The 111,114-nt window shown below is 57.7% G+C and carries 116 protein-coding genes, 3 tRNA genes and 1 other RNA gene (1 of these 120 only partly in view); 66 read left to right on the top strand and 54 right to left on the bottom strand.

The window, feature by feature from the left end; all coding sequences use genetic code 11:
* Positions 1-802, bottom strand: the 5' portion of a protein-coding gene (locus C8N31_RS03645) for a tellurite resistance TerB family protein (RefSeq protein ID WP_025049089.1). The gene continues 11 nt to the left of window position 1, outside the view; 802 of the gene's 813 nt are visible here — the first part of the coding sequence; it begins with the start codon at positions 800-802; its stop codon lies off the left edge, out of view.
* Positions 803-937: 135 nt separating this feature from the next.
* Between C8N31_RS03645 and C8N31_RS03640 the strand changes: the two genes are divergently transcribed.
* A complete protein-coding gene (locus C8N31_RS03640) occupies positions 938-1,834 on the top strand; it encodes a DMT family transporter (protein ID WP_025049090.1) in 897 nt (298 codons plus the stop codon).
* A gap of 21 nt (positions 1,835-1,855) precedes the next feature.
* Here the strand turns inward: C8N31_RS03640 and C8N31_RS03635 are convergent, their stop codons facing one another.
* The 4 genes from C8N31_RS03635 to mazG are packed head-to-tail and all read right to left on the bottom strand — an operon-like array spanning position 1,856 to position 5,547.
* Positions 1,856-3,271 (bottom strand): protein adenylyltransferase SelO, encoded by a 1,416-nt coding sequence (locus tag C8N31_RS03635; RefSeq protein ID WP_025049091.1) that lies wholly within the window; start codon positions 3,269-3,271, stop codon positions 1,856-1,858.
* A gap of 3 nt (positions 3,272-3,274) precedes the next feature.
* The gene (locus C8N31_RS03630) at positions 3,275-3,724 is read right to left on the bottom strand and encodes a GNAT family N-acetyltransferase (protein ID WP_025049092.1); all 450 of its coding nucleotides are present in this window, start codon (positions 3,722-3,724) and stop codon (positions 3,275-3,277) included.
* The gene (locus C8N31_RS03625; protein ID WP_025049093.1) at positions 3,721-4,662 is read right to left on the bottom strand and encodes a nucleoside hydrolase; all 942 of its coding nucleotides are present in this window, start codon (positions 4,660-4,662) and stop codon (positions 3,721-3,723) included. Before C8N31_RS03625 ends, C8N31_RS03630 begins: the two co-directional genes overlap by 4 nt.
* 57 nt (positions 4,663-4,719) lie before the next feature.
* Positions 4,720-5,547 (bottom strand): nucleoside triphosphate pyrophosphohydrolase, encoded by an 828-nt coding sequence (gene mazG / locus C8N31_RS03620; RefSeq protein ID WP_025049094.1) that lies wholly within the window; start codon positions 5,545-5,547, stop codon positions 4,720-4,722.
* A gap of 64 nt (positions 5,548-5,611) precedes the next feature.
* Between mazG and C8N31_RS03615 the strand changes: the two genes are divergently transcribed.
* The 4 genes from C8N31_RS03615 to C8N31_RS03600 are packed head-to-tail and all read left to right on the top strand — an operon-like array spanning position 5,612 to position 9,154.
* Positions 5,612-6,781 (top strand): M20 aminoacylase family protein, encoded by a 1,170-nt coding sequence (locus tag C8N31_RS03615; RefSeq protein WP_025049095.1) that lies wholly within the window; start codon positions 5,612-5,614, stop codon positions 6,779-6,781.
* Between the two features lies 1 nt (position 6,782).
* The gene (speB, locus tag C8N31_RS03610; RefSeq protein WP_025049096.1) at positions 6,783-7,748 is read left to right on the top strand and encodes an agmatinase; all 966 of its coding nucleotides are present in this window, start codon (positions 6,783-6,785) and stop codon (positions 7,746-7,748) included.
* On the top strand, positions 7,745-8,692 hold the full coding sequence (speB, locus tag C8N31_RS03605; RefSeq protein WP_025049097.1) for an agmatinase: 948 nt from the start codon (positions 7,745-7,747) through the stop codon (positions 8,690-8,692). Before speB (C8N31_RS03610) ends, speB (C8N31_RS03605) begins: the two co-directional genes overlap by 4 nt.
* A gap of 15 nt (positions 8,693-8,707) precedes the next feature.
* Positions 8,708-9,154 carry a DUF1499 domain-containing protein gene (locus C8N31_RS03600; RefSeq protein WP_025049098.1) on the top strand — a complete coding sequence of 149 codons (447 nt, stop codon included), beginning with the start codon at positions 8,708-8,710 and terminating at the stop codon, positions 9,152-9,154.
* Here C8N31_RS03600 and C8N31_RS03595 read toward each other — a convergent pair.
* On the bottom strand, positions 9,095-9,382 hold the full coding sequence (locus C8N31_RS03595; protein WP_081785715.1) for a hypothetical protein: 288 nt from the start codon (positions 9,380-9,382) through the stop codon (positions 9,095-9,097). The two genes, C8N31_RS03600 and C8N31_RS03595, sit on opposite strands and share 60 nt — an antisense overlap.
* A gap of 62 nt (positions 9,383-9,444) precedes the next feature.
* Between C8N31_RS03595 and prfA the strand changes: the two genes are divergently transcribed.
* The 3 genes from prfA to C8N31_RS03580 all read left to right on the top strand — a co-directional run bounded on the left by prfA (position 9,445) and on the right by C8N31_RS03580 (position 12,118).
* The gene (gene prfA, locus C8N31_RS03590) at positions 9,445-10,500 is read left to right on the top strand and encodes a peptide chain release factor 1 (RefSeq protein WP_025049099.1); all 1,056 of its coding nucleotides are present in this window, start codon (positions 9,445-9,447) and stop codon (positions 10,498-10,500) included.
* Entirely contained in the window at positions 10,497-11,339 is an 843-nt protein-coding gene (gene prmC / locus C8N31_RS03585) for a peptide chain release factor N(5)-glutamine methyltransferase (protein WP_025049100.1), read from the top strand. The genes prfA and prmC overlap by 4 nt, the downstream gene beginning before the upstream one ends.
* A gap of 212 nt (positions 11,340-11,551) precedes the next feature.
* Entirely contained in the window at positions 11,552-12,118 is a 567-nt protein-coding gene (locus tag C8N31_RS03580) for a DUF4167 domain-containing protein (RefSeq protein ID WP_025049101.1), read from the top strand.
* A gap of 114 nt (positions 12,119-12,232) precedes the next feature.
* Here the strand turns inward: C8N31_RS03580 and rsmA are convergent, their stop codons facing one another.
* Genes rsmA through lptF form a run of 6 tightly spaced genes read right to left on the bottom strand, consistent with a single transcriptional unit; the run spans position 12,233 to position 19,662 of the window.
* Positions 12,233-13,084, bottom strand: a complete 852-nt coding sequence (rsmA, locus tag C8N31_RS03575; protein ID WP_025049102.1) for a 16S rRNA (adenine(1518)-N(6)/adenine(1519)-N(6))-dimethyltransferase RsmA — start codon at positions 13,082-13,084, stop codon at positions 12,233-12,235.
* On the bottom strand, positions 13,081-14,055 hold the full coding sequence (pdxA, locus tag C8N31_RS03570; RefSeq protein ID WP_025049103.1) for a 4-hydroxythreonine-4-phosphate dehydrogenase PdxA: 975 nt from the start codon (positions 14,053-14,055) through the stop codon (positions 13,081-13,083). Before pdxA ends, rsmA begins: the two co-directional genes overlap by 4 nt.
* Positions 14,052-15,290: a peptidylprolyl isomerase gene (locus tag C8N31_RS03565; RefSeq protein WP_025049104.1), complete on the bottom strand. Its 1,239-nt coding sequence runs from the start codon at positions 15,288-15,290 to the stop codon at positions 14,052-14,054. The genes pdxA and C8N31_RS03565 overlap by 4 nt, the downstream gene beginning before the upstream one ends.
* Positions 15,278-17,434 carry an LPS-assembly protein LptD gene (locus C8N31_RS03560; protein ID WP_338063665.1) on the bottom strand — a complete coding sequence of 719 codons (2,157 nt, stop codon included), beginning with the start codon at positions 17,432-17,434 and terminating at the stop codon, positions 15,278-15,280. Before C8N31_RS03560 ends, C8N31_RS03565 begins: the two co-directional genes overlap by 13 nt.
* A 3-nt stretch (positions 17,435-17,437) precedes the next feature.
* Positions 17,438-18,535: an LPS export ABC transporter permease LptG gene (gene lptG / locus C8N31_RS03555; RefSeq protein ID WP_025049106.1), complete on the bottom strand. Its 1,098-nt coding sequence runs from the start codon at positions 18,533-18,535 to the stop codon at positions 17,438-17,440.
* Positions 18,532-19,662, bottom strand: coding sequence for an LPS export ABC transporter permease LptF (lptF, locus tag C8N31_RS03550; protein WP_025049107.1), 1,131 nt, complete (start codon positions 19,660-19,662; stop codon positions 18,532-18,534). Before lptF ends, lptG begins: the two co-directional genes overlap by 4 nt.
* A 135-nt stretch (positions 19,663-19,797) precedes the next feature.
* On the opposite strand from lptF, the gene C8N31_RS03545 reads away from it, so the two are divergent.
* Positions 19,798-21,270: a leucyl aminopeptidase gene (locus C8N31_RS03545; RefSeq protein ID WP_025049108.1), complete on the top strand. Its 1,473-nt coding sequence runs from the start codon at positions 19,798-19,800 to the stop codon at positions 21,268-21,270.
* 5 nt (positions 21,271-21,275) lie between these two features.
* Positions 21,276-21,734 (top strand): DNA polymerase III subunit chi, encoded by a 459-nt coding sequence (locus tag C8N31_RS03540; protein ID WP_025049109.1) that lies wholly within the window; start codon positions 21,276-21,278, stop codon positions 21,732-21,734.
* 305 nt (positions 21,735-22,039) lie between these two features.
* Here C8N31_RS03540 and C8N31_RS03535 read toward each other — a convergent pair whose 3' ends face one another.
* A complete protein-coding gene (locus C8N31_RS03535) occupies positions 22,040-22,465 on the bottom strand; it encodes a MerR family transcriptional regulator (protein ID WP_025049110.1) in 426 nt (141 codons plus the stop codon).
* 410 nt (positions 22,466-22,875) lie between these two features.
* Here C8N31_RS03535 and merF point away from each other — a divergent pair, with 410 nt between their 5' ends.
* Entirely contained in the window at positions 22,876-23,100 is a 225-nt protein-coding gene (gene merF, locus C8N31_RS03525) for a mercury resistance system transport protein MerF (RefSeq protein WP_231476857.1), read from the top strand.
* Positions 23,076-23,300 carry a GDCCVxC domain-containing (seleno)protein gene (locus C8N31_RS20515; protein ID WP_081785716.1) on the top strand — a complete coding sequence of 75 codons (225 nt, stop codon included), beginning with the start codon at positions 23,076-23,078 and terminating at the stop codon, positions 23,298-23,300. Before merF ends, C8N31_RS20515 begins: the two co-directional genes overlap by 25 nt.
* Positions 23,301-23,402: 102 nt before the next feature.
* On the opposite strand, the gene C8N31_RS03515 is transcribed toward C8N31_RS20515, so the two are convergent.
* The 3 genes from C8N31_RS03515 to C8N31_RS03505 all read right to left on the bottom strand — a co-directional run bounded on the left by C8N31_RS03515 (position 23,403) and on the right by C8N31_RS03505 (position 26,560).
* A complete protein-coding gene (locus tag C8N31_RS03515) occupies positions 23,403-23,984 on the bottom strand; it encodes a retropepsin-like aspartic protease family protein (protein WP_025049112.1) in 582 nt (193 codons plus the stop codon).
* Between the two features lie 62 nt (positions 23,985-24,046).
* Positions 24,047-24,676, bottom strand: coding sequence for a MarC family protein (locus C8N31_RS03510; RefSeq protein WP_025049113.1), 630 nt, complete (start codon positions 24,674-24,676; stop codon positions 24,047-24,049).
* 24 nt (positions 24,677-24,700) lie between these two features.
* Positions 24,701-26,560, bottom strand: a complete 1,860-nt coding sequence (locus tag C8N31_RS03505) for an ABC-F family ATP-binding cassette domain-containing protein (RefSeq protein ID WP_025049114.1) — start codon at positions 26,558-26,560, stop codon at positions 24,701-24,703.
* Between the two features lie 105 nt (positions 26,561-26,665).
* On the opposite strand from C8N31_RS03505, the gene ndk reads away from it, so the two are divergent.
* Positions 26,666-27,088, top strand: a complete 423-nt coding sequence (gene ndk / locus C8N31_RS03500) for a nucleoside-diphosphate kinase (protein ID WP_025049115.1) — start codon at positions 26,666-26,668, stop codon at positions 27,086-27,088.
* Between the two features lie 115 nt (positions 27,089-27,203).
* On the opposite strand, the gene C8N31_RS03495 is transcribed toward ndk, so the two are convergent.
* Positions 27,204-27,488, bottom strand: a complete 285-nt coding sequence (locus C8N31_RS03495; protein WP_231476859.1) for an ArsR/SmtB family transcription factor — start codon at positions 27,486-27,488, stop codon at positions 27,204-27,206.
* A 93-nt stretch (positions 27,489-27,581) separates the two neighbouring features.
* On the opposite strand from C8N31_RS03495, the gene C8N31_RS03490 reads away from it, so the two are divergent.
* Positions 27,582-28,415 carry an alpha/beta fold hydrolase gene (locus C8N31_RS03490; RefSeq protein WP_025049117.1) on the top strand — a complete coding sequence of 278 codons (834 nt, stop codon included), beginning with the start codon at positions 27,582-27,584 and terminating at the stop codon, positions 28,413-28,415.
* A 316-nt stretch (positions 28,416-28,731) separates the two neighbouring features.
* The gene (locus C8N31_RS20690) at positions 28,732-28,827 is read left to right on the top strand and encodes a nuclear transport factor 2 family protein (RefSeq protein ID WP_107992344.1); all 96 of its coding nucleotides are present in this window, start codon (positions 28,732-28,734) and stop codon (positions 28,825-28,827) included.
* Between the two features lie 166 nt (positions 28,828-28,993).
* Here C8N31_RS20690 and C8N31_RS03475 read toward each other — a convergent pair whose 3' ends face one another.
* The 6 genes from C8N31_RS03475 to C8N31_RS03455 all read right to left on the bottom strand — a co-directional run bounded on the left by C8N31_RS03475 (position 28,994) and on the right by C8N31_RS03455 (position 33,959).
* Entirely contained in the window at positions 28,994-29,533 is a 540-nt protein-coding gene (locus tag C8N31_RS03475; RefSeq protein ID WP_025049119.1) for a DUF2087 domain-containing protein, read from the bottom strand.
* A 190-nt stretch (positions 29,534-29,723) separates the two neighbouring features.
* Complete coding sequence (locus tag C8N31_RS03470) at positions 29,724-30,050, bottom strand: TfoX/Sxy family protein (protein ID WP_025049120.1); 327 nt, start codon at positions 30,048-30,050, stop codon at positions 29,724-29,726.
* Between the two features lie 39 nt (positions 30,051-30,089).
* Positions 30,090-30,224, bottom strand: a complete 135-nt coding sequence (locus C8N31_RS20620; RefSeq protein WP_259274278.1) for a hypothetical protein — start codon at positions 30,222-30,224, stop codon at positions 30,090-30,092.
* A 162-nt stretch (positions 30,225-30,386) separates the two neighbouring features.
* Positions 30,387-32,450, bottom strand: coding sequence for a DUF4214 domain-containing protein (locus C8N31_RS03465; protein ID WP_051544634.1), 2,064 nt, complete (start codon positions 32,448-32,450; stop codon positions 30,387-30,389).
* Between the two features lie 441 nt (positions 32,451-32,891).
* A tRNA-Asn gene (locus C8N31_RS03460) sits at positions 32,892-32,966 on the bottom strand.
* 60 nt (positions 32,967-33,026) lie between these two features.
* Positions 33,027-33,959, bottom strand: coding sequence for an MBL fold metallo-hydrolase (locus C8N31_RS03455; protein ID WP_025049122.1), 933 nt, complete (start codon positions 33,957-33,959; stop codon positions 33,027-33,029).
* A 44-nt stretch (positions 33,960-34,003) separates the two neighbouring features.
* On the opposite strand from C8N31_RS03455, the gene C8N31_RS03450 reads away from it, so the two are divergent.
* The 4 genes from C8N31_RS03450 (at position 34,004) to C8N31_RS03435 (ending at position 38,836) form a co-directional block, all read left to right on the top strand.
* A complete protein-coding gene (locus tag C8N31_RS03450; protein WP_025049123.1) occupies positions 34,004-35,329 on the top strand; it encodes an ATP-binding protein in 1,326 nt (441 codons plus the stop codon).
* A 21-nt stretch (positions 35,330-35,350) separates the two neighbouring features.
* Positions 35,351-35,860 carry a DUF4442 domain-containing protein gene (locus tag C8N31_RS03445; protein ID WP_231476861.1) on the top strand — a complete coding sequence of 170 codons (510 nt, stop codon included), beginning with the start codon at positions 35,351-35,353 and terminating at the stop codon, positions 35,858-35,860.
* Positions 35,861-35,977: 117 nt separating this feature from the next.
* Positions 35,978-36,853: a phosphate/phosphite/phosphonate ABC transporter substrate-binding protein gene (locus tag C8N31_RS03440; protein ID WP_025049125.1), complete on the top strand. Its 876-nt coding sequence runs from the start codon at positions 35,978-35,980 to the stop codon at positions 36,851-36,853.
* 42 nt (positions 36,854-36,895) lie between these two features.
* Positions 36,896-38,836, top strand: coding sequence for a methyl-accepting chemotaxis protein (locus tag C8N31_RS03435; RefSeq protein WP_081785717.1), 1,941 nt, complete (start codon positions 36,896-36,898; stop codon positions 38,834-38,836).
* Between the two features lie 183 nt (positions 38,837-39,019).
* Here the strand turns inward: C8N31_RS03435 and C8N31_RS03430 are convergent, their stop codons facing one another.
* From C8N31_RS03430 to C8N31_RS03420, 3 genes are all read right to left on the bottom strand, one after another.
* A complete protein-coding gene (locus C8N31_RS03430; protein WP_025049127.1) occupies positions 39,020-39,385 on the bottom strand; it encodes an eCIS core domain-containing protein in 366 nt (121 codons plus the stop codon).
* A gap of 206 nt (positions 39,386-39,591) precedes the next feature.
* On the bottom strand, positions 39,592-40,011 hold the full coding sequence (locus C8N31_RS03425; RefSeq protein WP_025049128.1) for a hypothetical protein: 420 nt from the start codon (positions 40,009-40,011) through the stop codon (positions 39,592-39,594).
* 221 nt (positions 40,012-40,232) lie between these two features.
* A tRNA-Ile gene (locus C8N31_RS03420) sits at positions 40,233-40,309 on the bottom strand.
* A 116-nt stretch (positions 40,310-40,425) separates the two neighbouring features.
* Here C8N31_RS03420 and purM point away from each other — a divergent pair.
* The 4 genes from purM to C8N31_RS03400 all read left to right on the top strand — a co-directional run bounded on the left by purM (position 40,426) and on the right by C8N31_RS03400 (position 43,689).
* Complete coding sequence (gene purM / locus C8N31_RS03415; RefSeq protein WP_025049129.1) at positions 40,426-41,472, top strand: phosphoribosylformylglycinamidine cyclo-ligase; 1,047 nt, start codon at positions 40,426-40,428, stop codon at positions 41,470-41,472.
* Complete coding sequence (gene purN / locus C8N31_RS03410) at positions 41,469-42,065, top strand: phosphoribosylglycinamide formyltransferase (protein WP_025049130.1); 597 nt, start codon at positions 41,469-41,471, stop codon at positions 42,063-42,065. Before purM ends, purN begins: the two co-directional genes overlap by 4 nt.
* Positions 42,066-42,140: 75 nt before the next feature.
* Positions 42,141-43,298: a ribonuclease D gene (gene rnd / locus C8N31_RS03405; RefSeq protein WP_025049131.1), complete on the top strand. Its 1,158-nt coding sequence runs from the start codon at positions 42,141-42,143 to the stop codon at positions 43,296-43,298.
* A 37-nt stretch (positions 43,299-43,335) separates the two neighbouring features.
* Entirely contained in the window at positions 43,336-43,689 is a 354-nt protein-coding gene (locus tag C8N31_RS03400) for a RidA family protein (protein WP_025049132.1), read from the top strand.
* A gap of 43 nt (positions 43,690-43,732) precedes the next feature.
* Here C8N31_RS03400 and C8N31_RS03395 read toward each other — a convergent pair whose 3' ends face one another.
* Positions 43,733-44,251: a hypothetical protein gene (locus tag C8N31_RS03395; protein ID WP_025049133.1), complete on the bottom strand. Its 519-nt coding sequence runs from the start codon at positions 44,249-44,251 to the stop codon at positions 43,733-43,735.
* Between the two features lie 124 nt (positions 44,252-44,375).
* On the opposite strand from C8N31_RS03395, the gene C8N31_RS03390 reads away from it, so the two are divergent.
* From C8N31_RS03390 to C8N31_RS03380, 3 genes are all read left to right on the top strand, one after another.
* Positions 44,376-44,783: a SufE family protein gene (locus C8N31_RS03390; protein ID WP_025049134.1), complete on the top strand. Its 408-nt coding sequence runs from the start codon at positions 44,376-44,378 to the stop codon at positions 44,781-44,783.
* A gap of 98 nt (positions 44,784-44,881) precedes the next feature.
* A complete protein-coding gene (locus tag C8N31_RS03385) occupies positions 44,882-46,270 on the top strand; it encodes a M20 family metallopeptidase (RefSeq protein WP_025049135.1) in 1,389 nt (462 codons plus the stop codon).
* Positions 46,271-46,279: 9 nt separating this feature from the next.
* Complete coding sequence (locus C8N31_RS03380) at positions 46,280-46,717, top strand: SRPBCC family protein (protein ID WP_025049136.1); 438 nt, start codon at positions 46,280-46,282, stop codon at positions 46,715-46,717.
* A gap of 47 nt (positions 46,718-46,764) precedes the next feature.
* On the opposite strand, the gene C8N31_RS03375 is transcribed toward C8N31_RS03380, so the two are convergent.
* The 3 genes from C8N31_RS03375 to C8N31_RS03370 all read right to left on the bottom strand — a co-directional run bounded on the left by C8N31_RS03375 (position 46,765) and on the right by C8N31_RS03370 (position 48,333).
* Complete coding sequence (locus C8N31_RS03375; RefSeq protein ID WP_025049137.1) at positions 46,765-47,400, bottom strand: DUF1638 domain-containing protein; 636 nt, start codon at positions 47,398-47,400, stop codon at positions 46,765-46,767.
* Positions 47,397-47,552, bottom strand: coding sequence for a hypothetical protein (locus C8N31_RS20270; protein ID WP_170116151.1), 156 nt, complete (start codon positions 47,550-47,552; stop codon positions 47,397-47,399). Before C8N31_RS20270 ends, C8N31_RS03375 begins: the two co-directional genes overlap by 4 nt.
* Before the next feature lie 79 nt (positions 47,553-47,631).
* Complete coding sequence (locus C8N31_RS03370) at positions 47,632-48,333, bottom strand: corrinoid protein (protein WP_025049139.1); 702 nt, start codon at positions 48,331-48,333, stop codon at positions 47,632-47,634.
* A 202-nt stretch (positions 48,334-48,535) separates the two neighbouring features.
* On the opposite strand from C8N31_RS03370, the gene C8N31_RS03365 reads away from it, so the two are divergent.
* The gene (locus C8N31_RS03365) at positions 48,536-49,612 is read left to right on the top strand and encodes a PA0069 family radical SAM protein (RefSeq protein ID WP_025049140.1); all 1,077 of its coding nucleotides are present in this window, start codon (positions 48,536-48,538) and stop codon (positions 49,610-49,612) included.
* Positions 49,613-49,640: 28 nt separating this feature from the next.
* Here C8N31_RS03365 and bmt read toward each other — a convergent pair whose 3' ends face one another.
* Both bmt and C8N31_RS03355 read right to left on the bottom strand, forming a co-directional pair.
* Complete coding sequence (gene bmt / locus C8N31_RS03360) at positions 49,641-50,660, bottom strand: betaine--homocysteine S-methyltransferase (protein ID WP_025049141.1); 1,020 nt, start codon at positions 50,658-50,660, stop codon at positions 49,641-49,643.
* 180 nt (positions 50,661-50,840) lie between these two features.
* Positions 50,841-51,158, bottom strand: coding sequence for a DUF1476 domain-containing protein (locus C8N31_RS03355; protein ID WP_025049142.1), 318 nt, complete (start codon positions 51,156-51,158; stop codon positions 50,841-50,843).
* Positions 51,159-51,329: 171 nt separating this feature from the next.
* On the opposite strand from C8N31_RS03355, the gene purC reads away from it, so the two are divergent.
* Genes purC through C8N31_RS03325 form a run of 6 tightly spaced genes read left to right on the top strand, consistent with a single transcriptional unit; the run spans position 51,330 to position 57,232 of the window.
* Positions 51,330-52,091, top strand: a complete 762-nt coding sequence (gene purC / locus C8N31_RS03350) for a phosphoribosylaminoimidazolesuccinocarboxamide synthase (RefSeq protein WP_025049143.1) — start codon at positions 51,330-51,332, stop codon at positions 52,089-52,091.
* A gap of 52 nt (positions 52,092-52,143) precedes the next feature.
* The gene (gene purS / locus C8N31_RS03345) at positions 52,144-52,374 is read left to right on the top strand and encodes a phosphoribosylformylglycinamidine synthase subunit PurS (RefSeq protein WP_025049144.1); all 231 of its coding nucleotides are present in this window, start codon (positions 52,144-52,146) and stop codon (positions 52,372-52,374) included.
* Positions 52,374-53,417 carry a zinc-dependent alcohol dehydrogenase family protein gene (locus C8N31_RS03340; protein ID WP_025049145.1) on the top strand — a complete coding sequence of 348 codons (1,044 nt, stop codon included), beginning with the start codon at positions 52,374-52,376 and terminating at the stop codon, positions 53,415-53,417. Before purS ends, C8N31_RS03340 begins: the two co-directional genes overlap by 1 nt.
* An 11-nt stretch (positions 53,418-53,428) precedes the next feature.
* Positions 53,429-54,097, top strand: a complete 669-nt coding sequence (purQ, locus tag C8N31_RS03335) for a phosphoribosylformylglycinamidine synthase subunit PurQ (protein ID WP_025049146.1) — start codon at positions 53,429-53,431, stop codon at positions 54,095-54,097.
* Between the two features lie 36 nt (positions 54,098-54,133).
* Complete coding sequence (locus C8N31_RS03330; protein WP_025049147.1) at positions 54,134-55,891, top strand: sensor histidine kinase; 1,758 nt, start codon at positions 54,134-54,136, stop codon at positions 55,889-55,891.
* Between the two features lie 6 nt (positions 55,892-55,897).
* Positions 55,898-57,232 carry a sigma-54-dependent transcriptional regulator gene (locus C8N31_RS03325; protein ID WP_025049148.1) on the top strand — a complete coding sequence of 445 codons (1,335 nt, stop codon included), beginning with the start codon at positions 55,898-55,900 and terminating at the stop codon, positions 57,230-57,232.
* A gap of 18 nt (positions 57,233-57,250) precedes the next feature.
* On the opposite strand, the gene C8N31_RS03320 is transcribed toward C8N31_RS03325, so the two are convergent.
* Positions 57,251-57,538, bottom strand: a complete 288-nt coding sequence (locus tag C8N31_RS03320; protein ID WP_025049149.1) for a hypothetical protein — start codon at positions 57,536-57,538, stop codon at positions 57,251-57,253.
* Positions 57,539-58,084: 546 nt separating this feature from the next.
* On the opposite strand from C8N31_RS03320, the gene C8N31_RS03315 reads away from it, so the two are divergent.
* Positions 58,085-60,955, top strand: coding sequence for an Rne/Rng family ribonuclease (locus C8N31_RS03315; RefSeq protein WP_025049150.1), 2,871 nt, complete (start codon positions 58,085-58,087; stop codon positions 60,953-60,955).
* A 114-nt stretch (positions 60,956-61,069) separates the two neighbouring features.
* On the opposite strand, the gene C8N31_RS03310 is transcribed toward C8N31_RS03315, so the two are convergent.
* Positions 61,070-61,297, bottom strand: a complete 228-nt coding sequence (locus C8N31_RS03310) for a sulfurtransferase TusA family protein (protein ID WP_025049151.1) — start codon at positions 61,295-61,297, stop codon at positions 61,070-61,072.
* A gap of 92 nt (positions 61,298-61,389) precedes the next feature.
* On the opposite strand from C8N31_RS03310, the gene C8N31_RS03305 reads away from it, so the two are divergent.
* The 4 genes from C8N31_RS03305 to C8N31_RS03290 all read left to right on the top strand — a co-directional run bounded on the left by C8N31_RS03305 (position 61,390) and on the right by C8N31_RS03290 (position 65,796).
* Positions 61,390-62,142, top strand: coding sequence for a cytochrome c biogenesis CcdA family protein (locus C8N31_RS03305; RefSeq protein ID WP_025049152.1), 753 nt, complete (start codon positions 61,390-61,392; stop codon positions 62,140-62,142).
* A gap of 65 nt (positions 62,143-62,207) precedes the next feature.
* Positions 62,208-63,479 (top strand): hypothetical protein, encoded by a 1,272-nt coding sequence (locus C8N31_RS03300; protein WP_025049153.1) that lies wholly within the window; start codon positions 62,208-62,210, stop codon positions 63,477-63,479.
* Positions 63,476-64,828: a cytochrome P450 gene (locus C8N31_RS03295; protein WP_025049154.1), complete on the top strand. Its 1,353-nt coding sequence runs from the start codon at positions 63,476-63,478 to the stop codon at positions 64,826-64,828. Before C8N31_RS03300 ends, C8N31_RS03295 begins: the two co-directional genes overlap by 4 nt.
* A gap of 74 nt (positions 64,829-64,902) precedes the next feature.
* Entirely contained in the window at positions 64,903-65,796 is an 894-nt protein-coding gene (locus tag C8N31_RS03290) for a fructose bisphosphate aldolase (protein ID WP_025049155.1), read from the top strand.
* A 113-nt stretch (positions 65,797-65,909) separates the two neighbouring features.
* Here the strand turns inward: C8N31_RS03290 and C8N31_RS03285 are convergent, their stop codons facing one another.
* The 8 genes from C8N31_RS03285 to C8N31_RS03250 form a co-directional block, all read right to left on the bottom strand.
* Positions 65,910-66,149, bottom strand: coding sequence for a hypothetical protein (locus C8N31_RS03285; RefSeq protein WP_025049156.1), 240 nt, complete (start codon positions 66,147-66,149; stop codon positions 65,910-65,912).
* A gap of 17 nt (positions 66,150-66,166) precedes the next feature.
* The gene (locus tag C8N31_RS03280; protein WP_025049157.1) at positions 66,167-66,391 is read right to left on the bottom strand and encodes a ribbon-helix-helix domain-containing protein; all 225 of its coding nucleotides are present in this window, start codon (positions 66,389-66,391) and stop codon (positions 66,167-66,169) included.
* Positions 66,388-66,564 carry a DUF4169 family protein gene (locus C8N31_RS03275; RefSeq protein WP_025049158.1) on the bottom strand — a complete coding sequence of 59 codons (177 nt, stop codon included), beginning with the start codon at positions 66,562-66,564 and terminating at the stop codon, positions 66,388-66,390. The genes C8N31_RS03280 and C8N31_RS03275 overlap by 4 nt, the downstream gene beginning before the upstream one ends.
* Positions 66,561-67,952 carry a class II fumarate hydratase gene (fumC, locus tag C8N31_RS03270; protein WP_025049159.1) on the bottom strand — a complete coding sequence of 464 codons (1,392 nt, stop codon included), beginning with the start codon at positions 67,950-67,952 and terminating at the stop codon, positions 66,561-66,563. The genes C8N31_RS03275 and fumC overlap by 4 nt, the downstream gene beginning before the upstream one ends.
* Before the next feature lie 114 nt (positions 67,953-68,066).
* On the bottom strand, positions 68,067-68,546 hold the full coding sequence (locus C8N31_RS03265) for an SspB family protein (RefSeq protein ID WP_025049160.1): 480 nt from the start codon (positions 68,544-68,546) through the stop codon (positions 68,067-68,069).
* Positions 68,547-68,616: 70 nt separating this feature from the next.
* Positions 68,617-69,870: a chromate efflux transporter gene (gene chrA / locus C8N31_RS03260; RefSeq protein ID WP_025049161.1), complete on the bottom strand. Its 1,254-nt coding sequence runs from the start codon at positions 69,868-69,870 to the stop codon at positions 68,617-68,619.
* Positions 69,867-70,682 carry a chromate resistance protein ChrB domain-containing protein gene (locus C8N31_RS03255; RefSeq protein ID WP_025049162.1) on the bottom strand — a complete coding sequence of 272 codons (816 nt, stop codon included), beginning with the start codon at positions 70,680-70,682 and terminating at the stop codon, positions 69,867-69,869. The genes chrA and C8N31_RS03255 overlap by 4 nt, the downstream gene beginning before the upstream one ends.
* Before the next feature lie 127 nt (positions 70,683-70,809).
* Complete coding sequence (locus tag C8N31_RS03250) at positions 70,810-71,955, bottom strand: amidohydrolase (RefSeq protein WP_025049163.1); 1,146 nt, start codon at positions 71,953-71,955, stop codon at positions 70,810-70,812.
* 365 nt (positions 71,956-72,320) lie between these two features.
* On the opposite strand from C8N31_RS03250, the gene C8N31_RS20265 reads away from it, so the two are divergent.
* From C8N31_RS20265 to C8N31_RS20260, 6 genes are all read left to right on the top strand, one after another.
* Positions 72,321-72,467 carry a hypothetical protein gene (locus C8N31_RS20265; protein ID WP_156026912.1) on the top strand — a complete coding sequence of 49 codons (147 nt, stop codon included), beginning with the start codon at positions 72,321-72,323 and terminating at the stop codon, positions 72,465-72,467.
* A complete protein-coding gene (locus tag C8N31_RS03245) occupies positions 72,464-72,712 on the top strand; it encodes a hypothetical protein (protein WP_037918740.1) in 249 nt (82 codons plus the stop codon). Before C8N31_RS20265 ends, C8N31_RS03245 begins: the two co-directional genes overlap by 4 nt.
* A 434-nt stretch (positions 72,713-73,146) precedes the next feature.
* Positions 73,147-73,398 carry a hypothetical protein gene (locus C8N31_RS03240; protein ID WP_025049165.1) on the top strand — a complete coding sequence of 84 codons (252 nt, stop codon included), beginning with the start codon at positions 73,147-73,149 and terminating at the stop codon, positions 73,396-73,398.
* Between the two features lie 160 nt (positions 73,399-73,558).
* On the top strand, positions 73,559-74,944 hold the full coding sequence (locus tag C8N31_RS03235; protein ID WP_025049166.1) for a phage major capsid protein: 1,386 nt from the start codon (positions 73,559-73,561) through the stop codon (positions 74,942-74,944).
* A gap of 220 nt (positions 74,945-75,164) precedes the next feature.
* The gene (locus C8N31_RS03225; RefSeq protein ID WP_146173098.1) at positions 75,165-75,539 is read left to right on the top strand and encodes a hypothetical protein; all 375 of its coding nucleotides are present in this window, start codon (positions 75,165-75,167) and stop codon (positions 75,537-75,539) included.
* Positions 75,540-75,693: 154 nt separating this feature from the next.
* A complete protein-coding gene (locus C8N31_RS20260) occupies positions 75,694-76,044 on the top strand; it encodes a hypothetical protein (RefSeq protein WP_025049169.1) in 351 nt (116 codons plus the stop codon).
* A 44-nt stretch (positions 76,045-76,088) separates the two neighbouring features.
* Here the strand turns inward: C8N31_RS20260 and C8N31_RS20195 are convergent, their stop codons facing one another.
* The gene (locus C8N31_RS20195; RefSeq protein WP_146173097.1) at positions 76,089-76,274 is read right to left on the bottom strand and encodes a hypothetical protein; all 186 of its coding nucleotides are present in this window, start codon (positions 76,272-76,274) and stop codon (positions 76,089-76,091) included.
* A gap of 648 nt (positions 76,275-76,922) precedes the next feature.
* Here C8N31_RS20195 and C8N31_RS03210 point away from each other — a divergent pair.
* Entirely contained in the window at positions 76,923-77,522 is a 600-nt protein-coding gene (locus tag C8N31_RS03210; protein WP_025049171.1) for a hypothetical protein, read from the top strand.
* Between the two features lie 295 nt (positions 77,523-77,817).
* Positions 77,818-78,078, top strand: a complete 261-nt coding sequence (locus C8N31_RS03205) for a hypothetical protein (protein WP_025049172.1) — start codon at positions 77,818-77,820, stop codon at positions 78,076-78,078.
* 20 nt (positions 78,079-78,098) lie between these two features.
* Here the strand turns inward: C8N31_RS03205 and C8N31_RS03200 are convergent, their stop codons facing one another.
* Positions 78,099-78,494 carry an Arc family DNA-binding protein gene (locus C8N31_RS03200; protein WP_081785718.1) on the bottom strand — a complete coding sequence of 132 codons (396 nt, stop codon included), beginning with the start codon at positions 78,492-78,494 and terminating at the stop codon, positions 78,099-78,101.
* Between the two features lie 100 nt (positions 78,495-78,594).
* Between C8N31_RS03200 and C8N31_RS03195 the strand changes: the two genes are divergently transcribed.
* The 6 genes from C8N31_RS03195 to C8N31_RS03170 all read left to right on the top strand — a co-directional run bounded on the left by C8N31_RS03195 (position 78,595) and on the right by C8N31_RS03170 (position 81,198).
* A complete protein-coding gene (locus C8N31_RS03195) occupies positions 78,595-78,768 on the top strand; it encodes an Arc family DNA-binding protein (RefSeq protein ID WP_081785719.1) in 174 nt (57 codons plus the stop codon).
* Between the two features lie 55 nt (positions 78,769-78,823).
* Complete coding sequence (locus tag C8N31_RS03190; RefSeq protein WP_025049174.1) at positions 78,824-79,051, top strand: hypothetical protein; 228 nt, start codon at positions 78,824-78,826, stop codon at positions 79,049-79,051.
* Positions 79,048-79,251 (top strand): hypothetical protein, encoded by a 204-nt coding sequence (locus C8N31_RS03185; protein ID WP_025049175.1) that lies wholly within the window; start codon positions 79,048-79,050, stop codon positions 79,249-79,251. The genes C8N31_RS03190 and C8N31_RS03185 overlap by 4 nt, the downstream gene beginning before the upstream one ends.
* 105 nt (positions 79,252-79,356) lie before the next feature.
* Positions 79,357-79,887, top strand: coding sequence for a MerR family transcriptional regulator (locus tag C8N31_RS03180; RefSeq protein ID WP_025049176.1), 531 nt, complete (start codon positions 79,357-79,359; stop codon positions 79,885-79,887).
* Complete coding sequence (locus C8N31_RS03175) at positions 79,887-80,129, top strand: helix-turn-helix transcriptional regulator (protein ID WP_025049177.1); 243 nt, start codon at positions 79,887-79,889, stop codon at positions 80,127-80,129. Before C8N31_RS03180 ends, C8N31_RS03175 begins: the two co-directional genes overlap by 1 nt.
* A complete protein-coding gene (locus C8N31_RS03170) occupies positions 80,122-81,198 on the top strand; it encodes a tyrosine-type recombinase/integrase (protein ID WP_025049178.1) in 1,077 nt (358 codons plus the stop codon). Before C8N31_RS03175 ends, C8N31_RS03170 begins: the two co-directional genes overlap by 8 nt.
* Before the next feature lie 33 nt (positions 81,199-81,231).
* Here C8N31_RS03170 and ssrA read toward each other — a convergent pair.
* From ssrA to C8N31_RS03155, 3 genes are all read right to left on the bottom strand, one after another.
* Positions 81,232-81,581, bottom strand: a transfer-messenger RNA (tmRNA) gene (gene ssrA / locus C8N31_RS03165).
* A gap of 45 nt (positions 81,582-81,626) precedes the next feature.
* Positions 81,627-84,629, bottom strand: coding sequence for a methyl-accepting chemotaxis protein (locus C8N31_RS03160; RefSeq protein ID WP_025049179.1), 3,003 nt, complete (start codon positions 84,627-84,629; stop codon positions 81,627-81,629).
* Between the two features lie 133 nt (positions 84,630-84,762).
* A complete protein-coding gene (locus tag C8N31_RS03155) occupies positions 84,763-85,497 on the bottom strand; it encodes a FadR/GntR family transcriptional regulator (RefSeq protein WP_025049180.1) in 735 nt (244 codons plus the stop codon).
* Positions 85,498-85,703: 206 nt separating this feature from the next.
* On the opposite strand from C8N31_RS03155, the gene C8N31_RS03150 reads away from it, so the two are divergent.
* The 5 genes from C8N31_RS03150 (at position 85,704) to C8N31_RS03130 (ending at position 89,362) form a co-directional block, all read left to right on the top strand.
* Positions 85,704-86,213, top strand: coding sequence for a DinB family protein (locus C8N31_RS03150; RefSeq protein ID WP_025049181.1), 510 nt, complete (start codon positions 85,704-85,706; stop codon positions 86,211-86,213).
* Positions 86,213-87,316, top strand: a complete 1,104-nt coding sequence (locus C8N31_RS03145) for a dimethylsulfoniopropionate demethylase (RefSeq protein WP_025049182.1) — start codon at positions 86,213-86,215, stop codon at positions 87,314-87,316. Before C8N31_RS03150 ends, C8N31_RS03145 begins: the two co-directional genes overlap by 1 nt.
* Before the next feature lie 99 nt (positions 87,317-87,415).
* The gene (gene acuI, locus C8N31_RS03140; RefSeq protein ID WP_025049183.1) at positions 87,416-88,402 is read left to right on the top strand and encodes an acryloyl-CoA reductase; all 987 of its coding nucleotides are present in this window, start codon (positions 87,416-87,418) and stop codon (positions 88,400-88,402) included.
* Complete coding sequence (locus C8N31_RS03135) at positions 88,399-88,881, top strand: hypothetical protein (RefSeq protein ID WP_025049184.1); 483 nt, start codon at positions 88,399-88,401, stop codon at positions 88,879-88,881. The genes acuI and C8N31_RS03135 overlap by 4 nt, the downstream gene beginning before the upstream one ends.
* Positions 88,882-88,942: 61 nt before the next feature.
* Positions 88,943-89,362: an HIT family protein gene (locus tag C8N31_RS03130; RefSeq protein ID WP_025049185.1), complete on the top strand. Its 420-nt coding sequence runs from the start codon at positions 88,943-88,945 to the stop codon at positions 89,360-89,362.
* A gap of 80 nt (positions 89,363-89,442) precedes the next feature.
* Here the strand turns inward: C8N31_RS03130 and C8N31_RS03125 are convergent, their stop codons facing one another.
* Positions 89,443-91,284, bottom strand: coding sequence for a BCCT family transporter (locus C8N31_RS03125; RefSeq protein WP_025049186.1), 1,842 nt, complete (start codon positions 91,282-91,284; stop codon positions 89,443-89,445).
* A gap of 320 nt (positions 91,285-91,604) precedes the next feature.
* On the opposite strand from C8N31_RS03125, the gene C8N31_RS03120 reads away from it, so the two are divergent.
* The 9 genes from C8N31_RS03120 (at position 91,605) to C8N31_RS03080 (ending at position 101,510) form a co-directional block, all read left to right on the top strand.
* The gene (locus tag C8N31_RS03120; RefSeq protein WP_025049187.1) at positions 91,605-92,828 is read left to right on the top strand and encodes an aminotransferase class V-fold PLP-dependent enzyme; all 1,224 of its coding nucleotides are present in this window, start codon (positions 91,605-91,607) and stop codon (positions 92,826-92,828) included.
* Between the two features lie 66 nt (positions 92,829-92,894).
* The gene (locus C8N31_RS03115) at positions 92,895-94,319 is read left to right on the top strand and encodes a cryptochrome/photolyase family protein (RefSeq protein ID WP_025049188.1); all 1,425 of its coding nucleotides are present in this window, start codon (positions 92,895-92,897) and stop codon (positions 94,317-94,319) included.
* 88 nt (positions 94,320-94,407) lie between these two features.
* Positions 94,408-95,619, top strand: coding sequence for an SAM-dependent methyltransferase (locus tag C8N31_RS03110; protein ID WP_025049189.1), 1,212 nt, complete (start codon positions 94,408-94,410; stop codon positions 95,617-95,619).
* 21 nt (positions 95,620-95,640) lie between these two features.
* Positions 95,641-96,081 carry a TrgA family protein gene (locus tag C8N31_RS03105; RefSeq protein WP_025049190.1) on the top strand — a complete coding sequence of 147 codons (441 nt, stop codon included), beginning with the start codon at positions 95,641-95,643 and terminating at the stop codon, positions 96,079-96,081.
* 4 nt (positions 96,082-96,085) lie between these two features.
* Complete coding sequence (locus C8N31_RS03100; RefSeq protein ID WP_025049191.1) at positions 96,086-97,213, top strand: NUDIX domain-containing protein; 1,128 nt, start codon at positions 96,086-96,088, stop codon at positions 97,211-97,213.
* A gap of 20 nt (positions 97,214-97,233) precedes the next feature.
* The gene (locus C8N31_RS03095) at positions 97,234-98,268 is read left to right on the top strand and encodes a cysteine synthase A (RefSeq protein ID WP_025049192.1); all 1,035 of its coding nucleotides are present in this window, start codon (positions 97,234-97,236) and stop codon (positions 98,266-98,268) included.
* Positions 98,268-100,631, top strand: a complete 2,364-nt coding sequence (locus tag C8N31_RS03090) for a DUF3772 domain-containing protein (protein WP_025049193.1) — start codon at positions 98,268-98,270, stop codon at positions 100,629-100,631. Before C8N31_RS03095 ends, C8N31_RS03090 begins: the two co-directional genes overlap by 1 nt.
* Positions 100,628-101,347, top strand: a complete 720-nt coding sequence (locus tag C8N31_RS03085) for an alanyl-tRNA editing protein (protein WP_025049194.1) — start codon at positions 100,628-100,630, stop codon at positions 101,345-101,347. The genes C8N31_RS03090 and C8N31_RS03085 overlap by 4 nt, the downstream gene beginning before the upstream one ends.
* Positions 101,348-101,420: 73 nt before the next feature.
* Positions 101,421-101,510, top strand: a tRNA-Ser gene (locus C8N31_RS03080).
* A gap of 301 nt (positions 101,511-101,811) precedes the next feature.
* Here the strand turns inward: C8N31_RS03080 and C8N31_RS03075 are convergent.
* The 6 genes from C8N31_RS03075 to C8N31_RS03050 form a co-directional block, all read right to left on the bottom strand.
* Positions 101,812-104,847, bottom strand: a complete 3,036-nt coding sequence (locus C8N31_RS03075) for a type I restriction endonuclease subunit R (RefSeq protein ID WP_025049195.1) — start codon at positions 104,845-104,847, stop codon at positions 101,812-101,814.
* Between the two features lie 10 nt (positions 104,848-104,857).
* Complete coding sequence (locus C8N31_RS03070) at positions 104,858-106,183, bottom strand: restriction endonuclease subunit S (RefSeq protein WP_025049196.1); 1,326 nt, start codon at positions 106,181-106,183, stop codon at positions 104,858-104,860.
* The gene (locus C8N31_RS03065) at positions 106,180-108,573 is read right to left on the bottom strand and encodes a type I restriction-modification system subunit M (RefSeq protein ID WP_025049197.1); all 2,394 of its coding nucleotides are present in this window, start codon (positions 108,571-108,573) and stop codon (positions 106,180-106,182) included. Before C8N31_RS03065 ends, C8N31_RS03070 begins: the two co-directional genes overlap by 4 nt.
* A gap of 146 nt (positions 108,574-108,719) precedes the next feature.
* Positions 108,720-110,441 (bottom strand): N-6 DNA methylase, encoded by a 1,722-nt coding sequence (locus C8N31_RS03060; RefSeq protein WP_025049198.1) that lies wholly within the window; start codon positions 110,439-110,441, stop codon positions 108,720-108,722.
* Between the two features lie 14 nt (positions 110,442-110,455).
* Positions 110,456-110,728: a DUF4258 domain-containing protein gene (locus C8N31_RS03055; protein ID WP_025049199.1), complete on the bottom strand. Its 273-nt coding sequence runs from the start codon at positions 110,726-110,728 to the stop codon at positions 110,456-110,458.
* 61 nt (positions 110,729-110,789) lie between these two features.
* Positions 110,790-111,017, bottom strand: a complete 228-nt coding sequence (locus C8N31_RS03050; RefSeq protein ID WP_025049200.1) for a hypothetical protein — start codon at positions 111,015-111,017, stop codon at positions 110,790-110,792.
* Positions 111,018-111,114 lie beyond the last annotated feature (97 nt).

Raw genomic sequence — 111,114 nt, 5'->3', positions numbered from 1 at the left:
GCGACGGCACACCCATCTGATCGTGAATGTCATTGACTTGCGCCGGTTTCATGCCAAGACCCTGCGCCAGCTGGTGCAAATATTGGGCCTCATCCTGAGTGTCCAGATCAATGCCCAGCACCGACATCGCATAGACCTGCGGCCCCATGCCCTGCGGTGTTTGTGCCACCAAACCGTTGATATCCACGGGCGCTTGCAGCTGCTGCTGCACAAATGCGGCCTCTTGGGCATCCACATCACCCAACTGGCCCAGCAGTTTGTCCTTTTCCGCCTCATCAAAGGTGCCATCGGATTTGGCCGCCTGGATCATCGCGGCCAGCATCAGGGCGGCGGTGGCCTCCTGTTCCTGTGATGGTTCAATCTCCGGCTCTGGCGTGGCGTCGAATTGAGAATTCAGGACCGCGCCAAAACTGGATGTATTGCTTGCGGGACGTTGATCCATCGCCTTGGTCATCCCGGCCAACAGGCCGCCCGCACCGCCAGCACCTGCCAACCCGCCAAGCAAACCGCCCAGCCCACCTGCGCCCCCGCTGCCGCCAGAGCCGCCCAGTTGTTCCAATAGGCCGCCCAAACCGCCTGCGCTGCCTGCGCGGCTGGTGCCGCCTGCACCGCCCAACAACCCGCCCAGCATATCGTTCAATCCGCCGCCGGGCGCGCTGCCGCCGCCCGCCAGACCGCCCAGCAAGCCACCTAGGCCGCCGCCCGCGCTTTGGCTGCTGCCGCCCTTTTTCATCATCGAACTTGCGCCCTTGGCCAAGGCCACGCCAACGGCCACTTTGGCCAGTGTTTTCATCAAACTCATGTGCAGATCTCCCGTTTTGGTTTGCACGGACTGTGGCACATCTGACGCCTGATGCGAGGGGAAATTCCGCCAAGTTGCGGCATCGGCTGGCTTTTGCACATTGACTTCACCGCGCTGCTGCCCGTTTCTGGCCCGATGGACCGCAAATCACAAATAGATCTCATCGGCGCTGTGGCGCTGACAGTTTTTGCCTTTCATCTTGGTTTTAACCAGGTGGTGATCAAGGTGACGTCGGGCGGGTTCAGCCCGGTTTTTTCCGCAGGCCTGCGGTCGGCGGGGGCAGTGCTGGTGCTGCTGGTCTGGATGTATCTGCGCGGTCTGCGCATTGCCCTGCCGCGCCGCGCCTGGGTTGGCGGTCTTCTGTCGGGGCTGCTTTTTGCGCTGGAATTCACCAGTGCTTTCACCGCGCTTGACCTGTCCACGGTCAGCCGGGTTTCAGTGATCTTTTATTCGATGCCGGTCTGGCTGGCGCTGATGGCACATTTTCTGCTGCCCGGAGAACAGCTTACCGCAGGGCGCGGGGTCGGTCTGGCGCTGGCGATGGCTGGGGTGGCTTTGGCACTGCTGGACCGGAACAGCGGCGCGGCCAGTTGGACGGGGGACCTTTTGTCACTGCTGGCGGCGCTGTGTTGGGCCGGGATCGTGCTTTGTGTGCGGCTCACCCCGCTCAGCGAGGTGCCGCCCGCGCAACAGTTGATCTGCCAAGTGGCAGTTTCCGCGCCGATCCTGCTGTTGATTGCGCCGCTTTTTGGTCCGCTGATGCGCGACGTGGAGCCGATCCATGTTGCGGGGCTGTTGTTCCAGATCCTCGCGGTGGCCAGTTTCGGCTATTTGATCTGGTTCTGGCTGATGACGATCTATCCGGCATCTTCTGTCGCTTCGTTCAGTTTCCTGTCGCCGGTGTTTTCGGTGCTCTGCGGTTGGTTGATCCTGTCCGAAGAGGTGGCGCTGTCGATCTGGGCCGCATTGGCATTGGTCGCAGCGGGGATTTACCTGATCAACCGCAAGCCCGGACGCCGCCCTAGCACTTGAGTTTTTTTAGCCAAATGAAGATCAGGTGCCGCAGAAAGTGGCTGGTACGATCTCTTCTTGGCTTGGTGGGCGCTGCAGGTCCGGATCGGTGTTTTCAAAGGGCGTGGCCAGCGCAGCCATCAAGCGATGGAACGGGGCCATATCACCTGCAACTGCGGCTTCGATCATCTGTTCGACCCGGTGATTGCGCGGAATAATTTGCGGGTTTGCAGTTTGCATTCTGGACTGCGGGTCCGGCTCAACCTTGATCCGGTTGTGCCAATTTTCCGCCCAAGAATCAAAGGCTTCGCGGTTTGCAAATTGATCGCGCGCATTTGGTTTGCAAAGTGAATTAAAGGTGTTTGCAAAATCTGCGCCATCGTTTTGCATCAGCCCCAATAGCCGATCAATCAGATCGCTGTCCTCAGTGCGTGGCTTGGAGATGCCGATCTTGGCGGCAAAGCGGTCAAGCCAATTGGCCTCGATCTGGGCAGGCATGGCATGCACGATCTCGGTCGCCTCTTCGACGGCGCCGTCTTTGTCCTTAAACAATTGGATCAGGCTGGTGGCCAGCTGTGCCATGTTCCAGACCGCGATGTTGGGCTGATTGCCAAAGGCATAACGCCCCTGTTGATCAATGGAGCTGAACACACGGTTTTGATGAAACCCGTCCATAAAGGCGCAGGGCCCGTAATCGATCGTCTCTCCGCTGATGGTGCAATTGTCGGTGTTCATCACCCCGTGAATGAACCCCACGGACATCCATGCCGGGATCAGCGCGGCCTGTGCGGCGCAAACCTTGCGCAGCAGATCCATCGGGCCTGTGGCATCTGGGTAATGTCTCTTGATCGCGTAGTCGGTGAGAATGCGCAGATGATCGACCTCGCCGCGATGGGCAAAAACCTGAAAGGTGCCGACCCGCAGATGGCTTTGCGCAACTCGTGTCAGGACCGCGCCGGGCAGGGCGCCTTGTTCGCGCCAAATGTCTTCGCCGGTGGACACGGCGGCGAGCGCCCGCGTGGTAGGTATGCCGAGCGCATGCATGGCCTCGCTCACCACATATTCGCGCAGCACCGGGCCCAGCCAGGCGCGGCCATCGCCCATACGGGAATAGGGGGTCTGGCCGGAGCCTTTCAGCTGAATATCGCGGCGGATGCCGTCGGTGCCGACGACTTCGCCCAGCAGGATCGCACGCCCGTCGCCCAATTGCGGATTGAAGTTGCCAAACTGATGCCCGGCGTAGAGTTGCGCCAGGGGGACTGCGCCCGATGGCGTTTGATTGCCGCCAAAAACGGCAGCCAAATCGGGCAATTCGCCTGCATCTATGCCCATCACCTTCGCCAAATTGTCATTAAAGGCAAGTAGCTTAGGCGATTTTACCGCAGTGGGTGCCAGCCGGGTGAAAAAGGCGTCTGGCAGTTGGGCATAGGAGTTGTCAAAGGCGATGGTCATGGCGATCCTTCACAGTGTCTTTGACATGAACATATAGCGGTCGCGGGTGACAAATCCCGCCCGTTTGTAAAGTTTCACCGCGGCCTCATTGCCGCTGTCGACCTCAAGGTGAATGGCCCGCAAACCAGCGCCAGCCAAGGCGCGAGGCAGGGACATCAAGGTTTCAGTGGCAATCCCGCGTCCACGCACACCTGGGCGGATGAACAATTCGTCAATGATGGCGTCCAGACCGCCAAACTCCACGGACCAGCCGAAACAAACGACGATATAGCCAATTGGCGCGCGTGGCGGCCCGATCAGATAGGCCGCGCCGTGCGGAATACCATCCAGCAACGGGGCCAGACCCGCGCGGCGGGCCTCATCCGACATTTCGATGCCTTCCTCGGCATGAAACGCGGCAGCAAGCGTGGTGATCTTGTCCAGATGTTCCGGCTTGGCAAGGGTGAGCGCGGCGCTCACAACCGGGCCAATCTGTCGGTCAGAAGCGCAAAGAAACCATCCGCATCGATATCGCCCATGAAGGTCGCGTTGGCCGGACGATCCGTCACGCGCCACCAGTCGGCAACGGTCATGCCCATGGTCAATTCCGACTGGGTCTCGATCTCGACGTTGATGTGACGGCCTGTGAACAGATCGGGGTTGATGAGATAGGCGGTGACACAAGGATCATGCAGCGGCGCCCCGGCTGATCCGTATTTTTCCTTGTCGAAGCGTTCAAAGAAATCGGTCATTTCTGCCACGGCATTGCCTACAGGCGTGCCGATATTGCGAAAGGCATCGTTGCGCGGTTTTGTGACCAATGCCTTATGGGTGACATCGAGCGGCATCACCACAATAGGAGCGCCACATTTGAACACGATATCAGCCGCTTGCGGATCGACGTAAATGTTGAATTCCGCCGCGGGTGTGATGTTTCCCCCCTCGAAATAGCCGCCGCCCATCAGCACGATCTTGGCGATGCGATTGGCGATATCGGGGGCCTTTTGCAGGGCTGTGGCAATGTTGGTGAGCGGGCCAAGCGGGCACAAAGTGATCGTACCAGGGGCATATTCCCGCAACTGATCAATGATGAAATCCACCGCGTGACCGTCTTGCAAAGGCATGACCGGATCGGGAAGAGCGGGGCCATCGAGGCCGGTTTTGCCATGCACATGTTCTGCCGTGACCAGATCGCGGCCAAGGGGGCGGTCACAACCGGCAAAGACTTTGACATCGCTGCGCCCTGCCAATTCGCAGATGATCCGCGCGTTTTTCGAGGTCAGATCAAGCGGCACGTTGCCTGCCACACAGGTGATACCCAGCACCTCCATATCTTCGGGGCTGGCCAGAGCCAGAAGGATCGCGACAGCGTCATCCTGTCCGGGGTCTGTGTCGATGATGATCTTACGGGCGGGCATAGTGTGTTCCTTTTTTCCACTGGAATAGGGCATGAGGTTAGCGAACAAAAGGTCCGTTCACTCCTTGTTGGCGGCGGCACGCTCATCCGCCTTAATCTCATCCCACAATGCGTCCATCTCATCCAGGTTGCTTTGTGCGGGCGTTTTGCCAATGGCGGCCAGCCTTGTTTCGATCTGGCTAAATCGGCGCTCGACCTTGGTGTTGGTCAGGCGCACAGCAACCTCGGGATCGACGCCCAAATGCCGGGCGAGATTGGCCATAACAAACAAAAGATCGCCAAATTCCGCCTCAACCTCTGCCTGATCCATGTTGTCACGGGCCTCAACCAATTCACCCGCTTCCTCGGCGATTTTGCTTAGAACATCTGACGTATTGTCCCAATCAAAGCCGACACGCGCCATCCGTTTTTGCAGTTTGACGGCCCGTGTCATACCGGGCAGGCCAATCGCGACCCCGTCCAAAGCGCCTTTCAGTGCTTTTCCCGCACGTTCCTGCGCTTTGATCGCTTCCCAATCGGCGGTCTGCTGTTCGGCGGATTTGTCGCGCGATTCATCGCCGAAGACATGCGGGTGCCGCGCCACCATTTTATCGCTGATGTTCTGCACCACGGATTGAAAGCTAAAATGCCCGGCCTCTTCGCCCATTGCGGTGTGATAGACCGTCTGCAACAGCAAATCGCCCAGTTCACCTTCGAGTTCCGGCCAATCTTGGCGCTGGATCGCATCGGCAACTTCGTAAGCCTCTTCAATGGTGTAGGGGGCGATGCTGTCAAAATCCTGCTCGATGTCCCAAGGACATCCGGTGTCGGGGTCACGCAGGCGGCGCATGATCTCTAGCAGGCGTTCGATACCTGCGGATTGGTCGTTAATCAGGGTGTCGGGCATTGCAGCTTTGTCCTTGGTGGTGTCAGATGCAGCCTGATCAATTCTGAACCAAGGAGTCCACCCCATGCCTGTCGTCAACCGCATCGCCGATTTCAGTGCTGACATGGCCAAGTGGCGTCAACATCTGCACACGATCCCTGAATTGGGGTTGGAATGCCATCAGACTGCTGCCTTTGTGGCGGAGCGTTTGCGCGAGTTTGGGGTCGATGAAATTCACGAGGGAATCGCCAAAACCGGCATCGTGGCCATCATCAACGGGCAAGGCGATGGGCCAACCATGGGCCTGCGCGCGGATATGGATGCGCTGCCGATCACCGAAGAAACCGGTGTGCCTTATGCCAGTACCCATGAGGGGAAAATGCATGCCTGCGGACATGATGGCCATACGGCGATGCTGCTTGGGGCGGCGAAATATCTGGCGGAAACCCGCAATTTTGCAGGGCGTGTGGCGTTGATGTTCCAGCCTGCCGAAGAGTTTGGCGGCGGCGGTGAGATTATGGTGCAAGAGGGCGTCATGGATCGTTTCAACGTCCAGCAGGTTTATGCGCTCCACAATGCGCCGGGGCTTGAGTTTGGCCGCTTTCACACCACGCCGGGGCCGATCATGGCGGCGGCGGATACCTTTACGATCAACCTCACCGGCAAGGGGGGCCATGGCGCCCGCCCGCATGATTGCGTTGATCCGGTTGTGGCGGCCTGCGCGATCGTGCAAAGCTTGCAAACCATCGTCAGCCGCAACGTTGATCCACGTCAGCAATTGGTTGTTTCGACAACACAAATTCACACTGGCACCACCGACAATGTGATCCCCGAAGAGGTCTATATCAACGGCACTGTACGCACCTTTGACAAGGATGTGCAGGCCATGGTCGTGCGCCGGATGCAGGCGATTGTGGACGGTCACGCGGCCAGTTTTGACCTCAAAGCGGAGCTGGATTTTGAATTTGGCTATCCGCCCACGGTCAATGATCCGGGCAAGGCAGGGTTTGCCGTGGATGTGGCAGGCGAAGTCGCGGGTGAGGCAGGGGTTGAGGCGGATTTTCCGCCTGTGATGGGCGCCGAGGATTTTTCCTATATGCTTGAGGCACGGCCCGGTGCCTATCTGATGCTCGGGCAGGGTGAGGGCGCAGGCGTGCATCATCCCAAGTACAATTTCAACGATGATATCGCCCCCATCGGCGCGTCCTTCTTTGCGCGTCTGGTGGAGCGGGCACAGCCTGTTGCGGGGAAATAACATGGCGCTGGAGGATGCAAAAACCCAGGTTGATCAGGCGTTTACCCGTGATGATCTAAAGGGGCCAAGTTTCGAGAATGCCTTTGGCGGCGCGACGTCATTTCTGCGGCGGCGCTACACCAAGGATCTGACCGGCGTTGATATCGCTGTGACGGGCGTGCCGTTTGATCAGGCGGTGACCAACCGTACCGGCACCCGCCTTGGCCCGCGTGCGATCCGCGAGGCGTCCAGCTTGCAACCCTATGATCCGCCCTATGGCTGGGACTTTGATGTGCTGAGCGAATTTGCCATCGCGGACTATGGTGATCTGGCCTTTGATTATGGCCATGTCAGTCAGTTCCCCGCCGCTTTGACCGCGCATATCAAGGGTATTCTGGATGCCGGCGCGGCCAGCGTTGTGCTGGGCGGCGATCATTACATCAGCTTTCCGATCCTCAAGGCCTATGCCGAAAAGTATGGGCCAATCAGCCTGTTACAGTTTGATGCTCACTCGGATACATGGCCGGATGACGACATGGACCGGATTGATCATGGGACGATGTTTTACAAAGCGGTGAAGTCGGGCATCGTCGATCCAAAAACTTCCGTTCAGGTGGGCATTCGCACGACCAATCCAGACACTTTGGGGGTCACAACCATTGACGCCCGTGAGGTGCATGAGCTGGGGCCTGCTGCCGCCGTTGCCAAGATCAAGGCGGTTCTGGGGGATCGGCCATGCTATTTGACCTTTGACATTGATGCGCTTGATCCGGCCTTTGCCCCCGGCACCGGCACGCCGGTGTGGGGCGGTCTGACCTCGGCGCAGGTGGCGATCATGCTGCGCGATCTGGCAGGGATCAACATCATGGGAGGCGATATTGTTGAGGTATCTCCGCCCTTTGACACCACAGGCGCAACCGCGATTGCCGGGGCTCATGTGGCCACTGAAATCTTATGTTTGCTGGGCCACCGGATGAGGACCGCATGAGCGAGAAAAACCAACCCATCGGCGGCAATGATCTGGCGCGGTTCTCTGGGCCGAACACCTTTATGCGGCTCCCTTCGGTGAATGATCTGGCGGGGCTGGATGTTGCTGTTTTGGGCGTTCCTATGGATATTGGCACCAGCTGGCGTTCCGGTACCCGCTTTGGTCCTAAACAGATCCGTGCGGAATCAGCGATGTTGCGGCCCTATAACCTTGGCACTGGGGCCGCGCCGTTTGATGCGTTGCAAGTTGCAGATATTGGTGATCTGGCGATCAATACCTTTTCCCTGAGCGACAGTTTGCGCATTATTGCAGAGAGTTACGATGCAATTCTCAAGCATAACGTGAAGCCGCTTGCCATGGGCGGTGATCATTCGATCACCCTGCCAATCTTGCGGGCGATGGCGCGCAAACACGGGCCAGTGGCCTTGGTCCATGTGGACGCTCATGCCGATGTAAACGATGAGATGTTTGGTGAGCGTGAGACACACGGGACGGTGTTCCGCCGCGCATATGAAGAAGGGCTGATAAATCCCTCAAAAACCTATCAGATTGGCATTCGGGGCTCGGGCTATTCTGCAGAGGATTTCTCAGAAGCCGCGGGTTGGGGGTTTCAGCAGTTCCCGGCAGAGGGGCTTTGGGGGCGTGATCTGTCATCATTGGGCGCTGAGGTCCGGCGCGACATTGGCGATCTGCCTACCTATGTGACTTACGATATCGACAGTCTCGACCCCGCCTTTGCCCCCGGTACGGGCACGCCTGAGATAGCCGGATTGACCACGCCGCAGGCGTTGCAACTGATCCGCGCCCTGCGCGGGGTCAACATCATCGGCGGCGATCTGGTTGAGGTGTCTCCGCCTTATGACACCTCTGGCAATACCGCGCTGACGGGGGCGAATATCCTGTTTGAGATGCTATGTGTTTTGCCCGGTGTCAGCTACCGATAGGCTCAGCCAAACAATATGAAAAAGGGAATTGTGATGTTCATTTGGGTGGTTCTGCTGCTGGTTGTCGGGGCCGCGGCTTACATACGGCTGGCCCCGTCGGATCAGGGAAAGTGGCACAAAGCTGCGTCTTTTCAAAGCATTGAAGAAAAACGTGGCAAGGGTTTCTATATCTGGCGGCGGGCGGTTGAGGATGATGGAACAGCCGCGCTTGCCGCGTTGGACCGGATCATCCGCGCAGAGCCGCGCACGGCGCTTTTGGCCGGGTCATTGGCAGACAAACAGCTGACCTATGTGTCGCGCTCTAAGGTTGTCGGCTTTCCGGACTATACGACAATCGGCATCTACCAAACGTCAGATGGGCAACGCTATCTTGAGGTTTATGGCCGTTTGCGCTTTGGCCGGTCAGATCTTGGGGTAAACGCCAAGCGGATTAAAGGTTGGCTCGGGCAATTGCAGGTTTGAGGACAGGCAACCTTGCTGTACCTCGCGCCACATCGGTACGTTCAATGACATCTGGCACTGTGCCATGAACATGCGGCCATCCACTTGCAAACAAATGGTTTCGCCCAGCTCGACCCGGCTGCCGGAACGGTCGGTGCAATAACAATCAATGGTCTTGCCACCGGGGCCGACCACATCGGCGGTTGCGGGCAGGGCGATCAGACTTGCGAGCAGGGCAATGCGTTTCATGAGGGGCACTATAGCACGACGCGGCCCTTGACCAAAGCCCCTGCATCCGCCAGAGGTTTGCCATGATCCCGATCGACAGACTCGAACAGATTTCCCAACGTTTCCAGTATCTGGAAGCGGCCATGTCCGCAGGTTCTGACGGGGCGGATTTTGCCGCTCTGGCCAAGGAATACGCAGATTTGCGCCCCGTGGTGGAGCAGATCACCGCCTACAAGCAATTGCTCAGCGATCTGGCCGAGGCCGAGACGATGCTGGCAGATCCCGAGATGGCAGAACTGGCGCAGGAGGAATTGCCCGCGCTCAAGGCCGCGCTGCCCAAGGCGGAGGATGCATTGCAACTGGCACTGTTGCCCCGTGATGCGGCGGATGCCAAACCGGCGATGCTTGAGATCCGCCCGGGCACCGGGGGGGACGAAGCCGCACTTTTTGCCGCAGATCTGCTGCGCATGTACCAACGTTATGCCGAGGCGCGCGGCTGGGGGTTTGAGCTGATCGAAGAGCAGATGACCGAACTGGGCGGCGTCAAAGAGGTGGTCGCGCATATCAAGGGCGAAAACGTTTTTGCCCGGCTCAAATTCGAAAGCGGTGTGCACCGGGTCCAGCGTGTGCCGACCACGGAAAGTGGCGGGCGTATTCACACGTCAGCGGCAACCGTTGCGGTGCTTCCAGAGGCCGAAGATGTTGATATCGAGATCAACGCCAATGACCTGCGGATTGATACGATGCGGTCGTCCGGTGCGGGCGGCCAGCACGTGAACACCACCGATTCCGCCGTTCGGATCACCCATTTGCCGACCGGAATTGTTGTGACCTCATCGGAAAAATCCCAGCACCGTAACCGCGACAAAGCCATGCAGGTGCTCAAAGCGCGGCTCTATGATCTGGAACGCAGCCGGGTTGATAGCGAACGGTCGGCAGACCGTGCCGCGCAGGTGGGATCGGGGGATCGGTCAGAGCGGATTCGCACCTATAACTTCCCGCAGGGGCGCATGACGGATCACCGGATCAACCTGACTTTATACAGGCTGGACAGTGTGATGCAGGGCGATCTTGATGAGATTGTTGATGCCCTGACCGCAGATGCACAAGCGCAGCAACTGGCCGAGATGAACCAATGAGCGCACCCACGGCGGCACAGGCGATGGCCGCCGCCGCAGCACGGCTCAGGGCCGCAGGTGTGCCCGATCCGGCGCGAGATGCGCGGATTTTGCTGGCACATGCAGCCTCGGTGGATGCGGCGCGGGTGACATTGATCGCCCCCGAAGAGATTGCACCCGAGATTGCCGAGCGGTTTGAACAGTTGATTGCCTTGCGCGCTGTGCGGGTGCCGGTGTCACAATTGATTGGCAGTCGCGGGTTTTATGGCCGCGATTTCAGGATCAGCCGCGATGTGTTGGATCCGCGCCCCGAAACCGAGACCCTGATCGAACTGGCGCTCTCTGCCCCGTTTGAACGGGTGCTGGATCTTGGCACGGGATCGGGCTGCATTCTGGTGACATTGCTGGCGGAGCGGCGCACCGCGACCGGGGTCGGCGCCGATCTGTCCGAGGCGGCCTGTTTGCAAGCCAGCGCCAACGCGGTGCTGCACGAGGTGGCTGGACGGGCAGAGGTGATCCAGTCCGATTGGTTTGACAAGGTAGAGGGACGCTTTGATCTGATCCTGTCCAACCCGCCTTATCTGGCCGCAACCGAAATGGCCGATGTTGCGCCCGAGTTGCGTGACCATGAACCAGCGATGGCACTGACCGATGGTTTGGACGGGCTGTCCGTGTACCGGATCATCGCAGATCAGGCGCAGGGCTACCTGACCGCTGCGGGCCGCGTTTTGGTTGAGATCGGGTGGCAACAGGGCGATGCGGTTTGCGCGATTTTCCGTGATGCAGGTTGGGCCGGGGTGACCTTGGCACATGATCTGGACGGGCGCCCGCGTGTCGTTTGTGCCGATACACCCGCCTAATTGGGCAGAAAATCACCTATTTATCCGGATTTTCTGCACTTTTGGCTTGCCGCGGGTCACTTGAAATGCTTATTCAAAGATGTTGCAGCGGTGGATGCCTTAGGGCGGTCCCGCGCGGCGTTAAGCCCAACAAATAGCTCAACCGGGACTGAATGGCGGCCAAGTGCCACCCGGTTATTTTCGAAGAACAGCATACAAGGCTGAAATTTTTCATGAAATCCACGAGATCCCGGTCCCGGTCGAAGAACAATCGCAATCGCCAACAGCAAGGCGGTAACGTTGTTAATCGCGTCTTTGACAGCTCTGGCCCAGAAGGCAAAGTGCGCGGGACACCGCAGCAGGTGATTGATAAATACAATCAGCTGGCCCGTGATGCACAGCTGAGCAATGACCGCGTTGCGGCGGAGAATTTTCAGCAACACGCAGAGCATTATCTGCGCATGTTGGCCGAAGCGCAGCGTGAGATGGACCAGCGCCGCGAAGAGCAAGAGCGCCAGAACCGTGAGCGTCAGGCAGAGCGTGATCGCGAGCGGGCCGAGCGTCAGGAACGCGAAGCGAACCAGCAACCGCAGAACGACCCATCCAACGCGCCACAGCCGGACGTGGGCGGCGGTGACAAGGCCGAGGCCAAGGGCAACGATGAGGACAGCGGATTGGTGGAAACACCAGAGAGCAAACCCAAGCCCAAACGCCAGCCACGCCGTAAGCCCAAGCCGAAGCCCGAGGGCGATGCGCCGCAAAACAACGGCAGCGGTGATCAACCTGAGGCGGCTGAATAGGTCGGAACTTTTTCGATTTTTAATTAAGAACCACAGCAACCGCCCTTCGGGGCGGTTTTGTGTTGTGGCGGTGTTATTCTTCAGTTCGGATGCGCCAAAACGGGAGAAACGGGATCACTTGCCTTTGGCCTTGGCGACCTCGCGGGCCAAGGCGCAGAACCCTTCGAGGGAGACCTGTTCGGCCCGTTCGGTGGGTTTGATTCCGGCGGCGTTCAGCACGTCTTCGATTTCCGGCACAACACCTTTTAATGCAGCCCGCAGCATCTTGCGCCGTTGGTTGAAAGCGGCGGCGACAACATGGCTCAGCACGGCAGGATCAGCGGGGAAACGCGGCTCGGGCAGTGCGTCCAGATGCACCACGCTGGAGGAGACTTTGGGCGGCGGGGTAAAGGCGCCGGGGGGCAATTGCAGCACGATCTTTGCGTCAGCCCGCCATTGCGCCAGAATTGCGAGGCGCCCGTAAGCTTTGGATCCCGGCTGCGCCACGATCCGCTCCGCGACCTCACGCTGGAACATCAAGGTCAGGCTTTGCCAGAACGGCGGCCATTGCGGCGGGGTCAGCCAACGCACCAGCAGTTCAGTGCCAACATTATAGGGCAGGTTCGCCGCCACACGGATGGGCGGTGTCAGATGGGCAAGTGGATTGATCTCAAGCGCGTCCCCTTCGATCACCGTCAAGCGGTCCGGATAGGCCTCTGCGATTTCGGCAAGCGCGGGCAGGCAGCGGCTGTCTTTTTCGATGCACAGCACCCGCCGCGCCCCTTCGGCCAGCAACCCGCGGGTCAGCCCGCCAGGGCCGGGGCCAATTTCCAGCACGTCACAGGCGGTCATATCTCCCGCTTGCCGCGCGATCTTGGCGGTGAGGTTCAGGTCCAGCAGAAAGTTCTGGCCCAAAGATTTGCGTGCCGAAAGCCCGTGGGTGGCGATCACGTCGCGCAGCGGCGGCAGGGTGTCGATTGCGCTCATGTGCTTTGGGCCATTCTATATGCGGTTTTGATCGCTTCGATCATGCTGGTTGGGTTGGCGATGCCTTTGCCCGCGATGTCAAAGGCGGTGCCGTGATCGGGCGAGGTGCGCACGAAGGGCAGGCCCAGCGTCACGTTGACCCCGCGGTCAAAGTCCAGCGTCTTGATCGGGATCAACGCCTGATCGTGATACATCGCCACAGCCGCGTCGTAACGGGCGCGGGCGGCGGCGTGAAACATCGTGTCGGCGGGCAGTGGCCCCGCCAGATCAAAGCCCTCGCTGCGCATCTGGTCCAGCAGGGGGGCGATCCAATCGCATTCCTGCCGGCCCATGGCACCGCCTTCGCCCGCGTGCGGGTTCAGGCCGGCCACAGCGAGGCGCGGTGTGGCAATCCCGAACATATCGCGCAGCCCCGCATGGGTGATCTCGATGGTGCGGCGGAGTTTCTCGGGGGTCAGGGCAGTTGGCACCTGATCCAGCGCGATGTGGATTGTCGCTGGCACCACCCGCAACTGGTCAGAGGCCAGCATCATGACCACATCTTCTACTCCGCCAAGCGCGGCGAGGTATTCTGTGTGGCCGGGATAGGCAAAATCTGCGCCATCCATCAGTGCCTTCTTGTGGATGGGCGCGGTGCACAGGGCGGCGGCCTGTCCATCGCAGACCATCCCAACACCGGCGGCGATCACGTCTATCACATGCTGTGCATGGGTAGGATCGGGCTGTCCGGGGACGGAGAGGCCGCCGAAATCATATGCCAGAACGGGCAGGGCGCGAGGCGACAGTGCGGCGGCTTGCGACGCATCATCGACCACCTCATAGGCGGTGCCTTGCGGCAGATGGCGCGGATCACCCAACCACAGCAGCGGGATCTCATCCTTCAGCGCGGCCCATGCCGATGCGGCGATCTCCGGTCCTATGCCTGCGGGTTCACCGCAGGACAGGACAACCGGCCGCCTGCCAAGGCTCATTTGTAAATGATGCGGGCTTCGGCGCGCAATTGCTGCAACAACTGGTTGGAATAGCCTTGCAGCTTTTGCTGGCGCAGGGCGCTCAGTACCGCATCGCGGTCGGTCTCTGCGTTAGCCTCAGCCGTGCGTTTGCACAGCATCAACAGCACAAGGTTCTGACCGTTCGCGCGGGTCAATGCCGTGGAGGTTTCGCCCGGGTCCAGCTTGGACAATTCGATGGCATAGTCCTTGGGCAATTCGCCGGGTTTCTTGGTCTCGCGCACCAGAACCTCGGCAGGTTGGCCTTTGGCGATGCCATAGAGGTCGTCGCAGACATCAACCTTGCCTTGCACACGCGCGGCCTCGGCCAATGCGGCCTCTGACCGGCCGCCGGGGATGAAATAGGCGGCATATTCGATGGCAGAATAGCTTTGGGTTGGGGTGCCGGTTTCCTCAATCGCTCGCAGCTGGAACAGCGCCACGGCATTGGGGATTGGCAGCGGAGACGTGACCTCACCGGGGGCAAGGGCCAGCAACAGCGGTTGCAGGGACGGCGGCAATTTGGACAGCGGTGTCCAAGGCAGACGCCCGCCCGCACCGCGAGAGGCGGTCGCGGAATATTTCCGCGCATAGCTAGAGAACTCCGCCTCAGAGGTGGACTGCGAAATTTGGCCCGCCAAAGCATTGACTCGCGCGGCCTGTGGCGGAGGCGCGGGGATGATGATCTCAGAGACCAACACACGCAGACCGCTGCCGCCGCTGCTGGCGCCCATGGCGCGATCGATCTCGGCTTCGGTGATGTTTACTGAATTGAGATATCGCGCACGGATCAGTTCGCGCCAGATCAGCGATGTGGTGACATAGTCGCGGAAAGTCTCGCGGGCGACGCCGGATTGCTCCAGCGCCTTGGTAAATTCTTCGGTGGTGAGATTGGCGCGGGCTGCAAATTCGCTGAGCCCAGTTTGGGTGCCTTCCTCGGTCAGCTCAAGACCCACATCGCTTGCAGCACGGTTGCGCAGGCGATCATCGATCAGACCTTCAACAACGCTGTCGCGGTCAGATCCCGGCGCGTTCAGCAGCTGCAAGAACCGCTGGCGCTGTTGCACTTCGAATTCTGTGACCACCATGCTGTCGATCCGCGCCACTGGCGCAAACATGTTCTGGGCAGTGGCCGCTTGTGCGCCAAGCGTGACAGCCGCCATCAGCGACAGCGTCCGAGCCGCCTTGGTAAGGGTGGTAAAGATCATTTCCGACATGAGCGCAGGTATCTCTCTGTTCCGGTTGACGCGGCAAAGCCCCGTAGGCCGACGTTAAAGCCGATATTGGTGGTAGGCTCAACACTAGTTGAGGATGAATAGCTCCGCCAGACCGAGAGATCGACGGTAACGCATTCATTGTCATATTGCAGACCCACACCCGCCGTTGCGGCGCGGTCGTCTGCCACGTTGAACCGCCAATCGGCACGGGCGGTCCATTGGTTGTTGATCTGGTAGTTCCCCTTGAGGAAAATCTCAGACACGGCATCCGCGCGGTCTTCGGCCGGATCGGCATCAAGCCAGATGTAACTGCCCGAGACCCAACCGCGATTGAATTCCCAAATGCCGCGCAGCTCGGCTTTGGCGAAATCCAGATCCTCGTCGATCAGGCTGCGACCCAGTATCGAAAAGCCGCCCGGCATTTTCACCTGACCGGCAATCAGAAAGCTTGAGGTTGTGCCAGTCAGCCCAGAGGTCGCGGAAAAGGCGGTGTCCGGCTCACCGCGCAGCACCTGACCGACACTGACATTGGCGTTCCAGCCCGTCGGGTCAAACCGTGCCCAGTTGACGCCAATGGCGGCAACGGTTTTGCGTTCGCGGCGGTCTGGGCGCGGAAAGCGGGAGAGGGACAACAGGTTGCCTTCGTCGAATTCCACCCGCGTGCTTTCGTCATTTGGCACGTTTAGCCGGTTGCCGCCCGTCCAGGCCAATTGCGCCACAGGTTCCAACATCTGTGTCACGCCGCCTGCATCATGCCGTACCATCGGATAGCGCAGCGAGACCGCCGCGTGCGGCACAACTTCGGAATGGTTTTGCGGAAAGGTCTGATCCTGCGTGATGTCAAACACGTTAAAGCTGGCACCCATGCGTAGATCAGCCACGATCCCAGAGGAATAGGTGAACCGGCGCAGCCATTCGGCCTGCCCATGCAAACGCGCCACATCGCGGCCATCGACGATCAGGTCCGCATCCGGCCCGTCTGTGTCCCGGTCCGAGTTGCGTCTGTGGCTGTGCGCGCGCAGGCTCAAGCGCATCTCGCCGCCCCAAGCTTTTGGAAACAGGCGTTTTTCATATTCACCGTCCAGAACAATGGTGGGGAGGTTGTCGTTGATGTCACCGTCCCGCAGGCTTTCGAAATTGTAGACACTGGCGCGGATATACTCGTCCCGACGTGTCCGGCTGAGGGTGATGTCACTGGACAGGCGATCTCCGTCAAAATAGCCGTATTCGGAAAAATAGCTGCGGTCGCTGGTGGCTTGGATATCGAAGGTCAGCTTGTAATCCCGCTCAAGATCAAAGGCGCCCGATCCGATCAGATATCCGCGCAGTTTGCCCGGCCTTTGGTCATCGCGTGTCAACGCCCCGTCAAAGGTGATATAGCCGCGCTTGAACGCTTGGCGGTAGCGCAGTTCAATCGTGCGGGTGGCGCTGGACAGGTAGGGCGTGATCGTCAGATCACGGTGATCGCCCAGCTTGATAAAATAGGGCAGCTTCAGCCCGGTCCCAAGCTGTGATGTGGTGCGGATGGATGGCACAAGAAAGCCCGTCGCCCGTTTTAGGTTTGGGTCGGGCAGTCGCAGATGCGGGATGTATAAAACCGGCACATTCAGAATGCGAAACTGTGCCTCGTCGAAATAGAGCTGCTGTTCCACCTTGTCATGGACAATCCGGCGGGCGCGGATCTGCCACAGGGGCGGGCGGCCATCTTGACAGATCCGGCAAGAAGTGACGGACGCTTTGTAAAGCTGGCTATAACGGCCATCGACCTGATTGATTTGCTGTGCGGCCAGTTGCAGTTGCTGGTTCAGGATCAGCCGGGCCGAAAGCAACAAGCCAGACCGCAGGCGGTTGTTCAGCTCGCCTGCGTCCGCGAGGATCACGCTGTCATCGCCATCGGTGATGACAATCGGCCCCTCAAGGATCAACGCGCCGGTGTCCTGATTGTAGCGGATCGCGCTGGCACGGATCTGTGTGGTGCCTTGGAACGCCTCGACGTTGCCCTGCGCCACCAAGGTACGGTCGCGGGTGATATAGACCTGATCGGCAATCAGAACTGCCGGTTGCGGCGGCGCGTCCTGGGCCTGCGCAGCGAAGGTCAGCGCCGCGAAGGCCAGAACAGCAAAAAGAAAAGAACGCAGCAGCACCGGTCAGCCATCCTCTGCGTGAAGCAGCAGGCCAAGCGCCAGCAGAATCGCCGCCACGGGCGGTGCCCAAGCGGCCAGCATCACGGGAATTTGCCCGTTTTCACCTAAAATCTGCGCAAAACTGCGAATAAAATACAAACCAAACCCCAGCAGGACAGATGCCAGAACGGCCACCCCCGTGCCGCCAAAACGGGTATGGCGCATGGTAAAGGCGCTCGCAACAAGAACCATCGCAACAAGGAAAAACGGCCGGGCGATTTCGGTTTGAAGCCAGACCTTGTGGCGGCGCGGACTGAAACCTGCTTGCTCCAACTGGCGGATGAATGTGGGCAGATCATAGATCGACACAGCCCCCGGTTTGCCGATGCTTTCGCGAATGCGGTCAAGGGTCAGCGACGATGGGATAACCAGCGTTTCAAACGTCTCGGCATTGGCCTCGGCGTTCTGTCCCGCGGTCAAAGGCCAGGATTTGGCGTTGCGCAGGGACCATTCGCCATCTTGCAAAGCGGCGCTTCCGGCCTCGATCCGGCGCACCGGGCCGTTGGCGTTGTCATAAGACAGGAAGGTCACATCAAACAGCACCGATGCATCGGCATTGGACCGCCAGGCGCGGATCACGGTTTGCCCCGATGCGCTGCCCTGGCGCAGCCACAGACCTTCGTCGCTGATCGACAGGGCAGATGCGCCGCCTGCACGATAGCTTTCCGACAGCTGCAAATACCGGTTTCCGGTCGCAGCCACGATGGGGTTGAGCATGCCAACCGCCATAAAACCGATGATCAACGCGACCACCACGGGCGAGATGAGAGAGCGCAACGCAGACCGCCCCGCCGCCCGTGTCACCACCATTTCAGATGATCGTGCCAGCGAAATGAACAGTGTGACGGTTGCAAGGATCATGATCAGGGGCAGGATCAGATTGATGGTTTGCGGCGCATTGAGCAGGGTCAGCCCCATGATTTTTTGCCAGCCAATGTCATAGCTGCCAAACTTGCGCGCCTGTTCTACCGCATCCACCAACATCACAAGTGCAAACAGCACAGCTGTGATCAACAAAAAGGTCATCGCAAAACGGCGAGCAAAATACAGGTGCAGGATCATGATGCGGCCCTTCTGCGGCGCAGACGGTGCAGCCATCCGGGGTTGGCCGACTGCCAAAGCATTCCAATCACAAGTAAAAACCCGATCGCCGAAGGCAGATAAAGCAGCGGCCAGTTCTGCGCATCTGCCCGGACAATATCAACCAGAACGCCGCGAATGCCGTCGATTGAAATCAGCAAACCAAAGGCAATCGCCACCTCGCGCCAAACACCAAAGCGCGAGAAACCGCCCAAAAGCAAAGTGGCAAAGCCCACCAGCGCGGCAATCACGCAAAAAAGCGGTTGGGCAAACCGCGCGTGCAATTCCTCTGCGATGGATCCCGGTGCCTCGCCGGTATTGGCGGAAATGGTATCCCAATCGCCAATCAGATCGGGAGTGATCATATTGCCAACCGATTTGTTGCCCGTTGGCGCTTTGGTCATCAAGCCCGAGATATCAAAGGAAAAATCGCGAAACTTGGCAGTGGCAAGACGATTGTCCGCAGTGCCAAGCCGTTGCGCCAGCCCATCGACCATGATCAACGTCGTGCCATCCCCGTTGCGCACCAGATATGCCTCAGCTGCGGTGTAGATCACACCTTGCGCGGCATCGCGCCGGTCCGACAGGAATACATCACGCAACACCCCGTCTTCGTCGATCAACCGGGTGTAAAAGGTCACCATTTCAGTGGGATGCAGGAATGTACCTTCGGTCAAAAGCCGCGATGTAACGTTTTGCGAGATCTCGTTTTCACGTTGGTTCAGCTGCGATTGCGCCATTGGCACCAGATAATGGCTCAGCACGCTCATCATCAGGGCCACGCACAGACCGTAAACCAGAACCGGCCGCGCCAGCCGCCAAGGGCTGGTGCCGGTGGATTGCAAAACCGTCAGCTCAGATTCGCCGCTCATCCGGTTGGTGACATAGACCGCGCCCGCAAAGGCCGCGATGGGCAGGACCGTGGTGATCAGTTTCGGCAGGCTGAGCGAGGTAAACTCAAGGAAAACAAGGGCGGATTGCCCATCGCCGATCAAACGGTCAAACAGCACAACCGCCCGGTTGATCCAAAAAAGGGCCACCAGAACCAGCGCGAAAAAGCCGAACATCACAAGAAGCTGCGACAGCAAATAGCGGTCGAATTTGGCCACTGCGACTCCCCCAAGTTGCTCTAACGGCGTGTTGGCACAATCTTACTGCATTATCTGATCGGCGAAAACTGCTATCTGGTCATGTCGGCGGTGCCGCGCTAGGTCTTGTCGCGAAACCAGACAGAGGCCTGCGCAATGACATTTTTGACACCCATCACATTCGAGACCACCGAGATTGACCAGATCGCGGAGCATCAAGGGCGGATTGCCGTGTTTATTGATCCCGACGGACGGCTCGATGCTGGCGCGCGGCGGGTTAACAAGCTGATGCGCGGTGCGCTGGTGCGGCTCGTTGAGGGCGATGGCTTTGCCAAGGCGAAGGCAGGGGACGTGCATGTCATGTCCTACCCGACAGGTTTGGCCGCGCAGGCAGTGGATGTCGTGTTCCTGCCGCGCAAGGCATCGGTGCAAGAGGCCCGCCGCGCGGGCGCGTCATTGGCCAAGCGGCGCGGCAAAGCCAATGTGTTGGCTCTGGCAGCGGGCATGCGCCGGGTGGCCGAGATGGCCTTTGGTCTGGCGATGCGGGATTATGGCTATGACGCGCAGAAATCCGATGCCAAACCGCGGGCCGGAGCCGTGACCGTCATGTGCAGCAAACCTGAGGACGCCAGCGAAGCCGCCGCGCCATTGTTGGCCATTGCCGAGGGCGCGTTTATGACCCGCGATTTGACCAATGCGCCAGCAAATGTGTTGACCACCAGCAGCTTCGCCGATGAACTTGTTGCGATGGGTGAACTGGGCCTAAAGGTTGAAGTTCTGGATGAAGATGAGCTGGCAAAGCTTGGAATGCGCACTCTTTTGTGCGTTGGGCAGGGGTCCGACAGCCCCTCCAAGGTTGTGGTCATGCATTGGGACGGCGGCAAGAAAGGCGATGCGCCTTTGGCACTGGTTGGCAAGGGCGTGGTGTTTGACACCGGCGGGATCAGCCTGAAGCCCGGCGGAGGCATGGAAGACATGACCATGGACATGGGCGGCGCGGGCGTCGTGTCCGGTGTCATGCGCAGCCTCGCTTTGCGCGGGGCCAAGGCCAATGTTGTGGGTTTGGTTGGGCTGGTGGAAAACATGCCATCAGGCAACGCGGTGCGCCCCGGTGATGTGATCAAATCCATGAAAGGCGACACGGTTGAGGTGATCAACACAGATGCTGAGGGGCGTTTGGTGCTGTGCGATGTGATGTGGTACGCGCAAGAGCGTTTTAATCCCTCTGCGATGATTGATCTGGCGACCTTGACGGGCGCGATTATCATCGGGCTGGGCCATGAGAACGCGGGCGTGTTCTCCAACGATGATGACCTGTGCAATGACTTCCTCAAGGCCGCCAAGGCCGAGGGTGAAGGCGCGTGGCGGATGCCGCTGGGGCAGGCCTATGATGATATGCTCAAAAGCCGGATCGCGGACATGAAGAACATCGGCGGACGCCCTGCGGGCTCAGTCACGGCGGCGCAATTCCTGCAACGGTTTGTCAAAGATGATACGCCGTGGATTCACCTTGATATTGCCGGTGTGGCATCGGTCAAATCCGAAACCGCGCTGGCCCCTGTTGGCGCGACGGGCTGGGGCGTTGCGGCGCTGAACCGTTTGATCGCAGATCGGTATGAGGCGGAGTAACGCCAATGGGCGCTGCGTTTTTCTATCACCTGACGCGCAAATCACTGGCGGAAACGCTGGTGATGCTGCTGGGCAAATCGCTTGATAACGGATGGCGGGTTGCGGTGCGCGGCACGGATGCGTCTGCCCTTGCCGCGCTGGATCAGGCTTTGTGGCGCGGGCCGGAAGATGGTTTTCTGCCGCATGGCATGGCAGGGGGCGCACAGGACGCGGATCAGCCGGTTCTGCTGACCACAACCGCGGACGCCCCGAACCAGCCCAATTGTGTGATGTCAGTACATGGGGCAGAGGTCAGCGCCGAAGAAGTGGGCGTATTGGACCGGGTGTGCATCTTGTTTGACGGGATGGACGAGGCGGCGGTGGCCCATGCCCGCAGCCAGTGGAAGACCCTCAAGGACGCAGGCGCATCGGCGCAATACTGGTCCGAGGAATCGGGACGTTGGGAGAAAAAGGCAGAGACTTGAGAGGTTGGGGAGGGAGGAATGCGGACTTAGTTGCCTCTAAAGTGCCACCGCGCCCGAACCGAGGGCTGGAAGCAAAGCGCCCGCCCCGTCAAACCGTAGGTTTGCCTTCGGCAAAACGGGGCGGTTCGGGCGCTGCCAAATCGTAGATTTGGCAAATTGCACTCCATCTGAGAGAGCATAATGGGCTCATACCCGACATCTGACAATTTCGGTCGGCATTCATTGCCAACTGGTAGGGTAGGGCACGACACACAGGAGAGCCAACGGCGGCTATGCGGACGATGCTGCCGTTTACGAAAGTCTATCTAAAGTCTGCTTTGCTCTGATCCCAATTCGCCAAAGCCATCTTTCATTAAAGCGTCGAGCATAGGACACGCGGCTGTCCCATCATCGCAGTTCGCAGATAAGCTGAGAAGTGCTTTGCGAAAGAGTGTCAGGTTTTCGATCTTGGTGTTGATCTCATCTAAATGGCTTTCCGCCAAGGTTTTCACCTCTCCGCAAGAACGATCACTTTGCTTCGTCAAGGACAGGAATGTTTGGATGATTGAGATAGGGAAACCCAAGTCTCGGCATCGGCGCACAAATCTCAATTTTGCGATCTCGTCGGGTGAATAGAGCCTGCGCCCGCCTGCTGATCGACCCGGATTTGGCACAACGCCGCTCCGTTCATAGTAGCGGATCGTTTCTATATTCACGCCGCTTTGCTCTGATGCCTTACCAATCGTGAACATTTTGCTTGCTCCTGTAGCCACTACAGGAAGTAGAAGGACAGAATGAATGTGAATGCAAATGAACAAACAGCGATTGAACCCAGCTTGGCCGAGCGAATGTTGATGCCCGTCTCGGCGGCTTTGGCAGTTTTGTCAGCGTCATGTTGCGTTCTGCCGATTGGTCTATCGATCATAGGCCTAGGCGGCACATGGTTGACGATGCTTGGCCCCTTTATCGCTTATCGCGCGTTCATCCTGTTCGGTGTTGCCGTTGCGCTTATCTGGGCGTGGTATCGGGTGTTTCGGCCAAAACCATGCGTGACGCGTAGGCGGTCAGCTATCGTCTGGGCATCTCTTGCAAGCATTGCATTCTTGGTCGCGCTGTCTTCCCCTTATTGGGAGGCCTCAGCGCAAAGGTTCATGTGGGATTTATGGAGATCGACCCGATGAAGAGCAAGTTACTGGCACTTGGTATCGGCGGCACGGTCTTTGCGATCCTGTGCTGCTTCACACCGCTCTTGCCGGTCGTACTGACGGCACTTGGCCTGACCGGATTACTCGGCGTTCTATACAACGATGCCGTTCTACTGCCGGTTTTGGCAGGCTTTCTCATATTGACGGGGTACGCGTTATGGCGACAGAAGAAACAAAAGTAGTCTTGGAGTCCACTTTGACCTGTCCGTTTTGTGGGCATGTTGAGATCGAAACCATGCCGACAGATGCTTGCCAGTGGTTCTATGAATGCAAGTCCTGCCAGACGGTGCTGAAACCGCTTGAGGGTGACTGTTGCGTGTTTTGCTCATTCGCAACCGTTCCTTGCCCACCGATTCAAGAAGGCAAGTCTTGCTGCGCATAGCAGTCGTTCGCAAAGTCGCAGCTATTTGGTAGGTACGGGCTCATTGCAGACCTTCATTTCACCCTTCTCCAAAACACAATCCTCCGACCTTAGCCCCCCACATCACCGTGTCAGGATCAGCTCACCTCCGGCAATCTCGATCCGGCCCCAGCGTTGTAGGTATCCCATCCCCATCAGGGATTGCTCCATCTCACCTTCGTTGACCACGGCGGAGACATCGCGGTCTGTCACATCCCCCAAAGTAATCTCATTCAGCCGGACAAAGGCGGTGCGCACCTGGCCGTTGGCGGTGTTGGCACGGCCCAGATAGGCGAGGTTTTCAAGGTCAATGCCCGCACGTTCCGCATCGGCTTGGGTCAACACCATATCGGTGGCGCCAGTATCGACGACAAAGCGGACATTCTCACCGTTGATCATCGCGGTGAGGTAATAATGCCCGTCGCGGGCGCGAGGCACGATGATCTGGCCTGCGCCGGTCATTTGCACCTGTGCGCCAGAGCCGCTGCGCGAGATGTCCTGCCACAGACCCACAGCCGCCGCGCCGCCGACAAAGATCATGCCCCAGACCGCCGCATATTGCAGGGTCCGGTTCAACCCTTCGCGCGATTGCATAAAAAACCATCCCGCCACCATGATCAGCAGCACAACAAGGTAAATCACCCGTCCGGTTTCCATTTCGGCCATAAATCAGTTCCCGCTCATCCGCTGTTGTTCTGAAAGGGATATAGGGGCGGCGGCACGATATTTCAGCCCGCGCCGGGACCAAATCCAAACGCGGCCAAACCATCAAGCACGAATTGCACCGACAGCGCGGCCAACAACATGCCCAGCAAGCGTGTGATCACGTTGATCCCGGTCTTGCCGATCCGTTCCAACTGGCCGCTGGCCTGCAAGGTCACCGCCATCACCGCAAGGGTGAAAACCGTCATCACAACCACGGTCGCCAGCCCTTCAAAGCCCGGTTTTTCGCCTGTCAGCAAAATGATTGAGGCAATAGAGCCCGGTCCGGCAATCAGCGGGATGGCGATGGGAAAAACCGACGGATCGTCATGGTCATCCTCATCGGCGCGGTCCTTGCGGCGCTTGGTGCGCCGATCAAACAGCATGTCGATGGCCGTAAGGAATAGCAAAATCCCGCCTGCCACGCGAAAGGCTGGCATGGAGATCCCGATAAAGGTCAGTACCGCCTCGCCGGCCAGCGCAAAGATCGCCAGAACAAAACCAGCCACAGAAACCGCCCGCCATGCGATGCGGCGGCGCTGTGCGTTGGTCATACCGGGGGTCAGGGCCAGAAACACCGGTGCAATCGCGATCGGATCCATCACCACAAACATGGTGACCAGCACTGTGATCGTATAGGCGGTGTCCAGTTCCATGCCCGGCTCCCTTGTTCCGGTGGATCAGGCGGAGGCCTTTTCCAGTTTGCTTTCAGCCGCTACCCAAAGCGTTTCGGCACGCTCCAACGCGCCCATCACTTCGGCATATTTCTTGTTCCAGACCTCAAGTTCGCCGATCTTGCCGTCTTCGTACAAAGCGGGATCTGCCAGCTTCTTGGCCAGTTTGTCGCGCATTTCGTTGAGTTTTTCAACGCGCGCCTCGGCTTTGCGCACTTCGGAGCGCAGCGCGAGGATCTCGTCGCGGCTGGCGCGTTTGGGTTTGGGCGCTTCTTTGGGCTTGGCGTTCTTGCTGACCGGCTTGGACGGGGTCAGCAGCATCTTGCGATAGGATTCCAGATCATCGTCATAGGGTTTGACGGTGCCGTCCGACACCAGCCACAGACGGTCCGCAACCATCGACAACAGGTGCATGTCGTGGCTGACAAGGATCACCGCGCCCGAATATTGGGTCAGCGCCTCAACCAATGCCTCGCGGCTTTCGATATCAAGGTGGTTTGTCGGCTCATCGAGGATCAGCAGATGCGGGGCATCCAATGTGGCCAACAGCAGCGACAAACGCGCCTTTTGCCCCCCCGAAAGACGGCCCACTTCGGTTTCGGCCTGTTCTGCGCCAAGGCCAAATCCGGCCAGCTGCGCGCGCAATTTGGAATGCAGGACACCGGGCCGCGCCGAGATCATGTGTTGCAGCGGGGTTTCCTTGATCTGCAACTCGTCCACCTGGTGTTGGGCAAAGAACCCCATGCGCAGTTTATTGGCCTTGACCGCCTTGCCGTCCATCAGGATCAACCGGTCCGACAGCAGCTTGGACAGGGTCGATTTGCCCTGACCGTTCTTGCCCAGCAGGGCAATGCGGTCATCTTGGTCGATGCGCAGGTTCAGGCGCGACAACACCGGATTTCCATCGGTATAGCCAACAGAGCCGCCTTCGATAGAGATGATGGGCGGCGACAGTTCCTCTGGCTCGGGGAAGGTAAAGACACGTTTCGCCGCCTGTTCAGGGCTGGCGATCATATCCATCTTTTCGATCATCTTGAGGCGGGATTGGGCCTGTTTGGCCTTGGAGGCCTTGGCCTTAAACCGGTCCACAAAGGATTGCATGTGATCGCGGCGGGCCTGTTGTTTCTTGGCCATGGCCGCTTGCACGGCACGCTGTTCGGCGCGTTGGCGGGCAAATTGGTCGTATGGACCTTGGTAATAGGTCAGTTTCAGATCTTCGAGGTGCAAGATCCCGCCCACAGCACGGTTCAGCAATCCGCGGTCGTGGCTGATGATGATGACCGTATGGGGATATTTCGCCAGATAGCTTTCCAGCCACAGCGCCCCTTCAAGATCAAGATAGTTGGTCGGCTCATCAAGCAACAGCAGATCGGGCTGCGCAAACAGCACACCGGCCAAAGCCACACGCATCCGCCAGCCGCCCGAGAAGTCGGAGCAGGGCATCTGTTGCTCTGCGTCGTCAAAGCCAAGACCCTTGAGGATCGACGCGGCGCGCCCTTCGGCGGACCATGCATCAATATCGGCCAGCCGCGACTGAATATCGGCAATGCGCCCCGGATCACTGGCGGTTTCTGCCTCAACCAGCAGCGCGGCGCGTTCGGTGTCGGCGGCCAGCACCGTATCAATCAGTGACACCTCGGAGGAGGGCACCTCTTGGGCGACGCCGCCAATCTTGGCGCGGGAGGGCAGGGTGATCGCCCCTGCATCGAGCCCCAACTCGCCCCGGATGATCTTGAACAGCGTGGTCTTGCCCGCACCATTGCGGCCCACAAGGCCCACTTTGTGACCTTCGGGGATGACGGCGCTGGCCTCTTCAAACAGAGGGCGGCCCTCGACGGAGTAATTGATTTCTGAGATGCGTAACATGGGCGGGGTGTGGACCAAGACCGGCCCGCCGTCAATCGCGGCTTTTCAACTGCGAAACCCCATGTTAGGGAGCGGCCAAATTCACACCCCAAAGGAGCAAGCCAAATGGCCCTTGAGCGTACATTCTCGATCATCAAACCAGATGCAACCAAGCGCAACCTGACCGGCGCAATCGTCAAGAAATTCGAAGACGCAGGTCTGCGCGTTGTCGCATCCAAGCGTATCCACCTGACAATGGCACAGGCGGGCGAGTTCTACAAAGTACACGCCGAGCGTCCATTCTACGGCGAATTGTGTGAATTCATGGCCTCCGCGCCAATCGTTGCTCAGGTCCTGGAAGGCGAAAATGCCATCGCGAAAAACCGCGAAGTCATGGGCGCAACCAACCCAGCAGACGCCGCCGCCGGTACCATCCGCGCCGAGTTCGCTGAAAGCGTTGGCGAAAACTCCGTTCACGGTTCTGATGCGCCGGAAACAGCCGCAGTTGAAATCGCGTATTTCTTCTCCGGTCTGGAGTTGGTGGGCTAAGCCTGCTGATTTTTCAGATAATGATTAAAAGGGTCGCAGCGATGCGGCCCTTTTTTTGTGGGATGTCGGCTGTGAGCCCGTTTTGATTAATGCTGCGCAATGCATGAACATCACCTTACTGCTTGATTGTAGTATTTTTTGGAGCCAGTTCTTTGCCCAACCATGTCAAATAATCTTTGATCGCCAGTTCATCGCGTCTGCAATATGACCACTTCTGGTGCTTCTGAACGGTGATGAATCCGGCCTGTCGGAGAATATCCAGATGCCGGCTAGCAGTGGGTTGAGCGACTGCAATTTCCTCTGCAATCATGGTCATGCACACGCCGAAAGCAACTGGGTCAGCTGACCATTGATGCCCGAAACGCTGCTGAGGATCTGCCAGAAGTTGGAGGATCGTCATCCTGACCTCACTCGACATTGCTTTAATCTGTATTGATCTATCCATTTCACCATCATATTGTCACATAGCGAAATGACAATATGATTCGAGAAAATGTTAGATTTACCAAACACATCGATCATCAATGGCAATGCAATAAGATGGGGACAGCTTGGAGATGGACCACCCTTGGTTACCATACATGGAACGCCCTTTTCGTCGCAAGTTTGGCGCAGAATTGTCCCGTATTTGGCGCAGTATCGCACGGTCTATTTCTTTGATCTGGCAGGATACGGGCAATCCGAGATGCGCGAGGGGCAGGACGTATCATTAGCCGTACAGAACAAGGTCTTGGTGGGTCTGATCAACGAATGGGGCTTGCGCCGCCCCGATGTCCTTGCCCATGATTTTGGCGGAGCCACGGCTTTGCGCGGGTACTATCTTAACGGGTTGCGTTACGGGTCGCTGACTGTATTTGATGCGGTCGCGCTGGCCCCTTGGGGTTCTCCGTTCGTTCAGCACGTTCGCGAACACGAAGCAGCGTTTTCTGGGATGCCAGATTACATGCACCGCGCCCTTTTGGCGGCGTATTTGCAAACCGCGGCACACAACCCCCTCTCTGCGGACGTCATTGAACTTTACAGTGCACCATGGCTTGGCCCCGTTGGACAGCCCGCTTTCTATCGGCAAATTGCCCAAATGGATCAGACGTTCACCGATGAGGTCCAAGGCCTCTACGACAAGATGGACTGCCCTGTTCAGGTTCTTTGGGGAAAAGAGGACGCATGGATTCCCTACGAAAAAGGGGAAGAGCTCGCATCCACACTATCAGGGTTTCCCTGCACTCCCGTCGAAAATGCAGGACACCTGGTGCAAGAGGATCGGCCCGAAGCAATCGTAGCGGCGGTGATGGCGCAAATAGCGCAGCGCAAACCAATTGGTCAATGAAATGTCCAGCCCCAAGGAGGACCGGGATGTTGCGGGGCACAGATCTATTTGAAGTGATCCAACTTTATCTGGACGGTCTGTTTTTTGTGACAAAGAAAAGATCACCGCCGCCTTTCATGGTGACGCCTGTTTATTTGATGGCGAGAAAGGTGATTTTTTTGGGAAACCGTGTGGTTTGTTCATTAACGATATCGGTCAACTTGAACCGACGTCGCCATTTAACCTAGGCCAGCAGCCTGACAGCAAGCTTCTTTTTGTGGACTGGTTGTCGAACGTGAGTGCAGTCGTCAAGCTGCGCATTAGAGCACGGTAGGATGTGTATCAGGATCATCTCAGTATGGTGAAAGGTGCAAAAGGCTGGAAGATCGTCTCAAAAGTCTGGTGTCTTGAGAAAGTTGTCGACCAAATCTGAACTGAGTAAGATTTAAGTAATCAAATTTGAAGCGACCTATCAAAGCTGCCATTGGAGCATTCGCAGCGAAAGCTCGCTCCATCCCCAAACCCGACATTCAACCATTTCCGCCGATAGGCCGTTGAACTCCCATCCAGTGACAATTCAACGGCCCAAGCCAATCTCTTTAGCCCTGCCGCCGCCCTTGCACTCTGCGGATTATCTCGCGGGCCTCGGGGGGCGGCGATTGTTCGATCCGGCGATAGTCCGTGCCGTCAAGGTTGCGTTCCACCAGCCCCATGCCCACAAGGCTGCGGCGCAGGATGGCGGCGTCGTCGAACAGATGGGCTTGGTTCAGGTGACCATTCACATCCCGTTCCTGCAAGGTGGTTTGCGCGGGCAAAAGGGACCAGAACACCCAAATGCACAGTTCCTGCACGCTGCGTTTTGCGGGCCATTGGCGCAACCGGCCCAGATCGTCAAACTGGTTCAGTGTCCGCTCCACCAGTTTGAAATCAAGGGTGGTATCCTGTGGGACATCCAACCGGGTTTGCGCGGTCTGCGCCGCCCGAAGATGTTGGAAATTCCGAAAACCAGCGGCGCGGGCCAGCATGTTCATCAGGCTCAGATGCGATGGTGTTTCGGTTTGGGTTTTCAGCTGCCCGTTCAAATGGCGGGCAAAGCTGGAGATATCCGCGATGCGCAGCGGAATAAGGTCTTTCGACATGTCATGTCCTCATGGTGCCACGGGAAATGTCGTTGGTCGCTGACTTACGACGGGCACCTGACAAAATGTCGAATGCTGTCTGATCATGGCAGCTTTAGCTTCCCCTTGCAGGGACAGCGACGCCTTGGTGACTGCCAACCGAAGTCAGTTCTAGGCCATGAGCGGGCAGGCGGCAAGGGGCAGGGGCGGGTTATCCTTCGCGGATACCGATCACATTCATCATGCGTTCAAATTCAGAGGTCTTAGGATCAAAGCTCGCCGTTTTGATCGCGTCGAATGTCACGCGCAGGGCCTTTTTCTCGGCGCCTTTGCAGTCATTCCATGGGCGGCCCTGAAGCGCCATCACCAATACGTAATAGCCGATGAAATGCGGGCGCGTGCCGTTGGCCAGCAGCTTGGCATAGGCCGCATCAGCGCCCAGTTCGCGCAGGTCTTCGGCGCTGTGAATGCCCGCCTTGGTACAGCTGGCCTCAAATGCAGGGCCAAGGTTGCGCAAGGATGAAACGGGCGTAGACATACCCCTGTGTTTAATCCGCGCAGGCGGGGCTGTCACGCTTCAAAGGCTGGCGTAATCGGTGATCAGCGGCGTGGGCTGCTGGTCTGGGCTTTGGTGTGCGGCGGCTTGCGGCTCCGGTGTTTGGGTCTGATGGGTTTCGGCCTGTTGGTCTTTCTTTGGTTCTGGACGGATCATTGATCTGCTCCTTGCTCAATGGGGGACGGGAATCGTCCGCGCCTGAGGCAAGGATGGCAGAAAAGCATGCCGGTGCAGGGGCTGGAAGGGGGCCGAATAAGGGCAATTTCTTGCCGAAAACCCCATGTTTACAACAGTTTTTGTAAGAATTGAGCGACCTGATCAGATAAACCAGATGCCATCTTCAACGGCGGCGGAAACGTTGGTTTTAACCTCGTCGCTTTCGGAAAAGTAGGTCAACATTTCGGCCCGTGTCAGGCCGTTTTGTTGTTGAGTGCTCCAGAAATTATAGCCCGCCTGATCGGGCATCCGATCAAGCACGTTTTGATACAAAAGATCGAGATATTGCGCGTCATTCAATATGTCGTTGTCGCCGTGGACCTGGGTGAATTCATCGGATTCGATAAAATACTGCGCGATCTGGTTGAGGGACAACGCGCCGCCATCCAGTTGCCCGATCCAGAATCCAAGGCCGGCCTCATCGGGGATACGGTCAAAGCTGGCTTGATACAGACGGTAGGCCTGACCACCGTTGCCTTCGATATCAAAGGCGATGGCGCCATCGTCGAACTGGATCCGCTCAACTCCGTCCAGCTTGAGATCATGAGGGGTGTCGGCGTGGGAAAACGCGATATGGCCATCATCGTGTTGTGCGACCGTTACATTGCTGCGCTCTCCGGCCACCAAAAGACTGTCCAAACCGCCGCCGCCTTCGGCTTCGCCCAGCAGGTCGTCATAGATGATCAGATCGTCATCCTCGCTGCCGATAAATTTGGCCAGCTGAACGGGGGCGGGCGGGGTTTCAATTGTCAGTTCAAGGAACTCAAATGGTTTGAGATCAAAGGTGATGCCGCTGGCATCCGCATAGGTAACATCGGTGAACAACACATCTGCGTCGTGCTCATTGTAGAAATAGGGATTTCCGTCGATGGTGATGCCGTCAGCTGCGATGCCGTTGTCCCACTGCAAGCCGTTGGTGGTGCTGGTATCAAGGGACACTTTCACGCCGCTGAAGGAGGCGGCATTTGCAAAGAGTTGCGACAGGTCCAGCGTTACATCTATGCTCTCCAATGTGCGGGAAGAGACATAAAGCACAGTTGTGTCCTGATCACCGTAAGCCGTGACCGAAATCTGCGGGAACGTTTGGTCAAAATCAAAGGAAATCAGCTCTTTGCCCGCAATGGAACCGGCCATCAAATCAAACGCCGCCGCTTGAGAGGAATTAATCATCCGGCCCTGATTGTCGGTTATCGCGCCGCCATCTGTATCTAGCGTTAATGCGGTTCTGGAATGATAGTCCAAAGCCCAGATATTGGCCGCATCCACGCCAAGTTCGATCATATTCGAGAATTGTTTGATCAGGGTAGATCCGGCGACAAACCCATGCTGGTCGGTGGTCGTTGTCCGCACGTTCCATTCGGTGATGTGCAGATCCAGATCCTTGTCAAAAGCGTCTGACCAGATATCAAAATCCCGATCGATAAAGTTCACTTCGTTGGAATGGGTGCCAAATTCGTAGTGCTTTTTGTTGTAGTAGTAGTGCTCCGTCACGCCATCAATCGCACCGCGGGCTGCATCGCTGAGCTGGTCAATAATTTGCTGGTTGGCGTCATCGTTGCGCTGGCGAAAATCATTGACGCCGGGTGTGGCTTCAAACTCTGATCCGGCGTTGCCGGCTGTGGCCATCTGCACAATGATCGACGGTTGTTCCTCTTGGGCGATCCCGGCTGCATTCATGCCGGTTTCAACCGCTTCGGCCGCGATAGAGGCACGCTGCCCATAGGCCGTCTCGCCGATATCCCAATATTCATTGCCGATCTGGAACGCTTCGATCAAATGGCCATACTGGCCCATCACGGTTTCGACAAAGGCAGCGATGTCATCGGAAAATCCGGCATAGTCTTCGGTGCTGAGATGTTTGGTCGGGATCACCAGAACCGCGCAAATCGGATCAGCGTCGGGGCCTGCATGGCCGCCTGCGCTGCACCATTCAAAGAAGTTCACAACCTCGGTGCGCAAATTGCCATCCGGCATCGTTACGATGTTGATCCAGTCGTCACCATCGACAGGGGTTTCGCCGTCTTCATGCAATCTGGTGGGTGGTAAATCGCTTTGTCCGCCGCCGAAACGCACGGATGTGACACCAAGGTTGGTTGCGGCCGATGAGTAGGCCTCGCCCGGCGCGCCATCCTCGGTGCGTTCAAAAACAGCATTGGCGCCAAACATGCTCTTGGCAACGAAAGAGCCGGTCGCAGAAGATCCCGTAAGGGTAAGTCTAGGCATCAAAAACCCTAAAATTAACCCAACCGAAGCATTCTGCGTTCAAGTTGAAAGTCCCCCGACCCTCAACAACAAACTGCCCGAAAGAGCGTTCATCCCTCAAGGAAATTAGCTCATTTAGGGGAAATGTGGCAGCGCAGGCGCAAATCCTAGTGAATCCAAGGAACAATATTTTTCCTGCGTTCGGTTTGTTTCGCCGATCGGGACAATGGTGCGATTCCGTTGGGCTGGATGCCCGAATCGAAATAATGGACTTAGTCCACCAACCTTCCGAATTTCAGGACGAATGGTCTCATTTTCTGTTCGGTAGCAAATTGGATTCTGGGAAATTGCGATGGCGCAAAAAGTAAGGGCCCAGCATTCACATGCTAGGCCCTTTGAAACTTTTGGCTCCGACGGTAGGGATCGAACCTACGACCAATTGATTAACAGTCAACTGCTCTACCGCTGAGCTACGTCGGAACGGTCTGCACCGTATAGCCGCGAGAATCTGGGGCGTCCAGAGGGTTTTCGGGCATTTTTTCACTTTTTTTCGGGTGGATCCAAATGGGTCGTGAACGCGGCTTCGGCGTGTAGGCCTCCAACCGGCGATGCGATGGATTTTCCCGTAAGATCAATGAGGTGCGCCAGAACATTGCGGGTGGCGGCCCCCAATAGTGCGGGGGGCGTGTCGGCGTAGATCCGGGCGGCGAGGGTGGCTGCGGTGGCGGGGCCATTTGCCAGCTCCGCCAGGATCGAGGCCTCGCGCGTTCGGCGATGGACGATCAACCAGTTCAGCCGTGCTGCCGGATCATCAATGGCAGCCCCGTGGCCGGGATAGAACACCCGCCAGTCCCGCGCTGCGAGCCGTGCGCAGGAGGCCATGAAATCCGTCAGGTCGCCATCAGGGGGCGAGACCAATGAGGAGGCCCAGCCCATCACGTGATCGGCGGTAAAGCAGGCATCATTCCAAACCAGTGACAGGTGATTGCCAATGTGGCCGGGGGTGTGCAGCGCCTCAAGTGTCCAGCCATCGCCTGTGACCTGTTCGCCATCAGCCAGTGTGACGTCGGGGGAAAAGGCGCTGTCGATGCCTTCGCCGCCGCCCATCAGACCGCTGCGGGCGAGGTCTTGCATGATAGGTGAGCGGCCTGCCTCGGCGCTGCCAAACGCCAACACGGGTGCGCCGCTAGCTTGCGCCAAGGGCCGCGCCAGCGGCGAATGGTCGAGGTGGCTGTGGGTGACAATGATGTGGCTGATATGCTGTGGCTCGCCAACGGTATCCAGAATTGCCGTAAGATGCGCGGGGTCATCGGGGCCGGGGTCGATCACCGCCAGACCGCCGGTGCCCAGCACATATGTATTGGTGCCGCGATAGGTCATCGGTGAGGGGTTGGGGGCCACGATCCGCCGCAAGCCGGGCTCAAGCGTTTCGGCGACGCCAATGGGCGGATCAAAGTTATCAGGGGCTTGCATGGTTTCACCTTTCACAGGGGCGGGGGGCTGGCTAAGGTCTATGCATGTTCTTTGTCTGGCTCAAACGATATATGCCGCGCGGCATCTACGGACGTGCGGCGCTGATCCTGATGTTGCCGGTTGTCTTTGTACAGCTGGTGGTCACTGTGGTCTTTGCCCAGCGGCATTTTGAGGGGGTCACCCAACAAATGACCACCGCAATGATGCGCGAGCTGGCCATGGTGATGCAGGTGGTGGAAGAGGCCGAAGACCGCCGCGCCATCCCCGCCCGCGTCGCGGCAGAGGTCGGGCTGTTGGACATGGATGTCCAAGCGGTGGCTCGGGATGCGATCCCGGATCAAAGCCAAATGGTGTGGTATGATTATTCTGGCCGGGTTCTGGACCGAAAGTTGCGTGCAGAACTGCCCGATTACCGGGCGGTGGATTTGACGCAGGACAATCAGGTGCTTTTGTATCTGGGCAGTGGCAAAGGGCCGGTGCGTGTCGGGTTCGATCGGCGGCGGGTGTCGGCCTCAAATCCGCACCAATTATTTGTTTATACATTGTTTTTCGGGGTATTGATGACCTTCATCGCCTCGGTCTACTTGCGCAATCAACTGCGCCCCATTCGCCGATTGGCTCGCGCGGCAGAGGCGTTTGGCCGGGGGCGGCATCTGCCCTATACGCCGGCTGGCGCGGTTGAGGTGCGCAGCGCGGGCGCGGCCTTTGTGGATATGCGGGCGCGGATCGAGCGGCAGATCGAACAGCGCACCTTGATGTTGTCCGGGGTCAGCCATGACCTGCGCACGCCGCTCACCCGGATGCGTCTGGAGCTGTCGATGCTGGATGAGGACGAAGCCGCGCCGCTTTTGCAGGATGTGGATGACATGCAGCGCATGTTGGATGAATTCCTCAACTTTGCCAAAGGTGCGGGCGAGGGCGCGCCAGAGGCCGTGGCGCCGCGCAAGATGATTGCGGATCTGGTGGATGAGGCCCGCAGGGCAGGGCGCGATGTGACCTTGTTGCCGCCCGAAGGCGACGGCTCTGGTATGGTCATGCTGCGAGCGGTGGCGATGCGGCGGGCCGTGGACAATTTGATCGCAAATGCCGTGCGTTACGGGGCGCGGGCCGAGGTCTCTGTGATGTTGAGTGACAAGACATTGCGCATCCGGGTTGAGGATGACGGGCCGGGCATCCCCGAAAACCGCCGCGCCGAGGCGACCCGCGCCTTTACCCGTCTGGATCCGGCGCGAAATCAGGACAAAGGCGGCGGTGTCGGCTTGGGCTTGGCGATAGCCACAGATATTGCGCGGGCGCATGGCGGTGTGCTGCGGTTGGGCGAATCCTCTCGGATGGGCGGGCTTCGGGCGGACATTGTGATCGCCCGGTAATCGGGCAAGTGACCCAGCGGCATGATTGCTTTTGATCGCAGTGGTTTGCAGGGTATCGTCAACCCAAGTCAGGAGCCTGCCATGAACCCCTATGAGATGATCAAAGCCCACCTTGGCACCGCCGTGCCATTTGCCAATCATGTGGGCGTTAAATTGCTAGAGGTTGGCGACGGTGTTGGCAGCGCTGAGCTAGAGCAGCGCAAAGAGGTGTCCAACCACATTGACAGCATGCATGCGGGGGCGATGTTCACCTTGGGCGAGGCGGCCTCTGGCGCGGCGGTGGCTGGCGCTTTGGCACCTGTGATCCTTGAGATGCGCCCCGTCGCCGCGACCGGGCAAATTGCCTTCAAGAAAGTGGCCATCGGGACGTTGACGGCTTTTGCGAAAACCTCCGCTTCGGGTGCGGATCTGATGGCGACGATCAAGGAATCCGGCAAGGTTGCTTTTGATGTTACGGTCGATATCCAAGACAGCGCTGGCGACACCGTGGTTGAGATGACGGTGAACTGGTACGTGAGCGCCAAACGGTAACGGCGCTTCGGCTCATTCTGACTGATGTTAATCGCCCATTAGGACAGGGGCGATAGGTACGCGGTGACTGACCACGGCCAAGGGCTCTCTGCGGCTTGAACATCAAAGGAATTTGCCATGAAACTGTCTGTTCTCTCTCTTGCATTGCTGTGCTTGCCCTTTCTTTTTCCAACGGCAGCTGAGGCCACAGTCCGGCTCGGGGTGATGTCCCCCACGGGGGAGGCAACGGCGATGAAGCAATGGTCGCCCGTGGCGCAAGAGCTTGAGGCGCTGCTGGGGGAGGACGTGGTTCTGATTGCCCTGAATGCCGGTAACATATTGGATCAGTTGGATAATGGCGCACTGGATGTTGTGATTGGGAATCCGGTTCAGGCGGCACTTGCAACGACCGGGATGCAGGCGCAAGCGGTGGCGAGTGTGGTGAAGAAAAGCGGCCAACAATTTGGCGGCGTCATCGTTGCCAATCCCAATGCCGGGATTGCAACAGCGGCCGATCTCAAAGGCAAGAAGGTGATGACGCTCAAGAACACCGCGGCGGGCGGCTTCATTTTCCAAACCCATTATTTGCTTGGCTTTGGTGTCACATCCCCGGATGATTTTGGCCACCATGCGGTTGCGAAAAACCAAAAAGATATCGTCAATTTGGTCGCAAGGGGTGCATTCGACGCGGGATTTGTGCGCACCGGTATGGTAGATGACATGATTGCACGCGGCGAGATTTCCGAGGGTGATGTGATCATTGTGGATCGCAAAGAAACCGCCGGTTTCCCCCATGCCCATACAACGATCCTATACCCTGAATGGATGGTCTTTGCGCATACCCAATATGATCCGCAAAACGTGAGCCGGATGCGTGAAGCGCTGATCAAACTGGCTGAGGGCACACCGGCACTGGATGCGGCCCGTGTGCAGGGTTTTGCCGCGCCGCAAGACCTGTCGGGCATCATTGATGCGTTGAGCGCGGTTGGCATGCTGCCTGCGGCCAGCAACTGATCCCAAAAACTGCTGCGAAAAGCAACTTCACGAAGGTGTCTGATGTCTAGATTGAGCGTATCCATCAAGCTTGCGGTGATTGTCGGGCTGCTGTGTATCGGCATTCTTGGGTTGGTCACCACAACCAACATTTCGCGGCAAACCGATGCGTTGGGCACTTTCGGACACGAAAGCCTGACCATGGTCACGCAATTGGGTGAAACAAAAATTGCCAGCGCCGAAAATGATGCAGAGATCAAGCTGCAGTTTATCATTGATTTGTTGATCTCTGTGAGCGGCGATGCCCTGGCCTCCTACAATGCGGAGATGCTGGATAAAATCATCGCGGCGGTCTTGGTGGACCCCTCTGTGGTCCATGTTGCGTTCAACACTGTGGATGGTGTTGAATTGGCTCAGGGCGGAACCGTGCCAACTGATGTGGAAACCCGTGCTGTCACCGCAACGGTGGCCGCAGATGGCACCGATTTTGGCACAGTGATCGTCACCCGCAGCTACGCCCCGATTGTGGCTCTCAAACAGAACATCGATGAACTGACGGCCCAAAAGGCCAAAATGTTGACGACATTGTCTGATGACCTGCGGGGCAGCACGATCAACGCTTCGATCCGTTTTGCGGCTATTGCAGCGGTTTTGGCGGCCGTCGCTGTCAATGCTGTGACGGTGTTTATGGTTGGCGGCCCATTGTCGATCAGTGCGAAGTTGATCGAAAAGATCACCAACGAAGAAACCGATTTTGAACGCCCCAAAATGGCCAGACGAAAAGACGAAATTGGCAAATTGGGCAAAGCCATCGACATGTTTCGGGACACCGTGGTCAAAGCCCGCGACATGCAACGCACCGCAGCGGCCCGTGCAGCGCAGGACGAGGCAGAAGAAAAGGCACGCCGCATTGCCAAAACCGAGGCCGAGCAACGCCGCGCTGATGCAGAGGCCGCCGAGGCCGAACGCCGCCGCGCCGAAGAGGCCGAGCGTGCCGCGGAACGTGACGCGATGCGGGCGCAGGCGGACGCAGATCGTCAGGCCATCTTGGACCAACAGGCCAGGGTTGTTGATACGCTTGCAAACGCCCTGAAACGCTTGTCGGGCGGCGATCTGAACGTCTCTATCGATGCTGTTTTTGAAGGCCCCTATGAGGGCTTGCGTTCGGATTTCAACTCTACGGTTGAAACCTTGCAAACCGCGATATCAGCAGTGGCATTGTTGACCTCGACCATTCGAGGTGAAACTGCGGCGATCTCTTCCGGGGCCAATGATCTGTCGCAACGCACCGAAAAGCAGGCCGCTACCCTTGAGGAAACAACGGCCGCGCTCACTGAGCTTAATGCATCGGTGCACTCGGCCTCTGGCCGCGCACAAGACGCCGATGAACGGGCGCAATCGGCCCGGATCAAAGCAGATGAAAGCGGCGAGGTCGCACAATCCGCGATCCTTGCCATGGACCAGATCAAATCTTCCTCGGATCAAATCTCAAAAATCACCAAAGTCATCGACGAAATCGCGTTTCAGACCAATTTGCTTGCGCTAAATGCCGGTGTTGAAGCGGCCCGCGCTGGCGATGCAGGGCGCGGCTTTGCAGTGGTGGCCACCGAAGTGCGCGCCCTTGCCCAGCGATCGGCGGATGCGGCACGGGAGATCAGCGAGCTGATCCTTGCAAGCGAAACACAGGTGAACACGGGCGTTGAGTTGGTCGAATCCACAGGCACGTCCCTGTCTGACATCGTGGCATCGATCTCGGAAATCACCGAACTTGTCGCCTCCATCGCCACGTCAACCAAAGAGCAAGCGCTTGGCTTGAACGAAGTGAATGACGCGATGACCCAGCTGGACCAAGTCACCCAGCAAAACGCGGCCATGTTCGAAGAAACCGCCGCCGCCAGCCAGGCCCTCAATACCGAGACCGATGCCCTGTCTGATGCGGTGTCGCATTTCAAACTGGCGGACCCGAAGAATGGGCCCGCGGAGGATCTGGCGATTGCATCCTAGTTGGAGGGGCAGTGCGATATGGCTCGCGGTAATCTGAGGCCGCATTTCTTTGGCGACCTGAATGCCTGAGGCAAGGGCTCTGTCACGCGCTGGCAGCGACCCCCAAAAAGCGTTTTCTGGGGCAGGATCACCTTTCAAATCTAAGCCGCATCGGCCGAAATGCGGCCCATCGGAAAAACCATTTTATCCAGCATCCGAGGATTCGGTGTTCTTAGCAGCCATTTGCGCCCGGACCTCGATCCGCTGCGCGTCGGACCCTGATGCCGCACCGCTGTCCGCGGCGAGGCTCGGGCGCACCCGGCCTTGTTTTTGTTGCACCACGTGCCATGCTTCGTGTGGCAAATGTCTGTCTTGACCTGGTCCAATGTGAATATCTGTCCCTCGGGTAAAGGCGCTGGCCCCGATCTTGGCGGGCGAATGGGAGTTGCGATGAACCTGAACAGAAGACAAATCAATGCCGGAGAGGGCTTCCATGCCCAACCTCAGGGTGTCGGGAAGACCGGAAGTGTTATGTGCAATTTTATGGGCGTCTTTATCATTCGGGGCCATTCGCCATCTCCTGTTGGTCAAATTGGAACAAGCGCACCTTTTGGCTGGGTGCCAAGAAACATAGATGTCACATGGCAAATCTTGCGTGATCCTCGCCTAAAAAGCCAGAGTTACAGAGATTGGGTGCATTTCCGGCGCGGCTCACGAGTCCAAATGGTCCAAGCTCGAACAGCCTGAAATGTTCGTCGCGGTGGAGGTACACGTTGCTATTTATACTTCACAAATTTGGACATCGGTAATTTGGCCTGCTCCGCCAATTCCGCTTTGGGATGGTAAGCGCCTGATTTATTATTCCATTCTTCTATCTTGTTGTCTTCGTTCACGAATATTTCACCAGCAAACAAGACCGCTGGGGAAAACGACCCCAAGGCGGAGTGATCGGTGTCCTTTTCTCCCCTGACACGCCAAACCACAATCGACCCGTCAAGCTTTGTCACAAAAGCATAATGGCCCGCCTTGAGCGCCATAGCCAAGCCAGCTGCAGATCCATTTTCGACAATGAATTCGAGGTATGCATCTTCTGTCGCAGTATTGTTCGGCGAAATCTTGGCGTCGATCTGCCCGCGGTCGCCTTTGCGAAGATCCTCACGTGCCGGGCCGCCACCCATCATAGAAACAACAGCCATGTTGAAAATTGAATTAATTGGTGGCAAATCTCTCTCCCCTTTGAGTGAACCTTGATCACTTGCTTTGCACCTTATGCGGGAATGGTGGAAAAGGCACTTTTTTTACGTGTAGGCCCGGCACAGCGCTGTTCTGTGTTGGAAAGTCACGACAGATCCACACCAGCCGAACGTTGCCGCAGCAGGCATCGGAAAAGCAAAAACATGTGTCAGAGGCGGGGAAATGGTAGGCCCGGCAGGACTTGAACCCGCAACCAAAGCGTTATGAGCGCTCTGCTCTAACCAATTGAGCTACAGGCCCGCCACGGCGTTTGGGTATGCGGGTGCGGCGCTTTCGTCAAGGCTTACCGTTGCACCATTTGTTGGGATGCACTAACCCCGCAACAACGCAACATCTCACTGCCAGGGGACCAGAGCATGTCAGCACCCAAAAACGGAATCACCTACGCCGATGCGGGCGTTGATATTGATGCGGGCAACGCATTGGTGGAGCGGATCAAACCGGCCGCCAAACGCACCGCGCGGCCCGGCGTGATGTCCGGTCTTGGTGGCTTTGGCGCGCTCTTTGATCTCAAGGGGGCAGGGTTCACCGATCCGGTTCTGGTTGCAGCCACAGACGGTGTTGGCACCAAGTTGCGCATCGCAATCGACACGGGCAACGTCGATGGCATCGGCATTGATCTGGTCGCAATGTGCGTTAACGATCTGGTGTGTCAGGGGGCAGAGCCGTTGTTCTTCCTCGACTATTTTGCAACGGGCAAGCTCGAACTGGATCAGGCGACACGGATCATCGAGGGCATCGCCGAGGGCTGCGCCTTGTCTGGCTGTGCCTTGATTGGCGGCGAAACCGCGGAAATGCCGGGCATGTATGATGCGGGCGATTTTGATCTGGCAGGATTTTCCGTTGGCGCAATGGAACGCGGTGCGGAACTGCCACGGGATGTGGCCGAGGGTGATGTGCTGCTTGGGCTTCCCAGCGATGGCGTACATTCCAACGGCTATAGCCTTGTGCGCAAGATCGTTGAGGTCAGCGGCCTGGCTTGGGGGGATGATTGTCCTTGGGGCGAGGGCACCCTTGGCGCGGCGCTGCTGACGCCAACCAAGCTTTATGTCAAAGGGGCGGTGGCCGCATTGCGCGATGATTGCGTGAATGCGCTGGCCCATATCACCGGCGGCGGCTTGACGGAAAACCTGCCGCGGGTTCTACCCGACGGGCTTGGCGCAGAGATTGATCTGTCTGCGTGGGATTTGCCGCCGGTGTTCAAATGGTTGGCCGCGCAGGGCGGAATGGCCGAGGCGGAATTGCTCAAGACTTTTAACTCCGGTCTTGGCATGATCGCAGTTGTGCCCGCAGACAAGGTTGAGGCCGCAACGCAGGCCTTTGCCAGCGATGGCCATGCCGCCATTCGGATCGGCCAGATCACAGCAGGTGGCGGGGTCAGCTATAAGGGCAGTTTGCTTTGACCAAACGGGTTGCGATCTTTGTCTCTGGCGGCGGCTCAAACATGCGGGCGCTGGTGGAGGACATGACCGGCGATCACCCGGCGCGGGCCTGTGTCGTGCTGTCGAACAATGCCGATGCGGGCGGAATTGCATGGGCAAGGGCACGCGGGATTGCGACCGAAGTTGTAGATCATCGCCCCTTTTCCGGCGATCGCCCCGCTTTTGAGGCAGCGCTGAACTCTGCACTCGACCGGCACAGCCCGGATATGATCTGCCTTGCCGGGTTTATGCGCAAGCTTACGGGTGGATTTACCGACCATTGGGCCGGGCGAATGATCAACATTCACCCGTCTTTGCTGCCCAAATACAAAGGGTTACACACCCATGCCCGCGCGCTGGAGGCTGGGGATACACAGCATGGTTGCACCGTGCATGAGGTGACAGCCGCGCTCGATGACGGGCCAATTTTGGGGCAGGCCAGCCTCAACATCAGCCAAGATGATACGCCGGATACATTGGCAGCGCGGGTTTTGACGCTGGAGCATCAGCTTTACCCCGCGGTCTTGCGCCGGTTTGCCGCGGATGACCGCAGCCCGGTCTTCTTGCAGGGGTGATCTGGCCAAGCGGCGGCAGTTGATGTACCGATGACGGACCTGCGCCCTGCAAACCCGTTTTTTCGAAGTGAATACATGAAAACCATCACCACGACCGCCGATCTGGCTGCCTTTTGCAGCGAAGCTGCCAAACACGACTATGTCACTGTTGATACAGAGTTTTTGAGGGAACGGACGTATTATTCCAAGCTTTGTTTGGTGCAGTTGGCGATGCCGGGCACCGATGACAGCAACGCGGTTTTGATGGATCCGTTGGCCAAGGACATCTCGCTTGAGCCGCTGTATGAGCTGTTTCGCGACACGTCGGTGGTCAAGGTATTTCACGCGGCGCGGCAGGATCTTGAGATCTTTTTCGTCGACGCAGGCGTCTTCCCCGAGCCACTTTTTGACACACAGGTGGCTGCGATGGTTTGCGGGTTTGGTGAGCAGGTCGGCTATGAAACGCTGGTGCGCAAGATCACCAATGGCGGGGTAGACAAGACCTCGCGGTTTACCGACTGGTCGCGGCGTCCGCTGACGGATGCGCAGAAAACCTATGCTCTCGCGGATGTTACACATTTGCGGCAAATCTACGAATTTCTGGCAGAAAAACTTGAAGACAGCGGTCGCGGGCGTTGGGTACAAGAAGAGCTGGCGATACTGACAAATCCCGACACCTATGTGACGCAGCCGCGCGAGGCCTGGAAACGGGTTAAGACACGCACAAATTCCGGCAAATTTCTGGGCATCGTGCGGGAACTGGCGGCATTTCGTGAAGAATATGCACAAACGCGTAATGTTCCGCGCAACCGGGTGTTCAAGGACGATGCGCTGGTCGAACTGGCGAGCCTGAAACCAAAGAACACCGAAGAATTGAGCCGCTCGCGTCTTTTGTTGCGCGAGGCCAGAAAAGGTGAGATCGCGGAAGGCATCCTCAAAGGGATCGCGGCTGGGGTTGCTTGTCCGCCTGCGGATCTGCCCAAGCCGGATCGAAGCCGTGACAAATTGCAGGTCAATCCGGCATTGGCCGATTTGCTGCGCGTCTTGCTGAAAGCCAAAACCGAACAGGCAGGCGTAGCGGCCAAGCTGATCGCACCTGCGGCGGATCTGGATGGGATCGCGGCGGGTCTGCGTGATCTGCCAGCGCTAAACGGCTGGCGGCGTGAGGTGTTTGGCAATGACGCGCTGCGTTTGTGCAACGGTGAAATTGCGCTGACGGCGGTGGGCAACGATGTGAAAGTCGTCGAGGTCTGAGGACGAAACAACCAACAAAATCAAAGGGGAGACAGCAATGTCAGAGATCAAACGGCATCACACCAACACCCGGATGAGCCAGATCGTAGAGCACAATGGCACGATCTATCTGGCCGGTCAGGTCGGAACAGCGGGCGCAAGCGTGGCACAGCAGACACAGGATTGCCTTGATGCGATTGATCGCCTTTTGGCGGAAGTCGGGTCGGACAAGACGCGCATTTTGCAGGCGGTAATCTGGCTGGCCGATATGGCTGATTTTGCCGAGATGAACGGCGTTTGGGATGCATGGTCCCCCGAGGGACAAGCGCCGGCGCGTGCGTGTGGTGAGGCCAAGCTGGCCCATCCTGATTTCACGGTTGAGATTATTGTGACAGCTGCCGCTGCGGGCTGATCAAAGCGGCGTTTCGGATAAGAACCGAAACGCCGGTTCGCAATTACCTGCGAATTACACGCGCGTTTTCAACACCTTCGACACGAATGCTGCGCACGCCGCGCAGGGTTTGGTCTGTGACCCGCCGGGCGGCGACAACTTCGCGCGTGGCACGGGCGCCAACAGGGGTCGGTTTGTTGGGGCGCACCCCTTCCAAACGATAGGTCAGAACGCCATCGACGGGCTCTTCGGCGTCAATTTCGGGCGTCAGCCGCACCTGATAGATGCCTTGCCGCGCTGCCAACCCCGTGGCGCGGATGATCGCGCCGCCCGGAATGCGTTCGATTGTCAGTTCTGTCACCTGTTCAAAAGGCCGGCCTGCGTAGGTATCGTCAGCTTCGCGTTCGCGGGCAAACAAACCGCCGGTTTTAGGGATCAGGGGGTTGGTGTTTTCTACCTGTTCAATTGGCTCGGAACGCGATTTTCCGAACCAGTTGAACGGGTTGACCCGGCTGTCGCGGATCGTGCCGCAGGCGGCCAATGTCAGAGATGTTGCGAGAAGCAAAGAGAGGGTCTTGCGCATCAGGTCGCCCTTGGAATTTGAACTGTCTTTTGACTACCTGATCCGTCGGGGCTTGGGAAGGGGGTGGACCTTTGGTGGCTCTGCTCCTACCTCTGTGTCGCAAATATCACCTGAGGAATACGTCATGGCCAATGCCGCGTTTGAAGAGCTTGTCGAAGATTTTGAGTTTCTTGAGGATTGGGAAGACCGGTATCGCCATGTGATTGAACAGGGCAAGGCGATGCAGCCCTTGGAAGAGGCGCTGCGGGTGCCGGCGACCAAGGTGGACGGCTGCGCGTCGCAGGTGTGGTTGCATGCGCAGTTCGAGGGCGGGCGCCTGCATTTTGACGGCGCCAGTGACGCGATGATTGTGTTGGGTTTGATTGCGGTTTTGCGTATTCTTTACAATGGATTGACTTCGGCAGAGGTGCTGGCGGTTGATGCCCGCGCCGAGATGGGGCGGCTTGGCCTGAATGATCATTTGTCGGCGCAGCGGTCGAACGGGTTGCGGGCGATGATCGAACGTATTCGCGAAACAGCAGCGCAGGCGTAGTAATCAGCGGCGGATCGGGGGCCAGCCCCCATCGTCCCTGACGGGCCGATTCCCCCGGAGTATTTATCGGCCAAAAAGGGGGGGGAATGGCGGAGGTTCTGATGAGATCCGATATCGTGTCACAAGCTGCGGCCTATGTGGACGTCGGGCGGTTACAGTCAGATTTGGCTGATTGGGTGGCGTTCCGGACAGAAAGCCAGAATCCGGCGCAGATTGATGTGCTCTATCAGTATTTGAACTTGGCGATCCTGCCGCGGTTGCAGGCGATCGGTTTTGACTGTGCTGTGCATGACAATCCGGTGCCGGGTGCGGGGCCATTGCTTTTGGCGGAGCGGATCGAAGAGGCGGCGCTGCCGGTGGTTTTGATTTATGGTCATGGCGATGTGATCTGGGGGCAGGCGGATGCCTGGGATACCGGGCTTGCACCCTTTTCCCTGACCGAACAGGGGGAGCGGCTTTTTGGGCGGGGGACAGCAGACAACAAGGTGCAGCACCTGATCAATATTGCCGCGCTTGAGGCGGTCTTGCAGGTGCAGGGGCATCTGGGGTTCAACGTCAAGTTTGTGATCGAGATGAGTGAGGAAATCGGGTCGCCGGGGCTGGCCGAGATGATGAAAAGGCATCGCGCGGCCTTGCAGGCCGATGTTTTGATCGCCTCCGACGGTCCGCGATTGCACCCGGACACACCAACGATGTTCATGGGCTCGCGCGGGGCGTTAAATTTTGATTTGGTTGTGGATTTGCGAGACGGAGCGCACCATTCGGGCAATTGGGGCGGCTTGCTGGCTGATCCGGCGGTGATTCTGACGCAGGCATTGGCCTCTATCTGTGATGTGCGGGGGCAGATCAAAGTGCCGGAATGGCGGCCAGATAGCCTGACACCGGACATTCGCGCCACACTGGCGCGGTTGCCTGAAACAGATCGCAGCGATTCAAATTGGGGCGAGGCGGGGCTGACCCCTGCGGAGCGGGCATTTGGGTGGAACAGTTTTGCGATTTTGGCCATGTCCTCGGGCCGTCCGGAGGCGCCCGTGAATGCCATTTCCGGATCGGCGCAGGCGCATTGCCAATTGCGGTATGTTGTCGGCACTGATCCGGATGACATTCTGCCTGCGCTGCGGCGGCATTTGGCAGCGGCTGGGTTTGATCAGGTTGCGGTGCGCGAGGCGGACAGCGTTCCGATACGGGCCACGCGGCTGGATCCGGAACACCCTTGGGCGCAGTTTGTTGAAGCATCCATTCTGCGGACCACGGGGCAAGCGCCGCATGTTTTGCCAAACCTTGCTGGATCGCTTCCAAATGAGTGTTTTGCCGATATTCTTGGTCTGCCGACGATCTGGATTCCGCACAGCTATGCGGGCTGTAACCAACATGCGCCAAATGAACATGTTTTGAAATCGGTTTGCCGTGAAGGCATGCAAGTGATGGCGGGGCTGTTTTGGGATATTGGAAGTGGCGCACCTCAACCCGCAACCCAGAACAATTGAGGTGATGAATTGAAGACAGTTGAGCTTGAACATGACTATGCGGTGCCTGCAGAGCGGCTCTGGGCGCTGGTGACCGATTACGATGCTTTGGAGGTGGTCATGGCGGGGATCGTTTCTTTTGACGGTCTGCCGGAGGGACGCACAAAGACCGGGCAATCCTTTGATTTGATGGTGTCCTTGTTCGGGAAATTGCCGCCGCAACCGTATCACATGGAGGTCGTGCTGTGTGACGATGACGCGATGGTTTTGCGGTCGTCTGAGAAAGGCGCGGGGGTGAAATCATGGGAACATTGTCTGACCGTGACGCCAACCGTGCAGGGCAGCCGATTGACCGACCGGATCGAGATTGATGCAGGTTGGATGACCCCGATCTTTGCCCGTTGGGCCAAGTTTCTGTACCGCGCCCGCCACAAGCCGAGATTGCGGATTTTGGGCCTTGATAAATGATTGGATTCAAAGTGGTGATGGTGCACGTACAGGCTGTGAAGTGCTGATTACAGCTCTTTTAGCGCTGTGGTCAGATCGCCATATCCGGTCAGCCGCCGCTCAAATTTCAGGCCCAGACGATCCGCGCATTTGCGGGCTTTTTCCGTCAAATCCGGATCGTCTGTCTGGGCTTGGTAGATCAACTTTTCATAGTTGCCAAAGTACATGTCACGCAGTTCAGGATGCCGGTCGAGGCCCATGGGTTTGATGATGAAGGCGTCAAACTGCCGGACCAGAAAATCGGTCAGATAAAAGCTGGTGAATTCGTCGTCTGTCTTGGCGGCAAAGGCATCATTGCCTTCGAAAAAGCTATAGCAATGCGGGCCAGCGACCATTTTGACGCCCAGTTCTTCGCAGGCCGTTTGCAAGCTTCCTCCAGTGCCACAATCGGCGTAAACCACAAAGAAATCATCATAATCGCCGCGGTGTTTTGCGATGGTGGCGCGCACCGCATCGGTGATTTTTTCGGGGTAAAGGTGGTATTTCGCGGGCAGGCAGGTCAGATCCAGATGGGTCCAGCCATTGGCGGCCTTGAGATCGACAATTTCACGGGCAAGTGCGCCGCAAGCGATCAGCAGGATGCGCCCGCGCGGGGTTTGTGTGTCCAATCCGTTTTCGGTCAGTTCGGCATCGCTTGGGATCATGATCTGGACTTTCGCAGCGCAAGCGCGGCGGCCAGCGCCAGCACCGGGACCAAGGCACCGACGGGCGCAGGCAGAAAGGACAAGGCCAGCACGGTCAGCCCTGCGCAAAGCAGGACAGTTACGATCAACAAGGCAAACAGGCGTGGGGGCATGGGCAGACCTTTCTTATCAACAAGATAGGTGGTGCAGGGCCATAAAAAAAGGCCCCCGCAGGGGCCTTTCAAATCAAGGTCAGGCGGATTTTACGCTGTTGTGCTTTCGCGCCATCCACTCTTTGGCGGTTTCAACCGCCACGGCCGCATCGCGGCAATAGGCGTCTGCGCCGATGGCTTTGCCGAACTCTTCGTTCAGGGGGGCGCCGCCCACGAGGACGATATAATCATCGCGGATGCCCTGTTCGACCATCGTGTCGATCACGACCTTCATATAGGGCATCGTGGTGGTCAAAAGCGCGGACATCCCAAGGATATCAGGGCCTTCGGTTTCCATCGCTTCGAGGTAGTTTTCAACCGGGTTGTTGATGCCCAGATCGACCACTTCAAAGCCTGCGCCTTCCATCATCATGCCGACGAGGTTCTTGCCGATGTCGTGGATGTCGCCTTTGACGGTGCCGATGACCATCTTGCCAACGCGCGGTGCGCCAGTTTCGGCCAGCAGTGGTTTTAGGATGGCCATGCCGCCCTTCATCGCATTCGCAGCAAGCAGAACCTCAGGCACAAAAAGGATGCCGTCCCGGAAATCCGCGCCAACGATTGTCATGCCGCCGACAAGCGCTTTGGTCAGGATGTCATAGGGTTCCCACTTGCGTTCAAGCAGGATGTTCACCCCTTCTTCGATCTCTTCCTTGAGGCCGTCATAGAGGTCGTCGAACATCTGTTGGACAAGTTCTTCGTCGTCGAGTTCTGACAGGATGATTTCGTCTTCGTCGGACATGTTATTTCCTTCTGCTGCCGTTGCAGGTGCTTGGCCTATGCGCCTTTTTGTCACGGAATGTCGGCGCTTGGTGCGCAAATTGCGACATGCATGAGGTTTTGCGCGACCTCATTGTACAAGAATTTAGCGTCTTTTTAGGCTACTGGACAAGGGATTAGCAGGTTTTGATTGCGCGTGTTCACTATTTGTTCCAAAATGATTTATGGATCATGAAAATCATCGCTACAAAGTTGTCGGGCGGGCGGCAGGCAGCAACCATGCGGGCCGGTTTGAGGCGCACAGCCGTGAGGCGGTGAACGACGGATGGGAGCGTGATGACGTTCTGCCGGTGTTGCGCACGCAGACCGCAATTGAGGTGCCGCGCAAGGTGATCACCTATAACACCTCTCCTGATTTGCCCTTTGACCGGTCGATCAATCCTTATCGTGGTTGCGAGCATGGGTGTGTTTATTGTTTCGCGCGGCCAAGCCATGCCTATCTGGTGCTGTCGCCGGGGCTGGATTTCGAGACGCAGCTGATTGCGCGGCCCGATGCGCCAGATGTTCTGCGCAAGGAACTGGCGGGGCGCAAATATCGGGCTGCGCCGATAGCAATCGGAACCAACACCGATCCTTATCAACCGATTGAGAAGACCCAGGGGATCATGCGGCGCTGTTTGGAGGTTTTGTCAGACTGCAATCATCCCGTGGCGATTGTCACCAAAGGCAGTTTGATCGAGCGTGACATTGATATTTTGTCGGATATGGCGCGGCGCGGTTTGGTGCGTGTTGGCATATCCGTCACAACATTGGACGCAAAACTCAGCCGTTTGATGGAGCCGCGTGCCCCCGCGCCGGCGCGGCGGTTGATGATGGTCAGGCGATTGGCTGCGGCGGGTGTACCTGTGCGGGTCATGGCCTCACCGGTGATTCCCGCGCTCACCGACCCTGAGCTGGAGGCGATATTGCAAAGCGGCAAGGAGGCAGGCGCACGCCATGCCAGCTGGATCATGCTGCGATTGCCCCGTGAGGTATCGCCGCTGGTACAAGACTGGCTGGCCCAGCATTATCCGGACCGGGCGGACCGGATCATGAACCGATTGCGCGAAATGCATGGCGGCAAGGAATATGACGCCCGTTGGCATCGGCGCATGCGGGGTGAGGGGCCTTATGCCGAAGTGATTGCGCAGCGGTTCAAATTGGCGGCCAAACGGCTTGGCCTGTCGGGCCATGCGCCGCCGATGCGCTGCGATCTATTTCGCCCGCCGGTGCTGCCGGGTGCTCAGTTAAGCTTGTTGTAGGTCCGGCATCCTGCCTGGCCCTGCGGGTTTAACCCCGGCGGCGGCCCCGGCGGCTGCGCCGTTCCGGTGCCTGATCATCGCCGGTGCCATCGCCAGCGGATGAAAACGGGCCAAGCGCGGCAACGATTTCGTCCAGCTCCGGTGCGCTGCCCTTGGCCCGCGTGTCCAGCGCCTCGCGCATTTTCTCAAGGTGGCTGGGCATCGTGCCGCAGCATCCGCCGATTACCGATGCGCCGCAGTTGCGGGCCATCACCGCGTAATCTGCCATCAATTCGGGCGTGCCATCGTAGTGGATGTGGCCATCGACATACTTTGGAATACCCGCGTTGCCCTTCGCCACAATAGGCAGGCGGCCTTCTTCTTTTGCGGCCATGCCCAAAATCGTGCGCAGCAGATCCGACGCGCCCGTGCCGCAGTTTGCGCCAAAGGCCAGCGGTGCGTTGTCCAGATCATGCACCATCTCCACCATGCCTTCGGAGGTCAGGCCCATCATCGTGCGCCCGGCGGTATCAAAGCTCATGGTGCCGACCCAATCCAGTCCGGCCAAGGCAAAGCCTTCGGCGGCAGCGCGGTATTCCTCGGGGGCGCTGATGGTTTCGAGCCAGCCAATATCGGCGCCGCCCGCCTTCAGCCCATCGGCGGTTTCGTGAAACATTTCAACAGCCAAGGCATGGCTGAGGCTGCCGACGGGCTCCATAATCTCACCCGTTGGACCAACAGATCCGGCCACGATCACCTTGCGCCCGGCAGTATCGGCAACCTCGCGGCCAATCTCTGCGGCAACGCGGCTCAACTCATGGGCGCGTTTGGCCGCATCATGCAGTTTCAGCCGCGAAGCATTTGCGCCAAAGCTGTTGGTCAAAAACAGATCGCTGCCCGCATCCACCGCGCCCTTATAGAGGGCGATGATTTTCTTGGGCTCATCGGTGTTCCAAAATTCTGGCGCGTCGCCGGACATCAGGCCCATATTGAACAAATTGGTGCCCGTGGCCCCATCGGCCAGCAGGGCGCCTTTTTCAGCAAGCAACTCAGTGAAAGGATTGGTCATCGGGCATACTCCGCGCGCGTTACTGCCGCCTCATTTCACGACCCCTGATCCAGAGCAATCTCATAATCTTCATCTTCATCATGAGGCCCAGACCGATTGACGGGCAGGTGACCCCAAAAAGAAAACGCCCATCAGGCTTCTGACGGGCGTTTGGTCGTAAATTTGTAGGTCGTAAGGTGGTTAGTCGATCTCGGCCATGATCTGCGCCTTGGCCTCAACCAGACAGCTTGCCATCTGGGCGCGGATGGTGGCCTCGTCGGCCTTGTCGCCCAAATCACCTGCAACCTTGCGGTAGACATCTTCGTGGCCGGCCTCTTCGAAATCGGATTTGACCACCTCTTTGGCATAGGCCTCGGCCTCGGCGCCGGTTTTGCCCATTAGCCCTGCGGCCCAAAGGCCCAGCAATTTGTTGCGGCGTGCGTCGGCCTTGAACTGCATTTCTGCGTCATGGGCAAACTTGTTCTCGAATGCGTTTTCACGGTTGTCGAAGGTGGTCATCATGCTCTCCTGTCTTTGCACGCCTATTATATAGATATGGGCGGTTCCTGACCAGCAGACAAGAGCGCACAGGACCGCGCGGTGAACCCATGCTTGCAGGGCGGCGGGCCTTAGACTAAGAGAGGGCCAAATTGTCTGGGACCCTCCCAGCCTGTCGCGGAAAGGACGCCCATGGCCCGGCGCAAGAAGATTTACGAAGGCAAAGCAAAGATCCTCTATGAAGGCCCGGAGCCGGGGACAATTGTCCAGTATTTCAAAGACGATGCCACGGCGTTCAACGCCGAGAAGAAGGACGTGATCGAGGGCAAGGGTGTTTTGAACAACCGCCTGTCCGAATATTTCATGACCGGGCTCAACCAGATCGGCGTGCCGACGCATTTCATCAAACGTCTGAACATGCGCGAACAACTGGTGCGGCAATGCGAGATTGTTCCGCTTGAAGTGATCGTGCGCAACTATGCCGCGGGCACCATGTCCAAACGTCTGGGCATCGAGGAAGGCACGCAGCTGCCGCGCCCGATTGTGGAATATTGCTACAAAGATGACAGTCTTGGCGACCCCTTGGTGACCGAAGAACACATTGCAGCCTTTGGCTGGGCCAGCCAGCAGGACATGGACGATATCCTTAGCCTGGCGCTGCGGGTGAATGATTTCATGTCCGGCATGATGCTGGCGGTCGGCATTCGTCTGGTCGATTTCAAGATCGAGATTGGCCGCGTCTATGACGGCGATTTCCAACGCTTGATCATCGCCGACGAGATCAGCCCGGACAGTTGCCGATTGTGGGACATCGAGACCGGTCAGAAGCTGGACAAAGATGTGTTCCGGCGTGATCTGGGGTCTTTGACCGACGCCTATACCGAAGTGGCCAAACGGCTGGGTGTGATGCCCAAGTCCTCAACGCCGATTTCCAAACCAACCTTGATCAACTGAAGCCGCGGACGCGCTTGAGTTTTTTTAGCCAAATGAAGCTGGGGGATGTGCAATGAAAGCACGGGTTCATGTGATGTTGAAGAACGGGGTTCTGGACCCGCAGGGCGAGGCGGTGCGCCACGCGCTGGGTGCGCTTGGATTTGACGGCGTGAATGGTGTGCGTCAGGGCAAGGTGATTGAGCTGGATCTGGCGGATGGCACCTCAGAGGCTGATGTCACACAGATGTGTGAAAAGCTGCTCGCCAATACGGTGATCGAATCCTATTCGGTGGAGATCGGCTGATGCGGGCCGCCCGGCTGACAGCCTGGCGGGCACCATTGGAGATTGCCGATCTGCCGATGCCGGACGCACCTGAGGGCGGAGTGGTGTTGCGGGTTTTGGCCTGCGGTGTTTGCCGGTCTGACTGGCACGTCTGGACCGGCGCGGACCCGGACGTTTCGCTGCCGCATGTCCCCGGTCACGAGTATTGCGGCGAGGTGATCGCCGTGGGCGCGGGGGTGACGCGCTGGCGCACTGGCGACCGGGTGATTGCGCCCTTTATCCTGGCCTGCGGGTCTTGTCCTGACTGCGCTCAGGGCCATCAAACCATTTGTGCGCGGCAGGCCTTGCCGGGTTTCACCCATGCCGGCGCCTTTGCCGAAGCGATTGCCGTGCCGTTTGCCGATGCCAACTTAACGGCCTTGCCTGAAAACCTTGATCCGGCCTTGGCTGCGGCGCTGGGGTGCCGGGTGACAACGGCCTGGCATGCGCTCACGGGGCGTGCGGCGGTTCAGGCCGGGGAATGGGTTGCGGTTTTTGGCACGGGCGGCGTTGGCCTTTCTGCGGCGCTTTTGGCGCGGGGGCTGGGGGCGCGGGTGATTGCCGTAGATATAGCTCAGGAAAAACTGGACCATGCCAAGGCGTTGGGCATCGATGCGGTGGTGAACGCCGCTCAGCCTGATCCGGCTGCGGCGATCCGCGAGATCACAGGCGGCGGCGCGGATGTGGCTATAGAAGCATTGGGTGTGGCGCAAACCACGGTTCCGGCTTTGAAATGCCTGCGCAAATTGGGGCGCATGGTGCAGGTGGGGATGCCAGCGGGCGATCACACCACGATGCCGATCCCGATGGATGCCGTGTACAGCGGTCAGCTGGCTGTTTTTGGCACCCGCGGTATGCCCAGCTGGCGGTATCCGCCGCTGCTTGATTTTGTCATGTCGGGCCGTGTGGACTTGACGCCGCTGGTCGCGCGGCGCATTGGATTGAGCCAAGCGACCGAGGAACTGGCCGTGTTTGACGGCCCCGCACCGCCCGGCGTGGCGGTGATCACTGATTTCGCAGGTTAAGGAGACCTTTCATGCGCGCAGCTGTTGTTGTTTTTCCCGGCTCTAATTGTGACCGTGACCTTGCCGTTGCCTTCAAGGCGGCGGGTGCCGATGTTGAAATGGTCTGGCACAAGGATAGCGATTTGCCGCAGGACATTGATATCGTTGGTATTCCGGGCGGGTTCTCTTACGGTGACTATCTGCGGTGCGGTGCGATTGCAGCGCAATCGCCAATTGTGAAATCGGTCAAGGCGCATGCGGACCGGGGCGGTTATGTCATGGGGATCTGCAATGGTTTTCAGGTACTGACGGAAACCGGCCTGCTGCCGGGGGCGCTTTTGCGCAATGCCGGGCTGAAATACATCTGCAAAACGGTTGGCTTGAAGGTTGAAACCTCGGCCAGTGATTACACCGCCGGATATAACGCGGGCGATGTGATCGACATTCCGATTGCCCACCACGACGGCAACTACTTTGCCGATGATGAGACACTCAAGCGCCTTCAGGGCGACGATCGCGTGGCCTTTACCTATACTGACAACCCCAATGGCGCGCAGGCCGATATTGCCGGTATCCTGTCGGAAAACCGCCGCGTGCTGGGGATGATGCCGCACCCGGAGCGGGCAGCAGATGCAGGGCATGGCGGCACGGACGGGGCGGCGCTATTCCGCGCATTGTCCGGGGCGTTGCAGACCGCCTGACTTGAGCAAAAACGCCGCAGCGCGTAAGTTGCGCGGATGAGCGAACCTGCCAAAAAACAACAGAGTTTGACGGTCTCCTGGCGTGTTCGGGTGGCTATCGGCCTTTTGATGGTATTGGCGGTGGTGACGATCTCGATCACCAACAAACTGTTGACCCACAGGTTCACCGAAAGCACCCGCAACCGGGCGGAGCTGCGGATCGCACTTTACAGCGGCAACCTGCTGTCGGAGCTGCGCCAGAATGCGATTGTGCCGCAGCTGTTGGCACGCGACCCGACATTGATCGGGGCGTTGCAATCGGCGGATTATTCCCTGTCCACCCAGCGGCTGATCTCATTTGTTGAGGAAATCGGCGCGGCGTCTTTGATGCTTTATGATATGGACGGGCGCACGGTGGCGGCGACGGATCGCAACCGGATCAGTTCGACCCATCGGTCAGAGGCGTATTTTGTCGATGCGATCCGGTCCAACGCGACGATCTTTAGTGTGATCCGTCTGGATAGCGGCGGCTACAGGTTTTTGTATTCGCGGCGCATTCAGGATGGCGGTACCACCATCGGGGTGATCGCCGTTGAAGTGGATTTGCAGAAGTATGAGCGGGCCTGGGCCGGCATTTCGGACGCTGTGATCGTGACCGATAATCAGGGTGAGATTATTCTGGCCACCGCCCCGCGCTGGCGCGGGCTGACGGAGCCGGAGGCTTTGGCGCTTTATACCCCGCAAAACGCCATTGAACGGGCAATCAAGGCCACCGCGGATTGGACGGCACTGCCGCCTGATGCCTATTTGCAGGGCGAGGCGGTGATGCGTCTGACCAACAAGATCCCGTTTCGCGGTTGGCGGATGACCAGCTACACCACCTATGCCTCGGTGCGCGAGCGGGTGAACGGGGTTCTGGCGCTTGAGGTCATGGGATTTGCGATTCTGCTGGCGCTGGCCTTCTATTTTCTGAGCCGCCGCACCGCCGGGCGGCTGGCGATTTTCCAGCGGGAATCGGCCAAACTTCGCGCATTGAACCAAGCCTTGCAGCGGGAAATTGCCGAACGCAAACGGGTGCAAGAAACGCTCGCCGTGGCCGAACAGACGCTTGAGCAATCCAGCAAGCTCGCCGCGTTGGGCGAGATGTCGGCGGCGGTCAGTCATGAGCTGAACCAGCCATTGGCGGCGATGAAAACCTATCTGGCGGGGGCGCGGCTTTTGCTGCGCCGTAACCGCCCCGATGAGGCGCTGTCGTCCTTTGGGCGCATTGATGATCTGATTGAGCGCATGGGGGCAATCACCCGTCAGCTCAAATCTTATGCCCGCAAGGGACAAGAGGCGTTTTCCCCAGTGGATATGGGCGCGGCGCTGGCCTCCAGCCTGTCGATGATGGAACCGCAGCTGCGTCAGCGGCAGGTCCAGATCAGCCGGATTGTGCCCGATACGCCCGTGACTGTGATGGGCGACCGGATGCGCATAGAACAGGTCATGGTCAACCTCTTGCGCAATGCCCTTGATGCCACCAAATCAGAGCGGAACCCGCAGGTGAACATCATCCTCTCGGCGGGGGAAACTGCGACCCTGACGGTGCGTGACAACGGGCCGGGGATCGAAAACCTCGATGCCTTGTTTGAGCCGTTTTACACGACCAAACAGCCCGGTGACGGGGTTGGTCTGGGCCTTGCCATTTCGTCAGGGATCGTGAACGACCTTGGGGGTCGTTTGACGGCCCGGAACGGGCAGGCGGGCGGCGCGGTGTTTGAAATGCAATTGCCCATCATGGGCAGTGACAAAAATATAGAAGCGGCGGAGTAGACCAATATGGCTCAGGCAATGAAGATCGCGATTGTCGATGACGAACAGGACATGCGCCAATCCATCAGCCAATGGCTGGCGCTTTCGGGCTATGACACCGAGACCTTTGGCAGCGCCGAGGATGCGCTCAAGGTGCTGGGGCCGGATTATCCGGGCATTGTGATTTCCGACATCAAGATGCCGGGCATGGATGGCATGCAGTTCTTGAAAAAGCTGATGGGCAATGACAGTGCCTTGCCGGTGATCATGATCACGGGCCACGGCGATGTACCGATGGCCGTTGAAGCAATGCGCGTAGGCGCGTTTGATTTTCTGGAAAAGCCGTTTAACCCCGACCGGATGAGCGAGCTGGCCAAAAAGGCCACCAATGCCCGGCGTCTGGTGATGGACAACCGCGCCCTGCGTCGCGAGTTGTCCGATGGCGGACAGTTGATGAAGAAACTGATCGGCCAAAGCCCGGCCATGGACCGTCTGCGCGAGGATATTCTGGATCTGGGGCAGGCCGATGGTCATGTACTGATCGACGGTGAGACCGGCACCGGCAAAACGCTGGTCGCACATGCGCTGCACGCCGTTGGCAGCCGGGCGGGCAAGAAGTTTGTCTTGGTGTCTTGCGGCGCATTCGAAGAAGACGCATTGAGCAAACGACTGTTTGGCCCGATGTTGCCCGAAGACGCGCAATTGCCCGCGATCGAAGAGGCCCGCGGCGGTACGCTTGTGCTGGAAGATATCGAAGCGCTGTCCGAGACCTTGCAGGCCCGGCTGTTGAGTGTGATCAACGAGCAGGGCACCCCGGCCGAGACCCGCATTGTGGCGATCTCCAACCTGCAAGAGGCAGGGCGCACGTCAGAGGATTCGCTGCGATCCGATCTGTTTTACCGGCTTGCCGCCCTGCGCATCACTGTGCCGCCCCTGCGGACACGGGGCGAGGATATCCTGACGCTGTTCACAAGGCTCAGCGAACAATTCTCAGATGAATATGGCTGCGACGCGCCCGAAGTGTCGGCACAAGAGGCCGCGCAGCTGTTGCAGGCGCCTTGGCCGGGCAATGTGCGGCAGTTGATCAATGTGGCGGAACGCGCCGTGCTGCAATCGCGGCGCGGTTCGGGCACAATCGCATCGCTGCTCATGTCGGACCACGACGAGATGCAGCCGGTGATGACCACCGAGGGCAAGCCGCTGAAGGAATATGTCGAAGCATTTGAGCGGATGTTGATCGACAACACCATGCGCCGCCACAAGGGATCTATCGCCAGTGTGATGGACGAACTCTGCCTGCCGCGCCGGACGCTGAATGAAAAAATGGCCAAATATGGCCTGCAGCGGTCAGATTACCTCTGACCGCCTGTTGGTCTCTGATCAGCGGGGCTTCAGTTCGATCAGTTCCTGGGCGCGGCCGCTGTCGTTGGTGTAGCACGTCCAGGAATTGGCGTTGGGCACGTCCACAACGTATTGATTGATCTCAACAATTGGCAGCGTGGTGTTCAGCGTGGCACCGCCGCCCACCTGTTTGTTCACCGCCGCCACACAGCTTTTGCCAGCCCGCAAGTCGGCCAGTGCCGCCGGATCATTGGCCACCGCCAGTTCATCACATGCCGCAACGGCGATCAGGGGCAAACACAGGGCAGTGCGCAAAAGATAGTGCATGGGTTGTCATTCCTTCGAGTTGGGTCGCGCTTGGCCGCAGGGGCCGGGCAGGGAACCGCAGGCCGCCCTGCGTCTTGGGCGCGCATGTTCCCACACAACCGTTGCTTGTCAAGCGGAGGGGGCGGATTTACATAATTGATGGAGACGCGGGGCGATTGCCCATTGTCATTTGATCACCAAAGCCATTATCTAGGAGGATGGGACAAGAACGCTTAGGCGTTTGTTTGATGTCCTGACGAGTTTCGCTGCTTCTGCAGAGCCCCCAGCGGGCGCGGAGCAGACCGATTGGGCCGGAAACGGCCAGAGAACCGCTGACGTTTTGACGGGGCAACCCCGGATGAGACCAGTTAACAATGGATGTGCAGGGCCCGCCCTGTCACGTCGGAGAAGAACCGCGATGACGCGCGCACACGCTATGAGCAGACGACCAGAGGCCAGTTTTGGCCCCGTCTTGCCCGCGTCCCACATCGCCCTGACAAGTCACACAACGCAGCCTGAGGCACCCCCGGGGACCGCAGCCGCGCGATTGTTGTGCATAGTGGATTTATGCCTAAGAAAATGCTTATCGATGCCACCCACTCCGAGGAAACTCGGGTTGTGGTGGTCGACGGAAACAAGGTTGAGGAATTTGACTTTGAATCCGAAAACAAACGCCAGCTTGCTGGCAACATCTATCTCGCCAAGGTAACACGGGTCGAGCCGTCCCTTCAGGCGGCTTTTGTGGATTACGGTGGCAATCGCCACGGCTTCCTCGCGTTCTCGGAAATTCATCCCGATTATTACCAGATCCCGGTGGCTGACCGTCAGGCACTGCTGGAAGAAGAACGCGCCTATGCCGAAGCACAGGCGGCCAAAGACGAAGATGAACCCAAGCCCAAGCGCCGCTCACGTTCGCGCAGCCGGTCCAAATCCAAGGCCGAGGATGTCACCACCGAGGATGCAAAAACATCCGGCGAAATCGAAGGCATGGAAACCGTTGATCTGACCGATGATGACGAAGTCACGGTCAGCGATGATGAGGCCTCTTCGCCGATGGAACGTGTCACCGAAACGCCGGTGGAGACACCCGCAGTGGACGAAGATGCCAGCACCGATGCAGATGGCTCTGACGCGGATGACAGTGACGACGACGAGGATGGCAAATCCTCCGATGCGACTGCCAAGGACGAAAGCATTGAATCTGTTGCCGATGAGGACGACAGCGAAGACATCCGCCCGGTGCGCAAGCCGCGCCCCAAGCGTTATAAAATCCAAGAAGTGATCAAGGTACGCCAGATCCTTTTGGTACAGGTTGTCAAAGAGGAACGCGGCAACAAAGGCGCGGCTCTGACAACCTACCTTTCTCTCGCGGGCCGCTATTGCGTGCTGATGCCCAACACCGCCCGTGGCGGCGGGATCAGCCGCAAAATCACCAATGCCGCCGACCGCAAGAAGCTCAAAGAGATCGCAAACGAAATTCAGGTGCCAACGGGCGCCGGGTTGATCGTGCGCACAGCCGGGGCCAAACGCACCCGCGCCGAGATCAAGCGCGACTATGAATACCTGCAGCGCCTGTGGGAACAGATCCGCGAACTGACGCTGAAATCCATCGCGCCAGCCAAGATCTATGAAGAGGGCGATCTGATCAAACGGTCGATCCGTGATCTGTATAACCGCGAGATTGACGAAGTGTTTGTGGAAGGCGAGCGCGGCTATCGCATCGCCAAGGACTTCATGAAGATGATCATGCCGTCCCACGCCAAAAACGTGAAACGCTATGAAGAAGGCCTGCCGCTTTTTGCCCGTTATCAGGTGGAAAGCTATTTGTCGGGCATGTTCAATCCGACGGTGCAATTGCCTTCGGGCGGCTACATCGTGATTGGCGTGACCGAAGCCTTGGTGGCGATTGACGTCAACTCTGGCCGCGCGACCAAAGAAGGTTCGATTGAACAAACCGCACTGAAGACCAACCTTGAGGCCGCTGATGAAGTGGCCCGCCAATTGCGCCTGCGTGATCTGGCTGGTCTGATCGTGATCGATTTCATCGACATGGACGAGCGCAAGAACAATGCCTCCGTCGAAAAACGGATGAAAGACAAGCTCAAGACCGACCGCGCCCGCATTCAGGTGGGCCGCATTTCGGGCTTTGGCCTGATGGAAATGTCGCGCCAGCGTCTGCGCCCCGGTATGATCGAGGCAACGACACAGCCGTGTCAGGCATGCCACGGCACCGGCTTGATCCGCTCTGACGATAACCTCGCGTTGTCGATCATTCGCCAGATCGAAGAAGAGGGCACGCGCCGCCGGTCCCGCGAAGTTTTAGTGAAATGTCCTGTGGGCATCGCCAACTTCCTGATGAACCAAAAACGCGAGCATATCGCCCAGATTGAGGCGCGTTATGGTCTGTCGGTGCGGATCGAAGGCGATCCGTCATTGGTCAGCCCTGAGTTCACGCTAGAGAAATTCAAAACCGCGACCCGCAATGTGGCCCCTGTGGCCGATCACATCGTGTCTGTTGATACATCTTTGATGGATCAGATCGACGAAGATGAGGCCGATACATCTAGCGATGAAGAGGCCCCAGAGGCGCAATCATCAAGCCACGACAACGGCAATGCAGACGGTGAAGGCAAACCAAAACGCCGCCGCCGCCGGCGTCGCAGCCGTGGTGGTCGCGGCAAAAATGGTGGTGGTGATTATCAGAATGGCGAAGACAACAAAGATGCGTCTTCTGCTGATGAGAACGCCGATGCGCCCCAGAATGCAGAAGGTGCGGAAGCCGCTGAGCCTGCAAATCAGGACACTGCTGAAGAGGCCAAGCCTGATGCCGCGCCCGTTGCGGCAGATACGGCCACAGAGGCCGAAGCAGAGGCACCGATAACGGAAGAAAAGCCCAAGCCGAAAACCCGCAGCCGGTCACGCAGCACCAGCGCCAAAGCCAAAGCCGAGAAAGAAGCGGCCGAGACCGCAGCGGATGGTGACGCCAAAACTGCGGAACCTGCGCCAGAGGCGGCTGAGGAAGAAAAGCCAAAGCCGAAGCGGACCCGTGCCAAGGCCAAGCCAAAGCCAAAGGCAGAGACCAAAGTCTCAGAAGAGGTCAAGGAAGACGCGCCAGCGGAAGCCAAGGCCGACGACGCGGCAGAGGAAAAGCCCAAGCCAAAGCGCACCCGCGCCAAAGCCAAGCCGAAGGCAGAGCCAAAGACAAAGGCTGCGCCTAAGACCAAGGCCAAGGCTGAGGAACCTGCGCCAACACCAGCGCCGGAAGAGACCAAAGCACCAGAACAGGCACCTGCGCCGACACCCGAGCCAGTTGCCGCCGAAGAGACCAAGGCAGTGGAACCTGTCGCGGCGGCGGAACCTGTGGCAGAGGCCAAGCCTGAGCCCGCGGAAGAGCCGAAAAAGCCCAAGCGGCGCGGTTGGTGGTCCTTGGGGCGTTAATGCCGACAAGTTGCTGATTTAGAACCAGAAAGGCAGGCCTTCGGGCCTGCCTTTTGCTTTGCGGTATGCTGTTTGCTTAAGGATCCGTGAACAAGGCACCCCACCCGCAAGTGATCAGCCGCCCTTGCGCACCAGATAGATCTGCACATCTCCTTCTTGCGCGGTCTCGACCAGTGCATGCCCGGCCTCGGCGCAGAAATGCGGCACATCGATCACTGCTGCCGGATCATCCGCCCGCAGCCGCATGCAATCGCCCGCATCCAGTGGGCCCAACCGCTTGCGCAGTTTCAGGACAGGCAAGGGGCACAAAAGCCCGGTGGCATCGAGATCTTCAATCTTCATAAGCCTGAGATAAATCAGATGTTACACCCCGTCCACAGTGTTGTGACCGGATGGGGCGTGACGGCGGGCGCGAAGGCGGGTAGGTGTGGCCCATGTTTGGAATTGAACTGATTGATGCGGGGCTGATGCCCGCCATGATCATCGCGCTGGTTGCGGGTGTGATCAGCTTTCTCAGCCCCTGCGTGCTGCCGATTGTGCCGCCCTATCTGGCCTATATGAGCGGTGTATCCCTAAACGATATGTCCAGCGGCGGGGAGGCCCGCAAGCGCGCCGTGATCGCGGCGCTGTTCTTTGTGCTGGGCCTCAGCACTGTGTTTCTGATCCTTGGCTTCACGGCCTCGGCCTTTGGTGCGTTTTTCCTGCAAAATCAGGTGCTTTTCGCGCAGATCTCCGGCGTTGTGATCATTGTCTTTGGTTTGCATTTCATCGGGTTGTTCCGCATTCCGTTTCTGGATCAGGAGGCGCGGCTGGATGCGGGTGACAAAGGCGGATCAAGCTTTGGCGCCTATGTTCTGGGTCTCGCCTTTGCCTTTGGCTGGACGCCTTGCATTGGTCCGCAATTGGGCGCGATCTTGTCCCTTGCGGCCTCCGAAGGGTCGGTTAGCAAAGGCACATTGTTGTTGGGGATCTATGCCATCGGTTTGGGCCTGCCGTTCCTGCTGGCGGCGATGTTCATCACCCGTGCGATGGGCGTGATGAACCGGATCAAACCGCATATGAAACTGGTTGAACGGATCATGGGCGGTCTTCTGGTTCTGGTGGGGCTGGCGATGGTCACCGGGGCCTTCAGCAGCTTTGCCTTTTGGTTGCTTGAAACCTTTCCGGCGCTGGCGACTTTGGGCTGATCGAAGCCGGGTTTTTGCGGGCGAATTCACTACCCGTTAGGACTCTTCGCGGCTAAACTTGCCTGATGACCAGACAAGGCGCAGATCAACCCTTTCGGCGGCGGGTGTTTTACATTCCCGGCTATGATCCGATCCATCCGCGCCGCTATCGCGAACTCTATCGCAAAGAAGGCGCAGAACAGGCGGCGATCTCTGGCTATCAGCTGGCACTGTCGCCCAAGACGGCCAAGGGCGCTTATGGCTGGCACGTCGATACGGTTGTTGATGGCGCGGCGACACGGGCGGATGTTGAGGTATTGGTCTGGTCCGACATTGTCCGCGATTCGATGGATGGCTCAGTCCTTGGCACCTATCTGCAATTGCTGCGCACCGCGTGGATCTACATCAGGAGTGGGGCACTTTGGCGGTTGATGAAACTGCGCAAGGGGCCCGTGATGGCCGCGCTCTATCCGGTCGGGATGTTGCTGTTGCAATTGCTGCTTGCGGGGCTGGTGTTTTGGGGGATTGCGACACTGGTCGGGATCGGCGCGGGCGTGGTTGAGCGGTTCTTTTGGCCCAATCGGGTTTTTGGTCCGCTGTTCTATCCGTCCATCGCCTTGTCCTTGTTGGCAGGGGGGCTTTGCGCCGCCGCTTTGCTGAGATGGTTTAAAGGCAAGGACAATCACCTCTACGCTTATTACCTGATGCATGATTATGCCCATGCGGCGGCGCACAAGGGGGCTTATCCGCCGGAACTTGAGATGCGCATTGCCGGTTTTGCAGACACCATCGCCGCCGCCCTGCACGAGGATGTGCAAGAGGTTCTGATCGTCGGCCATTCCTCCGGCGCCTATTTGGCTGTGTCTGTTCTGGCCGATCTGATCCGTTCCGGTCGGGTGCCTAAGACCGGACCGGTGCTTGGGTTCCTGTCCTTGGGGCAGGTGGTTCCGATGGTGTCGTTTTTACCCGATGCGACCCGTTTGCGCCGTGATTTACATGAATTATCTGTTACGGACGCGTTGTCTTGGGTGGATGTGACGGCACCGGGGGACGGCTGCGCATTTGCGCTTTGTGATCCGGTTGCGGTGTCGGGGGTGGCACCAGAGGACAAGAAATGGCCGTTGGTGTTTTCGGCAGCTTTCACTCAAACGCTAAGTGCGGCGCGGTGGAAGGCCTTGCGCTGTCGTTTCTTTCGGCTGCATTTTCAATACCTTTGTGCTTTTGATCAACCCAAGGATTACGATTACTTTCAGATCACCGCCGGGCCGATCCCGTTGTGCCACCGTTATGCCGGCCGTCCGCCATCCAAATCGCGCATCGAGACACCGGTGAACGGTTTTAGGGATATGGAACCATGATCCAGCCACCTAAGCCGCCCAGCCGGCCCGAGAAAGTGTCACTTTGGCAGTATATGCGCCTGTTTCGCCGTGATATTCTGTCCGCGCAGCCTGCCAAGCTGTACCGTGCCTGGATGGCGGAATTTCGCACGCCGTTTTTCCGCAGTTTCATGATCAACGATCCGGCGCTGGTCGAGACGGTTCTGAAAAAGCGCCCGGATGATTTCCCCAAATCCGGCAGGATCAGCGAAGGCCTGCGCCCGCTCCTTGGCAATTCGGTGTTCCTGACCAATGGCGCGGCATGGAAGCGCCAGCGCCGCATCATTGATCCGGCCTTTGAGGGCGGACGCCTGCGCGAGACATTTCCCGCCATGTGGGACGCTGCGGAAGCCGCCGTTGCACGTCTGGACCGGCAGGCGGGTCAGATCATCGAGGTTGAAGCGCAGGCGAGCCATGCCGCCGCTGATGTGATATTCCGCACCCTGTTTTCGATCCCGATAGATCACCATCTGGCGCAGCAGGTGTTCGACGCTTTCCGCAACTATCAGCGCAGCCAGCCGATCCTAAATCTGGGCGCGTTTCTGCCGCTGCCGGGTTGGATGCCGCGGTTGCACCGTCGGGGCACCCGTCAGAATGCGGCCAAGATCCGTGATTTGATCACTGAACTCACGCAAAACCGGGCGGCAGAGATTGCCGCCGGGACTGCGCCTGATGATCTGGCCACCAAGATCATGACCACCGCTGATCCCCAAACCGGAGAGACCTTCAGTACAGATGAAATGGTCGATCAGGTGGCGATCTTTTTCCTTGCAGGGCATGAGACCAGCGCCTCCGCGCTGGCTTGGGCGCTGTATCTTCTGGCGCTGTATCCCGATTGGCAAAACAAGGTGGCGGAGGAAGCCAAGACATTGAAGCATTGCGATTTTTCGGTTGTATCAAAGCTCAAGATCAGCCGCGATGTGTTTCGCGAGGCGCTGCGGCTTTACCCGCCGGTGCCGATGATGGTGCGCGAGGCCGGATGCCCCGCACATTTTCGAGACCGCCCGGTGCCGAAAGGGGCGCAACTGGTGCTGAGCCCCTGGCATTTGCACCGGCACGAACGTCTTTGGGACAATCCCGATGGGTTCGATCCCGCCCGATGGCACACGGAAAACGGCAAGGCCTGCCAGCGCAACGCCTATATTCCGTTTTCCGCCGGTGCGCGGGTCTGTCCGGGGGCAGGGTTTGCCATGGTGGAGGGGCCACTGATCCTGTCGCGGATCTTGCGCGATTACCGGGTTGTCGTGCAGCCGGACAAAACGCCAGTGCCGGTTGCCCATCTGACAGTCCGGGCGCAGAACGGCATTTGGCTGGGTCTTGAGCGGCGGTAGGTTCTATCATCGCGGGCGGCTTTGAATTAGAACCCCAATCAAACGGAATCATTTTCAGAAACGGGGATATCAGGATGCCAATCGACAACGCACAAAAGGCGCAGATGCAAAGCGGCGCAGGGTTTATCGCAGCCTTGGACCAGTCCGGCGGATCCACCCCCAAAGCGCTGAGCCTCTATGGTGTAGAGCCTGATGACTACACCGGCGAAACCGAGATGTTTCAGGCGATGCATGACATGCGCGCGCGGATCATACTGGCCGATGATTTCACCTCTGCCAAAGTGATCGGTGCGATCCTGTTTGAACGCACGATGGACGCCACGATCAAGGGCAAACCCGTGGCGCAATTGCTGTGGGAAGATCGCGGTGTGGTGCCATTTTTGAAGATCGACAAAGGTCTGGCGGAACAGGAAAACGATGTGCAACTGCTCAAACCGATGCCGGACCTTGATGCGTTGCTGACCCGTGCCAAAGTGGCGGGCATTTTTGGCACCAAGGAACGCTCGGTCATTCACGAGGCCAATGAAGCGGGTATCGAAGCGGTTGTTGCCCAGCAATTTGAAGTTGCCAAACAGGTCTGTGCGGCGGGACTGGTGCCGATTATCGAGCCAGAAGTGAATATTCATTCAGGCACAAAAGCGCAGGCAGAACAGATGCTTGCCGCCGCGTTGTTGCGTCATGTTGAGGCGTTGTCGGCGGATGAACTGGTGATGCTTAAGCTGACCATTCCAGAGCAGCCGGGGATCTATGACGCCCTGGCCGATCATGACAATGTGTTGCGGGTCGTGGCGCTGTCTGGTGGCTATTCCACAGATGAGGCCTGTGCGCGGCTGGCCCAGAATAGCAAGATGATTGCGAGCTTTTCCCGGGCGCTGACCGAAGGGTTGAACGTCAAGATGAGCGATGCGGAATTTAACGCGGCACTGGGGGCGAATATCGAGCAGATTTACAAAGCGTCGGTAGCTTAAGTGAGAAAGGCGGACTTTTTGAAAAGTCCGTACCGTTTTCTTTAAAGAAAACGAAAGCCAGCGATTGGTGTTTGGTTTGGCCCGAAACCTTCAAAGGTTTCGGATCGATCTTTTTAAAAGATCGGGCCAGTCATAATACGCACCGGTTGCTGATTGCAGAAAATCACCAATTGCCCTGCATTTTCGACTGCGTGATAGCCACGGCGATGCAATTCTTCCAAGAAAGCATCCAGCCCTACATAACGTTCAATATCGCGGATTTTGCGCCGAACCACACCGCCCTCACGCGCGGATTTCGCGCTGAACACATGAGTTATCCAGTGTTGCGGCGTCAGTTCGTTTGGTAAAGTCATGCGTGAACGCTATGCCTTCAAGGTAAACGTTCCTTTAACGACCGCAGCACAAACAGCCGTATCGCCGAGGCCAGTCCCAGATCCAGCCCGCGTTCTGCATCAATCTGCGCCACAAGCGCATTGATCGGCACGCCGCGTTGCCCTGCGATGGCGCGAAACTCGCGCCAAAACTCATCCTCCAGAGACACCGACGTGCGATGGCCCTTGAGTGTAACGGAATGTTTGACGGGCCGCCCGCTCATGGGTCGCGCTTGTGCCCGTCCAAAAAGCGCACAACCTTGTCTGCCGCCGCCTTTTGTCCGTCTTTCTCGGCCTTGGTCAGCCCGAACTTGACGCTGTTTTCCTCCGCACGCGCCTTCTTTTCGACGCGTGCGCGGGTTTTCCGCACTTTGTTCAGGTTGATGGGTGTGCTCATTTAGGACCGATCATTTGCTCCGGCCGCACAACCTTATCAAAGGTCTCCGCATCCACAAACCCGAGTGCAATCGCCTCTTCCTTGAGGGTGGTGCCGTTCTTGTGGGCGGTTTTGGCCACCTTGGTGGCATTGTCATAACCGATGGTCGGGGCCAGCGCTGTCACCAGCATCAGGCTTTCTTTCATCAGCTTGTCGATCCGCGCCTCATTGGCCAGCGTGCCCACAACCATGTTGTCGGTAAAGCTGCTGGCGGCATCGCCGAGCAATTGCATCGACTGGATCACATTGTAGCTCATCATCGGGTTATAGACGTTCAGCTCAAAATGCCCCTGCGATCCGGCAAAGCCGACAGCCGCGTCATTGCCCATCACATGGGCGCACACCATGGTCAGTGCCTCGGCCTGCGTTGGGTTCACCTTGCCCGGCATGATCGAGGATCCTGGCTCATTCTCTGGCAGGATCAGTTCCCCCAGACCCGAGCGCGGGCCAGAGCCCAGCAGCCGCATGTCATTGGCGATCTTGAACATCGACGCAGCGACGGTTTTCAGCGCGCCGGAGAACATCACCATGGCGTCATGGGCGGCCAGTGCCTCAAACTTGTTGGGGGCGGTGACAAAGGGCAGGGCGGTGATATTGGCAATCTCTGCCGCAACCTTCTCGGCGAAACCTTTGCGGGTGTTCAAGCCGGTACCAACCGCCGTGCCGCCTTGGGCCAGCTCGTAAATGTCGGGCAGACAGGCCTCAACCCGCGCGATGCCTTTGGCCATCTGATGGGCATAGCCGCCAAATTCCTGCCCCAGCGTCAGAGGTGTGGCATCCTGCGTATGGGTGCGGCCGATCTTGATGATGTCTTTGAACTCTTCTGATTTCGCCTCAAGCGCGGCGTGCAATTTGCGCAATCCGGGCAGCAGCGTATCACGGGCGACCATGCCGATGGCCACATGCATCGCGGTTGGGAACGTGTCGTTGGACGATTGCCCCATGTTGCAATGGTCATTTGGATGCACCGGGGATTTGGACCCCATAACGCCACCCAAAATCTCGATCGCACGGTTCGAGATCACCTCGTTGGAGTTCATGTTGGACTGGGTGCCGGACCCTGTCTGCCAAACCACCAGCGGAAAGTTATCGTCAAACTTGCCGTCGATCACCTCTTGCGCGGCCTGCTGAATGGCAGGGGCCAAAGCGGCATCTAGATCGCCAAATTCGAGGTTGACCGCGGCGCAGGCCTTTTTGATCACACCCAGCGCCCGCACAATCGCCACAGGCTGCTGTTCCCATCCGATGGGAAAGTTGATGATCGAGCGTTGCGTCTGTGCGCCCCAATATTTGTCTGCGGGGACCTCCAGAGGTCCAAAGCTGTCGGTCTCTGTGCGCGTATCGGCCATGATGCTGTTCCTGCGTTGTGGGCGTTTGCAGGCGGTGTAGCGGTCTGCGCAAGCCAGTGCAATCTGCGATGGCGCTAACGCAAAGCGGTTGGTCGCATTCGTCGCAGGGAAAAGTTACTTCCGAAAGGAATCCAGTGAAACAATCTCGGCGTCTTTTGGGGTCTCTTCTTCGACCTCAAGCTCGTCCTCATGTTCCTGCAAAAGCGCGGGCGCCGGTGCATCGGCATCCTCTTCCTCGCCCTCTTGCTGTTCAAAGCGCAGGCCAAATTCCACCGACGGATCCACAAAGGTGCGGATCGCATCATAGGGGATATAAAGCGGCTCTGGCGCGTCGCCAAAATTGAGCGTGACCGAGAACCCTTCTTCGGTGACCTCAAGATTGTCATACCAATGCTGCATCACCACGGTCATTTCACCGGGATAGCGATCAGACAGCCAATCGGCCAGTTCTGCGTCGGGATGGGCGGTGTCAAAGGTGATGAAGAAATGATGATTGCCGGGCAAACCGTGCGCGGCCACATCGAGCAATACATTGCGGATCAAACCGCGCATGGCATCATGCATCAGGTTACCGTAGTCGATCTCGCGGCTCATCCTCATCTCCGGTTTGGCGCTCGGGCTTGGGATAGCATACGCCATTTGCCGCCAAGGGAAAGAGGCTACCTTAAAGAAGTGCGATGACCAGCGCGGCCAATGCCAAAAGCGTCATGCTGAGGACAAAACCCCGTTTCAAGCCCAACATGAGAATGGCCGCTGCGATGGTGAAAGCAGCAGCTAAGCCATTGAAACTGCTCCATTCTGGTATCGGTATCGCCAATGCGGTGTCGCTGCGGATTTGATCAAAAAGAATATGCAGGGCAAACCAGACCGATAGGTTGGCAATCACCCCGACCACGGCCGCTGTAATGGCCTGTAGCGCCCCGGCAAGGCGCGGTTGAGCGCTGATCTGTTCGAGGTAGGGACCGGCCAGAAAGATCCACAGAAAACAGGGGGTAAAGGTCACCCAAAGCGCAATCAGACCGGCCGCAATTGCCCCCGTGACGCCCGATTGGGCAAATCCGGCGAGCAGCGCGACAAACTCTGTCACCAAGATCAACGGGCCGGGGGTGGTTTCGGCCAGACCCAGCGCATCGATCATTTGATCGGTGCTGATCCAGCCAAAATCCTGCACGACGGTTTGGGTCATATAGGCCAAAACCGCATAGGCGCCGCCGAAGGTTACAACCGCCAGTTTGGAAAAGAACAGCCCAAGTTGCAGCAGGAATTGATCGCCCAGAGCCCAAAGCGCGACCAAGGGCGCGGCCCAAAGGCCGCCCCAAATTGCAATGGTGCGCAGGCTGTGCGCCGCGCGGGCAGGGGGATTGGCATTGGTCTGGGGGCGCGCTGCATTTTGCGCGGCAAACATCCCCCAAAGGCCAGCGGCAAGGATGATCAAGGGAAACGGCAAGCCAAAGACAAACAGCGCCAGAAATGACAGAAGCGCCAGCGCCCATCCCTGCGCCCCGTGCAGTGCCTTGCCCGCAACCTTGCGCAGGGCCTGAAAGACCACGACGATCACCGCCGCCTTGATGCCCAGAAACGCCGCCTGCACCAAAGGCAATTGACCAAAATAGGCATAACCCAGGGCCAGCACTGCAATCACAATCGCCCCCGGCACCACAAACAGCAGTCCGGCCAACAATCCGCCCGCGACCCCGCGCATCCGCCAGCCTGCATAGGTGGCCAGCTGCATCGCCTCGGGGCCGGGCAAGAGCATGCACAGTGACAGCGCCCGCAGATAGCTGTCTTCATCCAGCCATGGTCGTTCCTCTACCAATTCCCGATGCATCAGGGCAATCTGTGCGGCGGGACCGCCAAACGAAAGCAGGCCAATCCGCCCAAAGATGCGGGTCATCTCCGCCCAGTTTGGTGCGCTCATTGCCGTGATCCCGCAGGCCAGTCGTGGCCCTCGTCCGATCCATCCCGCGCCCAGCGAAACAGCGCATCATAAAGTGCCAGACCTGCCTCAAGCTGTTCCAGATCGTCGCGGTATTGGCGAGACAACCCAACAGAAAGGGCAAGCAAACCAGCGGCTTGCGACGCCATGTCATGCCTGTTCGTGTCTGCGGCGCGGACCACCTGTGCCAATCGGTCCAAGGCATCGGTGTGCAGGGCAAATTCATCCAGCATCGTGTCAAAGGTGCAGTTCTCGCCTCTGTGCGACCAGAACACATCCTCGACATCAAACGGCGTTGCGCCATAGCGATCTGCCACGCCTTTCACCTCGGCGGGCGATACAAACAGAAACCGCGCAGACGGATCAACAAATCGGCGAATGAGCCAGGGGCAGGCGATCCGGTCAATCTTGGGCCGGTGCCGCGTCACCCAAAGTGTGCTGCCCTCCACGGGTGCCGGAATGGCGGCAAAGGGAATGCGCGGCGCGGCCTCATGTTCGCGCCAACCATACATGCCGCCCTTGAGATATTCGGCCTTGATCCCGTCGTGCCGCAACCACGCGGCCAGTCCTTGGCTGAGCTTGATACCCTTTTGGCAGGTGATCACACAGGCCCGTCCCCCCAAGCGGGATTTGAGCCCTTCAATGTCGGTATGGGGGTGCCGGAACGATCCGGGAATGAGGTAGGGATCATCGGCAAAATCGGGATCTATCGAGGTATCGACAATCACAGGCGCGTCGGGCAGCCCGATCAGGCGCAAAAGTTGGGGAACGGTGATTTCATTTGGGGCAGCCATGGCATGCGTCCTTTTGGTGGATACATGCGAACTTTTGGCTGGCGCCTCACGGGGCGTTCGCGGTTGCTCCCCATGAGGTCAAACCATCATTGATGGGCCGCCTTGTCAAGCGGCGCAGGACTTGCGCCTATCCCAACAGGTCCCGTGCGATCCGTTCAAAAATCGCGGCGCCGATGGGGATCAGATCATCCGGGAAGTCGTAGTCGGGGTTGTGTAGGGCCGCAAAATCAACCCCCGGCCCGAGGCAGAGCATGGCGGCTTTTGCGTCCCAACCAAAGACGCCAAAATCCTCCGAGGCCCGCATGGGCAGGCCGCTGTCGTCATTGGAAACCCCGATTGCATCCATCGCTGCAACGGCTCGGGCGGCGGCCTCCGGATCGTTGATCGAGGCGTTGAAATGGTCAAATACCTCGAATTGAACATTCAGGTTATGCTGCTTGGCGGCTTCTGTTGCCAATTGCCGGGCGGCTTGTTGCAGCGCATCCAGACCGTCGTCCCGGGCGGTGCGCAGGGTGGCATTGATCACGGCATCCGCCGGCGCGATGCCAAAGGTCGGCTCGCCAATGTTGACATGGGTGATGGTCACCAGCTTGAAATCATCGGTCAACGCGCCGCCAACGCCCAAAGCCCCCAAAGCAGGGATCAGACTGGCCACCGCGGGGGCGGGGGATCGGCCCTCTTCGGGCTCTGCCGCGTGGGCGGTTTTGCCGCTCAGCCGGATTTGCAGGCCCAATGAGGCGCAATTGATCAGCCCCGCGCGGGTAGAGACATGCCCAAAGGGTTTTCCCGGCTCATTGTGAATGGCAAAGGCCCAGTCTGGCGTAATCTCGCTGTATGCCGGATCGGCAACCACCGCCCGTGCGCCACTGCCGTCTTCTTCGGCGGGTTGAAACATCAAGACAACGCGACCCTTTTGCACCGGTTGCCGCGACAGCATCCGCCCCAGCGCCAGCAGCATCGTCATATGGCCGTCATGACCGCACAGGTGCCCTTTGCCATGGATTTCGGACACCCAAGGCGCGTCCGAGAGTTCTTCAATCGGCAAGGCATCCAGTTCTGCGCGAAACAGAACCGTCGGTCCGGGTTGGCCGCTGTCAAAGATGGCCGCGACACCATGACCGCCCAAACCGGTCAGGACGCGGCTTGGGGTCAGATCACCCAATGCGGTTTGAATAGTGCGGGCGGTTTCGGCCTCCTGGCCAGAGATTTCAGGGCGGCGGTGCAGGGCGCGGCGGAATGCGGTCAGCTCCACCAGATCGGAATTTGTCAGCAAGGCAATGACCTCAAGTTCAATTTGCGCCACCATGGCGCAAAGTCACAAGGCGAACAATCCGCAGTAGAACCTGAAGGGGGGGAAAGTGCAGGTTTCTGCCTGTTCAGCACTTTCGCCCGCTAAATCAGCATGATGCGGTTTACAGCGTTGATCCGACATTTGGTGAACAAGCCAAGAACGATGTTGGAACTTGTAAAACAGTCAGAGACCAGCGGCCAAACAAAAACGCCGCGTCCCGGACAGGGGAACACGGCGCAATTGGTAATGCGAAACGCGACATTTCACCCGCAAACACTACTGCAAAACGTGTCGCCAAAGCAATAGGCTATGCGCTGACCCTCGGCACATCGGCAGCATGGGACGGGTTGAGCCTGATCCTGCTGGCGCGGCTGACAAAGCGTGAGCGGGCCGCGTTGGCCTATTCGGCCCTTGTCTCTCTGGACGATGAAACGGCGTATCAGACCGCCTCTGCCGCCGTGTTCGGTGTCGTGAACGGGGAGGTGTTCGGATGAGCTTCCACCCCCGCCAGATGGCATCCGCTGCCGAGATTGAACGCCTGTTGTTCTTCATGCCGAGCGTTGCGCTCCATGCTGAGAAATCATGGGCCAAGGATTTTGCACTGTCTGTTTCCAAACAGTCACGGCGCAGAAACTGGACGCCTTCCCACAAACAACTGTCTGTCATGCGCGGGTTGGTCTCAGACCTGTTCGCCCAAGGCAGCGATGATGGGGGCGATCTTGAACTGATCGAAAGCTGATCACCCGTTGCGCCGCCTTTGAGCGGTGGTGGCGTGACGGGTGAAGCAACAGCCTGCGTTCATAGTGAGCATACCCAGCCGGGGCAGATCACAGAACGTAGGCCACGCTCTAGCTTTTGACCGTCGAGCGAAATCGGCGGGGAGATGATCTGGGAACTTTTAACCCACTCCGAGCGGAACCGGTGCCTACTAGGCCGCTCAGAAACGCGACTAAGGAACCCACCGATGTAAATCGGGGACCGTACCGGAGCAAAGCTGCAAAGGACGGGGCTGGAGAAAACCCAGCGGACAACGGCTTGGCCCTTTCCGGAGAGTAAGGGCATCGCGTGGATACAGATCAGGAAGCGTAGGTCTGTCAACCAAGCAAGGGATCATCCTTTGCATATGGGGGACAGTAGCGGGTGCCGGTTGTACTCAAATCAGATAGGTAAGCAATGCTGACATATAATAAGGTGAAAAACGAGCAGAAGATGAAGATCGAAATGCAGCGGGTGTCTGATCTGCTTGCGCAGGCGGTAACGGATCTGGAAGCAGAGGGCGGAGATATCCGGTTCTTCAATGCAGCTTTTCTTATCGCGGCAATCCAACTCCAAGCCGAGGTGGAGGGGCCAGACACGATCATGCGGGCGCTTTCCAAAGTTGGAGTTCGGGAACTTGCCCACACAGGCGTGGTAGGCAGATGTTGACTGGCGATGCGCAATGTAATAACATTACAGATAACGGATCGGCGCTGATGGCGCATCCTGACAAACCTTTTCCCGCAATGCTGATGGCTGAGCGTGAAAGAACCAACCCTAGCCGGGGCGTTCTTTTGCGCGTTCTGGCATTCCGAAAAGGATAACAGAAATGAACATCACAGATGACACAAAGGCAGTCAGCGCTCGCAAGTTGAGCCTGAATTTCCATCGCCGTCACAACATCAAGTCGATTAACGATATTGAACCTCACAAGCTGGAGTGGCGCGACTTGTGTAAGATCGCATCAGATGCGGGTCGCACATCGCGTGAGGTGCTAGATCAAGTGACCGATGACAATCGGAGCGCAACCGAGGGCGCAGTAGATGCGTTCTTGGACCTCATGAACGCCATTGGTGATGAGCAGGACACACGCACCGAGGAAGGCAGTCGCGAACCGCGCAGTGAAGCGGAATCCAAGAAACTGCTGGCCAAGCGTCCAGATCTTCCAACCGGCGTTGTTCACTCCGATGGGTCACATGGTGATCTGCCAGCAACCACTGACATTGCATTGCGGTCTGATCAGTCGTTCCGCTCATGGGCGCAGGCCCGGTCGGAGGTGCCTGAGCATGTTCGGGGCATGAACGCGGGCCAGTTTCTCCGCGCCATGGTGGTCAGCGATAAGACCGACGCAGAGCGCCGTGCATTGGCGGAAGCCACAGACAGCGCTGGCGGCTACACGGTGCCGGACGTTCTCTCTTCGGAACTGATCGACAAGGCACGGGCCAACAGTGTTGTGATGCAGGCCGGGGCGCGTACGGTGCCACTGACCAGCGACAGCAATACCATTGCCAAGGTGTTGACTGATCCCACCCCAGCGTGGCGGGCAGAGGCAGGCGCGGTAGCCAACAGTGACGGCACATTCGGGGCGGTGGTGCTGACACCACGCAGCCTTGCAGTCGCGGTTGATATCTCTGCCGAACTGATGGCCGACAGCCTCAACCTTGCAACGGCATTGCCTCAAATCCTTGCCGCTGCGATGGCGCAGGAACTTGATCGGGTTGCACTGATCGGCAGCGGGACGGCACCAGAACCACAGGGCGTGGTCGGCACAAGCGGTATCGGCACCTTTGCGCAGGACGCAGAGATTGCCAGCTATGCCAATCTGAGCAAGGCGCGGACAGGCATCCTTACGGCCAACCGTGGTCCGGTGTCAGCGTACATCATGCACCCGCGTGATGAAGGTTCCTTTGTGGATCTGGCGGCAACAGACGGCCAGCCGCTCATGGCACCGACTGCGGTCTCAAGCATTCCAATGCTGACAACCACGCAGATCCCGGTGAATGGTGGCACTGGCACCGATGAAAGTACAATCATCGCCGGTAACTTCTCACACCTGTTGGTTGGCATCCGATCGAACATCCAAGTCGAGTTGTTCAAGGGACCGAAGTACATCAGCAACCTGCAATACACGATGATTGCCCACATGCGGGCGGATATCGCAGTTGAAGACCCAGCAGCGTTCTACACGCTCACGGGTGTTGGTCAGGCGGCATAAGAACACATGGGGCATTCTTTGAAGAGGGCGATACACCAGCCCGACAACGATAAGCCGGATGCGCTGCCCCGTGCTTTCGCAGGCGTTCAATCCGGCAAGGTGCTGACCCTCTCCGTCATGGATATGGATGGAGGGGGTCTATCGGCTTCTCAGGTGTCCCCACTGGGTACCGGTCGCTGGAACCAAACTTTCAAAACGCCAATTCAGAGGATTTAGGATCATGCCAAGGAAGCGCACACCACTGGCTGTGGCAAAGCTCACGGGTCAGGCAATGCAACACCCCGAACGGTTTGCAGATCGCACAGAACCGCCCTCACAGGCGCTTGGTGCGCCCCCTGACAGGCTGAACGATGCGGAGCGGGCTGCATGGCTGGAAATGGCCGAAGATATGCCTTGGCTGGTGCAATCTGACCGGGGTGTTCTTGGATTGGCGGCACGGCTGTCTGTACTGATTACACAACCGGATTGTCCGATTGGTGTCTTTGCCCAGTTGCGGCTTTGCCTGTCCAGCATGGGCGGCACCCCAACAGACAGGACGCGGATCAAGTTTGATGATGATGCGCCATCTGATCCCGCTGATGAATTTTTGAATTGAACACAGAACGAGAAGGGGGGGCGAATCTCTATGGATGACTACGTGTTAACCCGTCGCCCCCACATGTTCATGTGTCCGCACTTCAAACATTCTGGAAATTAGATATATGCCGAGACCAAAGACACCGCTTTCAAAAGCCAAATTGACAGGGGCCATGGCGAAAGATCCGCAACGTTACCGGGGCCGCTCAGAGCCAAGCACAAGCGGGGAACCCGTTGGTGATCCGCCTAAGCACCTCAACACACACTGCAAGGATGTTTGGCACGATCTGGTAGGCAGTTTGGATTGGCTTCAACGTGAGGACCGAATTGCGGTTGAGGTGGCAGCTATCGCCATTGGTCAGGTTCGCACATTGATGAAACTAGGCGAACCTATCCCTGCATCTCTGCTGGCGGCATCGAACACAAGTTTAGGCAAGCTGGGCGCAACGCCCACAGATCGGCAGAAGGTGGCGCAGCCACCTGACGAACCAGAAGATGATCCGTTTGCGAGGTTTGATGCTTAGACAACAGCTACGCGCATAGAATAGGGAGCTTCCCCGACCGCAGGTCAGGATATAAAGATGACGAGCATGAAGACAGCGAACAGGCCGAGATAGAGAGCTATGTTCCCCATAGCGTTCTTTGATGTCTCTTTATCGACTTCCCCTTTGATCCCCTTGTGTAAAGCTGTGCCGACCCTCCAGAGGTCCTCCTTCAGCTTCTCCTTGTCTTTCTCCGGTTTAAAATCAGCCATGCTGGTTTCCTTCTGCCCCTTATCACGCTTGAGTTGAACTGTAGGAAAGCTGCCGAGATGGTTCAAGGGAGCTTTAGGGGGCAAAAATGTGAATGCCTTATCGCTATGTGTGAGCGTGTCAATCCCCCCCATAGCATTGCGCCCTACCTCTGGCCCTGTGAATTGAAGGGGGTGGGGGTCTATCCGCAACAGTTCCCGTAACAGGGACGCTGCGGAAGCAGATTGCGCCCCTTCCGTTCCGCGCGCGTCAGAGTTAGGTGTTGAGCATGAAGTTACAGCGCATCTTTGAACAATTGTCTAACTTGTCTGCGCAGAGAGTTATCCCGCAAGGCATAATAGATGAAGGGCGCATTTTTGCCTTGGGTCGATTTGAGAATGATGACGAACTGCATGGACGCGGAGTTCTGGAGGGCATTCAGCTGAGGAGACAAATCGAATGCCGTCACTGACAAAACACTTTTTTGCGTAATCTCTAGCCTTCTGTTCTTGGCTCTACTTGCTAGACCAGCTAGCGCTGAATTTGTTGCAACAGGAAAAATGGAAGCTCGTTTTGCAGTGGATTTGTCTTTGAGATCTGTAGTTTAAGCCTTGACATCAGCATTTAGCCAATGCCTTTTTTTGAGAAAAACTAGATAACTAAGGTGATTTATGAGAACGCTGCTATTTTGCTTTGCCTTGTGCAACATACCTGTTCTGGCTTTTGCGCAGGACACCGTAGAAATTGATACTTGTCTCAAGGTTGAGAGCGATGCAGCTCGTTTAGAGTGCTATGATCGCTTACATGGGTATGAGATTCCAGAACAGGCCGAGGTATCTGGCGATGGGTGGGTGATCTTGACCAGAACTGATGAGTTTACGGGTAAAACCCTCTCATGGGTCTACTTGGAAGAGGCTGGAAAAGTAGGTGAAAGAGATGCCGCTGTGCTTAGTGTAAGTTGTACAGAAAAGGGCGGTTACAATGTCTCGTTCTACAAAAGAACATTTGTAAATACTTCTGGACGTATCAAGGTACGCTATCGTTTTGACAGTGCAGAGCCTATCTCCGAGAACTGGTTTGGTTCTACGGGAAACAACGGAGCATTCCTTCCTGACAATTATCGGGATTTCAGAAAGAGCTTGGCGGAAGCCCAAAAGCTGGTTTTGGAAGTTGTTGATTATCAAGGCGCGCGCCATCGCCACACTTTTGCAGGCCTACGGAAAAATAAGAGTGATCTAGAATATGTGATGAGTGGCTGTCCTTCAAAATAACTGTTTTCCGAGTCGCCCCTATGGGAACCTCGTTCAAACTTTTGAGGTTATGGCGGATACGTAACAGCGATTATGAAGGCTTTCTTAGCCGAACTGCGGGAGATGAACGACCGAAGCTGACGAAAATCTAATGCGGTCTGAATTGACTGCAACCCAGCAGGCCGAGCATCTGGCGAAGCGGAAAGAGCTTTGGGCGGTGAGGAATACTGGGAACAGCGTTCCCACTATTACTGGCCCCGGTCAGCCAAGACAATTCGCCGCAGAAACTGCCGAGGCAACGGGCGTATCAAAGCGCATGGTCAACAAGGCCACAGCCCGCGACGAACAGGTATCCGAGGAAGCCCGTGACGTAATCCGTGCCCGTGCCGAAATGCGTTTGGCAGAGGAATATGACGCCGCGCAGGATCGGGGCGAGGTTGCGACTGGCAATAGGTCCAAGGATTTTGGCGTTGTAGGCGGCAACGCCAAACCTGCAACAGCATCTGACATTGGCCTGCGCCGGGATGAAATCCACGAACAAGGCGAAAGGGCAAGCCTTTCTCAAGGGAAGGTTTGAGATACCACTGGCTGAAGGGGCTATTCAGAAGGGTCTTTTGGGTCGTCTTTAGATGGCCCCATTCTCCTGTTGAACAGCACGGTTAGATCAACGCCGGACAGCTTTTCATACTGATCTTGGTTTTCGAGCATTTCTTTAAAGTAGGACTGAAGTCGTTCCATCTCATCAAGCGCCGCGCTCAGTTCGGAGACGCTTTTCGCCTTTTTCAAGGTGAAGGACAAATTGTGCATTTTGGTCACCATGCTGCGCAGAAACAGCGGAAGGGCCGGGTATGATCTTTCGAGCAATTCAACAATCTCGGAGTTTATCGAAACAGAATTTGCCTCGGCTGCATCCTTAATCCGATCCCTCAGATCTTCGGGCAGTCGAACCATCATGCCAACTGTGCTGCCGGAGCCGATTCTAGACTGAACCATAGTAACCTCACAATTTTTGACACTACTGTGCTATTTCCTCTTGATCGTCAAATGAATTACTGTAGTGTCGCAACTATCGTAGTAACGGATTGGAGATGGAATGACAGAGATACAGGGAAGGGCGGGGAAAGGCGTTGTGCAGATTGCATTGCGTGTTCCGCAAGACCTTCGTGACGAAATAAAGGCCGAAGCGGGCGTTATGGGGCGGTCCATGAACACGCATATCCTGATCACATTGAGAGAGGCAGTGCGGAATGAGAGCGCAGAAGCCTGAAAAAGCGAAAGACCGCAGGGCGGCATCCCAAGCAACCTAAACACTGGAGAACAACATGACCGACATTAACGCCGTTCAGGCGAATGATCCCGCACACCCCAAGACCAGACAGCAGCTTCAGGATGATGCGATGGTGATTGAAAACTTGCTCAACACAGTGATGGCGATGGCCTTCACCAGCAATGTCCAAGACACAATGACCGTTGTGGAAATGGCGCATGATCGGGCCGAAAAACTCAACCGCGATCTGGACAGCGTGAATATGCAGGAGGCGGTGGCATGAAGGGGGAACATGATGCAGAGACCCGCCTTGCCTATGCAGAAAACCTTGTACGGGCGTTGCAAATCTTGAATTGGCAGTTCGTTCAGGAACCCATCAAACACGGCACTGAACTGGCCGCATTGCGCAGTGCCATCATTGGCATTGGCGATGCCCTTGAGGCCATCTTTGCCGAAATGGATGCTCAGGAGCGGGCGGCGTAGGGGAGAGGGTAGATAACTCGTCTTGAGTTTTGGTCTTGCTGTGTGGATAAAAGCTAGCTATAAGCTTATAAACGGCTTGATCTTGAAAACAGGAATTTGACCCAAATGCTACCTCATGAGCAGACATATCCATCCAAAGAAGTTGCTAAGGCGACCGGTGTTACGGCGAAGTTCATCCAGAACTGCGCAAGCCGTAAACTGATCACAGGCTATGAAAGTGGCGAAGGCAAGGGGCGGCAGCGGGAGTTTACTTGGGAAAACCTTATGCAGATTAGGTTGGCGGCAAGTTTGATTGAAATTGGTGTCAAAACACCAGCCGATGCATTCCGGGCAGCGGTTATGTTCACTCACATCGGACATGACAAAAATCCCGGTCTCGGCACCCCAGCCCGGAAGAGTGCTTATCCCAGCCATTATCGGGAAGGCGATACATATCTCTTTGTCGCAGGTGATAAGCACAAAGTGCGGATTGAACCAAAGGCAAGCGGAGAAATGTATCAGTTGCAGCAATCCCTTGGCCGCCCGAAAGGGTACATCGCTTTGAACGTTTCCAAGGCCTTTCAGAGCGTCTGTGACAACATGGATTGGAAGGCTTCTGATGTGCTGGACGCAGTTTATGAGGGCATTGATAGCTAATGAACAATCGCCCTGCAATCTTCGGTGATCGTCCACCGTCCTTTGTCTCAAAAGCCACATTGGCGGCTGAGCTGGATATGAGCGAGTCCACTGTTGATGCGTACGTAAAACGGGGGCTGTTGCCTGAGCCGTTCAAGTGGGGCGGTTCGGTTCGGTGGTCTTGGGCTGACGTTTCGGCCCACCTGACCGCACAGGCGTCAAGCGGCGATGATCCATTCATGGCGGGGGTGGGTAATGTCTAAGGTTTCTTTGCCGCGCCATGTTCACAAGATCACGTCCAGAGGGCGCGAATACTTCTACTATCAAGAGGGCAGGGGGACGCCTCACGAGGGGGAGCGTATCAAGCTGCCTAATGATCCCCAATCACCAGAATTTTGGAATGCAGTCCGGCAGGCGCAAGGGTCATTTGGCCCTACGCCAACCGATACGATAGGGGCGTTGATTGACGCCTATGAATGCGCGTGGCCGTCTCTTCAAAGGAAACTCTCCGAGGGGACTAAGACGCAATACAGGCGGAACCTAAAACCAATTCGGAAAGCATGGGGCGATCTACAAGCCAGTGAACTGCGCCCAAAGCATGTTGATGTTTTGATCCGGAAGATTGGCTTGGAAAAGCCGGGAGCGGCGAACAACATACTGGACGCTCTGCGGGCAATGGTGTCGTGGGCAAATGGCCCTGTTGACCTGTTGAGGCATGATCCGACCCACGGCGTTAAGCGCTTCCCAAAAGGCAAAGGCCATGAACCGTGGACGGAAGAGCAGTTACAGTTTGGAGAGCGCGTGTTCACTGGGGCGCTGCGTCGGTTTTTCTTCCTAAGCCGTTATACTGGCCAGCGGATCAGCGATACAGTCCGCTTGAACCCAAACGATATTGACGAAGGCGGTTTCAGCATTACCCAGAAAAAGACGGGTGCGAATCCTTGGTGTCCCATTTTCCCGGAACTTGAGCGGGAAATGGCTACATGGCAGCGCCGACCCGGTCCTTACTTGTTGCAGGAATCAGGTAAGAATGCCGGGAAGCCTTTCAGTCCCAACCAAATGTGGAAAGCGTTCAATCGTGAACGTGAAAAGCACCCCATTCTGCAAGGGGCAGTACCGCATGGCCTGAGGGCCAATGCAGTGATCCGTGTGCGCGCAGAAGGCAAAACTGCCCAACAAATATCAGACATGATTGGAATGTCCGTAGAGATGATCGAGCACTACAGCCGATACGCTGACCGTAAGGCCAGCGGCAAAGTGATCTTGAGGGAATACCGAGAACAGAACGAAGATAAGATTGTAAAACACTTGGAAAATGGAAAGCAAAAATAATGCGATATCAAGAGCTTAACAAGATGGAAGAAGAGTGCAGGTTTCTGTTGCCAGGTACCTGCGAACCCCGCCTAGCGCTGCAAAGCTCTAGGACTTAAGATTTCAACAGTTCCGGTCGCTTACGCGGCCATCGCCATTGGAGCACGATTGTCATTTGCAATTGTACAGTTTTCGCCGATAACGGTGGCAGACAGCCGAAACAAAGCTAACCCCTTTAGACGTTCGTCGATCCTATTTCGGCCCCATGATCCCCAAATGAAGGATGTTTGGTGGAGCCGCCGGGTACCGCCCCCGGGTCCGATCCGCGTATTACGAGCGCGTTTATGTTCATAGTCCCGAGGGACATCTTGAATATAGGGGTGCAGATGGGCCTTTGCAAACGGTTGCTGTCGAAAATCTTGCATTTTCGAGGCGCGAGGCAGATGTGATCAACCAGCAAGCGGTGTTCGATTTTCTGTTAGGTTGTCATTGCTTGGCCCCCGGTGGGCAATTCCTGCGCCTGATGGCCCGGGCAGGGCAGATATCTGGAATTTTGCCCCTGCGGCGACCAAACCATCGGCTTCGGCCTTCAAGGCGCGGCTGATTTGGGTGGTGTCAGACAACAGTTGCGCGTTGTGGCGCGTGACCCCGTCCAACTCGCGCACAGCGGTGTCGATCTGCGACAGGCTTTGGCTCTGGTCGGTCGAGAATTTTGCGATATCCACAACTTGCACGGATATATCACTGATTTTCCCGAGGATTTCATCCAGCGATTTGCCTGCACGGGCAACCAGCTCTGCGCCCTGAGAGATTTGTTTGGTGGTTTGGGCAATGACTGAATTGATGTCAGCGGCGGCGTTTGAACTGCGCTGGGACAGGGCGCGGACCTCGGTTGCGACCACAGCAAAACCGCGTCCCGCTTCGCCGGCGCGGGCGGCCTCAACCCCGGCGTTGAGGGCCAGAAGATTGGTCTGAAAGGCAATTTCTTCGATCAATTTTGTGATGTTCGAAATCGCAGCAGAGGATTTTTCAATCTCGTCCATGGCGACAACCGCGTCGCCCATCACGCGGCTGGATGTCGTGGCGCTTTCGCGGGTGGTCGAGACCATATCGCTGATGGATTGGGACCGTTCGGCGGTTTCGGTCAAGGATCGGGTGGTCTGGCTGATGTCTTGTGCGGTTGCGGCCAATGTTGCGGATTGCGCGTTTGTGCGTGTCAATAAATCGTCACTGGCGCTGGCGACCTCTTGCGCACTGCTGTCAATGGTGTGAGAGCTGCGCACAAGGCCGCTCATGGTTTGGCACAGCCCGTCAACCGCGCTGTTAAAGTCGCGGCGCAGTTGGTCGTATTCACCTGTAAAGGCCTGATGGATGGATGCGGTCAGATCACCCTCGGCCAACCGGCTGAGCGCATTGCCAAGGTTTGTCACCACTGCGCGTTGGTCTTGGGCGGTTTGTTCCTGTTCGGCGGTGGCCGTTTCCATCACTTTGCGGGCTTGAGAGACATCATTGCCAATCATAACAACCGTCAGCGGCTGATCCTGATCATCGGTAACAACGGTCAGCCCGCCATCCAGCCAGATTTGGTGGCCTGCTGCGCCTTGCACAAGGAATTGACCCCAGACCGCGCCCGCATCCAGCACTCCGGGCCAAAAGCCGTCCGGATGTGTGACTTTGGTCGGGTCCAGCACCAACATTTCAGCCACATCGCGACCGGCAAAATCGCCGCTGTCGCCGCACAACAGGTTTTCCAGTTTGGCGTTGATATCAGTGACTTTTCCGTCTGGTGAAAACTCGATGATGCATTGCCGATGTTCAATCGCATTCAGCAGGGCCGTTTTCCTGAAATCAGCGGTACGGTCGATCCATTCCACCACTGCGCCACAAGCCGTTTCGCCGTCAAAAAGGGTGCGGAGCGCCAATGACAAGCGGCGGTCTTCAAACGCGAGGTCGATGGTTTCGTGGGTGATGCGGCCCTGAGCGATTTGCCGGACGCTCTCGGCTTGGTCGCCAAGGATCTGAATAAGGTCGACACCGCTCGAACCGTCGTCACTACTATGACCTGCAACAAGGGTGTCGAGCAGGGTATTGGCCGCGGCATTGGTGTGTTCCACGGTCAGATTTTCATCGACGATCATCAAACTTGCACTGGCGGCTTGTAGTGCAGCGCTGAGCACGGCGGCGCGTTCTTCGGTGCTGCGGGCCTCCAGCAAGGAGCGGCGCAAACGGTCCAAGGTGACGGCAATATCGCCAATCTCATCGCCGGAACGGGCCGCTGGCCCGCGATCTGTCAAATCCCCCTCTGCGACCAAGATCATGGATTGGCGCACCTTGTTCAACGGGCGCGTCAGGCTTTTTGACACCACAATCGCGATGAGAGCGGCGACAAGCAAAAGCAACCCACCGCGTTCAATGACTGGTTTTTCCAGAATACTGGCCTGTGCAAACAGCTCGGCGGTGTCTTGTTGCGCGACAATTGCCCATGAGCTGCCTGCAAATTCAACCTGACCGAAGGCCGAAATGACCGATGTGCCTTGCGCGGTTTCGTCGGTTTGGACCCCTTGCGATCCTGACAGCGCACTGGCGACGGGACCGTTTGGGCCTGTTTGTTCTTGCTGCGCTCCGGCATCAAGACCGGCGCCCGAACCGATCCGGATGCGGCCGTCGCCCCCAACCGCGAACAAGACCCCGGATTGCCCAAGCCCCTCTGCCGCAGCTGCGGAAGGTTGCAGGGCCGCAGTTTCAATGCGTACGGCAAAAACACCGATGACCGCACCATTCGACGCCAAAATGGGCGTCGCCATGAAGGCGGAATAGGGTGAGCCCCGAAGCGGATAATCGCTGAAATCCTCAAACACGAACTGCGGCGCATTTTCAGGATCGGTCATGATCCGCGCAAAGACCCGCGCCAAACCTTGGTCAGCCTGCGCGGGGTCGGCCAGGTTGACGGCGTAGTCCTCGTTCTTCATGACACTATAAAGAACGTACCCTTTTTCATCGAGCAGGTAGAAATCGGCGAAATTGTTCTTTTCCGTCAGCGACCGGAAATAGGGATGCGCCTTTCGATGTGCACGGTTGTAGGCATCGCGCCCCTTAACAAAATCGGTGAGCTGCCGTTGGCCGTAGGGATGTTCGTTCTCGGTGATGTAGCGGGTCTGCAGATATTCGGTCTTGTCGCCGGGGATCGCCTCTGCCGCGCCGATGAGAGATGTCATGGTGGATCTGAAAACAGGCGAATTTGACTGAGACACAATGCTGGCGCGCATCGCATTCAGCGCCGCCTCGGTTGAGGCGATTTGCGCCTGTGCAATGCTGGACAGCCGTGTGCGGGCCTGACTTTCCAGAATGTCATGCGCCGCGCTCACTGCCATCAGGCCCATGGCGCCCGCGGCCAAACAGCACAGGCCGACGATGATCAAAGGCAGCTTGGCCGAAATGCGCAGTGTCTTCATCTGGGATGCGTCTCTCAATCTTCATGGTGTGCCCGTCCGCAAAGTGGCGGGACCGGGCAACAGGCACAGCCCTAGGGCATGAAGATTAAGAAAGGTTTGCGCGGCCCCCGGGGCGGGGCACAAGATATGGCCGTCAGGGTGTTTTCCCGGCGCGGGCCGCGAACACATCGCGTCCCAGCTCGAGGGTTTCACGTTCCAGCGCCTGCAATCCCAAGTTGATCGCCTCCGCGTCACGGGCCATGGCAGCATCTGCAATCTCTTGATGCAAATCAGCCGCCCTGCACCGCGACCGGGCTGTGAAGGTGATCATATTCATCAGCGGCTGCATGGCCTCAACCGCGCCAGCAAGCTGGTAGGACAAAACCGGATTTCCGGCAGCATCAACAAGGGCACGGTGAAAGGCGACATCGGAGGCACAGAAGGCCTCGTCGCTTAAATTGGCGCTGCGCTGGCGGTCGATCTGGCTTTGCATCGCGCTCAGTTGTGCATCGGTGCGGCGCATCGCGGCGAGGGGTGCGCAGGCGCGCTCCAGTGCAAACCGCGCCTCGCAAGCCGTCTCAAAGCTGACGTCATTCATCGACAGCAAAAGGGTAGAGGTTGTGATCTGCTGTTGCTGTGCGGCGCGAAATGTGATGCGATTGACAAAGGCACCACCCGTCGCACCACGCTGTGTGCGGATCAAGGATTGCGCGGCGAGCCGTTTGAGGGCTTCGCGCACCGTGGGGCGCGAGACGCCAAAACTGTCTGCCAGCTCTGCCTCGGTGGGGAGGCGTTGATCGACGATCAAGCGGCCCGTCACAATAGCATCACGAATGGCAGCGGCGATCTGAACCGGCAAATCTGCCGGGTTTTCGGGGTCAATTTTCATATGTCTTACATTTAAAGTTTGCCGGATTATCAATTGTCTGACATTAGGGAAATTGACGGGGTTTGGAAAGGCCCTTGGGGTTTGGACCGGCAGAACCGGTCGCATCTGGTGGAGGATAGGGTGGCAAGAATAGATCTCTATTCATGTCATGAATGAGAAGAGTGCGATAATGCACTGAAAATGAATAAATAAGTGGAGGACTTAATGTGATTACACCCGATTATGTGAAGGTCACGGCGAGGTATAACCTATGGCAAAACAGTCAGTTATACAGCATACTTAAACAAATGGATGATGCGGAGCTTGAGCGTGATCGCGGGGCGTTTTTCGGCTCTATAAAAGGGACTTTGAACCATCTGCTTTGGGGGGACCTCTTGTGGTTGTCCCGTTTTGCGGGTGGGGATTTTCCAAAGATTGAAAGTGCGTCACAATTCGTTGATTTGTATAAAACAATTTCAATTTGGTCTTCAGAAAGCTTTCGATGTGACAATCGGATCATAGCTTGGGCAGAAAGCCTCAAACAGATCGACCTGCTGGGGGAATTAACGTGGAAATCCATAACGATGGACAAAGAAGTTAAGACGCCACTTTCGCTTTGCATCACCCATTACTTTAACCACCAGACCCATCACCGGGGTCAGGTGCATGCAATGCTCACTGCTGCCGGTCAAAAAGCGCCGGTAAGCGATCTTCTTTTTATGCCGGAGGACACTTGATGGCGCTTATTTCACCTTCTGGCCGTTTGCGGCGTACGCCCTTCTCTGACGGCGTCGAAGCGGCGGGCGTTAAGGCCTATACCGTTTACAACCGGATGCTGCTGCCAACGGTCTTTGAAAGCGTTGAGGCGGATTATCACCACCTCAAAAAGGCCGTTCAGATCTGGGATGTCTCTTGTGAACGGCAGGTAGAGCTGCGCGGGCCTGACGCGGCACAGCTGATGCAATTGCTGACGCCGCGCCCCTTGGCCAAGATGCAGGTCGGGCAATGCTACTATGTGCCGATTGTGGATGAGGCGGGCGGTATGTTGAACGATCCGGTTGCGGTCAAGCTAGCCGAGGATCGGTGGTGGATTTCGATTGCGGACAGCGATCTGTTGCTTTGGGTCAAGGGCGTGGCTTATGGCCGCGATCTGGACGTGACGATTGAAGAGCCTGACGTCAGCCCGCTTGGGGTGCAGGGGCCGCTGGCGGATGATCTGATGGCGCGGGTCTTTGGCGAGACAGTGCGCGATGTGAGGTTCTTCCGCTTTGGCCGCTTTGATTTTCAGGGGCGGTCCCTGGTTGTGGCGCGGTCTGGTTATTCCAAACAGGGCGGATTTGAAATCTACCTAGAGGGGAGTGATCTGGGCATGCCGCTTTGGACTGCTCTGATGGAGGCGGGGCAGGATCTGGATGTGCGGGCCGGATGTCCGAACCTGATTGAGCGGATTGAAGGCGGGCTGCTGAGCTATGGCAATGACATGACCCGCGCCAACACGCCGTTCGAATGCGGGCTGGACCGGTTCTGCAAGGTTGGGCCGGAGGCCAATTGCATTGGTCACTCTGCCTTGCAAGCCTGCGCCGAAGAAGGGCCGGTGCAGCAGATCCGCGCAATGGAGATTGCGGGGGATGCGGTGCCAGGCTGTGACCGGCTTTGGCCGCTGTTTGACGATGGCAGGCAGGTCGGGCATGTCAGTTCCGCAGTGTGGTCACCGGACTACCAGACCAATGTTGCCGTTGCGATGGTGCGCAAGGACCATTGGGAGCCGGGCGCGCGGTTGCAGGTGCAAACGCCGGGTGGCAAGCGCGGTGCGGTGGTGCGAGAGGGCTTTTGGGCCTGAGACAAGATCAGAGGGCAGGAGCGGGGGCCAGCCCCCGCACCCCCGGAATATTTAGAGCCAAAAAGGCATAAGGGGGTGATCCCCGGAATGGAGAATGTGATGTTTAAAGCACTGGTTGTGAACAAGGATGAGGATGGCAAAACCTCGGCTGCTGTTGAGGAGATGACATTGGATCAGCTGCCGCAGGCAGAGGTCACGGTGGCGGTCGAGTATTCGACAGTGAATTATAAGGATGGTTTGTGCATCGGGCCGGGCGGCGGATTGGTGCGCAATTATCCGCATGTGCCGGGCATCGATTTTGCCGGGACGGTCGAGGCCTCGGATGATGACCGGTACAAGCCGGGCGATAAGGTGGTGTTGACGGGCTGGCGTGTGGGCGAGGCGCATTGGGGCGGCTATTCTCAAAAGGCACGGGTCAAGGCCGATTGGTTGGTGCCGCTGCCTGCGGGATTGGACACGCGGCAGGCGATGGCGGTCGGCACCGCCGGATTCACGGCGATGTTGTCGGTCATGGCGCTGGAGGATCACGGGATCAAGGCGGGACCGGTGTTGGTGACCGGGGCTGCGGGCGGCGTTGGCTCTGTGGCAACCGCAATTCTGGCGCATCTGGGGTACAAGGTGGCGGCGGTCACCGGGCGGCCCGAGACCGAAGGCTATCTGCGTGATCTGGGGGCCAGTCAGATCGTAGCCCGCGAAGAGTTGAACGAAACGGTAAAGCGCCCCCTTGAGGGCGAAACCTGGGGCGGCTGTGTGGATGCGGTGGGCGGCGCGATGTTGGCGCGGGTTCTGGGCCAGATGGAATATGGCGCGAGTGTTGCGGCGGTGGGCCTTGCGGGCGGTGCGGGCCTGCCTGCGACGGTGATCCCGTTTCTGTTGCGCGGTGTGAACCTGTTGGGCATCGACAGCGTGATGCAGCCCTATGACAACCGGTTGCGGGCGTGGGAGCGGATTGCGACAGACCTGCCGATGGAGAAGTTGGAAGCGATGGTGCGCCCGGCCACTTTGGCCGATCTGCCGCAGCTTGGGGCGGATATCCTCAAGGGGCAGGTTCAGGGCCGTGTGGTTGTGGATGTGAACGCGGGATGATCCGCGCCTGCATCCTGCCGGCGGATGCGTTGTTGCAGCGTTATGCCGTGCGGGCGGGGTGCTACACCGATTGTTTTGAGACAGCGCTGCCGCAAAAGGTGGCGCTGCCTGCGTTTCTGGATGCGTTTTACGGCAGTTGGCTCTTTGGGTTGGAAAAACTGGTGTTGCGGGCGCATCTCCGGGGCAAACCCGTCAATTGGGACATTGCGCCGGTGGCCGCTGGCACAGCGGAGGCCTATGCCGCATGGACGGTGGAAGGGCGCGGGGACGGCCAGATCCTGATGTGTGATCTGGGCGGGCATACGCGATCTTACCTGGCGGTGGATGAGATTGCAGGGGGCGGCACGCGGTTGCTGTTTGGATCCGCGGTGGTGCCGCGGGATGGACATGATTTGCCTTGGCTGGTGCGGGCCACTGTGCCGCTGCATCGCTTTTACGCGCGGTCTTTGCTGCGGGCGGCGCGGGCGCGGTTGGTCTAGGGGTGTCTCGACGGCGGGTCACCTTCGCTTTAGACAGGGGCAAAGAGATCAGGAGACCATAATGACCGCCTATGACGACGACAATATCTTTGCCAAGATCCTGCGCGGGGAAATCCCCAGTTTCAAGGTGTATGAGGACGATGCGACCTATTGCTTTATGGATATCATGCCGCGCAGCGACGGGCATTGTTTGGTGATCCCCAAAACCCCGTGCCGCAACATTCTGGATGCCACGCCAGAGCAGTTGGCCGCTTGTATGGCGACAGTCAAGAAGGTGGCGAATGCGGCCAAGGCGGCTTTTGACGCCGATGGCATCACTCTGCAACAGTTCAGCGAAGCGGCAGGCGGGCAGGAGGTGTTTCACCTGCATTTCCACATCCATCCGCGCCATGAGGGGGTGCGCATGCGACCTGCGGGCACGATGGGGGATATGGATCTGATCAAAGGCCACGCAGAGGCGATCGCAGCGGCCCTCAACTGAGGAATGAACTATCTGAATGCAAAGGCGGCGCCCGATTTCCCGGACGCCGCTTTTTTCTTTTGTTTGGGTAGGTCTAGCGCTTATTCAGCAGGCTGACCTGCGGTATCTGCAACACCGCCAACGCTGTCACGGCGACCATCGTTGTAAAGCGCCTTGATCAGGGCCAGCACCATGCCAACCATAACCATCGTGAAGGGCAGCGCCCCGATGATCATGGCGTTTTGCAGGGCAGACAGGCCGCCACCACCGGCCAGCAGCAGCGTGCCGATCACCAGTGTCAGGATTGCGCCCCAGATGATGCGGTGCTTGACGCCGGTTTCCTCTGCGCCGCCGGACATGATGGTGTTCATCACCAGAATGCCAGAGTCTGCGGACGTCACCAGGAAGGTCATGATCAGTACGACACACATGATGATCAGCGCCTGAAGCACACCGCCCGACAGCATCTGTTCAAGTGTGACGAACAGCTTGGCCGAGTTGGATGCCGCGATGATGGAGCCATCTGCGGTGCCGGACAGTTCCAGATCGATGGCTGTGCCGCCGAGGATGGTCATCCAGGCAAAACAAACCAGCGAAGGTGCAATCACAGCGCCCAGTACAAACTCACGTACCGAACGGCCTTTGGAAATGCGTGCCAGGAACAGGCCCACGAATGGTGAGAACGCAATCCACCAAGCCCAGTAGAACGTTGTCCAACCGGCCTGCCAGTTGAAGAGACGCCCGTCTTTGCCAGCGGCGTATGCTGCGGCAAGGTCAGCCTCAGAGAGGGTGATGCCCGCATCTGAAACGCTGGTGGTGAAGCCGCCAAAGCTGCCCCATGCGTTTGTCGCGCCGCCATAGACGGTTGCCATTTGATCGGCCTCAAGTGCCTGAACCGCAGCCGGAGCTGTGGAGGCGAACATGTCAGCCGAGACCGGGCCATGTGCGGCAAAGCTCAGAGAGATGAAGTTGAGGATGTAATCCACAAATGCCGATGCATAGGTTGTCATCGCAAAGAGGAACGAGCCAAAGATGACAAAGGTCATCAACAGGATCAGCGAGAGCACGAGGTTGATGTTCGATAGCCACTTAACCCCGCGGCCAACGCCGGACACCGCCGACAGGATCGACAGCGCCATGATCATCACAAGTGCGGTGATCAGGCCGGCTTTGGTTGCTGCAGGAGTGTCTCCGGACGTGTCCATCAACCAGCCCGCGCCGGTGATTGCATAGGCGCCATCGACAAGCTGGCTTACGCCGAAGCCGATGGTGACAGATACACCAAGGATCGTCGCGACAACGCCCAGAACGTCAATCACGTGACCAAAGAACCCGTTGGCGTATTTGCCAATCAGGGGAGTCAGCGCCGAACGGATCGTCAGCGGCATGCCGCGTGTGTAGGCGTAATAGGCAAGGCTGAGGCCGGTCACCACATAGATCGCCCAGGCGTGAAAGCCGTAGTGCGCAAAGGTGTAGCGATAGCCGGATTCCAGCGCTTCAGGGGAGTTGGGTGCGATATCGCTGGACAGCAACACCGGGTTGGAGCCCCAGAGGCCCAGAGGCTCTGCCGTGGCAAAGGTCATCAGGCCGACGCCGAGACCCGCACCGAACATCATCGAGAACCAGGAGAAATTGCTGAACTCGGGTTTTTGGCCCGGCGCGCCGAGGATGCGCTTGCCCGTGGAGGGGATCAGCGCGATGGCAAAGAGGAAAAATGCAAACACGCCAACGGCAAGAATGTAGAAGGTGTTGAAGCTTTGCAGCAGTGTGGAATTGATGCTCGACAGCATGCTGCCGGCATTGAGCGGAAAGATAAGTGCCCAAAGCACCAGCAGAACCATGCTGATCTTTGATATCAAGGCAATCGGAAGGCTATAGCCTTCGTAGAATCCGCCATCCTGCGTCTGGATGTCTAGATCCGTAAAAGGAGGTTTGACTGACATGAGAAGTGTCCCTGTTTTCGATCGCTGCACGCGATCTGTTTTGCGTGGGGCATCTGCCGCGCCGGGAACTGGCATGGCATGAACACCCACTTTGAGGGGCGCGGTAAACAGATTTGGGTCCGCACCTTGACCCGAAGGTGTTACAAATTCGAAACATGCACATTTGCTGTGCCGCGACAGTATGCCGCAAAATGCGACAATTTGGCAGGTATTTTTGTCGGCCCCGAAACCTGAGCTGCTCTGCCAGCCCCCCGATTTTGGGTTTTTGATAACTTAGTTTTGGGTTTGACGCGGGCGGGCGGCTGTAGAAATGTGCGGCTATGACATTAGATACCGCATGGGTCCGGGCCCAATTTCCCGCCTTCGCCGAGCCGTCCCTTCAAGGGCAGGCTTTTTTCGAGAATGCTGGCGGGTCTTACACCTGCCAACCGGTGATTGACCGACTGACGCGGTTTTACACCCAGCGCAAGGTCCAGCCCTACGCCCCTTATGAGGCCAGCCAGCTTGGCGGTCAGGAGATGGACGAGGCCCGCCGCCGCATGGCCGCTATTCTTGGGGTGGAAACCGATGAGCTGAGCTTTGGGCCATCGACCACGCAGAACACCTATGTGCTGGCGCAGGCCTTTGGGCAGCTGCTGGCGCCGGGCGAAGCGATCATCGTGACCAATCAGGATCACGAGGCCAACACCGGCCCATGGCGGCGACTGGCGGACCGGGGCATTGAGGTGCGCGAATGGTGCGTTGACCCCGAAACCGGTGCGTTGAACACCGATGATCTGGAAAACCTGCTGGATGAACATGTGCGGTTGGTGTGTTTCCCCCATTGTTCAAACGTGGTGGGGCAGATCAATCCGGTGGTGGAGATCACTGCGCTGGCCCATGCTGCGGGGGCCTTTGTCTGTGTGGACGGTGTGTCTTATGCCCCGCATGGATTTGCCGATGTGGGCAATCTGGGGCCGGATATCTATCTGTTTTCCGCCTACAAGACCTTCGGCCCGCATCAGGGGTTGATGGTGATCCGGCGGGCCTTGGGCAATCTGCTGCCCAATCAGGCGCATGTCTTTAACGGTGATACGCTTTATAAACGTCTGACGCCCGCTGGCCCTGATCATGCGCAAATCGCCGCCTCTGCGGGGATGGCGGACTACGTGGATGCCTTTTATGCCCATCACATTGGTGGGGATGCCGATGCTGCGGCGCGCGGTGCGGCGGTGCATGACATGATGCGCGACCATGAGACCGGGTTGTTGCAACCGTTGCTTGACGCGGTGAAGGACCGCAATTCCGTGCGCCTGATTGGTCCGGCAGAGGCAGTGGGCCGTGCGCCGACAGTTGCCATGGCGATGAACCGTCCCGGCTTGGAGGCGGCAACAGAGCTGGCCAAACACGGGATCATGGCGGGCGGCGGTGACTTTTACGCAGGCCGTGCGTTGACCGCGATGGGGGTGGACGAAGGCAAAGGTGTGCTGCGCCTCAGCTTTACCCACTACACCACCAAAGATGAGATCGACCAGCTTTTGAACGCATTGGACGATGTTTTGTGATTTTGCGCCTTGAAGGTTCCTGCCGCGCCCTAGTTTAGGAAAAGGCAAGAACCAGAAGGGCATAGCATGAACGATACATCACCGATCTTGGTCTGGTTTCGCCGTGATCTGCGGCTGAGTGATCATGCGGCGCTGTCGGCCGCTTGCGCCTCGGGGCGGCCTGTTATTCCTGTGTTTGTACATGACGGCCTGAGCGAAAAGCTGGGCGCGGCGCCGAAATGGCGGCTTGGGCTTGGGGTTGGTGCGCTTGCCGATGCATTGGAACAGAAGGGCAGCCGTCTGATCTTGCGCCGGGCGGATCAGGCGCTGGATGCGCTCAATGAGCTGATAGATGAAACTGGCGCGAGGGCGGTGTATTGGTCGCGCCTTTATGATCCTGAAACGGTGACGCGTGACAGCGCCATCAAGGAACATCTCAAGGGTCAAGCCATCGACGCGCGGTCTTTTGGCGGCCATTTGATGTTTGAGCCATGGACCGTGGAGACCAAGACAGGCGGTTTTTACAAGGTCTATTCCCCGTTCTGGAAGTCCGTCAAAACCCGCGATGTTGAGGCACCGCGTCCGGCACCTTCGGATCTGCATCCCCCTGAAAGCTGGCCAAAAAGTGACGATCTGGCGGATTGGCAAATGGATGCGCAGATGAACCGCGGTGCCGCGGCTGTGCGCCCTTTTGTGCAATTGGGCGAGACAGCAGCGCAGGCGCGGCTGGGGCATTTCATTGCGCATCTAATTGATGGCTACAACGACAACCGCAACACGCCCGCCACCGATGGCACGTCCAACATGTCCGAGAACCTCAGCCTTGGCGAGATCAGCCCGCATCAATGCTGGCACGCCGGTCAACGTGCCTTGCAAGAAGGCAAACGCGGCGCGGAGACCTTCCTGAAAGAGCTGGTCTGGCGCGAGTTTGCCTATCATCTGATGCACCATACGCCGCGCATTCTGGATCAGAACTGGCGCGAGGAATGGGACGATTTTCCCTGGCAAGACGATGGCCGCGCCGCAGAAGTCTGGGCGTGGAAGAAGGGCCGCTCGGGTGTGCCCTTTGTCGATGCCGCCATGCGTGAGCTTTATGTCACGGGCCGCATGCACAATCGCGCCCGCATGATCGTGGCCAGTTACCTGACCAAACATCTGATGACCCATTGGCGGATCGGGCAGGCGTGGTTCGAGGAGTGTCTGATTGATTGGGATCCGGCCAGCAATGCGATGGGCTGGCAATGGACTGCCGGGTCCGGCCCCGATGCCGCGCCGTACTTTCGGGTGTTCAACCCCGTCACCCAACGCGAGAAGTTTGACCCCGATGCCGCCTATGTGGATCGTTGGATAGCCGAGGGGCAGGAGCAGCCCCACGACGATGCGTTGGCCTTCTTTGAGGCGTGCCCGCGCCATTGGGGCATGGATCCGCAAGACAGTTATCCGATGCCGATTGTCTCGCTTGACAGGGGGCGCAAGCGGGCTTTGACGGCTTATAAGGCCCGCAAAGATTAAGAAAACAGACTGCAAACATTAAAGAATTGTTAATTTTGCAGAGCGCGATAAGCTGAATGCGCCTGAGGACCACGAAGGGGAGCGTGATATGACCTTGAACTCGACAGAGGGGCAAAATGATCTGCCGCGTTACTTTGCGCGGGTTTTTGCGATGGCACAGGTGATGCAACGCGGGCGGCTCGATTTCGTTTTGCCAGACGGGCGGCGGTTTCGGGCTGAAGGAAAACTGCCCGGCCCGGTTGCGGAATTGCACATTCATAACAATGACTTGTTCTCAAGGTTGATCCGCGAAGGGGATCTTGGGTTTAGTGATGCCTATCTCGATGAATGGTGGTCCACGCCTGATTTGCAGGCCTTCATGGACCTCGTACATGCAGACAATGACGAACTCTATGACGGATTTCCGGGCCTGAGCATGGTGCGCCTGTTTGAGAAGATGCGGTTCTGGCTCCAAAGCAATTCCAAGACGCAGGCCCGCAAGAACATCAGTTATCACTATGATCTGGGCAATGATTTTTACGGGCTGTGGCTCGATGACACGATGACTTATTCCTCGGCCCTGTTTGATGAAAATGCGCAACTGTCACTGGAGGCGGCCCAGACCGAAAAATACAAATCCATGGTTGATCAGATGGGCGTCAAGCCCGGCGATCATGTGCTGGAAATCGGCTGTGGTTGGGGCGGATTTGCCGAATATGCGGCCAAGGAACGCGGGCTGAAGGTCACGGGCCTGACCATCAGCGAAGAGCAGTTTAAATTTGCCAAGGAACGCATTGAGAAAGCAGGACTTTCCGATCAAGTTAATCTAAAGCTTCAAGATTACCGTGACGAGACCGGCCATTATGATGGCATCGCCAGCATCGAGATGTTTGAGGCCGTTGGCGAGAAATATTGGCCTACCTATTTCAATGCTTTGCGCGATTGCCTTAAACCCGGCGGCGCGGCCACTTTGCAGATCATCACCGTCGATCACGCCCGCTGGGACGTTTACAAGCGCGGTGTCGATTTCATCCAGAAATACATCTTTCCGGGCGGTATGCTGCCCAGTCCGGTGATCTTGCGGGAACAGGTGGAAAAGGCCGGGCTGATTGTCGACAAGTCTATCGAATTTGGCAAAAGCTACGACATCACCCTGCGCCGTTGGCACGAGACATTTAACGACAAGTGGGACCAGATTACCAAGCTTGGCTTTGACGAACGGTTCCGGCGCATGTGGAATTTTTACCTCACTTCCTGCGCCGCTACATTTGACAGTGGAAATTGTGACGTCACACAGATTACGGTAAGGCGACCGGGTTAACCTTTCTTAAGGAGCCATCCCATGCCCACCGCCGCAAAACTAACGGCTGCCATTTGTCTCGCGGCTGTTGGCTATATCCTGTCCCTGATGGTGATGCCGTTGATGCCCGAAAGCACCGACTTCGGCTATTTTGTCCCGCTGAACATGTTCCTCGGCCTCTGTGTCGGCTGGTTCGTGATGGGGCGCCGCGCAGGTCGCGGGACCACGGCGGCGATCAACAACGGCCTGACCGGAGTGTTTGTATTGATGTTGTGGGGTGTTGGTGTTCAGGCGATCAACGAGATGATCCGGTTGGCTATGCGCAATCGTTATGATGGCCCGTTTGAGGCGATGGTTGCAGTGTTTCAGATCGGCGCGGAATTTGCTGTGATCGTTATAACCGTCCCAATTGTCATCGTTGCCGTAATCGCATCGATCATCAGCGGCCTATTGGTTGAATTTGCCCATAAGCACGGTCGCTAAATCTATGAGAAATCTGTTCTTTTATGGCACCCTGCGGGATCGGCCATTGCTTGAGATCGTGATGGGGGCCAGTGGCGATGCCTTGGATGTAACACCTGCGGTTTTGCCCGGATACAAGGTATCCTCTGTGGCCGAAGGTCCGTTTCCCATGATCGAGACCGGCGTGAATGAGAAGGCCATGGGCGTCTTGGTGCGCGGGTTGACCCCGGACCAGATTGCGCGACTGGACTATTATGAAGGTGGCTTCGGCTACGATCTGCATCAGGTCACGCTGGAAGATGGGCAAAGCGGTGAAGTCTATGTGCCGCAGCCGGATCTGTGGACGGGCAAGGGGCCTTGGGATTTGTCCGAGTGGCAGGCAGAGTGGGGTGCGCTTAGCCGTCATGCTGCTGTCGAAGTCATGGGTTATATGGGCAGCCGCAGCCGCGATGATGTGGCGCGCATGTTTCCGCGCATCCGCGCCCGTGCGGCGGCAAGGGTGAACGCGTCGGCGTCCGTTCATGGGGCAGGGACGCTGCAAGGGCAGATCGACGTGCAGGACCGGCGGCGGGTCTACTCCAAATTCTATGCTTTGGATGAAATGCAGCTGTCGCATACACGTTTTGACGGCACGATGTCCGCGCCCTTGGACCGCGCGGTGTTTGTCGGGGCGGACGCGGCGATTGTTCTGCCCTATGATCCGCTGCGTGATCGCGTTTTGTTGATCGAACAGGTGCGCATGGGGCCATTGGCGCGTGGCGATAAATCCTGTTGGCAGTTAGAGCCAATTGCAGGCGCTGTGGACCCCGGTGAGACCCCGCAAATGGCCGCCCGGCGCGAAGCCTCGGAAGAGGCCGGACTGACGCTTGGTGCGCTCCACCCGGTGAGTGAGGTTTATGCATCCCCCGGAAATTCAACGGAATTTTACTATATTTATCTGGGGCTTGCGGATCTGCCGGACAGCGTCACGGGCACTGGTGGTCTGGCCAGCGAAGATGAGGATATCCGCAGCCATCTGATGTCTTTTGACGATTTGATGGATCTGGTCGATGGGATGGGCGCGGCCAATGCGCCGCTGGTTCTGGTGGCCTATTGGCTGGCACGGCACCGCGATGGCTTGAGATTGGCGAAGGCGGCGGATACACCAGAGTAAGCACAATTTTGGGGGCTTTCATGCACGTCGCATCTGATCTGGCGCAAGCCATTGGCAACACACCTCTTATCCGTCTGCGCAAAGCCAGCGAAGACACCGGATGTGAGATCTACGGCAAGGCCGAATTCATGAACCCCGGTCAGTCGGTCAAAGACCGCGCGGCGCTGTTTATCATCAAGGACGCGATTGCCAAAGGCACGCTCAAACCCGGCGGCACCATTGTCGAAGGCACCGCAGGAAACACCGGCATCGGTCTGGCGCTGGTCGGCGCCTCGATGGGCTTCAAAACCGTGATTGTCATTCCTGAGACACAGTCACAGGAAAAGAAAGACATGCTGCGCCTTGCAGGTGCCGAATTGGTGCAGGTGCCTGCCGCGCCCTATCGCAACCCGAACAATTTTATCCGTTATTCCGAACGTCTGGCCAATGAGCTGGCCCGCACCACCAATGAAGGGGTGATCTGGGCCAACCAGTTTGACAATGTCGCCAACCGGCAATCGCATGTTGAAACCACCGGCCCCGAGATTTGGGAACAGACCGGCGGCAAGGTAGACGGCTTTTGCTGTGCGGTTGGATCGGGCGGCACGCTGGCAGGGATCGCCATGGCGCTTCAGCCCAAAGGCGTGAAAATTGCGCTGGCCGATCCGGACGGTGCGGCGCTGCATTCCTATTATACCACTGGTGAACTGACCTCCGAAGGCGGCTCGATCGCTGAAGGCATCGGTCAGGTCCGCATCACTAAGAACCTTGAGGGGCTGAAGCCGGATTACAGCTACAATGTCTCTGATGCCGAGGCGCTGCCGGTGGTGTTTGATCTGCTTCAGCATGAAGGTCTGTGCCTTGGGGCCTCGTCAGGTGTCAATGTGGCGGGCGCGATCCGTCTGGCCAAGGAAATGGGGCCGGGCCACACCATCGTGACGATCCTTTGCGATTTTGGCACGCGGTATCAATCCAAGCTGTTTAATCCTGATTTCCTGCGAGAAAAGGGCCTGCCGACGCCGGCATGGCTGGACAGGGCACCGGCCTCTATTCCCGGCGTCTTTGAAGATCAGTGATGGCCGCCGCGCTGCGCCTTGCCTTTTTCGGGTTGGTTGGCCTATGGCTGCTGATCGCACCGGCCTTTGCACAGGAAATTTCGCAAGAGGCCTTTGAACGATGGGAGACCTTGGCGAAAGGCGCCGAGGAAACCATCGATGCCGAGCGCGGGTCCAACGACACCTTCGAGGCGTTGCGGGTGCGGATTGCGGATTTTCGCGGCCAGTTTGACACGGCCCGTGATCAGAACGCCAACCGCATCGCCACCCTGCGTGAACAGCTCGCCGCACTTGGACCCAAGCCGGAGGGTGAGGGCGCGCCGGCCGAATCCGCCGATGTTGCGGCCAAGCGCGAAGAGCTGAACGATCAGCTTGCCGCGCTGTTGTTGCCAGTGCAGCGGGCCGAGACGGCCTTTGTCCGGGCGGACAATCTGGTGGGCGAGATTGACCGGATACTGCGGGACAGGCAGGCCCGTGAGTTGCTCACCGTGACACCATCGCCGCTGAACCCGGTGCATTGGCAGCCCGCGTTTACAGAATTGTCACGGGCAGTGAACGGTCTGTGGAACGAAAACCCGCGCAAGGGCAAGGAACGCAGTTGGGATGAGTTGCGTTCAACCTTGCCGATCGCGTTCTTGTTGCTTGTGCTTGGCAGCATCCTGATTTTGCGCGGCAAAAAATGGTCCCGCGTGATCGTGGATAAACTGCGCCGTTTGGGGGCGCGGGGTTTGGGCATCTGGCGCTTTGTGGTATCACTTCTAGAGGTGATATTGCCCTTTGCTGGCATGGTTCTCTTGGCGCTCGCCGCGATTTCCACCCAGGTTTTTGGCGACGCAGGTCATGAACTGCTGCTCAGCATTGCGGTGTTGGCCGGGATCATGATGGGTGTGCGCTGGGTGTCGGAGCGGGTGTTCTCGCCCAGCGATGACGAGGCCTTGATCCTGCTGCCCCCTGAAAAGCGGGCCGAGTTGCGCTTTCATGTGGCGGTCATCACCGTGATGATCGTGCTGGGCGAGGTGGCCACACTGATCCTCGAAAGCGGGTTTTACGCCGAGGCGACAAAGGCGGTCCTGACCTTTCCGCCAATGCTGGTCTCGTCGATTGCGCTTTACCGGATCGGGACCGTCTTTCGCGGCTACGAGGTGGTTCTCAATGAGGATGAGCCGGATGCGGAGCCGCGTATTTCAAGCTTTAGCAGGGTTGTGCGCTGGTTGGGCACCGGGGCGGTTATCGTCGGGTTGATCTCGCCAATTCTGTTGGCGGCAGGGTATTTCAGGGCCGCAGATGCGATTTTGCCACCCTATATCCTGACGCTGATCCTGCTGGGGTTGGTGATGTCTTTGCAGCGCTTTACCGCAGATGTGTACGGCACGGTGACCGGGCAGGGGGTGCAGGCACGGGATGCGCTTTGGCCGGTGCTGTTTGGCCTGATCTTGTTGGTTCTGGTGGCACCTGTTCTGGCGCTGGTCTGGGGTGCGAGGATCACGGATCTGACCGAGTTGTGGTCGGCGGTCGGGCGCGGCTTTGCCATCGGGGACAGCCGAATTTCACCAACTGATTTCCTTGCCTTTGCAGTGATCTTTGTCATTGGCTATGGGCTCACCCGGTTGGTGCAATCGGCCCTGCGCAACAATGTTTTGCCCAAGACCAAGATTGACGTTGGCGGGCAAAATGCCATCGTTTCGGGCCTTGGTTATGTCGGGATTTTTCTCGCTGCGCTGGCGGCGGTCACCGGGGCAGGGCTGGACCTGTCGTCGCTGGCCATTGTGGCCGGGGCGCTGTCCGTGGGCATCGGTTTTGGCCTTCAGACCGTCGTCAGCAACTTTGTCTCCGGGATCATCCTGCTGATCGAACGGCCCATATCTGAGGGCGACTGGATCGAGGTTGGCGGTCAGATGGGCTATGTGCGGGATATCTCTGTGCGTTCGACACGGATTGAAACCTTTGACCGCACCGATGTGATTGTGCCCAACGCTGATCTGGTGTCCGGCACCGTGACCAACTTTACCCGCGGCAACACCGTGGGCCGGTTGATCGTGCCGGTTGGCGTGGCCTATGGCACCGACACGCGGCACGTGGAGAAGGTTCTGCGCGAGATTGCCGAGGCACAACCGATGGTTCTGGCCGCGCCGCCGCCCAACGTTTTGATGGTCAATTTTGGCGCGGATTCGCTTGAGTTTGAGATCCGTTGCTATCTGCGCGATGTGAACTGGATGATGTCGATCAAGAGCGACATAAACCATGCCATCGCCGCGCGTTTTGCCGAGGAAGGCTTTGAAATTCCATTTGCACAGCGCGATCTATGGCTGCGCAATGCCGAGGTTCTGACCCAGCCCAAATCGCAGACAAAAAGCACGACAGAGAAAAAGGATGACACCCTATGACCGCGATGCTGTTTCGCGATGACGCCTATCTGCGCGAGGCCCCAGCCAAAGTGCAAAGCATCACGGCTGAGGGCGGTGTGGTTCTGGATGCAACGGTGTTCTACCCGACGGGCGGCGGGCAACCGGGGGATTCCGGTTGGCTGTCATGGGATGGGCAGCGTTTGCCGATTGCCACGGCCGTCAAAGGGCAGGGCGATGACATCGTGCTGGTCGCCGCCGAACCAGCGGCCCTGCCGCCCGTTGGGGCGCATGTGGTGCAGGAACTGGACTGGGACCGCCGCCACCGGTTGATGCGGGTGCATACGGCGCTGCATCTGTTGTCAGTCGTGATCCCCTTTGGCGTCACGGGCGGGCAGATCTCGGCGACCCACGGGCGGCTGGATTTTGACATGCCCAATGCCCCCGAAGACCGCGAGGGCATCGAAGAAGACCTCAATGAATACATTGGCATGGATGCGCGGGTCAGCGACGGCTGGATCACCTCGCGCGAATTGGCCGATGCGCCCCATCTGATCAAAACGATGGCCGTCAAGCCACCCATGGGCGCCGATGATGTGCGGCTGGTGCGCATAGGCGAGGAAGACGACTGGATCGACCTGCAGCCTTGCGGCGGCACCCACGTGGCCCGCACCGGCGAAATTGGCGCGCTGCGGCTTGGCAAGATCGAAAAGAAGGGCCGGGTGAACCGCCGGGTCTATGTGCATCTGGAAAGTTAATTGCGCAGAGGGGCAAAAGGGCGCGATTTCCCTCTTGCAACTTATGGCGGGGTAACGGTAAACCGCCCTCAACGGAGCGGTGGCCGAGTGGTCGAAGGCGCACGCCTGGAAAGTGTGTAGGCGGGAGACCGTCTCCAGGGTTCGAATCCCTGTCGCTCCGCCACTTGCCCCCGCGAAAGCGTTCTCCCAATCCGGCTGCGGCCGGATTTTTCCGTTATATTCAAGGGTTATGCGGGATGGGCTATTCACCGGAGTCGGGGCCAAAAGAGCCCGAAGTGTTCTCTCCAGGCCCATGTTCTCTCGACCTGTTGCCTGCAGCGATTTGGTGAATTTTCTGTAAGGCACTGAAAATGTGGTTACTTTTCATAATCTCTGCCAAACACTTCGACACCAGTGGCGTTCCCAAAAAGGGACTGAAGTCGAACCGGCTCAATCCTGCTCACCCAATGCGTCTTTCCCGCTGACTAGTCGCGCTGAGTGCTGTTCCTCAGCATCTCCTTGATGCTCTGGTACAATGAGGCTTTGAATGACGGGTCCTGGGAGTGGAGTTTGTACAGCTCGAGCTCTTCTTTTCTGCGCCGCAACATGACGTCTTTCATGATTTTCTCGAATGCTAGATCCCGCGAAAATGGGTCCGGATTGTCGCTAAACTTTTCGTCGTAGTCGGGGTGTGCCTGCACGCTGTCGACGATGTTTAGAAACTTAACGCGTTGCTCTTCCGGGGTCGCGCTCCAACCTTGAAACCAGCGTTCATTGAAGCTTCGAATGATCTCCTCAAGCGGATCTTCCTGGACTTCGCCCTCACGATAACCGCGCGGGTTGGGGTTTTGCGGTTCGAGTTCTGACTCGGAAGCGTCCAGGCCGATGACGTGGTTCAGCTTTGTGCGCTCTAAGCCGTAGGAAGAGAGATCGACGGCTTCGAGCAGCTCGTCAAGCGCATCTTGGTTCGGATCCTGAATCTTCAGTTTTGGGATGAGGAACTTAAGGAACCAGAACAGCTTCTCCCAGGCCAACACCTCGAAGGGCATTATGGATGCCATCTGGCCGTAGACCTTCACGAACTGCTTGGCTTTGATCTTGTAGTCGATCTTATCTTTTTCCTCGAGATCCAACTCGACGTTGAACCGCTCCGCCGCAGCGTCAATCAGGGGGCTGAGCGTCTGGGCATCTTCCTCATCAAAAAAGCGGGTGCAGAACTCCTCGACTTCGGACCACTCGTAGGCGCCTGCCTCGTCGAGCGTAGCCTTCAACTCATGCAGAACATTTACGTCGGTTGCCTCTGAAAGCGTTGTGACGGTGAAGAATGGATCGAAGGCGGCCTTGATGTCGTCGGTGGAGTTGAAAAAATCGAGCACGAACAAATCTTCGGTGCGCTTACCTAATTTTGGTGCCGACCGGTTGAGGCGTGACAATGCCTGAACTGCAAGAACGGATTGCAACTTCTTATCGACGTACATGGCGCAGAGCTTCGGCTGGTCGAAGCCGGTCAGGTATTTATTCGCCACGACCAGAAGGCGGAACTCGTCCTTGTCGAACTCCTTCCGCGTCTTGTCTTCTGGGAAGCTGTTCATGTCGGCCTCAGTGTACTTGATCCCGTCGACCTCTTTTTCTCCAGAGAAAGCGATCAGGGCCTTGAACGGGTTGCCGCGCTTTGCCAGTTCCGCTTGAACGGCCCTGTAATAGCGGATCGCCATCTCGATGTTCTGGGTGACGATCATGCCCTTCGCCTTGCCACGCAGTTTCTTGGCATTCACGACATTGTCCATGAAATCCTCGACCATGATCTCGGCCTTGGTGTTGATCGTCTGCTGGCTGCTCTCGACATAGGCGCGGAGCTTCTTTTGTGCCTTTGCCGTGTCGAAAAGCGGATTGTCTTCGATGGACTTCTGGATCTCGTAATAGCCCTTATAGGTCGTGTAATTGGCCAGAACATCGAGGATGAAGCCCTCCTCGATCGCCTGCTTCATGCTGTAGAGGTGGAACGGCTTGAAGCTGCCATCGGGCTGCTTTGTCCCGAACTTTTCCAGCGTCGTGTTCTTTGGCGTTGCGGTGAATGCGAAATAGGAGGCATTGCCACGCATCTTCCGCGCCTGCATTGCCGCGAGGATCTTGTCCTGCGGGTCATCCGCGTCCGGGTCTTCGCCGCCGCCCATGGCCTGGTTCATCTTGTCGTGAGCAAGGCCGCTCTGACCACTGTGGGCCTCGTCGATGATCACAGCAAAGCGCTTGTCGCTCATGTCCGCGATGCCGTCGATGATGAAGGGGAACTTCTGGATGGTCGTGATAATGATCTTCTTGCCGTTCTCCAGCGCCGCTTTCAGATCTGCTGACCGCACTGCCGGGGCGACGATGTTCTTCACTTCCGAGAAGTCGCTGATGTTGTCGCGCAACTGCTTGTCCAGCAGCCGGCGGTCGGTCACCACGATCACGCTGTCGAAGAGCGACGTGTCCAGCGCCCGCGCGCCGGGCAGGTCCGCACTCGTCGGATAGCTCTCGATCAGCTGATAGGCGGCCCATGTGATGCTGTTCGACTTGCCCGATCCGGCCGAGTGCTGGATCAGGTAGCTTTGCCCCACGCCATGCGTAGCGGTGTGATCCAGCAATTTGCGCACGACGTCGAGTTGCTGGTACCGCGGAAAGATCAGTGTCTTTTTCGCAAGGGGATCCGTTTTACCGCCTTCCAGCAGCACGAAATGCTGGATGATCCCAGCAAGGCTGGCGGGCTGAAACACCTCTTCCCAGAGATACGCCGTTTTGTGACCATTCGGGTTCGGCGGATTGCCTGCGCCCTCGTTGTAGCCTTTGTTGAACGGCAGGAACCACGTTGATGCACCGGACAGCTTGGTTGCCATCCAGACCTCGTCGGTATCGGCGGTCATGTGGACCAGGGCACGCCCGAACTGCATCAGCGGTTGCGTAGCGTCGCGCTCCCGGTACTGCTTTTGCCCGTGATACCGCGCGGTCTGCGGGGCGGAGGTCGAGGTGACTTTCAACTCCAGCGTGACGATGGGCAGGCCGTTCAGGAACAGCACCATGTCGACGGATTCGTTTGGGTTGGCGAGGCTATGGTGCACCTGGCGTGTAATGCTCCAGATATTGGCGGCAAAGTTGTCGTGGACCTTTTGCGCGGAGCTTGCCAGCGGCGCGGGGTACATGAGCGTCAGATGCGCGTCATCGACTGGCAGGCCCTTTTTCAGCAGGTGCAGCACGCCCTTTCGCTTTACCAGTTTGTCGAACTGGCCAAGGATCTTTGCCTGCCAGTCGGCGGGATTGCGGGTTTTCAGTTTTTCGAGCGCTTTGCCTTGCGTGGCCTCAAGGAACTCCCAGAACAGGGCTGTGTCGAGCGCGAGGGCGGCATCGAAGTCGGTGGAGCGGCCGATGTGGTAGGGGCCGGATTCCACACCGCCGTCTTTGAGGTCTTCTGTCGTCGTGCCGGTTAGGTGCCGTTCAATGGCCTGTTCCAGCGCGATTTCCTTGGTATTGCTGACTGTGTAATTCATGACCGCCCCCTCAAATGACTTTGATCTTACCAGTAACGGCCGCGTTGATCAGGCTCGTTTTGTATTCCTTGAGCGCGGCGATCTGGTCTTCCTTGATTGAAATCGCTTTGCCAATTTTCTCTGATAGCTCGTCAGAATACTGAATAATCTGCTTTTGCTCGTCCAGAGGAGGGGCAATCGTGAAGAGATTCCTGAAATCATCCCAATAGAGCCGCTTTCGAAAATCCGTAATCCCTTTTGATCCGGCATCCATCTGAGCAATGAAAGCTGGTGTCCGATAGAGCAGCTCGAAATAGTCGGCGGCCAACGTGACTATCGGGCGGGCAACCACGTATGCTGGGCTTACCATCCCATGCGTATGAACTGCGCCAATACCACCTTGCCATGCCCGCATCATGTTGTAGGCGACATCTCCGCGCAGAACCTCCTTGTAGGATGTTCGGTCTTCGATTTTCACAATGGACCGAATATTGTCTTCCTCGCTCAGTTCTTCCTTGGAAACGCCGCTATGGATTGAAACCGAGAGGACCGGGAGTGTTGCGTTCCCAGACTTCTTGGTTTCCCGAAACAATGTGAAATTTCGGCGAACCTCCCAATGCGCGGGGATTTGGCCGATCCAGTCGATGCCGCTGTCTTTCATGGGGGCGGCGGGGTTCAGGCCGCGGGTGACGGCCTGTTGGATCAGGATCTGCCTGCGCTCGGCCAAGAGCTTGATCTGCTCCTCCTTGATCCGCAGCGCCTCGTCAATCTTGGCGCATTTCCCATCCAGAAACGAGACGATGGCTTTCTGTTCATCCGGTGGTGGAGACGGCAACAGAACGTTTTTTAGATCGCTCTGCGAAATCTTCATGCGGATTGTATTGAGCTGTCCCGTGCCGCTCAACTTCATCAGAATACCTTTGCCGTGTCTTAACAGTCCCTTCTGGAAAGCTGAGTTGGAAAAAACCCGATCATAATACGAAATGTTAGTATTCGGCTTAGTGGCATACATCGCATAATAGACAGGGCTGATAGCCCCAAAGTATTTCGACCGGCCGACTGCGCCAACTATGACATTCATGCTATTCAGTACGATGTCATCTGGTCGTGCAATCTTGTAAGCGGTCAGGTCATCTTTGCGTTTGTTCCCGCCACGGCCCTCTTCGTTGTAAAGGGTAACGCCGTTTGCAATCGACAAAGACAAAATGTCTTCTGTGACCACTGGATCGTTTTTTTCATTTCGGAAAGCGAAGTTTGCCCTAACTGGTTGCACCTCCCAATGAGACGGCAACTCTTCAATCCAGTCGCTGCCAGTGTCGCGGTAATGCTCATATTTAGGGAAGGCCGCGATGTTCATTCCGCCGGCTCCAGCTTGGTCGCCACTTCAACGCCGAGGATATCGGCGATCAGTCCGTCGGCCTTTTCTTCCAACTCCAGAATGTCCTTCGTCACTTTTTCAAGACTACGAAGCGGTTTGTGGCGGTAGAAATACTTGTTGAAGCTGACCTCATACCCGATCTTCACGGAGTCGAGGTTGATCCAGGCTTCCTCCACATGCGGTCTGACCTCTGCCAAGAAGTAGCGGTGGATGTCATCCTTGAGCGGCACGCTTTCCGCATCGCGCAGGTCGGTTGCCGTCTCATAGGTCAGGTAGCTGCCATCGGGTTGGGCATACCACCCGAAATCCGCCAGATCGCCCGTGGAACAGCCCAGATGCGTGGTCAGGTCGTCCAGATCACCCGAGGACAGTTTGTGCCGCTTGCCGATGACCTTCTCGGCCGTCTCGTCATACCAGCTGACCGCATTCAGGATCGCGTTCTTCTCGGTTGCGGTCAGCTTGATCTTGCGCGCCTTGATCGCCTTGGTGACCGCGTCGCGGAAGGCGTTGAAATCATCCGTCTCCTCCGTGCCGATGTCCTGCATCAACAGCAGCGCGGTCTTTTGCAGGTTGCTGAGACCCGTCCAGGTCTTGTGGTCGATCAGCTTGCCGCGCTGTTTGGCATTCAGGGTGATGCCCTGTTCCTCGCACCATGCTGTGATGGATTTGATCTGGCCCTTCAGGAAACCGGCGTCAAAAACCTTTTCGCCATGTTCGGCCCAGAGCCACTCCATCGGCTCGCGCAGGGATTTGTCAAAGCGCAGATGTGCCAACCGCTCTGCGGTAAAGCCCGCGCGACGTCGATCGGGCCGTTCGATGGTGACCTTGTGGTAGCCGAAATCCTCATTGTCGAAGATCTGCACGGCGATGCCGGTGGGATCATTGTTGGCGTCCATCTCACGCCCGATGGGGGCGAATTTCAGGTAGGCGTCGGTGATCGCTCCGATATGCTCCGGCGCGAATTCACAGTTCTTGTCGCCCAGGTTCTTGCGCAGTTTGCGGAACAGCAGGTTCGCGTCGATCAGCTGCACCCGGCCCCTGCGTGCCTCGGGCTTGGCGTTGGACAGAAGCCAGATATAGGTGGTGATTCCAGTGTTGTAGAACAGGTTGTTGGGCAGCTGGATGATGGTGTCCAGCATGTCGTTCTCGATGATGAAGCGGCGGATGTTGGACTCGCCGCTGCCCGCATCACCGGTGAAGAGGCTTGAGCCGTTGTGAACAGACGCGATGCGAGAGCCAAGCGGGCTGGCCGCTGCGGGCTTCATCTTATTCACCATCTCCATCAGGAACAGAAGTTGCCCATCGGATGAGCGCGGGGTGGCGTCCATGGTGTCGGATTTGCCCCAGTAGTCCGTCATTTCGACCTGAAAGCGGGGGTCGATGACGTCCTTGCCGTCCTTGATGTACTTGACCTCGCTGTTCCAGCTTTTGCCGTAGGGCGGGTTGGACAGCATGAAGTCGAAGCGGTTGGCCGAGAATTCATCGGTGGAAAGTGTGGAGCCGACGCGGATGTTTTCTGGGTTGTTGCCCTTGATCATCATGTCCGATTTGCAGATCGCGTAGGTCTCGTCGTTGATTTCCTTGCCGTAGAGATAGACGTCGCCACGCGCCTGGATCGGCCCGCCGGGTTCCTTGATGTAGTTTTGCGCCTCGGTCAGCATGCCGCCCGACCCGCAGGCTGGGTCGTAGATTGTCATGACGGGGGGAAGCTGGTCCTTGATCGGGTCGAACATGAGGTGCGTCATGAGGTGGATTACCTCGCGCGGGGTGAAGTGCTCCCCAGCTTCCTCGTTGTTCTCTTCATTAAATTTGCGGATCAGTTCCTCAAATACATAGCCCATGCCGAGGTTCGACAGGCCCGGCAGCGTGTTGCCCTCGGGGTCTTCAACATCATGCGGCGTCAGGTTGATGTACGGGGAGACGAACTTCTCGATAACGTCGAGGAGAACCTGCTTGTCCGCCATGTGGCGCATCTGTTCGAGCAATTTGAAGCGAGTGACGATTTCCTTGACGTTGTCGCTGAAGCCATCGAGGTAGTCCTCGATATTGGCCAGCAGAATCTGCTGGTTATTCGTCGCAGTGCCGTGCAGTTTCTTCAGGGTCCACTGGCTGGTATTGAAGAAGACGTAGCCGGAAGCGTCTTTCAACGGCTCGTCGTCAAGTTCGAGCGCGCCGACCTCATCCTTTTGGTACCGGACTTCCTCAAGCACGGCCTCCTTGGTCGGTTCAAGCAGGGTGTCGAGGCGTCGCAGCACCACCATGGGAAGGATGACATCACGGTATTTGCCACGGACGTAGACGTCACGAAGACAGTCGTCCGCGATGCGCCAAATGAAAGATACAAGTGAATTGTGGGAGGTCTGGTTCATAGTGTTTCGAGCAGCCTTGTTATTGAAATCGAGAGTTTTTCGCTGCCGCCTGGAGCCATACAGCCCCTCGGCGAAGGTTTGGTGCGGTGTTTCCCGTCAGTCGCGATCACAGGGAATATGTCGGTTTTGTTTGATGCCATGATGTTTCACGCACCAACTTCATGAAGTTTGTCGTGAGGCCAGGAAGACTTCCGGCTTTTCTCGATCTCGGCAATACGTGCTCGAACCTGAGCAAGCTGATTTTGCCGATCCCAGAAATTTGCTTCAATCCCAGCTTCCTCGTCGGGTGTGAGAACTGGGACTCTGAACTGCCTTAGATCCTTGATCGAGACTGTCGGAATCCCAGCGCCACCGGCGAGAGAACGCAGAGTTTCTCGTACTGCATTGTTGGAAAGGTATTCAAAGAGCGCGATGCTGGAACTCCCTCCCTTTCGGGGGCGCAAGACCATGAACGACTGCCCGGCAGTCCAGAACCCACTATCACCGTCGACGGCAGCATCATTGGGAACCAATGCAACAGCCCCGATGGTGCCCTTAATCGATAGGAGTAGGTCTCCGGGCATCAGGCGCTGATTTCGGGCTTTCCGGAGTTGCGCTCGCTCGATCAGCGTCTCTTTCTTCGGCTCGGTCAAAAGTTCATCATCACCTATATCCGCTGGTACGGCTTCGCGAATCATGAACTCCCCGTCGTCTTCCTTTCCCAAAGATAGCGGTCGGATCATTTCCACAACGTCTTCCAGTGGACGGACTTGCCTCTCAGTGAGGAAGGCCTCCACGGCCATGACCGCAGGCGGTAGTAGGTATCGCTCCAAGCTCAGGTTGTAATCTTTCGCCTTAATGTCGGAGATGGTTACGTCCGCCGCGAAGCGCTCATCACTGGCAAGTTCCTTATCAATCGCATCGAGCCAGGAGCTTTCCGGCCTCGCTTCGGGCCGTCCGCGCACGGTCTTTCCGGCGAAGCGTTTGTCCGAGAGGTTGATGAAGCGAACACCGTGTCGCGTTTGCCCATTCGGACCAAGGACGAGCAGGTTGGTGGCGACTCCCGTATGAGGAAAAACCATGCCGCCCGGCACAGAAAAGATTGCCTCGAGGCGCCCGGATTCAACCAAGGCTTCCCGAGCGATAGGCTCGACGCCCACAGCGCGAAACATCATCCCTTCAACCACCGAAATCACAATACGCTTGCTAAGCGATTGCAGCCCGTCGGCAATCGCCACGGGATCACTGCTGAGGCGCCTGGAGCGCTCGGTCTCACCGAGAATAGAAAGGGTCGACCTTGGGATATCTGTGCCGGAGGGGATCTTAAGGCCAAAGGGAGACATGATAATTTCGGCATCAAACTCCCCCGCATCAGTCCTGCTGAATGGATTGGCCGGAACGACATCTAACCGGGTTTCGATAATGGTCGAAACCATGGTGGCGAGTTGGCAAGTTGTATGGTCTTGGGATGCAAAACGGACAAACCTTTCCTGCATGCTCAGCAGGAGTGCTGGATGGAGTGACGCATCAAAAGCGCAGCGGACCCGAGTAGCATTGCCTGCAAGTTCGGCTATGCGTCTTGCTGGAAGCTGGGAGATCCATACGACGCCGTGATCCGAGCGAGCGGAGCGCGCCAACATCTCGTCGATAGAGTGAAGTCTTTCGCTCGGGGACGCCGAGAGAAGTCGCATCCTAGCATCTGTTAGGGTTGCGTATGCGTCTGTGGTTTTGAGAGAGGCCCATTCCAGATGAGTGCGATTGGCCTCGTCTTCTGGCATCCCCATGTGATGGGCGGCATCGTAGAGAAGAACCTCGATGGAGTGGGGAGCCGGCAGGGCTCCACGCAGGCCATCAAGCGCTTTCCAGATTTCTGCCGAGAGTTCTTGCATTTTTTATAAGCCTCTTATTTTTTCGCTGTCGGCGACGAAAAACTGTCGGTTCGGTAGGTGGTGATCAGGACCTCTCCGTTAGACACCACGGTAATCCCACCCTTGCTCATGGCCCGCTCCAGGGCCTTAAGCTCGCGGCGCAACTGCTGCATTGCGTCGTGGCATTCCTTGCGGCCGAGAACGGTCTTGTCGCCTTTGGGCTCACCATACTCCAGTGCAAGGTTGATCAGTTCCTTATTGATGCCCCGTTGGTTCATCCGGGTGTCCATGTGTGTTGTCGTCTGCATGTGATTCCCCTTGTCTTGGAATCATAGATATCATGCCGGCATTCAAATTCAATCCCTTATTTTAAATTTCTATGCTGCTAGCTTGATGCGTTGCACCTGCAGTGGCGGCAGCCAAAAGCTGCTCCTCCCACTTAACTGGAAAAGGCTCGAGCAGCCGCCCCAGCGTCACCTCCGACCCATGCGCCCCGTCGAGGATTGCCCCGACGATATCGGGCGAAAGCAGGGTCAGCCGCAGAACACGCGTCATATAGGATGGTGCGATCCCCTCGTGTTCAGCCAGTTCTGCCATTGTGAACCGCCCCGGTTTTACCGGAGACTGTTAAGCTCGTATTTCAAGCTGCAATGTCGTCAGTTTTCAAGCCTTGATAGTATGCGTCCTCGGCTTC

Origin of the sequence: Sulfitobacter mediterraneus (genome assembly GCF_003054325.1) — a bacterium.
GTDB lineage: Bacteria > Pseudomonadota > Alphaproteobacteria > Rhodobacterales > Rhodobacteraceae > Sulfitobacter > Sulfitobacter mediterraneus.
Note: the sequence above shows the minus strand (reverse complement) of the source record. Positions and strands in the feature narration are given on the sequence as shown.

Excerpts from the sequence above, each read along its gene's own strand:
- fumC (WP_025049159.1), bottom strand. The coding sequence starts at position 67,952 with ATGGCCGATACGCGCACAGAGACCGACAGCTTTGGACCTCTGGAGGTC.
- C8N31_RS03375 (WP_025049137.1), bottom strand. The coding sequence starts at position 47,400 with ATGATCCCAAGCGATGCCGAACTGACCGAAAACGGATTGGACACACAA.
- merF (WP_231476857.1), top strand. The coding sequence starts at position 22,876 with ATGGAGATCGACCCGATGAAGAGCAAGTTACTGGCACTTGGTATCGGC.
- C8N31_RS03505 (WP_025049114.1), bottom strand. The coding sequence starts at position 26,560 with ATGTTACGCATCTCAGAAATCAATTACTCCGTCGAGGGCCGCCCTCTG.
- C8N31_RS03330 (WP_025049147.1), top strand. The coding sequence starts at position 54,134 with ATGAGCGAACCTGCCAAAAAACAACAGAGTTTGACGGTCTCCTGGCGT.
- C8N31_RS03300 (WP_025049153.1), top strand. The coding sequence starts at position 62,208 with ATGACCAGACAAGGCGCAGATCAACCCTTTCGGCGGCGGGTGTTTTAC.
- ndk (WP_025049115.1), top strand. The coding sequence starts at position 26,666 with ATGGCCCTTGAGCGTACATTCTCGATCATCAAACCAGATGCAACCAAG.
- C8N31_RS03370 (WP_025049139.1), bottom strand. The coding sequence starts at position 48,333 with ATGTCCGACGAAGACGAAATCATCCTGTCAGAACTCGACGACGAAGAA.
- C8N31_RS03275 (WP_025049158.1), bottom strand. The coding sequence starts at position 66,564 with ATGAGCACACCCATCAACCTGAACAAAGTGCGGAAAACCCGCGCACGC.
- C8N31_RS03110 (WP_025049189.1), top strand. The coding sequence starts at position 94,408 with ATGACCTTGAACTCGACAGAGGGGCAAAATGATCTGCCGCGTTACTTT.
- C8N31_RS03125 (WP_025049186.1), bottom strand. The coding sequence starts at position 91,284 with ATGTCAGTCAAACCTCCTTTTACGGATCTAGACATCCAGACGCAGGAT.
- purQ (WP_025049146.1), top strand. The coding sequence starts at position 53,429 with ATGCGCGCAGCTGTTGTTGTTTTTCCCGGCTCTAATTGTGACCGTGAC.
- C8N31_RS03455 (WP_025049122.1), bottom strand. The coding sequence starts at position 33,959 with ATGCAAGCCCCTGATAACTTTGATCCGCCCATTGGCGTCGCCGAAACG.
- C8N31_RS03310 (WP_025049151.1), bottom strand. The coding sequence starts at position 61,297 with ATGAAGATTGAAGATCTCGATGCCACCGGGCTTTTGTGCCCCTTGCCT.
- C8N31_RS03325 (WP_025049148.1), top strand. The coding sequence starts at position 55,898 with ATGGCTCAGGCAATGAAGATCGCGATTGTCGATGACGAACAGGACATG.
- C8N31_RS03450 (WP_025049123.1), top strand. The coding sequence starts at position 34,004 with ATGTTCTTTGTCTGGCTCAAACGATATATGCCGCGCGGCATCTACGGA.
- purC (WP_025049143.1), top strand. The coding sequence starts at position 51,330 with ATGGCCCGGCGCAAGAAGATTTACGAAGGCAAAGCAAAGATCCTCTAT.
- C8N31_RS03515 (WP_025049112.1), bottom strand. The coding sequence starts at position 23,984 with ATGGCCGAAATGGAAACCGGACGGGTGATTTACCTTGTTGTGCTGCTG.
- C8N31_RS03435 (WP_081785717.1), top strand. The coding sequence starts at position 36,896 with ATGTCTAGATTGAGCGTATCCATCAAGCTTGCGGTGATTGTCGGGCTG.
- C8N31_RS03160 (WP_025049179.1), bottom strand. The coding sequence starts at position 84,629 with ATGAAGACACTGCGCATTTCGGCCAAGCTGCCTTTGATCATCGTCGGC.
- C8N31_RS03210 (WP_025049171.1), top strand. The coding sequence starts at position 76,923 with ATGAGAACGCTGCTATTTTGCTTTGCCTTGTGCAACATACCTGTTCTG.
- C8N31_RS03075 (WP_025049195.1), bottom strand. The coding sequence starts at position 104,847 with ATGAATTACACAGTCAGCAATACCAAGGAAATCGCGCTGGAACAGGCC.
- C8N31_RS03320 (WP_025049149.1), bottom strand. The coding sequence starts at position 57,538 with ATGCACTATCTTTTGCGCACTGCCCTGTGTTTGCCCCTGATCGCCGTT.
- C8N31_RS03565 (WP_025049104.1), bottom strand. The coding sequence starts at position 15,290 with ATGTCGGAAATGATCTTTACCACCCTTACCAAGGCGGCTCGGACGCTG.
- C8N31_RS03440 (WP_025049125.1), top strand. The coding sequence starts at position 35,978 with ATGAAACTGTCTGTTCTCTCTCTTGCATTGCTGTGCTTGCCCTTTCTT.
- C8N31_RS03540 (WP_025049109.1), top strand. The coding sequence starts at position 21,276 with ATGGGCGCTGCGTTTTTCTATCACCTGACGCGCAAATCACTGGCGGAA.
- C8N31_RS03265 (WP_025049160.1), bottom strand. The coding sequence starts at position 68,546 with ATGAGCCGCGAGATCGACTACGGTAACCTGATGCATGATGCCATGCGC.
- C8N31_RS03240 (WP_025049165.1), top strand. The coding sequence starts at position 73,147 with ATGCTGACATATAATAAGGTGAAAAACGAGCAGAAGATGAAGATCGAA.
- C8N31_RS03235 (WP_025049166.1), top strand. The coding sequence starts at position 73,559 with ATGAACATCACAGATGACACAAAGGCAGTCAGCGCTCGCAAGTTGAGC.
- C8N31_RS03225 (WP_146173098.1), top strand. The coding sequence starts at position 75,165 with ATGCCAAGGAAGCGCACACCACTGGCTGTGGCAAAGCTCACGGGTCAG.
- C8N31_RS03535 (WP_025049110.1), bottom strand. The coding sequence starts at position 22,465 with ATGTTCACGATTGGTAAGGCATCAGAGCAAAGCGGCGTGAATATAGAA.
- C8N31_RS03490 (WP_025049117.1), top strand. The coding sequence starts at position 27,582 with ATGTTAGATTTACCAAACACATCGATCATCAATGGCAATGCAATAAGA.
- prfA (WP_025049099.1), top strand. The coding sequence starts at position 9,445 with ATGATCCCGATCGACAGACTCGAACAGATTTCCCAACGTTTCCAGTAT.
- C8N31_RS03465 (WP_051544634.1), bottom strand. The coding sequence starts at position 32,450 with ATGTTTGGCGCCAATGCTGTTTTTGAACGCACCGAGGATGGCGCGCCG.
- C8N31_RS03340 (WP_025049145.1), top strand. The coding sequence starts at position 52,374 with ATGCGGGCCGCCCGGCTGACAGCCTGGCGGGCACCATTGGAGATTGCC.
- C8N31_RS20260 (WP_025049169.1), top strand. The coding sequence starts at position 75,694 with ATGGCGAAAGATCCGCAACGTTACCGGGGCCGCTCAGAGCCAAGCACA.
- C8N31_RS03430 (WP_025049127.1), bottom strand. The coding sequence starts at position 39,385 with ATGGCCCCGAATGATAAAGACGCCCATAAAATTGCACATAACACTTCC.
- C8N31_RS03115 (WP_025049188.1), top strand. The coding sequence starts at position 92,895 with ATGAACGATACATCACCGATCTTGGTCTGGTTTCGCCGTGATCTGCGG.
- mazG (WP_025049094.1), bottom strand. The coding sequence starts at position 5,547 with ATGCCCGACACCCTGATTAACGACCAATCCGCAGGTATCGAACGCCTG.
- C8N31_RS03600 (WP_025049098.1), top strand. The coding sequence starts at position 8,708 with ATGAAAAAGGGAATTGTGATGTTCATTTGGGTGGTTCTGCTGCTGGTT.
- C8N31_RS03090 (WP_025049193.1), top strand. The coding sequence starts at position 98,268 with ATGGCCGCCGCGCTGCGCCTTGCCTTTTTCGGGTTGGTTGGCCTATGG.
- C8N31_RS03390 (WP_025049134.1), top strand. The coding sequence starts at position 44,376 with ATGGCCAATGCCGCGTTTGAAGAGCTTGTCGAAGATTTTGAGTTTCTT.
- C8N31_RS03625 (WP_025049093.1), bottom strand. The coding sequence starts at position 4,662 with ATGCCCGCCCGTAAGATCATCATCGACACAGACCCCGGACAGGATGAC.
- C8N31_RS03145 (WP_025049182.1), top strand. The coding sequence starts at position 86,213 with ATGGCGCTTATTTCACCTTCTGGCCGTTTGCGGCGTACGCCCTTCTCT.
- C8N31_RS03050 (WP_025049200.1), bottom strand. The coding sequence starts at position 111,017 with ATGGCAGAACTGGCTGAACACGAGGGGATCGCACCATCCTATATGACG.
- C8N31_RS03060 (WP_025049198.1), bottom strand. The coding sequence starts at position 110,441 with ATGCAAGAACTCTCGGCAGAAATCTGGAAAGCGCTTGATGGCCTGCGT.
- C8N31_RS03175 (WP_025049177.1), top strand. The coding sequence starts at position 79,887 with ATGAACAATCGCCCTGCAATCTTCGGTGATCGTCCACCGTCCTTTGTC.
- C8N31_RS03205 (WP_025049172.1), top strand. The coding sequence starts at position 77,818 with ATGGTCAACAAGGCCACAGCCCGCGACGAACAGGTATCCGAGGAAGCC.
- speB (WP_025049096.1), top strand. The coding sequence starts at position 6,783 with ATGGCGCTGGAGGATGCAAAAACCCAGGTTGATCAGGCGTTTACCCGT.
- pdxA (WP_025049103.1), bottom strand. The coding sequence starts at position 14,055 with ATGAGCCTTGGCAGGCGGCCGGTTGTCCTGTCCTGCGGTGAACCCGCA.
- C8N31_RS03200 (WP_081785718.1), bottom strand. The coding sequence starts at position 78,494 with ATGGTTCAGTCTAGAATCGGCTCCGGCAGCACAGTTGGCATGATGGTT.
- C8N31_RS20620 (WP_259274278.1), bottom strand. The coding sequence starts at position 30,224 with ATGATCCGTCCAGAACCAAAGAAAGACCAACAGGCCGAAACCCATCAG.
- C8N31_RS03595 (WP_081785715.1), bottom strand. The coding sequence starts at position 9,382 with ATGAAACGCATTGCCCTGCTCGCAAGTCTGATCGCCCTGCCCGCAACC.
- C8N31_RS03510 (WP_025049113.1), bottom strand. The coding sequence starts at position 24,676 with ATGGAACTGGACACCGCCTATACGATCACAGTGCTGGTCACCATGTTT.
- C8N31_RS03055 (WP_025049199.1), bottom strand. The coding sequence starts at position 110,728 with ATGCAGACGACAACACACATGGACACCCGGATGAACCAACGGGGCATC.
- C8N31_RS03395 (WP_025049133.1), bottom strand. The coding sequence starts at position 44,251 with ATGCGCAAGACCCTCTCTTTGCTTCTCGCAACATCTCTGACATTGGCC.
- C8N31_RS03255 (WP_025049162.1), bottom strand. The coding sequence starts at position 70,682 with ATGGCTGCCCCAAATGAAATCACCGTTCCCCAACTTTTGCGCCTGATC.
- purM (WP_025049129.1), top strand. The coding sequence starts at position 40,426 with ATGTCAGCACCCAAAAACGGAATCACCTACGCCGATGCGGGCGTTGAT.
- C8N31_RS03475 (WP_025049119.1), bottom strand. The coding sequence starts at position 29,533 with ATGTCGAAAGACCTTATTCCGCTGCGCATCGCGGATATCTCCAGCTTT.
- C8N31_RS03315 (WP_025049150.1), top strand. The coding sequence starts at position 58,085 with ATGCCTAAGAAAATGCTTATCGATGCCACCCACTCCGAGGAAACTCGG.
- C8N31_RS03190 (WP_025049174.1), top strand. The coding sequence starts at position 78,824 with ATGACCGACATTAACGCCGTTCAGGCGAATGATCCCGCACACCCCAAG.
- C8N31_RS03640 (WP_025049090.1), top strand. The coding sequence starts at position 938 with ATGGACCGCAAATCACAAATAGATCTCATCGGCGCTGTGGCGCTGACA.
- C8N31_RS20515 (WP_081785716.1), top strand. The coding sequence starts at position 23,076 with ATGGCGACAGAAGAAACAAAAGTAGTCTTGGAGTCCACTTTGACCTGT.
- C8N31_RS03085 (WP_025049194.1), top strand. The coding sequence starts at position 100,628 with ATGACCGCGATGCTGTTTCGCGATGACGCCTATCTGCGCGAGGCCCCA.
- C8N31_RS03105 (WP_025049190.1), top strand. The coding sequence starts at position 95,641 with ATGCCCACCGCCGCAAAACTAACGGCTGCCATTTGTCTCGCGGCTGTT.
- C8N31_RS03185 (WP_025049175.1), top strand. The coding sequence starts at position 79,048 with ATGAAGGGGGAACATGATGCAGAGACCCGCCTTGCCTATGCAGAAAAC.
- C8N31_RS03425 (WP_025049128.1), bottom strand. The coding sequence starts at position 40,011 with ATGGCTGTTGTTTCTATGATGGGTGGCGGCCCGGCACGTGAGGATCTT.
- C8N31_RS03135 (WP_025049184.1), top strand. The coding sequence starts at position 88,399 with ATGATCCGCGCCTGCATCCTGCCGGCGGATGCGTTGTTGCAGCGTTAT.
- C8N31_RS03180 (WP_025049176.1), top strand. The coding sequence starts at position 79,357 with ATGCTACCTCATGAGCAGACATATCCATCCAAAGAAGTTGCTAAGGCG.
- C8N31_RS03470 (WP_025049120.1), bottom strand. The coding sequence starts at position 30,050 with ATGTCTACGCCCGTTTCATCCTTGCGCAACCTTGGCCCTGCATTTGAG.
- C8N31_RS03095 (WP_025049192.1), top strand. The coding sequence starts at position 97,234 with ATGCACGTCGCATCTGATCTGGCGCAAGCCATTGGCAACACACCTCTT.
- purS (WP_025049144.1), top strand. The coding sequence starts at position 52,144 with ATGAAAGCACGGGTTCATGTGATGTTGAAGAACGGGGTTCTGGACCCG.
- rsmA (WP_025049102.1), bottom strand. The coding sequence starts at position 13,084 with ATGAGCGCAATCGACACCCTGCCGCCGCTGCGCGACGTGATCGCCACC.
- C8N31_RS03170 (WP_025049178.1), top strand. The coding sequence starts at position 80,122 with ATGTCTAAGGTTTCTTTGCCGCGCCATGTTCACAAGATCACGTCCAGA.
- C8N31_RS03285 (WP_025049156.1), bottom strand. The coding sequence starts at position 66,149 with ATGACTTTACCAAACGAACTGACGCCGCAACACTGGATAACTCATGTG.
- C8N31_RS03615 (WP_025049095.1), top strand. The coding sequence starts at position 5,612 with ATGCCTGTCGTCAACCGCATCGCCGATTTCAGTGCTGACATGGCCAAG.
- C8N31_RS03295 (WP_025049154.1), top strand. The coding sequence starts at position 63,476 with ATGATCCAGCCACCTAAGCCGCCCAGCCGGCCCGAGAAAGTGTCACTT.
- C8N31_RS03355 (WP_025049142.1), bottom strand. The coding sequence starts at position 51,158 with ATGACCACCTTCGACAACCGTGAAAACGCATTCGAGAACAAGTTTGCC.
- C8N31_RS03100 (WP_025049191.1), top strand. The coding sequence starts at position 96,086 with ATGAGAAATCTGTTCTTTTATGGCACCCTGCGGGATCGGCCATTGCTT.
- C8N31_RS20195 (WP_146173097.1), bottom strand. The coding sequence starts at position 76,274 with ATGGCTGATTTTAAACCGGAGAAAGACAAGGAGAAGCTGAAGGAGGAC.
- C8N31_RS03120 (WP_025049187.1), top strand. The coding sequence starts at position 91,605 with ATGACATTAGATACCGCATGGGTCCGGGCCCAATTTCCCGCCTTCGCC.
- C8N31_RS03545 (WP_025049108.1), top strand. The coding sequence starts at position 19,798 with ATGACATTTTTGACACCCATCACATTCGAGACCACCGAGATTGACCAG.
- C8N31_RS03065 (WP_025049197.1), bottom strand. The coding sequence starts at position 108,573 with ATGAACCAGACCTCCCACAATTCACTTGTATCTTTCATTTGGCGCATC.
- C8N31_RS03280 (WP_025049157.1), bottom strand. The coding sequence starts at position 66,391 with ATGAGCGGGCGGCCCGTCAAACATTCCGTTACACTCAAGGGCCATCGC.
- C8N31_RS20270 (WP_170116151.1), bottom strand. The coding sequence starts at position 47,552 with ATGCCCCCACGCCTGTTTGCCTTGTTGATCGTAACTGTCCTGCTTTGC.
- C8N31_RS03130 (WP_025049185.1), top strand. The coding sequence starts at position 88,943 with ATGACCGCCTATGACGACGACAATATCTTTGCCAAGATCCTGCGCGGG.
- C8N31_RS03580 (WP_025049101.1), top strand. The coding sequence starts at position 11,552 with ATGAAATCCACGAGATCCCGGTCCCGGTCGAAGAACAATCGCAATCGC.
- C8N31_RS03305 (WP_025049152.1), top strand. The coding sequence starts at position 61,390 with ATGTTTGGAATTGAACTGATTGATGCGGGGCTGATGCCCGCCATGATC.
- C8N31_RS03070 (WP_025049196.1), bottom strand. The coding sequence starts at position 106,183 with ATGAACATCGCGGCCTTCCCTAAATATGAGCATTACCGCGACACTGGC.
- C8N31_RS03365 (WP_025049140.1), top strand. The coding sequence starts at position 48,536 with ATGGATCATGAAAATCATCGCTACAAAGTTGTCGGGCGGGCGGCAGGC.
- lptG (WP_025049106.1), bottom strand. The coding sequence starts at position 18,535 with ATGATCCTGCACCTGTATTTTGCTCGCCGTTTTGCGATGACCTTTTTG.
- speB (WP_025049097.1), top strand. The coding sequence starts at position 7,745 with ATGAGCGAGAAAAACCAACCCATCGGCGGCAATGATCTGGCGCGGTTC.
- C8N31_RS03195 (WP_081785719.1), top strand. The coding sequence starts at position 78,595 with ATGACAGAGATACAGGGAAGGGCGGGGAAAGGCGTTGTGCAGATTGCA.
- C8N31_RS03155 (WP_025049180.1), bottom strand. The coding sequence starts at position 85,497 with ATGAAAATTGACCCCGAAAACCCGGCAGATTTGCCGGTTCAGATCGCC.
- C8N31_RS03445 (WP_231476861.1), top strand. The coding sequence starts at position 35,351 with ATGATTGCTTTTGATCGCAGTGGTTTGCAGGGTATCGTCAACCCAAGT.
- chrA (WP_025049161.1), bottom strand. The coding sequence starts at position 69,870 with ATGAGCGCACCAAACTGGGCGGAGATGACCCGCATCTTTGGGCGGATT.
- C8N31_RS03245 (WP_037918740.1), top strand. The coding sequence starts at position 72,464 with ATGAGCTTCCACCCCCGCCAGATGGCATCCGCTGCCGAGATTGAACGC.
- C8N31_RS03495 (WP_231476859.1), bottom strand. The coding sequence starts at position 27,488 with ATGACGATCCTCCAACTTCTGGCAGATCCTCAGCAGCGTTTCGGGCAT.
- bmt (WP_025049141.1), bottom strand. The coding sequence starts at position 50,660 with ATGACCAATCCTTTCACTGAGTTGCTTGCTGAAAAAGGCGCCCTGCTG.
- C8N31_RS03290 (WP_025049155.1), top strand. The coding sequence starts at position 64,903 with ATGCCAATCGACAACGCACAAAAGGCGCAGATGCAAAGCGGCGCAGGG.
- acuI (WP_025049183.1), top strand. The coding sequence starts at position 87,416 with ATGTTTAAAGCACTGGTTGTGAACAAGGATGAGGATGGCAAAACCTCG.
- prmC (WP_025049100.1), top strand. The coding sequence starts at position 10,497 with ATGAGCGCACCCACGGCGGCACAGGCGATGGCCGCCGCCGCAGCACGG.
- rnd (WP_025049131.1), top strand. The coding sequence starts at position 42,141 with ATGAAAACCATCACCACGACCGCCGATCTGGCTGCCTTTTGCAGCGAA.
- C8N31_RS03400 (WP_025049132.1), top strand. The coding sequence starts at position 43,336 with ATGTCAGAGATCAAACGGCATCACACCAACACCCGGATGAGCCAGATC.